This is a genomic window from Psychrobacillus sp. FSL H8-0484 (assembly GCF_038005325.1).
In the GTDB taxonomy this organism is placed as follows: domain Bacteria; phylum Bacillota; class Bacilli; order Bacillales_A; family Planococcaceae; genus Psychrobacillus.
Genome location: NZ_JBBOSZ010000001.1, coordinates 731,887 through 847,229, shown reverse-complemented (window position 1 = coordinate 847,229; position 115,343 = coordinate 731,887). Strand labels below are relative to the sequence as shown.

Here is a 115,343-nt window from a genome sequence, read left to right as displayed (position 1 = left end):
TCACTGTAACCGAGACCAAATCGCTTCTAAGCAAGACCAATTCCACCCTAACCGCAACCAAAAAAAAAAACGACTGCCAGAAAAACAGTCGCTTTCAACAAATTAAATTATTTCGCACAGGCTTCAATAAATGCTTTAAAAATGGAAGCCGAAACCGAATCATTTTCTAAAAGCAAGCATTCCGGATGCCACTGCAGTCCTAAAACGAACGCATGATTTTTACTTTCAAACGCTTCAATGATTCCGTCGCTCGCAATTCCACTCACTTCAAACCCACTAGGCATATTTCTGACAGCTTGGTGATGAAAACTATTTACTTTAAACTTACCCACTCCAACTATGCTACTTAAAAAGGAGCCTTCTGTCACTTGCACAAAATGGGATGCATACGAGCGAGGCGCCTGCTGATCATGTTGAATTAGCTGGACATCGGTCTGCGTATAAATATCTTGATACATATCTCCACCCGCAGCGATACTGATAATTTGAGCTCCTCGGCAAATCCCCAATATCGGCTTATTTAACTCCAGCATTTTTTGGATAAGTGCCACTTCAAACACATCTCGCTCCGGCACGATACTTCCAAGTCGTTGATGAGGCTCTTCTCCAAATAAAGTTGGGTCGATATCTCCTCCTCCAGTTAAAAGTAGACCATCTATCATCCCAACGATTGTTTCGATGACATCCTCTTTGACATTTGGGAGAACAATAGGGACACCTCCGAACTGAGTAATTGCATGAATATTAAAAGTAGGTACACTAAGTATATGTTCCTTTAGGTTCGATGAAATACCAATAATCGGTTTCATAATAATCTCCTTTTCTTCTACATTACTCAACTACTTTAAGAATTTGTCTAGACGCATAAAAAATACGATCTATCACTCCAGTTTGATCCGGTAAAAATTGAATTCTATCTTCTTCATTCACAATAAACAAGTTTTCTCCAATACATCGCAGTGGACTTATTGTCACTCCAGAAATGATGGCAAGTTGATTGTTAACTACTTTCACAACGACTTTCATTCCCTCACCAGATTTATAAATTCCAACAAATGGAATAAAATCTTCTTCTGGCATATGATAACACTCGAAATGAAGATGTGTGGCACTAGCCTCTCTATCTTCTAGCACATTTATTGCACCCATCAATAGTTTGTCTGTAGGAACATCAGATAAATTACTTAAAATCACTCCTGACAAACCCTTCTCAGGAATAACCCCCATAAACGAGGAAACTCCTTTTAAACCTCCACCATGATTAATGAACGTAGTGCCAAAATAATCTGGAATAATGCGTAAACCATACCCATAAAATCTTCCTTTTTCGAATTCTACATGAGGATAAATCATTTGGTCGACACTTTCACTAGTCAAAATACGCTCTTCACCGACGACACCATTATTCCGAAAGATCTCCAAAAATTTCAATATATCATTCACAGAAGATTTGAGATAACCAACTGCCCTCATCGAAGGAGCATCCCACCATAATGGAGCTGCATATACCTCCACGCCATCTGTGGAATGCTTAGCGGCATATAACGTTGTAATATTATCCAAGGTATCTATATTCGTAATATCAAAAAAACTATTTTGCATGTTAGCCGGTTGCAAAATATGCTCGGTAACATATTCTTCATATGCTTGTCCGCTTACCCTACTAACGATAATTCCAAGTAAACCAAAAGAATCATTCGAATAGCTATAAGCAGTACCAGGATCTCCGAGTAGCTTAACGTCAAGCCCAACTATAAAATCGAGCATCTCTTCATACGTATCAATAGCTGCTCCCGGATGATTAACCAAATCTAATCCATAGTCTTTTGCAGAAGGATCTTGGTCAATGCTACGTTTTCTAGCATAAACATGGGTCGAAATGGGAGGAAGTCCAGCTGTATGGGTCATCAAATGATGAATCGTAATCTCTTTTGTTTTTTCTAAATCTGCCGTACGAAAATCCGGTAAGTACTTTATTACCTTGTCATGTACAGATAGCTTCCCCAATTCTTGCAATTGCATAATAGCGACACATGTAAATGATTTTGTCATTGAAGCTATTCCAAAAACGGTATCTGCATTCACCGGCAGCTTTTTCTCTACATCTCGAAATCCAAAATCCTGCTCATATAGGCGTTTCCCCTCTTTATTAATACCAATTCCTACACCTGGGATATAGTGTTTTTCCATCATTTTGAACGCGTATTCCTCAAAAAGTTCCATCGATTTTATTTGACCCATATACGAAAACACCCCTTTTAATTTGCTCCCAATCGCACTGCTCAAATCAGCATTTGTTCATAATAAATCTCTTTCGAAACATTTTAGCATAATCAACTCTATAAAAGTGCATAATATTCTAAAAATTTTATTAATAATAAAAATCAAAAAAACATCTTACCCTAATAAAAATGCCAAGAACCAATCGGAATTAGAAAACTCCTTGGTTCTTGGCACCTCTATTATGTATTTTTCAGTCACCCATTTACTAACTCTCTCTAACAATAGATTCATCCAGTTCTAATTTCCGATAATATTTGTTTAATAATACACCAAATATCGAAGCCAAAATTTGTTGAAAAAGCATTCCTAATACGACCGGAATAGCCACAGATGCAGGGAAATAAGTAGATGCTAACACGACTCCAGCACTTATATTTCTCATTCCACCAGTAAATGTTAAAGCAATCACCGTTTCTTTTGGTTGCTTACACCATATGGCAGTTAGGAAGGAAATCACGTAACCTAAAAAGGCAATAGCCAAAACGGTAAGGGCAATTCCCACTACTTTAAGTTTGACATCTAATAAATAAGGCGCCACGACTGCTCCATTCAACATAACAACAATTCCCATGCCGATTTTAGAAATCGGGGATAGACGAGCACTCAAAATATTTACTACTTTTCCTTTTGTCACCTGATTTAAAGTCATTCCGATAATGGAGGGAATAACAATCATCCAAAATAATCCTACCATCATACTTAAGGAATCTATTTGGACATTTCCTCCGACCAATAACGACATCGTTAACGGGACAATAAAAGGCGATAGCAATGCTCCGATTAATATAATCGTTAAGGCTAACGTATTATTCCCTTTATTGATCGATATCCATACAAAACTAGTGATTCCTGTTGGAATGGACATCATTAAAACCATACCTGTAATCGTATAAATATCACCCGTAAACACTACATGACCAATTCCCAAAGCCAAAAGAGGCATGACAATATGTAGGACAATAAGAACAATAAAAATCGGAAATGGATGTAAAACTGCATTTTTAAATGATGCAAAATTTGAATTAAGGCTTCCTGTAAACGTCATAAAAGCAAAAATCCACGGAATTAAATAAGAAAAGTCCACGATATAATCTGATATCAACACACCAATTACAACACTACTTGGAATAAAAAACGGCATCGCTTTTTCTAAAAATCTATTTATCTTTAAAATCATGCTTTAGAATCTCCTTGACCAATATGACATATAACTCTTAACAATAATTAGATACGATTATCGCATCTTAATCAACCACTTATTCAAAACGTATTTACAAATCAAATACGCGAAACTGATACCCACCAAATCAATAGCAACATCCACCAATCTTCCATTTCGGTAAAAATAAAGCTGCAGAATCTCCGTAAAAGCGGCAAATATGACCGTTAATACGAATGCAATTCCATATTTCCTCACCCAAAGTAGATGGAGAACATATAGAATGGCAAAACAAATCATATGACCTGTTTTTTGAATCACATAAAATTTTTCTGTTAGCTTCATATCATTGATAATAAACAGCTCCGAAAAATTGGGGTTTGTCTGAAAGGTAAACCCTACAACTTGATTATATAAAAAGGCGTATGCATCAAATGTGCATATCGCAACCAATATAAAGGATGACCATAAGAAAGTTAAAAAAGGATAAATAAACAAATTGCAACACCTTTCAAAGGAAGAATTTAAATCTTTCCTTAATAGTACAATTTACTTAATTAAAAATCCATTTTATTCCTCTAACCTATTTAGCCCTTCTACCTACATACCAATAGAAAAAAGCCGTCGAACATGCAAAGCTCGACAGCTCTTATTTTTCTTTTCAACATCCTGCTATTGCACTTTGAAATTCACTAACACGCTTTTGAGAAGAGGTTTACCAGATTTGCCTGTTAACTTATTGGTTATCATTAATTGATAGGAACCTGATTTATAGCCTTGCTTAGGGGCAGTTACAATGATTTGTTTTGGATTATCTTTGGATACTTCTAGTGCTACGTTCATAAGTTGTGTACCATCCTTCACCACAAAAATCGAACCTAGGACACTAGCAGGATTTACTTCTTTGTTTAAAGTCACGGTCCATTTCTTGTTTGCTGCTACTAACCCTGTTTTATCTATTTTGCTTCCCCATTCACCAGTGGGATTTGGGAAAGTACCGTTTACAGGTATGCTATATTGAAGCAAAAATTGATTGGCGATTACTCGATACCCTGCTTCATTTGGATGAATATCTTTAGGATTTTCTAAATAAGAAGAACCGTTTGCATCAAAAGCAGATGCTACATCAATAAAGTGAATACCCTCATTTTTTGCAATGCTTGCTAAACGATTGTTTACAATAGTAAATGCAGTTTTTAATTGTTGTTTGGACACTTCATCCTTTAAATGCGGAAGTGGAAAGTAATAACCAAATAAATAAATATCTGCCTCAGGATTTAAGGCTTTCACCTGTTTAATTGCGGTGCTCAGATTGCCCGCTACCGTATTTAAAAGCGTAGTCGCTCTAGTAAGATCAAAATTAATACTTTCATCTGCTGGATTATACATGTCATCTATAAAATCATTGGCACCACTAATAATCGTGACTAGCTCTGCCTTTTTTAAAGCTTGTTGTACTTCATCCCGTTTTAATGTATTCAACAATCCATCACTTGTCTCACCGGAAGTAGCAAAGTCCTTTGTAAACGAAGCGAGCATGTCTTTCTTAGCAAGTTCTTCACTAATCATATCTGTGAAGCCCCTACCCACTTTTGCTCCATATGGCGTATGTCCAGATGCTAACGAATCACCTAATGCTACATAATCTATTTTCACATTCTCCGCAAGTACAGCAGGAGTACTCACGCTAAATACAAATAAAAATGCTGCCAATAAAAATGCCGTAAACCTTTTCAATACATAATCCCCTCTCTTTGTTTTTCATTCATTTTACCCCACGCGCAACAAATTCCACAAAATATTTATAACTTTCAAAAAATAAATGATCTGAAGTGGATAAATTTCACAATTTCATTACAGGAGTATTATTACTGGAGTATTACGGGTGCCTGGCACCCGTAATACCCCCTCCATACTTTGCCATCTGAAATCGATCTTATTTTGCGCCAGCTTCCATTAAGATTGCTTCTATCTCTTGGAATCCTCTTTTTCGTGCATGTTTTAAAGGTGTGACCCCATCACCATCTGCTAGATTGACGTCTGCTCCGTGGTCGATTAGTAATTGGACGCTTTGTTGTTGTCTTTCATTCCCGTCATTTAAAATGATTGCTTCCAACAGTGCTGTCCACCCAAGATTATTTACGTGATTCACATCAATCGAAGTATTTGAAAGAAGTTCTTTTATGACCTCTACATACCCATGTTCTGAAGCTGGTATGAGAGCAACTCCGCCGTATCGATTTGTAATTGCCGGATCAGCTCCTGCTGCAATGGTAAGCTTTAAAATCTCTAAATATCCTTCTGCCCCTGCATACAGAAACGGATTATTTTTCATCTCATCTCGAATATTCACATCTGCTCCAGCGTCCACCAACACTTTTGCAGTTTCCAGGTCATTTCCATACGTAGCAATCATGATGGCAGTGCGACCTTGTGCATCTTGCCCATTAATTTCTACCCCATCAGCAATTAATGCTTGAACCAAATGAACATCCTTCTGCTCTACCGCTTGTAAAAATTGCTCTTTCTTCATCCCATTATCCGCTCCTTCATAATCGCTCTCTCTCTTTTCATTGCCCAAACAACCTTGCAGTAAAAAAATGCACATCACTAAGAAAAATAACCTTCGCTTCACATTACCAAAACCCCTTCATTTTCCATACAATTTCTAAAATAAAGGATAGCCACTTCTCCCCCATTACTGATGTCAATGGAACATCTAGTTTCTTTAAATAGACCCTATCATTCCAAATCTATCTTCCTTTCATTCTCTCCAAAGTATCCCCAATCAATAATGGAAGATACGCATTCAAATCTTTAAATGGATAACCTAATTTTCTTGCACGCTCATTGCTAATCAACCAAGTCTCCGAAAGATTAAAGGGAGAGACATTAGATTCATTTGGAGTAGAAGTAATGATGGCAGAAGTTTTTGCCTTTTCTTCTATCGTAGTCATCATTTCCCTTAATTTTACTTTCCCATTAGAAGTCGCGTTAATGGGGCCAGTGAAATCTGAAAGTCCAATCCATGTTAGGAATTGTCCTGCCTCTTCCTCCGAGATGAAATCGATTGATGCATCTGGATTTACAAGATGAATTTCTTCTTGATTAGCTATTTTTTCAATATGGAAATGAAGACGCTGCGTGTAGTCATTTAAACCTATAACGATTGGAAATCTCACTGCCACTACTGGGAAAGGAGCTTTTTGAAAAAATACAGCTTCTGCTTGTCTTTTCCCTTCATGATACGTAAAGTCTTCTTTTGGTCCTTGAATAATTGTATGCACTGTTGGAATAAAGTCTTCTTCCACGTATCCTACTTCTGCATCCCCTTCGTCATATACAGACTTAGAGGAAGTGAATACATATTTTTTTGTGTTATTCTTAAACACTTCGATAGCGTCCAAAGCTTCCTGGGAAGAGTAACAGATTTGATCGAAAACGATATCCCACTCTTCCGCTTCCAATTGATCCTTGTAATCTACCAAATTCAATCGATCCAAAATAATTCTATTGACTCTAGTTGAAAATGGATCAACCATTTCCCCCCTAGTCCCTATCGTGACCTCAAATCCTTCTTCCAACAAGGCTTCTACTAGATGCACTCCAAAAAATCGTGTTCCCCCTAAAACTAACGCTTTTCTCATTTTCTCATCTCCCTTTTTTATAAAAGTTACTACTATATTATACTAACTTTTAGAAATATATAGAAAATTCTAGACGTGTCCCTAAAATGTTAATGATGCATAAGATTGTTACAGAGGTGTTACTGGTGCCTGGCACCAGTAACACCTCTGTAATAATTATCGTTATGAGCAAGTGTAAGCCTCGCATAAAGATAATAATAAGTTCATATAGTAGTAAATCGGCTTAATATGGGAGGGGTATGGATGGGCTATTACGTGAAAGTGGAAAAAGGTGTGAATATTTATGTGGAGGATGTGAACCCGACTTCGACTAAGACCATCTTATTTATTCATGGTTGGCCGGCAAATCATCAGATGTTTGAGTATCAATTTGATCATCTTCCAGCACTTGGTTATCGTTGTATTGGTATTGATATTCGCGGATTTGGAAAGTCTTGTCGACCATGGGATGGTTACTCATATGACCGGTTGGCTGATGACATTCGGGTCATTATCGATACGCTACAGCTCGAGGATATTACACTGGCCGGGCATTCAATGGGGGGAGCCATTTCTATTCGATATATGGCTCGACATGGAGGTCATAAAGTCTCAAAACTGGCGCTATTCGGAGCAGCAGCCCCTATTTTCACACAGCGTCCTAATTTCCCCTATGGAAAAACGATAGAAGAAGTCAATACTCTAATAGATGCAACCTATACAGATCGTCCGAAAATGGTAAGCGACTTCGGGGACACCTTCTTCGCACGTTATTTAACAAAAAGCTTTCAAGAATGGTTTCAAGGGCTTGGATTAGTGGCATCGGGGAACGCAACAGCAAAGTGTTTAGTTTCCCTTCGTGACGAAGATTTACGGAATGACTTACCTCGCATCCAAGTGCCTACTGCGATTTTTCATGGAAGACAAGATAAAGTATGTCCTTTTGTTTTAGGTGAATTAATGCACGCAAGTATTAAAAATTCGATATTGATTCCTTTTGATTACAGTGGGCACGGTCTATTCTACTGCGAATTAGACAAGTTCAATCAAGAGCTTGCAGCATTTATTGGATAATGAAGAGTTCACTATAATTTAAATACGAAAGAGTAAGTAGATTCTTCTAGAATCTACTTACTCTTTTTGCTGTGCAAAACTAGATTAACCTACTGGACAACTTTCTAGTAATTTTAGCAGCATCTCTCAGATTTATGTTTACCACAGCCGCTATTACAGCATTTTAGATGTCTCTATAGAATAAAAGACCAAACAGATTCATCCAGAATCCATTTGGTCTTTCTCTATTATTAATATTATTTTACTGTATATTTTTTCGTTTCTAGTTGTTTGTTATTTTCATCATAAGCAATGATGGTAACAGTGGTACCCTTAGGCGTATCTAACAAAGTAGAAGTAAACTTGTTACTTCCTTGATAAACCATGTCTACTCCACCAACAGTAACTCTATGTACCTCAGCACTAGATTGAACTGTTAGTGTCGTAAAGTAGCTATTTGTGTCGCTTTGGACTGATTTAATCTTCAGCTTGGAATCCTCTATTTTGAAGGGAACTTCGATTGCAGTTTTTAATTCTTTTCCATTAGAAGATTGAACTGATTTTTTTATTACCAATTGATATTCTTTTCCTACTTGATAAGGAGTAGTTGGCTTCACTTCTACTACGTACCCATTACTAGAAGTTAAAAAAGTAGTTGGATGCACATTTTGACCATCGGTTACATATACATTACTTTTCGTTAAAGATTTGGAGTTCAGTTGTGCGTTAAAACGAACTTTCCATACTTTATTAACATCTTCTGTTGTTTTATATTCCCACTTCTCCGCCAAAGTTGGCATTTGAGAAAAAGATACAACAACCAAAAGGGCAGCTAGGAAAGAATACAAGAATCTTTTTACATTCATGATTATTTTTCTCTCCTTATCTTTGGACTTTCAAGTCGTCTATGGAATAATATTTTAAGATGTCTTTCATTAAACTTTTTTCTGTTAGAATTGGATAAAGAGAATAGGACCCTGCTAAATCTTTTTTAGGTAGCTCATTATACGTTTTATTACCTTTGGCAATTTTTTTATAAATGTCTGCTTGCAACTGTTCGCTACTAGTTCCAAAAACAGATACTTTCATTTCGCTATCTTTCTCAAGGTTTTGGAATACAAAAATAAATTTATTATTTCCACTTACCTCTTTCGTTACCCCACCTATTGTCAATGCAACTTTTTTTACAACACTATTGGTTTTTACTTCAATAGTTGTAATGCTACTATTTTTTGTTCCTGTACTTGGTACATCAATTGTATTGAGAGAAATAGACTCTACGTTTTTCTTAGGTACAATTAAACGACTACTTTTAATAATAGCATCTGTAAGATCTCCTGCTAAGAACTCAGCAAAAGTCATCGTTATGTTTCCTAGTGTTGGTACAGTAATTAATAAATTCCCCGAAACTACCACGTCACTTTTTGAACTTATTATTACCGATTTTGGAATAGTAATTTTCACATCTTGATCTCGTATAATTGCATACCCAGAAACAGCTGGTAGAGTAACTTTCAAAGTGGAACCTGATAGTTCGAACTTACCTGAAGACTTGAAAGCTGCAATAACCTTTGCCCACTCTTTCGTCTGATCTGATGTAGTGAAGCCTTTTAATAAAGCTGCTTGTTTACTTTTGTTCGACGTAATAGTTGGATCCCATTGAGCACCGTTTCCTAGTGTAATCGTAATTGCTTTTCCGCCATTTACAATATCTGTATCAATCATTACATTAGTGCCACCAAGAGAAGCTGTTGCTGTTTGTCCTATAGAAATTACTTTGTCAGCTTTTATTGATTTATTTGCACCAGTAATCAAATTTTGTGGGATCTCCACCGTTAAATTATTTACTCCAGTAGATGTAAAATTAGGAACTGCCGGTAATGTAAAAGTAACTCTGTTTTTTGTAACCTTAACATCCTTCACAGTTAGTGCTGAAGTTACCGCTGATGATCCTTGTAATATTTTGATATACTCCGTAATTGGCTTAGAAATATCAAACTCGGCATTCTTAAGGTCGACAACAATTGTTTTTTTACCTTTTATTACGTCTGAAGGATCTAGTGTTGGATATGCAGTTCCAGATACCTCAGCTTTTACTGCAAGGATTTTAAATGTTGGTTGAACTTCTAACTGTTTAGTTGAGAATGTTAATAAATTTGGATCAATGGTTAAGCTAACAATACTATCTGTATCAATATCGTAAGCATTACCATTTAACGTAATTTCTACTTCTGTATCGCTTTTTCTTACGATTGACTTCGCATTCAATTGTTTATCGGAGAATCCGCTCATTAAAAGTCCAGCTTTTGAAGCAATATCTTTCACCCATACATCATTTTTCAAGGTGATCATGATAGTCTTTTCACCCTTTACAATTTCAAACTCATTTATGTTTGATAAAGCTGAGCCCGAAATGGTTGCAGATAGATCAGTAATCGGTGTAACATGAAAAGCTTCTATTTGTGTCGTGTCAATACTAGGAGTAGCCAATGTTGCATTAGGATCAAATTTGACCGCAAATGAATCTCCTGAAACTCTGAAACCAGGAATAGCTGGCAATGTAATAGTTACCACAGTATCACTAGTCCTTATTACTTTTGCACCAGCATTAATAATATTTTTATAGGAATCTCCAAATTTAAATCCATTAAGTAAAGCTTCACGTTTTGCTGTATTTGATGCGATAGTGGAATTCCATTTTGCATTGACTAACGTAACATCAATCGTTTTACCTCCTTTTAAGATGTCTGACTGTGATACGGTAGGCGTTGCAGAACCTGAAATTAGGGCTTTTGGTGATGCAATAATATCAAAGGAACTTTCTGGTAAATTTACATCATCTTTTAATAACTGATAAGGTACATGAAGAGTAATAGTTTGGTTATCTGTAAGGTGATAACTAGGTAATGAAGGAATCGAAATTGTTATGGTATCACTGTCTGTTCGAACAATATTTCCAAGTGGTATTGAATTTTTTACTTGTTCCCACTGTTCTGATTGATTTGTAGCCACCAACGCATTAATCAGAACAAGTTTTTTATCATCTGTAAAGTCATCAACCCATTCGGTACCTGTCAAATCAAGAACCATTTTTGCGTTTCCAGTCTCAATATTCGCTTCTGTCATAGTAGTTGAATCAACCGTTAATTTCGGGTCAGCAGCAAATGCAACAGATGGCATTACTGTGTAGATAAAAAGCATAAAAGCAATTAGTGGTAATAACATTAATTGTAAGCGTCTGTTCATTTTTTGATTATTTTTCATTGATTTAGCTCCTTTTTATATACTAAAAAATATGTATGTGTCTTGAATAATTCCCTGGGAAATATGCAGAAAGATCTGTCGAAAATACTTAAAATAAGTCGAGAAGAGCCGATAAATAGTATGTTAGTAAAGAAATACTTGAATAGATTCCTCCTATCTAAAAACTTCCGTACTATACATTACTATACTATTAACCTAGTCTATTAGCAATTTTTTTCAAAAAATGAATATTATTACTTTAGTCCCTAATATTAATATACTATTTTATATTCACTAAAAAAAATCCTCTCATGTCAATGACAACATGAGAGGATTTTTTCATTTTAATCAACACCTATGATTTCAAAATCTTCTCCATTTCCCGGATTTTGATTAGTTGCGAGTTCACTTCTGTAAATAAACGATGCGATTTGACCGCGTGTTACAAATGAATTCGCTTCAAAGGTTGTTGCTGTTTTACCTGTAGTGATCTCGTTAGAGTATAGTGTTTGGATATAATCTGCGTACCATTGTTTATTATTTATATCTTTAAAAGGAAGATTTGAAAGCTTTTGTTTTTCCATATCAAATCCTAATACAAGAATTTGGGCAATATGTGCACGAGTTAGGTTAGCTGTTGGTTTAAACGTATTATTATCATATCCTTTAATGATACCTGCATTTACTAGTGCAGCGATATGCCCATAATACGGATGACTTTTTGGTACATCTGTAAAGCCAGGATTTTTTACATTTACTGTGTCTAAGTCCAACGCTAACGAAATAATTTTAGCCGCATGTGCCCTACTTATATTTTTCCCAGGTCTAAAACTTCCATCCTCGTATCCATTAATGATACCTCTTGAAGACAAACTAGTTACACTTTCATAGAAATGTTGGTCTACACTAACATCCGAAAAACTCTTTTCTTTTGCTTCTGAATTAATTGGCGCTGTTGCAAAACTTACACCAATGGCTAAGGATGCTGCTACAGTTAATTTCAATAACTTGGCATACAAATTATGCTTCTTCATAAGTTCACTCCCTCTTCTATATGTAAATGACAATCTTTCACAATGTTATCATATTTTCTTTCCATTCGGAAAAATTTGCATAAAAATATCCTAATCTATTGGTTATTAAATATGAAGATAAGCACTTTGTCGAGTTATGTTATTATACCTAACGCATTAATACAGGAAAATAAAACACCTTCAATCCGACTGACATCAGATTAAAGGTGCTTTTTAGTTACTACATTTTACTTTCAAAAATAGGTTGCAAGCGCTCCATATGCAAAATACATAGAAAGAAGTGATAATGCTGCAAATACCCCATTCTCTACTGCTCCCCCTGTTGTCATCGTAATAGGAAAACGAATGGTCATTTTTATTGGAAATAACAATTTAATGCCATTTTTAGTTGCCATGTCCAATATGTAATGACTCACCATTCCAACCAAAATTCCCTTTACCACCGATTCATTGGTCACGAATGAATTTAATAACGCTCCCATCAGAAATAAAAATAGCAAACTATGGGTGAAGGAACGATGGCCAAAAAGTGAATTAATCACTTTTGATAGGAGTGGAAACGTCCGACCAATTTTGCTACCTCCATGGCAAATGTCTGGTAGCAGTGCCCCTACGACACCTGCACCAACTAAAATCACTGGATCGTAATCCGAAACTTGTGCAAAAGCAAGACTTGCTGTGATACCGCCTAAGATGTGTGTGTTTCCTGTCATGCCTTCTTTATTCTCCTTTTTCCTTTTATCATACACGAACGTGCATTCTACTACTTTACACCATTTGGGCAAAGGAATGGAGCAATTCACAATAATTTGTTCTTTTAACAAATAAAACTGTATCTTTTAGACATTTATCTAGGTATGACTTTTATTCTTTCGTGGTACTATTTTCTAATTTTTGATTAGTATACTCGAGAAATTCCACTTCCAGCATAAAAAACGTTTCACTCTCCTAGCGTTAACTATGAAAAAGAAACGTTTTTATTTTTGAATTCCCTTAAAATAGATTGAAACTAATGCGTCAGCATGTTCACTAGGGCTACTTTTCCAAAGTTACATACTGCTTCTGTAAATACTTATACATGACGGAAAGGTTATCTGAGATTTCATTGTTTTCAAATCCTAAAGACTTAAGTGTCTCATTTGCATCTGTTGTTAAAACGACCTCTACATTTAAAAGAGCTAATTGCTCGATGATTTTTTCCATAAATGCATTTTCTAAGCATTTTCCTTCTTCCGTCATACTTAAGGTGTGAAAGGTAGCTACTAGCCCTTGTAAATTATCTAGATCACAAATCTTCTCTAAGCTTGTCAGTGCAGTATATAAATCCGCGCAAATGCAATCTGCGTCTACACACACATCTAAATATGTATCTTGGCTTAGTTTCACCAAAAACACTGTGGCATGTCCAACAGTAATCGCTCTTTCTAAGTCTTCTGTATATCTTAAGCATGTAGCCTGAGCACTGAATATCGGCGTACCTTCTTCAATATTCAATTGAAAATCTATATAAACATTTAAATTTTCCACATAAATTCTCCTATTCTATCAAACAGTGAATTACCTGATTTTTACTCTGATGCTCGCTTTAGCAGTCTAATATAATGATTTATTTTCTCTTTCTATTGTATTGAATAATTTGTAGTTTTCGTACAGTTAAATATAGGTAAAGTAGTCCATGCAAAAAACGACTAAGTAAAAAATCATCCGTTTTTCCTTTTATCTTATCTTCTTGCACAAAAACAGTAGGAGACGAATTTTTATTATGATAATTTGCTTGAAAAAATGATTCCGTCTTTTTACTTTTCTCTAAAATCGTTCCCTATGTAGAGGTCTTTTTCTCGATGAATGAGGTTATAGGTGCTGATTGTGGTGAGTAGTCTTTGTTGTTGTTTTAATAGGACGTGTTTGGAAGCATTCACAGTAACACATGTACCATCAAAAAATGTCAGTTGCGAAATCCCTTTACTAAGCTCTTCCACGTCAAATTGATGATTAAAAATCCAAACACATTCTAATTTTTTATAGGACATTGTCGGAAAAGTGCCAATCTCATATGGATGGATGAGAAGTGGTGTTTTATTCAGATAGTTCATCATTTTTTTGATTGCTTCTATTCGCCCTTCTAGCGTAGAAGCATAACGAATACAAGCTTTATCTAGTAAATAAAGCATTGTCTTTCCTGAAAAATAAATTCCATGGGTTGTAGTAATTTTCGATTGATAACCATCTAAAAAAAATGATTCGAGCATCAATGTTCGCTTACCAATTAAATTTGAATCACAATTGATCAAAAATATATCTCCCCTTGCCGTCTCCTTATTTACACCCTACCAAATCTCCTCCTAATCTCATAGTCTAAATATACTGAATATATATAATTTTTTGGATTAAATTCATCCAATTGTCACATATTTTATTAAAATATTACGCATTTTCTTATTCTTCGTTAGGAATCGTCAAGTATTACCTAGAGAAAACGTCCTATATCTACTAAAAAATCGCACAGTTTATGTATTTGAAAATAGATCATAAACAAATTATGCTAGTTGGAGCGAGTACTATAATGCATAGACTGAGTGTCTATCTTGCGATTTACTATGGTGAACTTGCGATTTTTAGTGTCTATCTTGCGATTTAGAGGCCGTTTTTGCGATTTGTTGAGTCGATTTTGCGAATACGTTGGCATATTTCTAAAAATTGGAAATGTTTGCCCACCACCTGATATGGGTAACCTAAATAAAATGCCTATTGGGAGTGATGATGATGTTAAAGGGTAAGAAACGAGCTATGCTAATAGGAGGAGTTGCTGGCTTCGCTTTTATGTATCTTTATAAAATGGAAAATAGAGAAACTGCGAAAGTAACTATGAAAAATACGAAAACGAAAGTTTCTTCCTATGTGGATTCAAGGAAACATCAGCCTACACAAATGATGAAAGCTGGTCATTCACATCCTCATGATCCAGACGATAATCGGATGGTAGAGGAAGGCTCCATGTATAGTGTGCGATACTACAATGAAAAAGTACAAGATAGCAATGGACAATTAGATTTCCCAAAATCTCAAAAGAAAAAGCTACCTAGCACAAAAGAATCTTTACCCAAAGATAATAACGAATCGCCTGCAAAACAGGAGAATACAGATAGAGATCCTACCCACTCAAGTAATACTTAAATACTCTTCATTTGAGTAAAATGAAAAAGTCCATAAATAAAATGGAAGCTCTTTGCTAAAGCAAAGAGCTTTTTTTGCATTCATCCCGTGACTTTATAAAGGAATATGATGGGTGAACAAAGAATGGTACACATATAATGGTTACATCGTTTGAATAACTGGGGGAGAAACATGTGAGATTATCCGAGATCCATCCATTGTTTTATCACATTAGAATAAAACAAAAATGGCTATTTCGCTTTATACAGAACGTGAGAGACAGAAAAAAATTTGCCAAGCATCTGATGAAAACGTCTTATGCTTATACGTGTAAAAAACACCAATCGCTTTTACGGAGGCGTTTAGGTGATAGCGATCCACAGCTCCAAGAAAATAAGATAGTGAATCTTTCCATTGCAGCGAGTAAAATCGACGGAATTGTCATTTCCCCAGGTGAAGTTTTTTCATTTTGGGAATTAGTAGGTAAAACAACCAAGGCAAAAGGATATATAGAAGGTATGCAGCTCTCGAGGGGAGAAGTGAAAACAGGCTTTGGGGGAGGAATCTGTCAGCTAGCTAATCTCCTTTATTGGATGGCCTTACACACTCCTTTGACCATTTCAGAAAGACATCATCACAGCTTTGATCCGTTCCCGGACGAAGGAAGAGTTCTTCCATTTGGCAGCGGTGCAAGTGTTTTTTACAATTATGTGGATTTACGATTTCGTAATACAACGGAACAGTCCTTTCAGATACGCGTTTGGTTAACCGATGATCACCTAAAGGGGGCCATTTATACGAACGAGGAAATGCGCTATTCTTATCATCTTGAGGAACGGAATCATTCATTTTCAAAGCAGCATGAAAAGAACTTTAGACAGAATGAAATTTGGAGAAAAACGGTGGATAAAAGAACAGGGAACTATATGAAGGAAGAATTACTAATCAAAAATCATGCGGAAGTTAAATATGAAATCAAGCCAGAGATGTTGCTAAATAGTTAGAAGCGGCAGCCAAATTTCCTCGCCATTCCAAGTCTTAAAAATCAAAAAAAGCCAGAAGAAAAATGCATTATTTTTCTTCTGGCGTTGTGTTTTAAGGCGCACTATTCTTTTTTCTATCCCAAGGAGTACCTAATAATGGCAGAGCCCAGCGATCCAATCCGTACCATCCTGCTACTTTCCAAGCAAGTACTAACCAAGTGGCTAGGATGAAAAGCAATGGATTAGTACTAAGCGTTCCAGCAAACAGAAAACTGACGTTCATGAAAGCACCGAAAAAAGCTGCGATTCCAGTAAGTAAACCGAACACTAAGCCCAATCCTACTAATAACTCGCCATATGCTACTACGAACGAAAACAACTTTGCATGTGGGAGCACAGTGTTTTCAAGAAAAGTTGCAAACCATCCAGCCACATCTGCGCCTTCCTGTGATTTTGCAAGTGCACCATTCACAAATCCGGTGAGTGCAGCTCCAGCATTTTCCCCTGTCCAAGCATCATTGTGTAATTTCCCCCAACCAGCTTTCAACCAAGTGGAACCTAGATAAAGTCGGATAATTAACCAAATAACCGCAGAACGAGTACTACTAAATAAGAATCGAGAAACTGGGTTCTCTGGAAAATAAACAGTACTTTTTTCTCTCATATTAATCACTCCTCTTTAACCCCATTGTATAATCTAACATTCTCCTTTTCTATATAGTCATGTGTCTATCATGTAAACAAAAAAGGAATTTTTTGTTACATCTATGGTTTGAGAGTATTACGAATATAAGATTTAGAATTTTCATATAATCAGTACAAAATGAACGCACTAGAAATAAAGGAGGATTATTGTTTGAATTGTTCAAATTGTGGTCACGAACAATCAGTTGGGATGTTTTGTAGTATATGTGGAAATAAATTGGGGGAGCCAATTTTGAATACGGAACCTATTGCTTCAAGAACACGATCAGTAAAACCAAACGTACATGTAGAAAGTATAAAATCGAAACTGAAAACATATAGTTCTTATTTGATTCAACGCCTAAAAAAACCTTCCCTAGCATACAATCAAGGAGAAAATGAGTTTACGAGCAGTATTGTTAGTATTATTTTATTTACCGTACTTTTTACACTTTCCTTATTTTTATTAACTAAAAACTTAAGTTCAAGTCATTCACCGAACTTTTTATCCTTTTTTATGGAAGCATTTTTACTTACATTTTTTTTGATCGGAATCGTCTTACTTTCCATTTTTCTCATCAGCAATTTTTTTGGCCCACAACATACATTTAAAGCAATCATCTGTTTTTATGGGGGGCAATTATCTCTACTCATTATTGGGTTAACAGGTTCCATATTACTTATGCTTGTAGAATCAGTTACATACGGCAATGCCCTTTTAACTATCTGCTTGGTTTTCGGTATTTTTATATTACCACTTTATGTTATGGGATTTTTGCTTACTAAAAACCAATCTGGAATTGACCCACTATATGGATTTATGTTGTATATTGTAACCTTTATCATTCTATTTATATTGTTTCTCACCATCGTTGGTGATTCAAAAATAGGTGGATATTTTAATCATATGAATTACTTATTTTAAAACAATAAGAAAGAGAGACCTTCATGGATCTCTTTTTTTGCTTTTTCAGATTACTAAGTACTTAAATTTGCGATTGAGTACTTGAACTTGCGATTTGCGTACTTGATCTTGTGATTCGGAAGCGTGAATTTGCGATTTGCGTACTAGATTTTGTGATTCGAGGACTCTATCTTGCGATTCGTCGAAATTTACTGGGCATACTGCATTATAAAGGTGTGCAAATTCAAAAAAAGATCCTTTCAAGTCAATTGACTCAAAAGGATCTTTCTCGTATTCTATTGAACTATATTGGAAGAGGAAATGTAACCTGATACGTTTTTGCCATTGATGATGGTTTCCACTGGATACCATACAAAATGGTTAGTGGAGTCTTTTCGTTGATCATAGATAGGTGACCCTATAATCTTCATTGTTGTTCCTTTGCTTGTTGGGATAAGTTCTGAATTCGTTGTACTTGGTAATTTACGAATCCCTTTCCCATCATACTTCACTTGATTTCCTTCGCTTAACAATTCCTTCGATGGAGTTGCATTCGATGAAAGGGTAAAGTTCTTTTTATTAAATATGATGGAATGATTTGTATCTTCCCCGTAAGTGAAATCATTTTTGGTCATGTCAATCGAAGTAATATTTGTAGAAAGCAATCCATTTTCGCGAATAGCTTGGAATACTTTCTCTTGATACGCGTCTAAATTTCTTTTACCAGTAGCTTGGAAAAATGGACTATTTTCTGCTTTTGTTCCATTATAGGCCATGACTGCGAAATACCAGCTCTCTAAATTTTTCGGATTATGATCTGCAATTTTAGGCAAATCACTTCTATTGAAATTTTTCACAAGCATGTCAATACCAGTTTCAATATTGTACGTTAGGTCATATTTTAAACGTTCTACATCGTATCCTGCTGTGTTTGTTATTTGCATTAATCCAATCCCACCGTCACTACTAATCATCGGTTCACCGTTCGATTGGAAATGAACCCAACCATTACTTTCAACGGAAGCTACTGCTTTGACAATCTCAGGTGGAATCGTTGTTTCTGCATTTCTTGCCGCTTCTGTCAGTAAACAGTTGATGGTTTGACGATCTGGATTTGTTTTACTTTCTGGATTATATCCACATGCATATACAGGTAGACGCAGATTATCATTTAATGCTCTTGCTAAAAAGGCAGCAAAGTGCGCACGAGTTACTGGCTGATTTGGTTTAAACTCATCTTTTGAGTACCCTGCTACAACCCCAAAAGCAGTTGCTTTCCGAATAGATGAATAAGCGGATGAATTTAGTGAAACATCCGCAAAAGGAAGTGCTTCCTTCTCTAGCTTAAAAGCTCTTGCTATAAAACTAGTCATCTGTCCTCTTGTTACAACTTCTTGTGGGCGGAATGTTCCATCCGGATATCCTTTAATAATCCCCGCATCATTGGCAGATTGAATAGCACCAGAAGCTTGATTTTGCATGCTCACATCTGAAAAAACAGTTTTTTGTTTGGTCATATCCAATTTCATTGCTCTTGCAACCATTAAAGCAGCTTGTTTTCGTGTAACAAATTCGTTTGGATCATAGTGATTGGCATCAACCCCACTAATAATCTTATCCGAAGATAAATAGTTGATATGTTCATAAAATTGATGACTCGTAGGAACATCCGTAAAAGTCTGCGCTTGAGCGGGTGATGAAAAAGTCGTTCCTAGTAAAATAAATAAACTTACTAATAATGCTAATTTTCTCATTCGTATCGCCTCCTACCTTAAGGTTACTAAAAAATTAGTAGAATAGATACCAATATGTAGAAATTATCCAATTAAGGAAAGTTGTCAGATTAGTGCCCGATTTGTGTGAGTGACAGGCACCAGAAAAATTTAACATTACTTATTGTTTGGTGGGTTTGTCGTTTTCGGTGGTGGGTTTGTCGCGTTCGTGTCTCTGTTTGTCGTGTTCACTCTACAGAAGGTCTCATCCAACCATATTTTTACATTAATACACTTCAGTCGAAGAAATAAGACTAGCCGCTCCAGTTTAAATATGGAGCGGCTTTTTATAGTGGCCATCTTGCGATTCGGGGAGGTTACCTTGCGATTTACACATTCTATCTTGCGATTCGGAAGCGTGATCTTGCGAATCGGAGAGGTCATCTTGCGATTTTAGCACACTACCTTGCGATTCTTACTAAATGAACTGTAAATTTGAAAAAGGTACCAGGTCCATGCACAATTCAGTAGTGTATTAGAACCGGTACCGAAAGTTGTGTGGATACCTCTCACCAAAGATTAATTATCAGAATAGTTTCCGAATCGTGTGGGTGACTGGCACCAAAACTAAATCCTCCGACTAATCCTCCGTCACTTCACTTGTCGCCGTGATCTCAATTCCATTTAGCGCTTGTGTAGCCAAACGGTCTGCTTCTGCATTTGCTTTTCTCGGCACGAGTTCATACTCTGGCTGGATTCCAAGTTCTTTCAGCTTCGCATCTATCCGGTCCGCCCAGCCTGATAGATCCTTCTCGAGAGCCGGCCATTCCCCGTTCATTTGGTTAATGACAACCTGGGAATCTCCGATGAACCATACTGGTAGATGATGAACATTTAAAAGCGCTAACTCCTGCAAGCTTAAATAAAGCGCCGCATATTCAGCCTCATTATTCGACGTCAATTGTGCAGATGGTGCATTCCGCCGGAGCCTGTACGACTTTCCATTCTGGTCATAAAAGATGACGCAACCTAAACCAGCTCTGCTCGTCGCAAGATCGAAACCACCGTCGAAATAAACTGTGACGTTATGCGGCTCGGTTTCGATTCCTTTTAAATAACTCTTCATTTCTTTGATCGTCCATGTGCTGTCAAATCGGTCAATAAATATAATGCTTTTGGCACGACCAGTCCGCTCCATGTCTTCTGCAAGCAGTATTCCATGTGCTGCGGGCATCTCCTCCGAGTGGAAAACCGTTTCGGTTCCTTTCGGTGTTCTATAAATCCATTCGATTCGGATATTCATTGCTAGTCCTCCTTACACCAATGAGTCTGTATAATGTTGAGTTTTCCCAATACAGATCATTTTTATGAAACATCTATAAGTTAAACAAAAATATGAAACTCACCGTTGAATGCCATCGGTTTGTCCATGGGTGAAATATCTATATTCAAAACCAGTTTCCGTTTCCTTATAATCTATATTTGCATCGACACATGCTTGTCTAAGTAACTTTTTAGCTACTCCATTTTGAATATTCCACTCAGCAATTAGTGAATTTATTTCCTGCATATTATTTCTATCTAACGTAACATTTCTCTCTAGGGCAATGGAATATTCCTCTAATGTTTCAAGGACATCTTGAATGCTCATGTGAAAGGCTTCAAACTCTTTCGGAACACGAATAGCGGTCAAGTTTTCTTTCGCTACGTTCAATTCTTTCTGGGCATTTAAAATTTCAAAGTTCGTCAAAGGATCACTTGGGGTGTGCAACTTCTCATTCAGCACGATAAATTGAGCATTGATATCATAATACGAACGATAGCCTTCATCCAAATAAGTCGTTATTTTCTTATGACGCGCAATCGTAAATTCACCTACAATAAATCCCCTATTTTCAAGCAGTGTAAAGCCTATAAGAACCAAAACTAACAGCAATATTGTTTTTCGTGAAAAAACTTTTTTAATATTCTTTTCAGGGAAATTAACACTACTATCGGTTGACTCTTTTCGATAAGGAATCACTTCTTCACATCCTTTCCCTTCTCTACCAAACATCTCGAATAAAAATATATGTATATTGTAATACAAAGGAAAGACAAATTATGTCGAACCACGTTTCAAAGAGCAAACAATCTTTTGGATAATGAAACAAATACCCATTTCCTACAACAAAAATAGCAGCCGAAATCTCATCTCGGCTGCTCTTTCTAATACATTTCATTAAGATTACAGAAAGATTACTGGTGCCTGGCACCAGTAATCTTTCTTCTATAATATGGATGAACGAGACAAAACTCATTGTGAACGCGACAAACGACACCTCGAACACGACAAACCACACGCCGAACGCGACAAAACCACTGCCAAACACGACAAAAACCACCTCTGCTACAAAAACAGAGGTGGGTGTTCATTTAGCTATTATTTCAATGAGTATTTTCCGAAACCATCAGTACCTTCGCCAAGGTATTTAATGCTTCCGTTTGCAGGGATAACTTTCTCTGCTTTTTTGGATGATTCGAATACTACTTGTGCGTTTGCAGGTATTGTAGCGAACTTCCAGTTGCCGTCAGCGGATGGATCGATTGTTTTCTCCGCAAGAATATAGTCGATGATTGCTTGACGGTTCTCATCTGGGTAGATTTCGATTGCCGTCGCATTACGCACACCTGGGAATGTTCCGTTTGCACGGTAGTTATTTGTTGCAACGATGAATTCTTGTTTCAAATCAATTGGTTTTCCGTTGTATTGTAAATTTTTAATACGTGATGCACTTTCATTTTTCACTTTACCTTCTACATCGTATTTAGCAGGTTGTGTCACGTCGATTTCATACGTTACCCCATCAATTACGTCATAGTTGTATGAACGGTATTCTGAATTGATAAGCTGTTGCTCTCCTGTTTTCGTTGCATCGATTTGATTAAATTGACCTGCAGACATTTCCAGCCATTCTTTCACGTCTGCTCCTGTCACTTTTACCATGGAAAGCGTATTGTCATATAGATATAAATCCGCTACGTTTTTAATTGCTAATTCGCCTTTTGGAACGAATGTGTAGTATTCTGGATCGCTTCTAGTTCCCGCTTTAAATGGTGCACCAGCAGAAAGAACGACTAGTTTTTCATATGCTGTACCTTTCAGTTTCGCTTTTACATAGGCAGTTTGTGCGTTTGTTACGATTTGGATCGATGGATCATCTTGCACTTGGGAGAAGTAGCTATGAATGTCTGCTGTTGAAGTTCCAACTGCTTGACGAACGTATTTAATCGTTCCATCATGCGCTTCTTTCACTGCTTTCACAACAGTTTGATCTAGGTCCGTAGCGTCTTTTGCAATTGCACGCACTTCCGCTTTTGACTCTGCTACATCCCACTCGTTTCCTTTTTTCACTAGCTCTAAATCAATAACCCCTAAATGGCTACCGAATTTACCAGGCATAACAACTGGAACTCCATTGATCGTACCTTTTTCAACATCCACATTAGTTAAAGAAGCATCCACTTTACCAGGGAATACTTGGTGCGCGTGACCTGTAATAATCGCATCAACACCTTTAACTTTTGTTAATAAATACGTTACATCCTCTTCTCCAGCCTCATGTGTCATATTGCCAAGGCCTGAGTGAGATAGAACAACGATTACATCCGCTCCAGCTTTTTGCATTTCAGGAACCACTGCTTCCACCGCTTGAACAGAGTCGTCTACTGTCACTTTTCCTTCTAAATGAGACTTGTCCCACTTAAGGATTTGCGGAGGAACAATACCAGTAACCCCAACTTTAATCGTTGTTTTCTTACCTTTTGAATCAACCACTTCTTTGTCAATCAATGCATATGGCGCATATTTCAATTTCTTCGTAGCTGCATCGCGAATATTCGCATTTAGATAAGGGAAGTTTGCATCATCCGTTACTTCATTTAAATAATCAAGACCGTAGTTGAATTCATGATTCCCGAACGTTGCGCCATCATATTTTAGTAGCTTCATTGCTGTTACAGATGGATGTTCTTCCCCATCTACTAGCTTGTCTACTGCTTGTTTATAAGAACCTAGTGGAGTACCTTGAATTGCATCTCCATTGTCAAATAATAAAGTGTTGCTATTTTCTGTACGTGCATTTTTGATTAATGTAGCTGTTTTAGCAAGACCTAAGCTATTAGACTCTGTGTCTTTGTAATAATCATAGTTCACGATATTTGTATGAATATCAGAAGTTCCTAAAATACGTAAAGAAACCGTCGTATTCGCTTGCGCAGGCTTGTATGCTTTTAAGAAGCGTTGCACAATCGTATTCATCTCGTGTTTACTTAAGACATTTGCAGGTTTCATCGTATTATCCGGATACCCGTTTAAAAAACCTAATCCTACAGCTTTTGCAATAAGACTGCGATTCTCTTTACCAATTTTATTTTTATCATTAAATTTATTTAATGTATCTTCTTCGTAAGTTTTGTCCGCAGCTACCGCTTTGGAAACAATCACAAATGCATGTTCACGAGTAAGCTTTTCATTCGGAGCAAAAACAGTTGAAGACTTTCCTGTGATAAGCTTTAACTCTAGTGCTTTTTCAATATACGGTTTCAATGAATCTGGGACATCTTTAAATGTAACCGACTTACCTGTGCCTAACTCAACACCCATTGCTTCAATGATCGTTTTTACATATTCACCACGCGTGACATCTTGACTATTAGCAGCCGCTGCTTGTTCCACACCAGCCATTCCACTCACTGCTAGCGACAAAGCCAGTGCTGAAGCCGAAACTTTTTTCCACATAAATAGTATTCCTCATCTCTCATTTGTAATATTGAAACAATTATATTATACCAAAAAGAAAGTCAGAAAAGTGTTAAATTATTGTAAAAAATGAAAATTAATCTTAATTTGAATTACTATTCGTGCTAAAAACTCACACAAATTTGATAAAAAAATACCCTCTCAGCTCAATAAAGACCTAAGAGGATATTCTTTGCATCATTCAAACCCATTATTTCCTAATTACAAGTTAATTAAATTGGATAAATAGTCCTCAACGAGACAAAACTATTGCCGAACGCGACAAAACCACTGCCGAGCGCGACAAACGCCACCTCGAACACGACAAAACACAAAAAACCTCTTCATCCATTACTCGATGAAGAGGTTTTTCGCATGCTATTTCATTTTTGCGTATTGTTCCATCAACTTTGTTTGCACCTTCATGTTTGTTGACGTTCGGCTGTTTGGCGCTAATATTACTGATAAGCTTAGTTCCATTTAAATTATGAACTGTTTCACCTATATCTTCACTTGCTTTTGTAACCCCACAAATTCTTCCTCAAAACACATATACCAGTATCCGGACTCATCTTCTTTGCAAATGGCTTCTCTTGTTTCATATAATCCTGCTGGTGTGAAGTAATAGGCACAAACTTGTTCTATTGCAAGTTCGGCATCGTAGAAACGATAGACCATTAATACATTGGACATTTGACTCCTATTCTTTTGAATGAGCAAGGCGTTTAAAACTTCTATTCTATCCATTGACGCAATGTATTGAATCCCGATAACGTTATGAGGAACAAAGCCTTCTTCGGTATCAGAAAAGAGCTTTTCAATGGTTTCCTCATCTTTACTCCAGACAAATTCTCTTTCTAAATGAAGTGCAGGATATAAGAAATTCTCCTTATCTTCTCTTTTGTCCCACTTCCACCACGATAAGTCCTTAGGTCTTGAACGTCCTTTTAACTTATCAAACTTGGAATCTTCTACAAAAGTGTCAAATCCAAGCATCTCACCTAGATTGGCGAAATAATCTATTTCTCTTTTCGTAAACATGGAACGATTATGTAAGGAAGACAAATTTAATCTTCGATAATTTCGTACATATCCATTAAAAAATTGCATGAGATTAAAATATTGTTTCTTCATTTACTATTTTCCTTCTCCCTTATAATTAAATCTAAAAATTCAACTAAATAAAACAAAAAAATAACCAGTCAAATCCAATGATTTAACTGAGACAACTCTATCTAGTTATTTAGTTTTGGGAACACAAAAGCATATCGATGAAATAAAACTCGGTCAGCTTTTTCCATATAAGCTTTTGTTTGTGTAGGGGAACAATAGATGGCTCCATTCGAGTCCTGTAGCTCTAAATTACCAGACATATCATAATCCATAACAATAACCATCACATTTCTTTTCTCTTTTAGTTTTTTAATCATATAACCTGTATGAACTGTAACCCCCATAATCACATGTAATTTCAATACAAAGCGCCTCCTAAACTCGCACGTATCAACTGGTAAAAAAACTCTATTCAGTATATTTATTTTCATTAAAATCGTAGCACAAAGAATTAAACAAGTAAATATCATGTAGTTCAAATAACATAATAAAAAACTTTATATTTCCATTTATACTACATTAGATAAGTATTTATGTTTTTCCAACTCTTCTGCTGCATCTACCATAGTTACTAAACACCATCACTACCTTGTACTTCCTTCCGATAAATCCCTACCAAATCATCCAATAACTCTTGTTGATTTATTTTCAAATGCGGTAGGATATGGAAATAGTCAATTCCATTATGATGCGGCTTCCCAAACATTGGGATACCTGCATCCTCTAGTTGTTTTGTCCATGCTTGTTTTCGCACGCTTAATTGCTTCCAATTTGGATTATTATTAATCCCCCAACATTTGCAGATCCACGGGTGATGTCTCAATTCTTCCATGGAAGGAATAGCATCGATAACAGGAACATCACTTAGTTTTACTAATACCTCAAACAAATCAATAGGGTCTTGCTCTTTCGTATTTCGCAAGGAAAACAGATTGTATAGATGAACACGTCCATCCAATTTTTCGGTGCTATAGATACGTTCGACTAATTTTCGCTTCTGCTCCATCATCAAATCCACTTTCACTTCACCAAAAAGTACCTCTCCTTCTCCTATCACAGGTCCGGTCAAAAGTTCCGTTCTTCCGGGATTCAGAAAAAGAAAAGCTCCAAGCGATTTCGTACTCGATCCCCATTGCAAATAAGCAGACGTACGGAATACATACCCTCTCCGCTCCTCAAATTGACCAAAAGCCTTCACATTGTTCAAGTAAACCCCTCCTAAATGGTTGTCCTCTATTATATTTAATGTGGAAATCAAAGCCCTGTTTGAATTTCTTAATACTCACTTCTTAAAAAACAAATATTAGCTATCATTGCAGCCTATTTACTTTAAATGATAATATATCTATCTCTCAGCCCGCAATTGCAATTGGCAAAAAATTGATATTATCTCCCCTTCGACAGACACAAAAACGCCCTAATTTTTGGAAAATCCACCACTCAACAATAACCTCCGAACACTCAGTATTTTAAGTTGGGAAAATGAAAGAATTGATACTTCCTATACATACAAAAAGCAACCGAAGATACAATTTCGGTTGCTCCTTCACTTCTTTATAAGATGATCACTGACTATTTTTTCTACTAATTATGTTGAGCTTTTAACCATTCCATTGCAACATTTACATGTAAAGTCGAACCATATTTAAAGATGTCTTCATTCGATGCATGCGAGGATTGTGCACTGGTGGTTCTCCCTCTTTACCTGTACCTAAAACAACAACTGCAGAAGGAACCGCTTGAGATATATGAGAGAAATCCTCTGAGCCACCCAATGGTCCTTTACCTATAATTTTATCTTTACCCATGATTTCTTCTAATCTTCGATGTACGCCCGCCACTCCTATTTAACCTTCTCATAAGAGAAATATTGAGTTTGGTTAATTAACTCATCTTGTTGCAAGCACACTGATTAAACATGTTTATCACTCCCTAAAATCCCTTCATGTGTAAGTTCCACATTCACGGCCATTGCCACTGTCGCACCGCTTGCTGCCGCAATTATAATTTGTGATGGATAAACGGATGCTGCTTCCCCGGCTACAAAAAAACCATGAATTTTCGTTTTTCCCGCTTCGTCACACTTGTGGCCCCCGGTATCGTCCAGCTTCAAACCCATGGCTGTCCCTAAATCCGTGGCCTGTACCAATTCCGGTGTGACAAATCCCCCGGTTCTTTCGATGACAAGTCCGTCTTCCAACTCAACGCCCTGAAGCAGCCCGTCATTACCAGTAAGTAGTTTTACTGGACTAGTTTCCACCCGTACTTGCATGTTGCTCAAGTGTTTTAACTGGCTTTTTGTCACTTTGTCACCGTTTGTAAAGATAACCAAGTCCTTGGACCAATTGCGAAGGATCTCTGCCATGTGGATCGTATATTCCACAACCCCGAACAACGCGAGTGGCTGGTCTCTCAGTTCCCACGCATCACAATAAGGGCAGTTGAATATGCTCTTGCCGTAATAATTTCGGAAGTTCGGCACGTTCGGAAACTTTTCAGTGACGCCTGTAGCCAACACAACCTTTCTTGTCTTCCATTCCATCCCTTTATCCGTCTTGATTGTGAAACTATCCGCTTCTTTAATGATCTCCATGACCTTGTCTTCCATTGTCTCGATCGTATTGTATTTTTTAAATTCCTGATGGGCCAATTCACGAAATTCATTCGGTTTCACCCCATCCCTTGTAACGAAGCCATGTGCCTCATGAGTGATTTTATTGCGTGCCTCGTTGCTATCGACCATTACAACGCTTCGTCTGGCTCTTCCTAATACCAATGTCGCATTTAAACCTGCTGGTCCCCCGCCAATAATAGTGCAATCCTTCATTCCTGTTCCTCCGCTTAAAAACGTTATGTAAATTCAGTCCGTTTTTTTACAAATATATTGATACTCTTACCTTCTTTTTACATATTCAAACGAAAATTTTTTAGATGAAAGGGTAAAATATTACATTTCCTACCATAGGAAGAGCTGTCGATGATACAATTTGAAACTCACTTTGAAAACCTTCTCCTTTATGCTATGGATCTAAAAACTTTTCAAAATAAAGTTCAATATTAGAAAGACCTCCTACACTTTATCAATTCAAGTGTAGGAGGTCTTATTTGTTAGTATGAATCTAGAATTGTAGTTAATTGTAAGTATCGTTTAGAATAGATTCTGATACCGGGACATCAAGAAGGACTATTAGATGTCAGTGGAATCTTCTCATAATCTTCCGGATTCAATGTTTCAACAGAGCCATCTGCAACTCCTTGGATAATTGCTTCGAGTCCACGTTCAACCGATTTAACAAGTTGTCCTTTTTCCTTATGTCCCATCATTTGTGTCTGTCCTTTCACCTCAAAAAGCACCGTTCCACTTCCATTCAGTGCATAACTTCCAAGTGCTGTGCCTGGAAGATCAAGCCCTTGAGAATAAAGAGAAATATTTGTAAACTTTGAGTTTCCATAAGATTGTAGTTCGTTATAAGCTGCAACGTTCAATTGTCTTGAAAAATCATAGTTATAGTCATCAGCATATTGGGCATATTTCGTTCCTTCAGGCGTGTTCGGATTTGGAACAAACTGTGCAGATAGCGAAAGGGTTACTTCATCCGACGTGCCGTCCACATAGTACATGCCCTGATGATGTAGATCTATGAAAACATCTACGTTTCCATATTCCGCTTTCAATGCTTTGTATACGTCACGAGAAGTTTGCGATTCAGGTGTGATAAACCAACCAGGCTTATTGGATGCTCCTGGGAAATCTTGTGCCGTTGGGACATAGTTGAGATTTGGATTAAAATCTCTATTTACATCGAAACCTGGATTTTCACCGTAGTTATAACTTTGACTGATTCCTCGGTCTAAATAGTTCCAAGAAGGTTTAGCACTCGCCAGTTGTGGGAAATCCTCCACCACTTCAGCCCATGTCATACTATTGCGACGTTTATCTCCTTCGGATGCATCTGGATTCATCATTGGCATAAATACAAGAGTCACTTCTTCCCGTATTTTTTTCGCTTCTTTTGAATTTGTGGAAAGGTTATTTAATAGATTTAAAATAGCGACCGTACCAGTTTTTTCGTTTCCATGAATTTCACTTTGAATAAGAATAACCTTGTCTCCCGTCCCAACTTTTACCGTGTAAATATCCAAACCTTTGTGTGATTGCCCAGCGACCTCTACCTGTACAACCCCATTACTTGATTTTTCGATCTGTTTAAGACTTTTTTGCAGCTCACTGTGACTAATAAAACCAGAGATTGAATACGGATGATGATGCATTTCTTGATTTACAGGATCAGCCGCATAAGCAGGGAAAGCCAAGCTTGTACATAATCCTAAAATTCCAATTGTACTAACTATTTTCTTCTTCACTACCCATCCACTCCTTCTTATTCTTAGATTCGTTAATAGAATAACAAAGGAAAATTTAATAGTAAATATATTTTGAATATTTGATTAATTAGTAATGTAAACAAAACTTTTGGATCGAAATACATCTATCTTTAGTGACACGAAGTACTAATTATTTCGGCTAGCGAAGTTAGTGAGTTTATAGGACAAATCCACTACTACAAAAAGATTTACTACTGAAATACCAAAAGTAAAGAAGATTATAGTAAGTGAATTTCAGACTATTGTCAGAAACGATTAGAATCTAACACAGAGAAGTATTTTCAAATCTTCTCTTCCGCCTTATTTTTTTCACTCCTTTACTTTTCCATCATTAATTTTAAAATCAATTCATCTGTTTGCCTTGTACCCTCGTTTCCTAATGTACAGAAAGCATCGATCGTTTTCTCTACATCCTCATGTATAAAGCCATCTGTAGACTGAATCTCTTGGTGGTTTATAGCGAGTAAAGCAGACTGAACGGCAACATTAGAACAAGTGGAGACCTTCATAGCACATCCCGCTTTTGCTCCGTCGCAAATCATTCCCGATACATTCCCAATAGTATTTTGTATAGCCCCTTTGACTTGTTGTAGTGACCCATCCAGCAAATGGACGATACCTGCACTTGCTCCCATTCCAGCAACAGTCACCCCACATAATGCGGATAGGCGGCCAAATTTAGATTTGATATGGATGGTAACTAAGTGACTAAGTGCTACTGCTCGAATCATTTTTTCTTCTGAAACTTGGAGTTTCTCCGCTACACCGACGACTGGAAGCGTTACGGCAATGCCTTGATTTCCACTTCCCGAGTTCGCCATAACAGGAAGTGTGGAGCCCGCCATTCGAGCGTCCGATCCTGCCGCTGCAAGGGACATAGCGACAGTTGCTAAATCATCTGATAATATGCCTTTTTGAACATTTTGCTGAATAGTTTTTCCAACATTAAGTCCGTAATCACCTGAAAGTCCCTCGAGAGCAATTACTTTGTTCAAGTCAATACTCTGTTTGACCAGTGCCAAGTTCTTCAGATCGGTTTGAATAACCCACTCATAAATTTCATCAATCGATAATTTGTCTAGTTCTTCCCCTTCTGATGCGACCCCTAGATTCTCACATCCACCTCGAGAAATTGCTTTGCCATCCACTTCAATTAAAGAGATATTACTATGATTATCCGATATAATGACTCTAGCACTTTGCTGATCCGTTTGGACAGTGACTTCAATGAATAACCGCTTCGGACTATCCGACTGGCTAGCCTTCACTTTCCCTTCATTAATGAGCTTAAAAGCTAAACGTTCATCTTCTTTCGTAAGCCCCTCTAACAATTCCAGCTTTCTATCTGGGTTGCCAGCAACTACCCCAATCGCTGCAGAGAAATCCAGACCTTTCCCTGACATCCCAGGAATTCCAACAGATTTAGCATTCTTAATAATATTGCCACTAGCCTTCACCATTACTTCTTGTATTTCCCCGTTCACATGCTTCTTTGCAGTAGCAGCTGCCAACGCGATAGCAACCGGTTCCGTGCATCCAAGTGCCACGACTAATTCCTTTTCTAAAATCATTGAAATTTTATTCTCTTCCATTTGCTACATCCCCCTTTAAATAAAATAACACTGAAAAATTAATTTTCTCCTAACTTAATCATAATTGAAAACTTGTTTAAAGAATACATTCTTTTTTCCAATTTAACCACCATACATTTGGACGATGATGGTAGGTATTGCTAAGGTTAAGTCCAAATCACTCTAACTTCCCTATGCCAGACTCAATTGTACCCTCAAATTGTAGCTGACGTACCTGTAACCTATAGAAACATGGTACTTTCGGTTTGGATAATGAGAGAAGTGAATCATCCTACACAAAAAAGAGGCGTCCGAAGATACAATTTCGGACGCCCTGCTACTTCTTTATTATGGGATACTTCCTATTTTTTCTGGTTCCACCGATTAAAATGATATGCAAGAGCAGGGAGATACTATATTTTCTTGCTTTAAAGAAAATTGAAACTTTACTTCAATTAAAGTTCCCTTCTTTGTCCGATGAAAGTTCGTAATCTGTGATTAATGGGCTGCTTTCCGTTTTCAATAGGTTCTCGCTATAAAATTCGATGAAGTAATTCAGAAAAACCTCTTGATTAATACCAAGTGATAATTGGTTTTCTGAATTATTATCGGATGTTTCATTAGATACATTAGTATCATTTTCTGTAATTCCATCATTTTGCGCTCCCTAACGATTAGTAACTTTCAAGTAACTATCTAAAGTGTAATAATCCTCGTTAGTAAATACTTCATATGCATTTAGCTTTTCGATGGCTCCGTTGAATGTATCCACATATTCCAATCCATCAGGAGTGAATTGGTACATATCCGTTCCTTTAATACGAGCACCCGTTTCATAAAACAACTCCATCCAACCATCTAAATTAATATCATACAAATATAAAATAGGTGGATTTTCGGCACTAACAGGAACTGAAAATATTTCACCCGTATCAAATTCAACTTTTATCTCTACATTTTCATTCATGTAGTTGCTACTTTCTTCTGGTCCCCCATTAAAAGAAACTATTTCTAGGGTTCCATCATTATTTAAGTCAATTTCATTCGTAATAATAAAATCAAACATACTAGGTGCATGTAAGGTTATATATGCAGGTTCATTAGATAAACTATCGACATTATTTTGAACCGATATATCTTCATCTAAGTAGCTTACAGACACCACTTCCGTGTCAAAAAACTTCCACTTTCCTTTTTGGGGTCTAAGTGTATGGATGAAAACTGATTCATTATTACGAAAATCTTCTCCGTCTACTAGAGTTGTTGTTTGAGTTACGCGTACTTTAACTTCATTTTGGGAAATTGATAAAAATTCATAATCACTAATTTCATATGCCAAATCAAATCTTTCAAATATACCTCTTACCATTTGTACTGTTTCTTCATAAATAGTTTGGTCATCATCTATATACACCATAGCCATATAGTCATCAAAATGCTCATTTTGGAGAGCCTGTATATTGTCTTCAAGAACTTCTATAACATCGAATTCAATATCATAAGCTACTTCAGATTCTACAGTATCGTTAATAGAAGGAACAAAGGAAAAAATGCTCATTGCTAATAAAATGTAAATTGAGAATAACCCAACTGATGCAAAAAAACCTTTCCAGCTTGGCCCCCCTCTCAATTGAATTTTGTCGTGTAATAATTCAGGATTAGTTGGATTACTCTCCATCATTTTACGAATTCTTTTGATTGCATGTAATCGATATGTATTATTACCTGTAATTCCGAAAGTGACTCCAACAGCTAATCCTAAATAACTATTGAGTACGGTATCGTCTATCCCCAGCATTGTAACAATTAGGTCAATTACTAAATATATTCCCAAAATCAAGAGAATTGGATTGTACATTTTCCGATAACCAAGCCAAAATAATGAAAAGAAAAATGCCGCCCAGTTCCAAGAATTCAATCCTTTTGACCATTTTCGTATGTAATAGTTTTGCTTTTTTTCTCCAATAAATAATCCCAGTAAATGATTATCTATATCCGGTTGTTTTCTATTCCTTCTACTATTGTAAATCAATTCCCTGTCCACTTTTTGTTCAGTAATCTCTTTGCCACAAGTTGAACAAAATTTTGCTGCTTCATTTATTTTAGAACGACATGAAGTACAGAACAGTTACATTCCTCCTATTTTAAATACTTTCATCCCTTCCTAATGATATGCATTACCATTTTCATTATTCCTTATTTAGCCTTTCTTAATTAGGCGGCGTATATTTATATGTATTATTTAAACCCATGAAAAAAAGCTCTAAGCTCAATTCAATTTCAACTAAATCCACTAAAATACACTCTCCCCCACACACCATCATCACTACTAAAATGAATCTCTTTTCCGTTAGCCCTTAGCCCGAATTATAAAAAATAAGCGCACTATTCCGGTACGCATCACAAAAAGCCGTATATCACGATTTTTTTAATCGAATATACGGCTTATTTTATTTTGTACTACATATTGCCTGGATTGTTTTTGACCAAGGCATGTAGTGATCTAAAGTCGCCGGGTTTTGATGGATATCAAGATTCGGAGGTGCCAGGCACGCAAACAATTCTCACACAATTCTTAGTTCCAGATTAGGTCTGCCCATTCTGGATGGTCGATGAATGGGTTGCGATTGCCTTGCCATTTTTGAATGACGTTGTTTCTGTTTCTTTCGAAATCATCCACTGGGTCCAGTTCGTTCCATTTTAGTAAAACGGAAAGCTTTCCATGGTATGGGTTTGTTCCATTATTAAGCTTTTCGTTTAATTCTAAATCTACTCGATCACCTTGTTCATAGCGAGTTGCCATGTAGAAAAGGATACGTGCAACATCACCTTTAACACGATCAGGTGGTTCAAATGAACTTGCAGTTTTATAACATCCGTTACAATTCTTCACAGGGCTGCCACCATTATCGAAGTCTAAATTACCTCGAGTGCTATTGATCGTAACGTCTGTTGGGCGAAGGTGGTGAATATCGGTTCCCGGCCCCATGCTCGTGCCGAAGTTTCCGTGTGATTTAGCCCAAGTGTGTTCACGGTTCCAATCTCCCACATCTCCACCATTTAAACTTTTAGAACGAGAAATTCCAGAATAGAACAAAATTACATTGCTCTTATTATTAGGATCTTCATCCGTTTCTTTCAATGCTTCCCATGCTCCGTCGTAGGTAAGTTGTTTATGGTCATCGATAATTTCATGTAAAGCAACTTTTAATGCTAGACCTTCTTTACCAAGTGCTGTTTGGTAGTAAGCATCAGTTGAGCTACCTTCAGCTGTTACCTTGACAGTAAAACTTGCAGTCACAGTGTTTTTTCCATCGTTAGCTGTAACACCTACGATGTGGTCACCTGCTTCTAGATTCAGCGTTAATGTTGAAGTTGCGTAATTGATTGTCCCTTTAGTAGAAGTAAAAGTTAGCTTATCATTCTCAGGGTCAGAGAAATGATCTGTTAATAAGATAGAAATGGATTCTCCAGCTTTAATCGTTGCGTTAGGAATCTCTTTTTTCACTATAGGTGCTTTGTTGCCATCAGGCAAAGAAGGAACCGCAATGGGTTCCCCTTTAACATTTGTGAATTTAATTGTTTCTGCACTTGCACCGTTGATGAACTTAATGCTCTTGATATTTTCCGCACCGCGGATTTCTTTTACATTTGTTCCATCAATGATAACTTCTTTTACTTCAGTACCTTTGAAGTCGACAATTGCACCTACTTTGTTTGGATTAATCGTCACTGTTAGGTTTTTGAATCCAGCACCTGTAAGCTCAGCGTATTCGCCTTTTAGGAATACGCCTTCTGTAATCTCAGAAGTTTCATCTACAGATACTGCAACACTTGGAGATGCTAGGTTTAATTTTTTCGTTTTGATGCCTTTTAAGTTATATACTTTTTTAGCTTCAATCGGTGCAACAACATCACCAGCAAGTAAATCGATTTGAACCATTACAGGGTCATGGTCAGATGCACGTCCAGCCATGTCCGTAAAGTCAGCATTGATATGAAGAATATCAATTTTTGTTTTATCTTTTAAGTTGTTTGATACTAAAATATGATCTAGTACTTGAGAATTTCCTTGGAATACATATGTGTAACGATCAGAAGCTTCTACTTTGTTGATCATATTTGTCATGTGATCGCCTTCATGGATTTTTAATGCGTCAGAGAATTGGAAGTCATTAAAGTCACCAAGAGATACAACGTTCGCATCTGGATTTTTTGTTTTAATGTCCTTAACAAAATTAGACACTACGTTTGCAATTTGTTTACGTTGCGCTTCACTTCCATAAACGGGTGGTTGTTGTGAACCGAATAATGGAGTATCTCCATTTTTTGAGTTCCAATGGTTCGCAATAACAACAACACTTTCACCTTGGAAATTAAATTGTGCTGCTAAAGGTTTACGGCTACTATTGAATGCAGCGTTGTTTGGATCAATTCGTCCAGGGTTTAATGTTAATTTCTCATTTTCGTAACCAACAGCGGTTGTTGCATTTCCTGCAGTAATCCCTTCTGGTAATGACACACGCTCAGGATTATATAAGAAACCTACACGAATATTAGCATCAGGTGCCCCACCGTCTTGGTTGTTCACTGGGTCGATATTCAAATATTTATATTTCGGTCCGCCTGCATTTTCAATCTCAGTGATCAGTCTTTGATAACTTTGGTCAGCTTTAGAATCACCAGCAGTTTGACCGTTATTGTCTTGAACTTCAGTCACACCAACAATATCAGGACCTTGCATATCTTTTGCAATCGCTCTTGCTAATTTTTTTGCTTTATCAACTGTCGTTGACTGTGTGTTATTTGAGAAATTTTCTAAGTTATAAGAAGCAATCGTTAGCTTGTCATCTTCTTTAACAATCTTTGTTTGTTCTGGTGTTGCTGCTCCTTTTGTATGAGCTGCTTTCATCTCATCTAAGGATACGTAAATTTTATAGTTTTGGAAAGAATAACCGACCACTCCAGTTATCGGACCTTTAAATTTATCGCCTGTCGCAACTTCAAAATCACGAGCTGGACTATTCGGCTCTAAACGGAATTGGATACGATCTGCGTTTTGGTTATCTTTTTCTAGCAAAATTCCACCTTGTAAAGAGTTCGTTTGTTTGTTCTCAAGAACTGTTACAAGATCACCGTGTTCTTGTGGAGCAACTGTTTTCACATTTCCAACTTCTACACGCATTCCTTCAATACTTTCCCAGAAATCAAGTGCGTCTACATCTGGGTTAAATTGTGCTAGTTGATCACTGTCAATAGATTGAGTAGGTAGGTTCTTTTCATCAATGATGATTGGTTTTGGTAAGTCCATACCTTTTTGAATAACTTTAACATTACCACCTTGATCATCACGAACATTGATTTGCGTTGTTTTCATATCAGTTACTTGACGTTCGTTACCGGCATATCCATCATAAACATACTCACTTACTTTACCAGTAACAGATACTAAATCCCCTACATTGATTGGCCAAGCATTTTTGCCACTAAATAGAAGAATTGCTTCAGACGTTTTTGCATCAGTATCAGCAAGTGCGTCTGGTGTTTGTATATGGTAGTAATTTGCAGTACCTAATTTGAAAGAATACGTTACAACACCTTGAATATTTTCTACAGTTTGACCGTCAAATGATGATTTGTGGTTAGCCCCTTGAATGTCGTGGATTTGTAGGCTATCTGTAATTTTATATTCGAAAGTTTTTACTTCGCTGAACTTCGCATCAGCGGTTTTTACAACTGCTTTGATTGTCGTATCTTTCGTAATTTCGATTGGTGCTTCGTATTTAACACCCTTTTCGATTGGATCTGATCCATCTATTGTGTAAAGAATCTCAGCATTAGCTGAGTTTGAAGTTAATGTAACTGTTTTGCTTCCTACATATGTTCCGCTATCCGGATTAGCAAAAACGGGTTGGATGATAGAGCTATCAGCTATAATATCTTGCTGAGAACGTGGGATGATTTGGTACGTATCTTTAAACTGAGACACAATACCAGTGATTGATTCATATGTTGTGCCTTCAGTTAGACCAAAATCACCTACTTCGTCACGAACAGCAACTGTCGCACCATCTGCTGTTGCAGTGTAATTTCCTGAACCCGCATTTGCAGTGATTGTTACGTTTTTAATCGTTACTAGTTTCGATTCATTTTCTTCCACTAGTTTATCTCCAGTGATAACTACAGGTGCAGGAACACTAACGTTCTCACCTTTTGTCACGATTGAAGCTGGATCGATTTGAATTAGATTATTAAACTCTTTCAATGTACCTTTAAGTGTTACTTCATCGCCCACTTCAATAGCAAGTGATGTTGGACGTACAGCGATCGCTGCTGTTTGATCTTGGAGTTGAATCGTATTTTTTAGCTTAGCTGTTACGATTCCTTTTACAGTTACTTCCTGACCAACTGTTTTTGTGCGTGCATCAGCGATTGACATTACTTCAACAGGTGTTTCTGGATCTGCTACAGCTACTTGTGCTGTTGCTTCACTTGTAATAGATGACTCCTCGTCACCACTAATGGTAACTTTGATAAATTTACTTTCTTGTTCTGCAGCTAATACTAATGTTGCATTTGTAGCTCCAGCAATATTTGTGTAAGTGCCTTCTGCTGTATCAGCAACTTGCCATTGGTACTTTACATTTGTTGCTCCTTCATTTGCTGAAGCAGTTAAAGTCTCGCCTACTTTTGCTGTTCCAGCGATTGTAGCTGAAGTTACTGCCACTGGCTCAGTTGGCTCTGGATCTGTTGAGCCGTCCATATCGTGGGAACCAATATAAGTTAACGTATCTTTTGGATAACCAATCCATTCTGTAGCTGGATCAAATGCATCATTAGGATTCGTATCACCAGATGTAATAGAACTTTTTCTAACAAGTGTAAAGTCGGCTGTTTTTATAGTTGTTCCCCATGAAGTCCCAGGGTCTACACCTACTTGTCCAAAGGAATCAACGACTTCATTTGCTTTTTTTAGAACGATTGCATCATCGCCGTTAAAATTAATTACGTTTGAATCTACTTGATTACCTTTACTTTTAATATCAGCATGTGCATCTTTATGATGAATAACAAAGGTTTTCCCGTGATCTAAAGAACCTGTTAGATTTACTTTTAATGGTGAATCAGCGTTACCATTCATATAAGCTTCTAAAGTGTAAGTACTTAAATCAACAGCTTTTCCTGTCCCGTTGTAAAGTTCAATAGCCTTATTAAAACTTCCACCCTCAATATACTCCGAAATAATCAAATCAGCTGCACTTGTAGCAGCTACAGCTTTTGTTGGAATCGCTGGCAGTACTAGACTTGCTATTAAACTAGCTGATAAAAAAGCATTTATTGGCTTTTTCCAATTCCTTTTACTCATCTAAACAATTCTCCTTTTTAGTTAGGGATTTTTTTGCAAAACAAATGATTTAACAAAGCCTTCAAACCTTAGGTAGAAGGCTTTGCATAAAATAATTAAAGAATTGTTTCTCCATCTACATTCAATCCATTAAAGTTAAAATCTTTTCCGTTAAGCCCTGAAAGATCTACATTTCCTTTAACTACAATGTTTGTAATTGAGATCGTATCTTTTGGGGTACCAGTCAGTATTAAGTTCCCTTTAATAACTGCATGTTCAAGTTTTTCAGCATCTGTAACAGATACTGTAACGTTACCCTCATAGACTTTTGGCGCATCAACTGTACCAGAGAAGTTTTCAGCAGGAATATCAACTGCACCATCTCCAAATTCATAAACTGCAACTGTTCCAGAAACTTCATGCGTTGCAGCTAATAGAGCCTTACCAGTAGGGCTTTCAGAAGCCGGGATAAATTGTAATCCTTCTGGAGAAACATCGCCAGCAGCATCAAGAGAGAAGTCGCGGCTTGAAATCAGCGTAACAAATTCAGGTGCTGCTACATTTGTTAAATCATAAACCATAATCCCGCTGTATCGCTCTAGAGCAATAAATGCATACATTTTTCCATCGACTTCACCAACAACTGCTGTTTCTGGCTCTGGACCTTTATCATCACTTCGATTATCTACTTTAATAGCATCGCTACTAGTGTTGAAATATTGTGGAGTTTTTTCAGCAATAATTTGTTCAAACTCACTACCGCTGTCAAATACCTGCTCCATTGTTGCTGCATCAAAAATAGAGAAGCTACGGCCACCATAACCATAAATTGCTTCGTATGCTGTTCCTGCTGCATTTAATCCATTTTCTGTTGTAACTTTATAGCCAGCTAGAGTAGTTATATCAAATGCGTCTAATTCTTCTTGTGTGTAGTTTTTGTAATTAGCAGCTTTTAAACTAATTGGTAATTTAAGTTTACCTAAATCTGAAACTTCACTATATCCACCGTCATCCGCATAATCACGAGAGTCACCTTCGTTTGGTGTAATGATATAGGTTTTATCAGCCACCGTGAATGTATCAACAGCATCTGGCATATGGAAAGTAAGAATTGGTTGTTTTAAGATGTCAGCTTTTTTGTCATCTTTATTTGCATCCATTTCATTTCCTTCTATAGAATGGTCAATAACTCCTAGACCTTTTACATGTAAAATTTCGTTATTTACGAGATCCACTGTTGCAATTGCATTATTTTCTTGTAAAGTGACATAAGCAGTTTTGCTATCCTCAGAAACTGTTACGTATTCAGGTTCCAGCTGCTCTAAGATGGAAGCCCCTTTATAAGAAGCACGAACGTTTTCATCCAACATAGCCTCTGTAAAGTTAAGCGGTGTTGCAGTTAATGATGCTACATCAATAACTGAAATAGAACCTTTTGGATCAATAGTCGTATTCTTATTTGGTTCTCCTTCATTTGCAACAATTGCTTTTGTTCCGTCTGGAGTGAATGTCACCATGTCTGGTAGTGCTCCAACTTTAACATGTTTCACATATTTTCCGTCTTTCGTTGCAAACACGATATAACCAGGGTCTGTTTTTTCTCCATATGCAGCAATGGCAATTAAATCTGCTGTTGGATGAGAAGCGATACTTGTAATGTTCTTAACACCTGGGATTCCGTAATCCTCAATAACAACACGTTTAGTAGAATCAACTTGTTTAAATTCTCCAGATTTTAGATCTGCAAAAGTTAGGATATCAAAACCACCAACCGCACCATTTGTAACAAATCCTTTATTAGATTCAACATCATATGCTAAAATCTCAGTTCCAGTTTCACCTTGTCCACTGTCGTAGCGTGCAATTTGAGAAACCGCTAATTTCTCTGGATTTGAGTTATAAAGTGGTGGTGCAGTTGTTGGAACTGGTTCTGGAGTTGTTCCAGGATCTTCCACTATTACTGGTTCTGTTGGAGCTTTAACATCTACGATACGTCCTTCTATTTCGGTTGGGATATCATTTTTCACAGCTATTAAGTGGTCTTTAAGGTTTTCCCAATCTGATAAACCGAGGTCTGTTACACGACCTTCTGTATATGCATCACCAAGTACTTTGTAACCGTCTCCACCTTTAGCGGTGAATGCGTTTGTTGCGATTGTGTATTTCGTTTCATCGTCTTCTAAGTCTATTTCAGTGTACGAACCATCTCCGCTTTTATATGAAATTGAAACGACACGTTCTCCTTCTTGTGTGATAACGCCTTTGTTATCTACAATTCTTCCTTTTTTAGATGAATCGAATTCTACTTTTGCACCTGAAACGTGTAAGAAACCTCCATTTTCTTTTGGATATTGACTCACACTAATTTCGAATGCTTCTTTAAGCTCCGCACCTGTTACTTCCATTGTTGCTAATGTGTTACCAAATGGAAGCACTGTAATTACTTCACCTACCGTGATTGGACCGGCACCAATACCAGCCCGAATTCCTCCACCATTTTGGAATGCCATGATTACATTTTTATCTTTTACATATTCTTGCGCTTTTGTAAGCATACCATCAGTAATTAAGTTCCCTAGAATAGTTTCACTAGCTCTTACACTTGTTCCCGGTACATAACCTACATCAGTTGTTCTTGGACTTAAAAGTGCATTATCGAGTGTTACTCCAATTTCTTTTTCATTTACAGCTTTGATTTGATCCTTATAAGGTTTTAAGAGCTTAACTGCATCAGCATCTTCCGCTTTGTCTGCAGTCTTAATTAACTTTCCAGCATGTTTTACTACAACACCATTTTTATCAAATTCAACATCTAAAGTACCGAGGTAATCTGAATACTGATACGCTTGTACAATAATTGTTTTATCTTTCGCTTTACCACTTTTATCTTTGTCTACAACAACAGGTGCATTTAATTGTGTATGGCTATGTCCACCTACAATTACGTCAATACCGTCTACTTTTGCAGCTAGTTCTTGGTCATTGTCCATAGCGGCATTATCATCAAAACCAATATGTGTAAGAGCTACGATTTTGTTAATACCCATTGCTTCAAATTCAGCAACCATCTTTTCGGCATCTTCAATATAATTTGAGAATGTAATTTCCCCTGGACTTGCAATGTCTTTCGTTTCAGCAGTTGTAAGTCCAAAGATACCGACTTTTTCTCCGTTTACTTCTTTTACAATTCCTGTGTAAATATTCCCTTTTTCAGGAGTTGTAGGTATTTTCGTATTAAATAAACCAGTGAATTTGTCATCTTTTGAAAAATCTACGTTTGCGGATACAAACGGGAATTGTGCAGCTTCAATGAAATCAACTAATGCTTTATGACCTTCAGCGGATGAACCAAGGTCAAACTCATGGTTACCGAATGTCATAGCGTCTACTTTCATTAAATTCATAAACTCTAAGTCTGCTTTGCCCAAGAATTCATTAAAATATAAAGTACCAGAGAAAACATCCCCTGCATTTAATAACAATGCATCTGGTTTAACTGTACGTACTTCTTTTACTGCTGTAACAAGCTTTGGTGCTTTGTCCGTATTCGCATGTATATCATTTACGTGCATGATTGATAGATTAAAGTTTTCATCGTTAGGTTTCGGTGGGGGATTATTTCCATTGTTTCCTCCGCCATTTGATGGTGGTGTTACTGGTTTTGCATCAGGATTTGGTTTGCCATTGATGTTTTCGATGTTTGCTTTTACTTTGTCATAGCCTTGAATAACATCTTTTGCACCTGTTCCTGCTGGAAGATTGATATTCCCTACTTTTGTGCCGCTACCTAAAGTAAGTTTAGTACCTTTTGAATCTACGTTTAATTTGCTAACATTTGCATTGATTGTTACTTGAGTAGCGCCAGCTAGAAGTTTAACTTCAGGTAATGTGATGGTTTTATCTGCTTTAATTTCCACATTGGATCCAACGTTGATCGTTTTTGCAGAAGTAGTACCTTTTGCTTCAAATATAGAACCTGTCTTCGATAACTCAACCGTACCAAGTTTAGAGTTATTGAAAACAGTTGCTGAAGGAGCAATTGCTGCAACAGGAGTTAAACTAGCAATATAGTTATTTTTTGCAACTGCATTATCAGAGATAATAGTTTTCCCTATAACTGTAATTGCATCACCTAGGAAACTATTTTTTACTGTATTTCCGATAATTAAATCATTATTAATCGTAAGGTTTTTTACGGAAACAAAGTCACCATTCACTGTAAGATTCCCAGCAAAATTGGAACCCTTTCCATCAAGTATAAGATTGCTATTTGCAGTTCCACTTGCTTTGATTTCAATAGAACTAACTTCTGTAATCTCGTTGTTTTTCACTGTGTACTTAACCTTGGCACCTTTTAACACAGCTAAATTGGATTCGTTGAATATGTTTTGTAAGCTTGTATTTACTGCATACGTACCGGTCGATAAAGTTAGTCCATTTTTGGAAATATCGATTACTTCAACAGCTTGTTGTTTAGTAGCTGCTTCTGCTCTATTAATAAAGGAAGCTACTTGTCCACGTGTTACAGTTGCATTTGGTTCAAATGTAGTAGCTGTTTTCCCTGTTGTAATTTCATATTTATACAAGGTTTGAATATAATTTGCAAACCATTGTTTATCGTTAATATCTTTAAATGGTAAGTTTGAAAGTTTCTCTTCTTCTAAGTCAAAACCAACTACTAGCATTTGCGCGATATGTGCACGAGTTAAATTTCCATTTGGCTTAAATGTTTGATCTTCATACCCTTTAATGATTCCCGCATCTACAAGCGCAGCGATATGACCAAAGTAAGGGTTGTTTTTACTCACATCTTTAAATCCAGGATCTTTTACATTTTTAGTGTCTAAGCCTAATGCAAGGGAAATAATTTTCGCTGCATGTGCTCTACTAATGTTTTCACCTGGTTTAAAGGTACCATCTTCGTATCCACTTATTATTCCTCTAGTTGTTAGATCTTTCACACTTTCGTAAAAATGATGATTCTCTTTTACATCTGTGAAGGAAATTCCTTGTGCCTCTGCAACGTCTATACTTGATGGTACGGCCGCGACAAGTGTTCCAGCAGCCAATGTTGTTGCCAGCGCCGCTTTATACGTTTTTTGTCGTAGTTTTATGCTTTCTTTCATTTCCCATCCTCCTAGTTATCTGATACTCTTGCAAAAACCATTCTAACATTTACCAATATATAAATAGTTCAAATTTACAGTTTCTTAATTATTTTTACCTATATTTACTATTCCTTTACAATTATCCAAACCGAAATAAGCGTCCTAGATAGACTAATTTATCTACTTCAAACCCAAAAAAAGTCCCACGAAGATTTCTCTCCGCAGGACTTCCTCTATCATGTCAGAAGTGTTACTGGTGCCAGGCACCAGTAACACTTCCGCAACAAAACACTCGTTTATGAGTTTATAACGTACTTTACTAAACCTTTTGCGTTGGCGTATAGGGCTGCTTGGGTTCTGTCGGCTAGTCCTAGTTTTGCGAATACTTGGCTTACGTGTTTTTTCACGGTGAATTCGGTTATATACAAGGACTTGGAGATTTCCTTATTGGAATGACCTTTGCCTAGTTCTATTAGTATTTCCTTCTCTTTTGGGGTTAACTGTTCTATATGCTCATCATCCTCGAAAGGTGTGTTTGAATTCATCACTAGATCGAGTACTCCTGGATCGTAATATTTTCTTCCTTTGCTGATCATGGACAAAGCATGTAAAAGTTCTTCCGGAAGGGCTTCCTTTAGTAAATAGCCGTCTACTCCAATTTCTTTCGCTAACTTAAAGTCCTCTTCTTCTGCCGATGAAGTAAGCACTACAAATTTGCACACGATTCCTTTTCGAATTGCCTCTTTTATTAGTTCTAGGCCTGACTCTTCTCCTAATCGGAGGTCCACTATCGCTATATCAGGTTTGACCTTGTTTAAAAGAGTTAAGGCATCTCTGCTATTCGTAGCTTCACCAAGCACTTCCATTGATCCATCTAACGAAAATAATGATTTTAGACCTTTTCTTATTAAAGGATGATCATCAATAATAACTACTTTCATTATCCTAGCACCTCTTGTGTTTTTAGCATTTTTGCATTTGGAATATCAATTTGTATTTTTGTTCCCACACCTGGTATTCCTTCTATTGAGAATGTTCCATTAAACGAATTTACAATACTTTTCATATTAAAGAGGCCTATTCCTTTTACCTTCTTTTCTTGCTGATTGTGCACATTAATTCCAATCCCATCGTCTTGGATTACTACTATTGTCTTGTCCTCTAGTAAAGATACTCTTACTTCCATCACATGACATTCCCCGTGTCTAACTGCATTTCCACACGCTTCGCAAATGACACGATAAAGTCCCGTTTTTAGGTCGTGAGGAATGAAGGATTCATCGCCTGCTATTTGATAGTTAATTTCTACGTCATTTAGCTTGGCATACTCTTCTAAATAATTTTTTAGGAGTACCAGAAATGGTTTATCTCCTTTTTTCACTGAGCTTAGTCGGTAAATAGCCGCTCTTAGTTCTTTTATGGTCGAATTCGCTGTCTTCGATAAAAATTGATACTCTCTATTTAACTCTTCTTTTGAAATATTTTGACTTTTCATCTGAAGGCTATGCAATGAGTAGACGATTCCAAATAGTTTCTGAGAAACACTGTCATGTATTTCGTTGGCTATCCTATTTTGCTCTTCAATAATGATTAGCTGATCCATCATTTGATCCATGTGTATTCTCTCCAGCATGATTTCACTAAGCTCTGCGATAAACTCAAATGTGCGGTTTAGCAAGAATGTATCTCTTACTTCACTGAAACTGCTGACCTTAATTCCTACAACACCAACATTTTTAGAAGTCCTAATAATTTTCATCCAAAAGTATTCATTGTGAATCTTGTCCATAAATGATTCTTTCTTTTGGCTAATATTGTGCCAGTCTTTCTTAAGCTCCTCTTCCATGTTCAAAATACTCGTTGTATTTGCTAAATAGCTTTTCTGCTTATGGAGATCTATTAACCAGAAGAATGCGGATTCTTTTTGCGTACAATTAATTAAAGAAGATGTGATATCTGATGTTAACTTTTCAGGGTTTTTATCGGCTGAAAAGTTATCCATTAAGTGATACAAAGACATGATATGCTCTAACGTATTCTCATACATTTCGTTTGTTTCTAACAGTTTTTTATTTACTAGTAATAACTCAGTAGCTTTTGCATCTAGCTCCTTAGTTAGACCCGAAAACAAACTTGCAAGCAATGTAACTAATAAACAGACTAAATAAATATAAGAGTTTTCTTCTAGAATCGTTACCATATTGTCTATGCGGAATAGAGAATAAGCAATGAATGTCGCACTACTTAGATAGAAGGTTAATACTCCCCAACAGAACAAAGGCGTTAGAAAACTTGCAGCTACCAATACAGGATTCAGCGCGTACCATATAAACGGACTTTCAATACCACCTGTAGGGATGAGTAATAAAGTCAAACCAATTGTTTCGGTTAAGACAATCGTTTTTAAAACCTTATTATTTCCTACATATCTTCTCTGTAAATCCGTTAGAAGCCAAGCCGCTACACCAAGCGATACTACCAACCCCACTTTAAAAACAAACGGCGATTGAGGTGGCCCTATCAAAAAAAAACTAGAAGTTAAGATAAGTGAAATATATCGATATAAAAGCACTAGATGTGTTTTGCTAGAAGGGTTCTTCTTTATGACAGAATAAAATTGATTAGTCCAGTGCATAAGCTGGATCACTTTCTGCTTCATTTTTATTATTTTTAACGCGGCTTCGACTGCGACTCCGAGCTAATTCTATTTCATTAATTTCATATTGATACATATAATTCCCATCTATAATAAAATATAACTTGCTCTCATCCAGATGCATATTGTAGTAAAAAATAGGTAACTCTTTTGCATCCGCAATTTGTATGATAGCTTTAAATGAATTTAATAGAATAATTGATTTTTGGGAAGTTTCTACTTTCTGTGACACGGAAATCATTCTTTTTCCGTATTTTTTATTAATTTTTTCAGCTAGAGATTGAACATTCTTTTTTCGATTAGCCCAAAAATTTTTATTCATATAAATAATCACTAAGATAAAAAGAAGTGAGAAAACGGAACTAATGATACGCACAGGAGTTAAAGGTAATTCAGAACCGAAAAAAGTAAACATATTTTTGCTAATTTCAGTTGTTGTAAATGGTATCGTGGATATAAACTTTTTTTCAGTCGCTAATTTAATTTCTTCATAGAAATATTGGAAGATAAGCTTATCCTCCATTTTAATATCCTTTTCTATTCCGCCGGAAATAATTGTTCCTTGGATGTTTGGAACTATTTCTATAGTATATTCTTCTGTTCTGATCCCTGTTTCTTCTTCTACTTTCAAAATAAATGTTTTAACTTTTTCAATATCAATTTTAAAAGATTTGTCTATTATTGATATTGCTGTACCTTTTTTCGCAAATGATTGTTTTTCTGCTAAAGGGAATGACTTTTCCCAAAGGTCCCCTGCTTTTATAAGTAACTGAAATTCATGTGTACCTTTAGCAATTACTTCATTCTCTGAGTTAATGGTAGAATTTATGGTGAAAGGAATTGCATTCGTAATTTTTTTATACATTGTATCCCCAACTTCGATTGTTCCTCCAGTGGGATAAAGGATATTCGGGGTAATAGTCGCCTTGTAATCATAGCTAGTCTGAAAATGCGAGACGTTATTATCGACCTGATTCGTAATGGTTGTTGGCTGCATCAAAGTGTAGACGGATATGACACCAGCTACTACAAGTACTGGTAATAGTATAATCGTAAATTTCTTTTGGTACTTCTTAAACACATTATCTAAGGTCTCGCGCAATTTGATTCGCCCCTCTTATTGTTCGTCTGTAGGTTCTGGCGTTATAGGTTCCTCTGATTCTGGTATGATTCGTTCATCCGTTAATTCTGTGACGATATCCCCAATTACTTCTGGGTCCACTACATCCTCCTCTGGTTTTGGTGTCGCTAGTTCTTCGGTTATATCAGAAACTGGTTCTTTTACTTCGGGAAATTCGGGAAGAGTTGATTGTATCTCAGCATTTCCTCCTTCCCAGCGGGTTATTATTCGAATAACTTTTCCTGTTAAATCCTTTGAATTACCAGTTAAAGCAAACTCTTTCATTTCTCCAGGAAAAATACTAGAATCTACATCTTCGATATTCATAAACTCTTCCTCATATTCATCTAACAATTCAACTCTTTCAATTTCTATGGTTTTATCCGTATTATTGGTGACTTCAAACGTTTTTTCTTCCCCATAGGTTATTGCGATTAGGGCACTTTCCTCTTCAACTATAGATAGTAATACATTATTACTTATTTCAGCTTTTGAAAAACTATTGCTTTGCAAAAGTAATGATGAAATAAGTAATAAAGATGCTGTTAGAAATAATAGAAGTTTCAATTGTTCTCCTCCCAAACTCATAATAAAAGCCTCATTAGACGGAACAAATAGTCCACATCTAATAAGGCCGGTTGCACCAATAACTCCATACATCCCAGGTGCCCAAATACAGGATGTACTTCACAGTTTCCGCTGTCAGTATAGTAATCTATTCAATTGTAACCAAATTAATTTAAATAATTTGTCACTTATTGGTGGTGATTATATTCTATTATTGTATTATTAACGCTTATTTTATCGTTTATCATAAATGTCATAATGGTTAATACCACTTCTCTTCAAGTATGGACATACTATAGGATTTTTAAACCATCTAATAAAAAAAGAAGAACTAATGGACTCCCATTAATTCTCCCTTTTTATCTCTTCCTATTAATCTGCTACTGCTTCAGATTCGACGATGATAGAACCTAATAGTGCAGCTTGTGAAACTGCGTGTCCACTTGGAATATTGAATTTTACTGCGATGGTTCTGATGTTTTGCATTCCTGAACCTGACTCTTTCGTAACCTTATCAAATACTAAAGCTTGCCCTTGTGTACCCCAAACAGGTGCTTTATTAGCTCTAGGGTTACTAGCTTCACCAAAAGTAATATATTGAGCATAATCCCCTGTTGCTTTAATAGTAACTTTGATTGTTTCTGCTGATTTGTTTCTTAGAGTAAACAAATCATTCCACTGATATTCGCTGTTCGGTTGAAGTCCGTAAAACTTTGCAGTAGAGCCGTCTCGATCTACACCTTTACCGAATTGGAAGAACAACTCTCCGCCTTTTACAACTGCAGTTTTATCTTTTGACCCTATTTTATTTTCCCAGCTCCAAGGTGTATCAGCTTCGAGAGTTAATAATGCCTCATTTGAATTAACAACTTTCAATTCTGAAGCACTTGTGACCGTTGCCTTATTATAAGACATTGCAGCCATCACACTTGAAATGGCTAGTAGAAAAACTACTAAAAGTAAACCTTTTTTCATTACCATATCTCCTCCTAAAATTATTTGGCTTTTCGCCGTTTGTAACTAATTTCAGTATAGGATTATTGATACTTGTTATCCTCACTCTTCAGAGGGCTTTTTATATATCGTTTGTCTACTTCTTTATTACACTTCGTAACTCCTAAATATTCTACTTCTGTCTCTAGTAGGTATACTTTTGTACCATATGTATTCTACCGAAGAGGGGTTTATTTAAAATTAATATTCAATAATATAAGTGTAAGGAGGAATTCTATGAAGGTAATTTCAAAGCTTCTAAACATAATAGTCGTCATTCTTATCTTATGTTCATTAATTGCTGCGCTTGGTTCAGCTATTTCAAATAAACCTGTTCTCCTTACTGTTATTCTTTCTAATAGTATGTACCCCGTATGGGAACGAGGAGATATGGTCATCATAGAAAACCTGAAAGAGAAAGAAACTGTCCAACAAGGGGATATTGTTTTTTTTAAAACCACAGAGGGTGGTCTTGCTGATAAAGGATGGATTGCACACCGAATAATGTCTGGAAATGTTGAGCAAGGTTTTATTACAAAAGGTGATGCAAATAAATTTAACGATCAAGAATCAGATGGTACAGGACCTATAAAAAGAGAGTGGATTGCTGCAAGAGCCATTACACTTGGAGAAACTCCAATAGTCATTCCTAAAATAGGTTACTTATCTTTATGGATGGAAGAATATCAAAGTAATCCATATATTTTACCTGTCATTGCATTGGTTATTGCTATTTTAATTGCTATTGGTGAATTAAAATCTGAAAAAAAACATCGAAAGAAAAGTCAAGGAATGGAATTACAACTAATCTATATAATAGGTGGACTAACAATCTCGATTATTATGGGTGGGACAATGATTGCCTCTGGACAAAAAGCTACTATTACTTATGAAGTATCTGAACATAATCAGGGAGTGTTAATGGGAAGTAAAGTAGGAATACTACAGGTCGGTGATACGGTTACACAACCTTTATCAGAGCTTAGTAACAAAGGTTCGTTCCCATCTATTGGAGTAATTACTACTAAAGATAAGCAAATTGAGTTAAGTCATACAAATATATTCCTTCAAAAAGGACATCTCATCAATACCACATACACAGTACATGCTGAAAAACCAGGTGACTACAAATCAGCTGTTCATGTTGGAATCTTTTATCCATTACTTCCACCGTCTATTGTTTTTTTCCTTGCGGAGAAAAGTTATTGGTTAGCTCTTGTAATGGTCTCACTAGTACCAGGTTTACCTTTAATGATTTACCCATTCATTGATGGCATGATGAGAAGGAGAATTATGAAAGTATTAAGGAAGAAAAAGAATAAGGTGATGAATAGTTTGCCGTTTTGATCGTGGATTTTTCAAGTGACCACAGTCACTTACTTAATTTAGAAAAAATTCAAAAAACCTCCATCAATCTAAATAGACTGATGGAGGTTTTTGATTTTTATTTATCCAATGGTACCAGGTTCTCATATCATTAACTGTTTAGAACCTGGTACCGTGCAACCTTACTTTAAACCTTCAGAAAAAATAACAAAGATTTTTGCAGCTTGTGCTCGTGTTGTTGGACTGGATGGCATAAATTTACCTTCAAATCCTGAAACTACTTTAAGCTCATAAAGCATAGAGATTGCATTTATAGTTTCCGGACTATAGTTTCCTAAATCCGAAAACGGTGCTATTGTGGAAGCTTTGTATTGCTTACCTGTTTTGTGTGCATATGCACGTTCAATCATTAATGCCAATTGTGCACGAGTAACTTTATCAGCAGGCTTGAAGTTACCATTATCGCCTTTGATAATTCCATATTTATAGGCCGCTGCAATTTCGGATTTTGTTTCATCTGCATAATTAGCGATGTCGTTAAATGGTGCCACTTCATCTGTTTTTAATCCCAAAGAACGGACAATCAAAGAAACTGCTTGTGCACGTGTTAAATGATTGTTCGGTTTAAATGTTCCATCTGCATAGCCATTTATGAAGCCTAATTCAGCAATTTTTTGAATATAGCTTTCTGCCCAATGCCCTGTTACATCTGTAAACTTAATAGGTGTTGTTGGTTTAGGGTCTACTGGTTTAGTTGGACCTGTTGTACCAGTTCCCGGATTTGATGTGCCTGGGTTTCCTGATCCTGGGTTTCCTGGTCCTGGATCTACTGGAGGAGCTGTAACTGTAACGTTTACGGTTACTTCATCTTCACCGTGTTTAACCGTTATTGTTGTTTTACCTGCTGCTTTGGCAGTAACTAAACCTTCTGACACTGAAACTACTTTTTCATCCCCAACTATATACGTTGCTTCTTTTGTAACGTTCTTAACAGTTTCCGACTCAAATGAACCGTATCTTGCTGGTCCATCCGACGCGCTATTATTGTGTGATACAGCGTCACTATTAGATTCTGAATTATCTATTTGTGACACAAGAGTTAATTTAGAAAGCTCTACATTTTCATTGATTGGAGTTGTTGTTGCTTCTGCTGGTGTTACTGTTTCTGCTGGTGTTGCTGGTGTTGCTGGTTCTTCTAGTGTTACTGTTTCTTCTGGTGTTGCTGGTTCTCCAGGTGTTGCTGGTTCTTCAGGTGTTACTGGTTCTTCCGGTGTTGCTGGTACTTCCGGTGTTACTGGTACTTCTGGTGTTACTGGTACTTCTAACGTTGCTGGTGCTTCTTGAGGTCCTACGCCTTCGAATATCACTTTTTCCCCTTTGTTACCAGCTGCATCATTAATGACAACTTTCACAGAATCTGTCTCTGCTGTTACTGGGAATGAGAACGATCCATCTTGTTCTAATTGGAATGGTACAGCATTTCCTGCTACCCCATTTTGTGTGATTACATAAGATGCATGTAGTTTTTCATTCAAGTCATATTCCAAACCATACAAATATAATTCTTCATTATATTCAATATATTTGTCGGTTACCTGCCCTTTTGCCAGTCCATCTGCAACTGAACCAGCAATTTCCGGTTTCGTTGTTTTTACAACAACCGGTCCAACATAATCACCAATATCCGCCCCAGTAAGTGTCTCAGCATTAAAATCTATTGTATATAGACCATCTGGAATCGTCGTTACAGGTGCGCTACTCCATGGTTTGTACTGGCCAGCGACTTTTAGCGTGTAGGATCCCTTCGCAAGTGAAGCTCCTGCAGCTAAGTATCCGATATAGCCGTCTCCGTATTCTCCACCTTCAGGATTCATGATGTCCCAAAGTTCGACAAAATGTATTCCCACATTGCCCGTTATCGTGAATGCAAGTAAAGCTGAATCTTTCAAACCGTCTCCGTTAAAGGATAAATCTGTTTCTGAAATAGCCATATTTTTAATTTCTGTTGCTGCATCGCCACCAAAGTCAGCTGCAAATGGCAATGAAATATTAGTATATTTACTTTCTACTGGCGTAGTAGTTTCTAATACATTCAGTTGGACTTTAGCACCAGTTTGCATATTCAATTCCGTTTTATCCACTGAAAGTGAAACATCATTTACCGCTTCTTCTGCTGAAGTAATATGGATATAGCCTAGAATTTCATCTCCAACTTTTGTCGCAGTATTTTTCGAAGCAGTCAAAGTTACAGTCAACAATTCCTCACCATTTAATGTAAATGATGGCTTGTCGATAGTTACCTTAGCATCTCCAAAAGGTTTCGTAACATCCACCGATACAGTGTAGTCTCCACCAATACCTTTTATATCTTTCACTTTAATTTGTTTTGTAACTGTAAGATTTTCTTTGAGAGATTGTGGACCAAATGTAACAGTCCCTTTCAGGTTATCAACTTTTGCCCCGCTGCCGTTTAGAACAGCCTCATCAATTGCATAAGCAAGTGCACTTGGATGAGCGGCTGCATATGCATCAACACGTCCAGCACCTTGTGCGAATACATCATATTTCGTTGTATCTAGAACTTTCGCTGTATTAGAAAGTGCGACTTTCACGTCAAACGCATTCCAGGTAGGGTTTGCTTGCTTAACAAGCGCTGCGATACCTGCGATATGCGGCGTAGCCATTGATGTACCCGTTTTGCGGTCATATGCTTCATTGTAAACAACATCTGGGAAATCAGCTTTGTACATTGGAACTGCAGACATAATATTCGTACCAGGCGCACTTACATCTGGCTTAATATCGAAGTTTGGAGTAGTCGGTCCACGTGAACTTGAATCGTTTACATCATCGCCAATAGTTTTAGCAGAGCCAAAATTACCGAATGTAACTTTTCCTGCCCCATTCTCTAATGCAGCGCGGATTGCGACACCGTCTGTGTATGACATATCGAACGTTGGAACAAATTCAAATGAATCACCTAGGAATACACCGGATTCATTTGGTGTATTGGATCCAGCTTGAGAGTTGTGAATGATTGTTCCTACTGCTCCATTTGCTTTTGCATGTGCAATTTTATCAACAAATGCAATGCTTCCACGAGAGATCAGTGCAACTTTTCCTTCTACATTGATTCCATTATAATCTTTTGCTTCCCCGTTTCCAGGAACTGCAACTACGTCAAATTCGCCTTGAAGTTGTGTTGCTAAATCTTTCCCAAAAGTAGTTCCCATCAATTGCAGTTGTTTAGTAAGAGTATAATCCCCGACAGTTACATTTACCTTACCGTTATGCATTTTCTCAGGGTTTGTTGTGTTCCCTACTGCAATACCTAAGCGTGATGTAGCCGGAGGAGATATTGTTCCACGATTAGGTCCATCGTTACCAGTTGCAAGTACACTTATTGTCCCCGCCATCATTGCGTTGTTGATCGCAAAGGATCCTGCATCCGTTTCAGAGTTTGATCCTCCACCTAGAGATAAGTTGATAACATCCATCTTTTCAATTACAGCAGTGTCAATCGCTTTTACGATACCAGAATTAGATCCACTTCCATAAGCTCCAAGCACGCGATAAGCGTAAAGATCAACTTTAGGCGCAATCCCTTTAATGCCGTATTCATTCGCGCCAATTGCTGCGATTGTACCTGCAACATGCGTACCGTGAGAAGTATAGAATGCACTTCCTCTTTCATTAAACTCTGGAGTTCCTGCAGGACGTTCTACAGGAGAAGTTTCCGATGCATCATCAGCCGAACGTGTTCTTGTATAGACAGATGAGTTCGGGATAAAGTTCTTACCACCTTTATAAATTCCCGCAAACTCTGGGTGATCTGCATCGATTCCTGTATCAAGTACTGCAACTTTAATGCCTTGACCTTCAATTCCCTCGTTCCAAAGTCTTTCAATTCCAAGGAACGAAATGCTTGTATTCATCGCAGCATCTACTTGACCATCTTTTTCAATTTTAGAAGGTGCTGATTCACTTGAGTCTTCAAATGCATACACTGTCGCATCTGGTTCTACTAATGTAACACCTTTAATTCCAAGTAATTTTGTAAGATCATCGGCTTTTACAGTTGCTGCAAAGCCATTTAACACTGTATCAAAGGAGTACCCTTGCGTGAATGTTACTGCCTTTGATTGCATTTCTTTTATGATAAATGATTGCTGCGCAATCACTTTAGACTTCACTGTACTTGCATCTGCACTAGTGAATTTTTTTCCTGCTAATTCTTTAATTCCTTTTTCAAGCGCTACTGGTTTCTCCGATAGATGAACGATAACTGCTACCTCTTCATCTCCTGACAAACCTTGTAGATCTTTGTGAAGTGTTGGTCCACTGTCCGTCAATACTAATTGTTCAGCGATAGCAGCCTTCATTTGCAGCGTGCTTTCGCTTGGAACGCTTTGTTTGAACGGTTTTGCATCTGTGTTCGCAAACGCATTCATTGGAGCCAATAGTGCGAAGATCATGGTCAATACCATGAATGCACTAAATAACCTAGTAAACTTTTTCTTCTTCAATAGATTCTTCCCCCTTACCAATAGTTGCTGCGATCCAACCAAGAATGATAGTAAAATTGCAGCACAAGTACAGAAAACAAATGTAAAGATAACAGTCTAGTATTCTTCACAACTATTTGTTCGGACTAAACAATTACCCTTAATATAATTTGTATGATTACTTGTCTACTATTATTCGTAATACTTGAGGGTTCTTATGGGTGACAGTCACTCACACAATTTAGGCACAATTCACAAGCTTTTAAGTGTATGATTTTAATAGTTTATGTACTTGGGTTTAAGCTTTACTTTTGCTAAAACTATGAAAATTAGAAAACCTGGGAATCTCCATATAAAAACAAGATAAACCCCTTTTCCTAAACGGAAAAGAGGTTTACTTTTTATCCCATAACTAATTGGTTTGTCTATTTGAAACTTATTTTTTCTTTGACACTTTGATGGTTTGTTTAGCTTCGTTGCCTACAAGATCTACCACTTTTAGTTCAAACGTGTTGTTACCAGTAACCAATGGAAGTTCGACATCAATAGTCTGGTTATAACCTAACATTGCATATGGTTCAGAAATTGGCTTGTAGAAAACTTCACTTCCATTTAGGTAAAGGCGGATTTCATCGAAATTGTCTCCCACATTCACTTGAATGACGGGATTTCCTTCATTCGATGATACGTTTTTCGGAACGGTTGTAGAAACGGCTTGCACAGTTGGTTTTGTCGTATCAACGAAAATTCTGCGTGTGATTGCCATTACATTTCCGAACTCGTCAATCGCTTCCACATTGATAAGTTGTACACCGTCTTCAAGTACCAATGTGTGCGTAAAGTTTTCACCATCAAAAGTTGTTACGTCTTGTCCATTGACTTTTAATGATGCAATATTAGAATCGTCTTCAATAGTCCCCGCAACCAATACTTCAGATGCTGTATGGTGGCTGAAGAATTCAGGTGTATTGATATAGATGACCGGTTCAACTAACTCTGGCTCATTAGGAGTTGAGTCATCTTCATTGCCTGGATCTGTTTCGCCCGGAGTACCTTCGTCTGCAGGATCTTCTACTCCTACTTCATCTGTCGATTTGCCGTGACCTTTAAACTCTTTTACTGTAACATTACCAGCAATGTCCCAAATTTTAACTTCAATTTTGTCATCCTTAGCAACTTTTTTCTCAAATGTGTGCTTTTCAAGAGTTGCCGCTTCTGCCACTTCTTCACCATTCAAAAGGACTTCTACGCGGTCAATACCGATACCTGTTTGGTTATCCGAAAGTTTAGCTATGGAGATGACTTGTTTTTTCTTGTCATAACTTACGTCTGCTGTAGGTTTCACTGTATCCACGATGATTGGGAATTCAATGGATTGCCATTCTGCGCCTTCAAAATCAATTACTCCTCGTAGCTGAATTTGGTATTGTCCATCTACAGCTGCTTTTCCATTAATTAATCCATCCCACCCATAAACAGGATTGTACGTGTACGGTAAGTTAGGTGCTGTAGCCGAGTAATGTTTAGTTAAATTGTTTTCTGTACGAATAGTACGTACTTTATTGCCCTCTGCATCCAATATATTTACTTCAAATTTTTTCGCGTTGCGCATTAGAGAGTAAACAGGAATTGCCTTGTCCACATTGCCATCACCATTTGGAGAGAATGCGAATTTCGATGGGTCGATACCTTCACCATAGGTTGGTCCAAGGATCAAGTTTCCTTGTTCATCAGCTAAAGCTTGCATTCCATAATAATTTTCTGCTTCCCATGAAAAGTAGTCAAAAATGGATGCGTCATCCCACGAACCATTAAATCCGAAGAAAGGTACTGTTAAGGGTACGGTTCCTGTTGTTTCTTCGTTCGGGTCAATAAGAGATACGAATCCGTCAATGAAGAATCCGTTTACGAATGTTTCAAAGCCATCCATGTCTTTCAATGCAGACGCATCAACAGATACTCGAATTTCCACTTCCCCATTTGCAGGAACAACAACCGTTTCAGGGGCATCTACATTTACAGCATCCGTAACAACGTTAGATCCTGCAATATTTGGTACAACGACATCATATCCAGATGTAGTTAATGCATAATCCGTCTGAAGCTGAACGTCTACATTATAGTTTTTCTCTACGTCTGAGTAATTTTTCGCTGTTAAAGTGAAGTTAAATTGGCCATTACTTATTTCTTTTAGTGCTACTTTTGCTTCACCAGTTACTTTGTCTGTCAGCACAACATCAGTTTCCAAAGCATTCGCAAGTTGCATGATACCTGCACCTTGACGACGTGGTGATACATATTCTGTAATACCGTCGTATTCAGCAAATATTACCTTCGAAGCTGTATTCATCATTAAATTCTTCGCTAATTGAACACGTGCTGCACCAGTTAATCCGAACTTTTCGTTAACGCGTTCCATCACAAGCGCCGTACCACCTGATACATGTGGAGCTGCCATTGAAGTTCCGCTCATCAAACCGTATGAATCGTTATTTAATGTCGAGAAGATGTTTCCACCCGGTGCTGTGATTTCAGGTTTGAAATCTAAATTCGGTGTAGGACCCCATGACGTAAATGAACTCATTTTTCCCGCAGTCGGACTTGGTGTTTCTAAATACTGACCGTCGAATCCAACTGTAACGACTTGTCCAGCATCAAGCCCTGCTTTGATCACTAATCCATCCGCTTGAAGCGTGGACATGAACGGAATATCGATCGCTGGGTCAGATGCCATATTAATTGTTCCTGCAGCATTGTTATATACGATGATACCAGCAGCACCAGCCGCTTGTGCATTTAGTCCTTTTTCAACGAAAGAATACGATCCACGAGCTACTAATGCAAATTTGTTTGTCCAATCTTTCCCTTCAAAGTCAGTAGGGCCACCTAAACCTGCGAATTGAATTTGATATTCCTCTTCAGGAAGATCGTTTGGATTTTGGTCATTTGCAAGTAAGAATAATGAACGACCAGATTCCACACCATCAAATTTGTATTTAAAACTGGAAGCCGTGATCGTACTATTTTCAAACGATGCCACACCAAATGAATCTTCCGAAACAGAAGGTGAACCTGTTAACGCATAATCTTGATTTTCAGCCATTGGATAGAAGTAACCGGAACCAAACATATCTGAATTACCCGCAGAAATGGCCACTAGCAGTCCATTGTCTTGTGCACGTGTAACAGCTTGCTGTTCAGGGTTACTGTTATCCACATAACCAGCAGTCGATCCAAGTGACAAGTTCAACACATCTGCACCGAGTTTAATTGCATCGTCCATCGCTTTTACATAAATATCTCCATATGTTGAAGAGAATAATGGATCATTACCAAATACTTTAAGTGCTAAAAGTTGAGCTTCAGGAGCTACTCCTTTGATCCCTCCATTTTCTTCATCACCATTCGCTCCAACTGTTCCAGAAACATGCATCCCATGCATGGAAGCATCTGGTCCAAGATCCCGTATTTCTAGGTTTCCATCCATGTAGTTATAACCGTAAGGAACTTTGGCTGAATAGTATTTACCTGATTCAATAGAACCGTCTCCAATTAAAGCTTCCACTTCAGAAGCAGTAATGTCACCGGATGCATCATCCGTTAAAATCATATCGCGATGACTTGGATCGATACCCGTATCAATTACACCGACTACCATTCCTTCACCTTTGAAGTCATATTTATCCCAAGCCAATTGGGCTTGTACTAATTCTTTCGAGTGGACCATGTTTGGCTCAATATTTGGTCTCGTATATTCTGTAGACTCATAGATTGCTTTTACACCTTCCGTTTCCGCGATGGCTGCGACATCTCCCGCTTCAACTTCGGCTGAGAATCCATTGAAGACGGCTGTAAATTCTTCTTTGAATTTAATTTTTTTTGACTTTTGTTTCACTTTTTCTTTTACATTTTTTTGATCTGCTTCAATAGATGCTTCCACGCTTTTTCGTTGTGACTTAGGAAGGTTCTTGTAAAGGACACCTTTTTTGGTAGCCGTCTCAATCGCAGGTGCTTTTTCTAGCTCCACGATGATGCGAACAGTTTCACTTGGATTTTTTGGAGCAATCAGTTGCTGAGGTACTGTGGTTGCCGACTTTTGCAATTGAAGCGGTGGAATCTGTTTCGCCAATACGTTGGCGGCTGTTGGAACTGGTGCACCGAAAGAAGCGGTGCTTATTACTAAGGTTCCAGCAAGAGCGAGTAACATACTTTTTCTCTTAATCCCCAATTTACTTTCCTCCCTATTCGTGGTTCATAACTTAATCGGTATTTACAAATCTATTAAACTCCCTACTAAATTATGTGACAATAGAAACTTACCATATATTCGGATTATTTGGAATAATATATTATGTTACATTTTGGTAACAAAAGATTCCATTAGAAAACTGTTAGTTCAATAGAATTAGTTCATTTGGATCGGTTTCATACATATTTCTGTCACCATAATTCCTCTCTTTTTAAAACAACTCACACCTCATGAAAGCACAATACTTTTGATCTATTTTTGGTGACAGTCACTCACACAACTTAGGCACAATTCGACCGAAATATTTTTTGGGTCGAATTGTGTTTTTTGAAGGGAAATTTAATTTTGGTTGTCTAAATCGCTCTATAATTGAATTGTCTACACTTTTGTACAATTGACTTTAATCCTTAGTGCTTTTATTCTGTATTTATTAATTTCTATAGGGGTGTAGTATATGAGGAGTGGGTTAGAGGATGGGTAGGAAACGTAGACACTGGCATCCGAACATGTATTATCACGTGGTAATGAGAGGGAATAATAGGCAGAATATTTTCCGGAATAGTGATGATTTGCGAGAGTTGTTTCGCATTTTTCACTATGCTTACGATAAATACCCATTTTCAATTGTTGCGTATTGTATAATGACGAACCACTATCATCTGCTTATTCAGTCACCGGAAGTTCCGTTAGGTAAAATAATGAGTATTATCAATCGCCGCTATAGTGAGTACTATAAGAAAAAGTATAATACGAGCGGATTTCTCTACGATAGTCGGTATTTTGCAGAACTCCTAATTAGCCCACGAAGTATTCTTGCTGTAAGTCGATATATTCACAGAAATCCGATCGAAACAAAGGTGCCAATTGTTTCTCATATGGAACTATATGAAAATAGTTCCTATGCTTTTTACAAATATACAAAGTCCACTACTCACCCTTTTCTGCATTTGCATATACTCCCCACTTTACTTCCAACATCTTTTAACCAAACAAATGAAGATTATTGCAAATTTTGCGAGGCTGAATTGCCTGATGAGCAAAACAGTTAAAAATCCCACGATCAAAATCAATCGTGGGATTTTTTATTGTCAGAATAGTTTCTGAATTGTACTGGTGACTGGCACGTACTTAGCTTGCTTTTTTCCATATCGAGTTTACCCACTCCGGGTGGTCGATGAATGGATTGCGGTTGCCTTGCCATTTTTGGATGACATTGTTTCTATTTTTTTCGAAGTCATCCACTGGGTCTTGCTCGTGCCATTTTAAAAGTGTAGAAAGCTTTCCGTGGAATGGGGCACTACCGTTGTTAAGTTTGTCATTTAATTCTAAGTTTACTTTATCACCCTCTTCATAGCGTGTTGCCATGTAGAATAGGATTCGTGCAACATCACCTTTGACACGATCAGGTGCTTCCCATGAACTGGATGTTTTAAAGCATCCGTTACATCCGCTAACTGGACTTCCCCCGTTATCAAAATCCAAGTTTCCTCTTGCGCTATTTACTTGTACATCGGTCGGACGCAAGTGGTGGATATCAGTTCCTGGACCTTTACTTGTGCCGAAGTTTCCATGGGATTTTGCCCAGGTGTGTTCTCGGTTCCAATCTCCTACATTGCCTCCATTTTTCGTTTTGGATCGTGATACTCCGGAATAAAACAATATTACATTGCTTTTATTATTCGGGTCTTCATCCGTTTCACGTAATGCTACCCATGCTTCATCGTATGAAAGTTGTGTATGCTCATCAATTATTTCATGTAGTGCAGCTTTTAACGCTTGACCTTCTTTACCAATAGCATCTTTATAATAGTCATCGGTTGGAGAGTTAGCGGAAGTCACAAGTACACTGAAGCTTGTCGTCACACTTTTTTCACCATCTGAAGCTGTAACGCCAACAATGTGGCTTCCTTCTTCAAGATTTAATGTTAATGAAGCATCTTTAATCGTTCCTTTTGTTGAGGTAAAAGATAGCGCGTTATTTTCAGGATCTGAGAAGTGATTTGTTAATAGGATTGAAATAGATTCTCCATTTTTTACTGTTGCGTTAGGGATCGTTTTTTTCACAATAGGTGCTTGATTTTCACCAGGTAAAGAAGGAACCACAATGGGTTCCCCTTTTGAGTTTGTGATTTTAATATTTTTGCTATCTGCACCATTAATAAATTCAAACTCTTGGATATTTTCAGCGCCTCTTATTTCTTTCACATTAGTCCCATCAATAATAACCTTTTTCACTACTGTTCCTTTGAAATCTATAATCGCCCCAGCATTTACTGGTTTGATCGTTACAGTATGCTCTGCAAAGCCATCACCATGGAATTCTGCATAGGCCCCTGTGAAAAGAACGCCTTCTGTAATGACGGAATGGTCATCCAGCGTAATAGAAACGCTAGGTTTGCCAATTGTTAATTTCTTCGTTTGCAGATTTTTAATATTGTATGTTTTTTCAGCTACGATTGGTACTACAACTTCATCTTCTGCTAATATATCAATTTGAACCATTACTGGATCATGATCACTAGCACGACCTGCCATATCCGTGAAGTCTGCATTGATATGAAGAATATCGATTTTTGTTTTGCTTTCTAAATTCTTAGTGACTAAAATATGATCTAGCACTTGTGAGTTCCCTTGATATAGATATGTGTAACGATCTGGCGTTTCTACTTTGTTTATCATGTTTGTCATCTGTTCGCCTTCGTGAATTAAAAGTGCATCGGCAAATTGATAATCGTTAAAGTCACCCAAAGATACAATGTTTGCATCTGGTTTTTTCGTTTTAATATCTACAACAAAGTCAGAAACTATTTTTGCAATTTTTTTACGTTGTACTTCGCTGTCGTATTTTGGTGGCTGAATCGATCCAAATAGAGGTGTATCGCCATTTTTTGAATTCCAGTGATTCGCAATCACAATGACGCTTTCACCTTTGAAATCAAATTGTGCAGCTAACGGTTTACGGCTACTGATAAATGCACTATTTTTTGGATCAATACGACCCGGGTTAAGTGTTAACTTACCATTTTCGTAACCAACAGCAGTTGTAGCATCCCCAGCAGAAATACCTTCCGTTAATTTAACTCGTTCTGGATTGTATAGGAATCCAACACGAATATTCGCATTCGGTGCTCCACCGTCTTGGTTGTTCACAGGGTCAATATTTACATATTTATACTCTGGTCCACCTGCGGCTTTAATAGCAGCAATTAATCTACCATAGCTTTGATCTGCTTTTGAATCCCCTGTACTCTCACCGTTATTATCTTGCACTTCTGTTACACCAACAATATCAGGACTTTGCATATCGGTAGCAATCGCTCTTGCTAATTTACGTGCTTTGTCGTCTGAAGTGGATGTTTTGTTATTCGAGAAGTTTTCTAAGTTATAGGAAGCAATAGTTAACTTATCTTCTGTTTTCACAATGGTTGTTTTTTCTGGTGTTGCAGTTCCTTTTGTATGGGCAGCCATCATTTCGTTTAAAGAGACATAGATTTTAAAGTTTTGGAATGAATAGCCTACCACTCCAGTAATCGGACCCCTAAATTTATCACCTGTCGCTACTTCGAAATCACGTCCCGGTCCGTTTGGTTCTAAACGGAATTGAATACGATTTGGATTTTGATTAGTTTTTTCATATAACACACCTCCATGAAGTGAGTTTGTAGGTGCATTTTCTAAAACCGTAATCAAATCGCCATGCTCTTGAGGTGCTACTGCTTTCACATTTCCAACTTGCACGCGCATTCCTTCGATACTTTCCCAGAAATCGATTGCGTCCACTGTTGGATTGAAAACTGTAAGATTGTCGCTATCAATTTTAGCTAGAGACATTTTAGTTTCATCAATTAAGATTGGAGCTGGTAAAGCTACGCCACTTTTAATGACTTCCACTTTTCCACCTTGATCATCACGAACATTGATTTGGGTAGTTTTCAAGTCTGTTTGTTGACGATCATCATATCCGTCGTATGCAAATTCACTTACTTTCCCAGTAACTGATACTAAGTCTCCAATTTTTACCGTTAAAGTTTTATTACCGCTATAAAGAAGGATTGCTTCCGATGTGTTTGGATTATTATCCGCTAAATCATCTGGTGTTTGGATATGATAATAATTTGACCCATTCAAAGTAAAAGAATAGGTTACTACCCCTTGAATACCTTCTACAGATTTATTGTCAAAAGAAGTAAAGTGTCCTGCTCCTTGGATGTCATGAATTTGCAGACTATCTGTAATGACATATTCGAAAGTCTTTACTTCACTTGCAGTGCCATCTGCTGTAATTGCTACAGCTTTAAGCGTTGTATTTTTATTAATTTCGAATGGTGCTGTATATTTTGTGCTTGCATTCGTCGGTTCTGAACCATCTAATGTGTAATAAATTTCTGCATTTGCCGTTGTTGTGGACAGTATTACGGTTGTGCCGCCAACAAATGTTCCACTTCCAGGATTTGCTGCAACCGGTTGTAGTGTGGTGCTATCTTCTACAATATCTTGAATAGATCGTGGAATGATTTGATAAGCTGCATCGAACTGTTGCACGATACCAGTGATTGATTCATACGTTTTACCTACACTTAAACCTAGTGAGTTGTTTTCATCACGTACAATGAAGTTTGTAGTTCCATCTGTCGCTGTATAATTTCCTGCATTTACTGCGGTTAAAGTAATTTGTTTCGCTTGAACAAGAAGTGATTCATTGGCTTCATTCACTTCTGCTCCTGTTACAACTTTAGGAGTTGGCGCTCCGACATTTTCCGTTTTTTCAACGATGTTTGCTCCATCTAATTGAAGAAGTCCACGGAATTCTGCTAATTTACCAGTAAGGGTTACTTCATCGCCTACTGTCGCAGATAGATTTGCAGGACGAACTGCAATACCGCCTGTTGCATCTTGTACAGAAACAGTATTTTTCAAGTTCGCAGCTACTATCGCTTTAATCGTCACAGTTTCACCAACAGCTGTAGCTCGTGCTTCAGCAATTGAAAGACTACCGGATTCAGTTATTACTGTATAGGTGAATTCTGAAACTGCACTATCTTCAAATCCTTCTTTCACCGCGATTGCCTTGATCGTCATGTCTTTGTCAATAACAATTGGAGCCTCATATTTAGTACTTGAACTAGTTGGATTAGATCCATCTGTAGAATAGTAAATGGATGCTCCATCTGTGTTTGTTGATAAAATAATCTCCGTGCCTGCTGGAACACTTGAAGATGGTATAGATACTGTTACAACATCTACTTGGTTTTCTACAGGAGGACCTCCGCTATCCATCGTGTGCGAGCCTAAATTGGAGGAATCATCTTTCGGCAATGTCGTCCATTCAGACGATGGGTCGAATGCGTTATCGATAATTGTGTCTCCAGCAACAATATTACTTTTCCGTACAAGTGTCACATCTGCAGCAAAGTTTGTAGTTGGACCAACTTGCCCAATGGAATCAATTATTGTACCTGATTTTCTTAAAACGACCGGGTCATTTCCATTGAAATTAATGACGGTGTTGTTTATGAGATTTCCCTTACTTTTTATATCAGCATTTGCTCCACTATTGTATACAACATACGTCATTTCACTTTCAAGTGTACCTACTAAATTTATCTTAGCGCCGGCAACAGCTGCTCCATTTGTATGAAGCTCAAGAGAGTATTGACTTAAATCGATTGATGCACCGGTCCCATTGTAAAGTTCAATTGCTTTGTTTAAACTGCTACCTTCGATGTATTCCGAAATAATTAAGTCAGAGGCATTCGTAGCGGCTACTACTTTCGATGGCATCACTGGCAAAACTAGACCTGCTACTAGAGTTGCGGATAAGAAGCCATTTATATACTTCTTCCAATTCCTTTTTCTCATCTATACAATTCTCCTTTAATATAGGGATTTCTAGTAAAGTGATTATAAAAATGTTTCGCAAAGCCTTCAGCTCTCTAATAGAAAGCTTTGCGAATGTTATTAAAAAATTGTTTCTCCGTATACTTCGATATCTTCTAGTCCGTAAACGTTGCCTTCATGTCCTGAAAGATCCAAGTCCCCTTCTACAATCATATTTCCAAGAGAAATGTTTGCAGTGGATGTTCCAACAATGATTAAGTTTCCTTTGATAATTACATTACCAAGGAAGGATACGTCTTGAACGTTTACTGTAACGTCGCCATTGTATACTTTTGGCACTTCAGGTGTACCAGAGAAATCTGCAGCCGGAATATTTCCTCCAGGGATTTCCCCTCCTACATTAGTTACATCTACAATGCGTCCTTCTACTTTTGGATCTACGTTCCCTAGACTTACTAGATGATCACGAAGATTTTCCCAATCAGATAAACCTAAATCGGTAACTCTGCCCTCTTCGTAAGCTTTTTTGAATACTGTATAGCTGTCTCCGCCTTTAGCTGTGAATGCGTTTGTTGCAATTGTGTAGATTACATCATCTTGGATTTCAGTGTACGTATTATCTGCATTTTTATAGGCGATGGATACAACACGTTCTCCAACTGGTTTGGAAGAGTCAAATTTCACTTTTGCACCAGCAACATGTAGGAATCCACCATTTTCACGTGGGAGTTCTTTAAAGCTAATTTCAAATGCTTCTTTAATTTCAGCTCCTGTTAGATCCATAGTTGCTAATGTATTTCCGAATGGAAGTACCGTAATTATTTCTCCGATAGTGATAGGACCTTTATTAATAGACGATCTTATTCCCCCACCATTTTGGAACGCCATGATTACATTTTGGTTGTACTCTTTTGCTTTACTCAGCATGCCATCTGTAATTACATTTCCTAGTGGTGTTTCGTTGCTACGAACGCTCTCATTACTATTTGCGTTTGAACGTGGATTCTCTAAAGCTTTTACAGCAATTGCACCAGATTCTTCATTTGATATTTCTGCAATTTTATCAGAATATTTCTTAAGTAATACTGCTGCTTCAGGATCCGCTGTTTTGTCTGCAATTTTTATCAATTTACCTGCATGTTCTACAACTACACCATTTTTATCAAACGTTACATCAAGTGTCCCTAGATTATCTGCATATTGACCTGTTTGAACGATTATTGTTGGTTCATCATTTACACCAATCAGAACTGGTTCTACCAATGTTGTATGACTATGTCCACCGACAATTACATCGATACCCTCAACTGCTTTTGCTAACTCGATGTCGTTATCTACTGCCGGATTATCATCATAGCCGATATGTGTAATGGCAACGATCTTATTGACACCCATTGCCTCAAACTCAGCAACCATTCTTTTTGCATCCTCAATATAATTAGAGAATGTGATGCTACCAGGGCTTGAAATGTCTTTTGTTTCCGCTGTTGTTAAACCGAAAATCCCTACTTTTTCTCCGTCCACTTCTTTGACAATACCTGAATAGATATTCGCTTTTTCAGGAGTGGTCGAGACTTTTGTATTAAACAAACCGGTAAACAATGCATCATTTGAGAAATCCACGTTAGCTGATACAAACGGGAAGTTTGCCGCTTTAATGAAGTCTGTTAACGCTTTATGACCTTCCTCCGATGAACCAAGATCGAATTCATGGTTACCGAACGTCATCGCATCGACTTTCATTAAATTCATAAACTCTAAGTCTGCTAGTCCTTTGAACTCATTAAAGTACAATGTCCCCGAGAATACATCCCCTGCATCTAATAGCAATGCGTTTGGTTTTGCTTTACGTACTTCGTTCACTGCTGTTACACGTTTTGCAGCGTTATCTAAATGAGCATGCGTATCATTGAAATGCATTAGGGATAGTTCAAACTCTTCTGGAATAGTTTCACCCTTAACATCTACAATTCGTCCTTCAATCTTTGGATCAACGGTCCCTAGCTTGATAATATGATCACGTAGATTTTCCCAATCTGATAGACCAAGATCTGTTACTCTGCCCTCTTCATATGCTTTTTTGAGACCAGTATAGCCGTCTCCACCTTTAGCAGTGAATGCATTTGTTGCAATTGTGTAAGTTATTTCGTCTTGGATATCAGTGTACGTATTATCAACATTTTTGTAAGCAATGGATACGACACGCTCTCCAACTGGTTTGGAAGAATCGAATTTTACTTGCGCACCAGCTACATGAAGGAATCCACCGTTTTCACGAGGAAAGTCTTTAAAGCTTGTTTCAAATGTCTCTTTAATTTCCGCACCGGTTAGTTCCATCGTCGCTAACGTATTTCCGAATGGAAGCACGTTAATTATTTCCCCTACTGTAATAGGTCCTTGATTAATAGATTCTCGAATCCCGCCACCATTTTGGAATGCCATGACAACTTCTTTGTTATATTCTTTTGCTTTTGCCAGCATGCCATCCGTGATCAGGTTTCCTAAAGGTGTTTCATTTTTGCGTACACTCGGTTTTGTATTATCCCCACCAGTGCGAGGGTTTTCTAATGCATTTACGGCAGTTGCACCAGTTTCTTTATTTTTTATTTCTGCAATTTTATCAGCATATTTTTTAAGTATTGCAGCCGCTTCTGGGTTTTCCTTTTTCCCAGCGACATTGATTAGCTTTCCTTCATGCGCAACAACTACACCCTTTTTATTAAACGTAATATCTAACGTACCAAGATTTTCAGCATATTGACCGGATTGCACAATAATGGTTGGCTCAGCATTTGCTTTAATTAAAACTGGTTTTTCTAATGTTGTATGACTATGTCCACCTACAATAACGTCAATACCTTCCACAGCTTTTGCTAGCTCGATGTCATTATCTACTGCTGGATTATCGTCATAGCCGATATGTGTGATAGCAACGATCTTGTTAACACCCATTTTTTCAAATTCAGCAACCATCTTTTTCGCATCTTCAATATAGTTAGAGAATGTAATGCTTCCAGGACTAGAGATATCTTTCGTATCGGCAGTTGTTAAACCAAAAATTCCAACCTTTTGGCCGTTCACCACTTTTACAATACCTGAATAGATGTTACCTTTTTTGGGAGCGTTTGATATTTTGGTATCAAATAATCCAGTAAACAACTCATCATTTGAAAAATCTACGTTTGCTGATACAAACGGGAAATTTGCTGCTTTAATGAAATCTGCTAACGCTTTGTGACCTTCAGGAGATGAACCAAGATCGAATTCATGATTACCAAATGTCATTGCATCGACTTTCATTAGATTCATAAATTCTAAATCTGCTTGTCCTTTAAATTCATTGAAATATAATGTTCCAGAGAATACATCCCCTGCATCTAATAAGAGTGAATTTGGTTTTGCTGCACGAACTTCATTCACTGCTGTTACACGTTTCGCAGCGTTATCTAAATGTGCATGTGTATCATTGAAATGCATCAGGGATAATTCAAAGTTTTTATCTTCAGTAACTGGAGGTGGATTATTTCCATTTCCACTACCTCCTCCGCCGCCATTACTAGCAGGTGGTGTCACTGGTTTTATGTCAGGGTTTGCTACGCCATTAATTTTGACGATATTTCCCTTCACTTTTTCATAGTCTAGGATTATATCTTTCGCATTTACTCCGGTTGGAAGAATAAGGTCTCCCACTCTTGCATTAGCTCCTAATGAGACTTTGGCATCCTTCGATTGGATGTTTAATTTACCAACTTTCGCATCCAACGTTACATGAGTAGCTCCAGATTGTATGTTTAATACCGACAACGTAAGGTTTTTAACCGATATATAATTACCCTTAATAGTAAGAACACCAGCAAATGTAGCACCTTTTCCATCCAGTACAAGGTTGCTAGTTGCCGTCCCACTCGCCACAATTTCAATCAAACTAATGTCCACAATCTCATTATTTTTAACTGTGTACTTAACTTTTGCACCTTTTAACACGGCTAAATTTGACTCGTTAAATATGCCTTGCAAACTTGGATTCAATGCATACTTTCCATTAGATAAGGTCAATTCGTTTTTAGAGATATCTATTACTTTTACATTTTGTAGTTCAGCAGCTGCTTCTGTTCTATAAATAAAAGCGGCAGCTTGTCCACGTGTTACAAATGCATTCGGCTCAAATGTAGTAGCTGTTTTACCTGTTGTTATTTTGTTTGTAAATAAGGTTTGGATATAATGTGCATACCATTGTTTATTATTAATATCTTTAAATGGTAGGTTTGAGAGTTTCTCTTCCTCTAACCCAAAACCTACTACTAGCATTTGAGCAATATGTGCTCGAGTTAGATTTCCATTTGGTTTAAATGTATCGTCTTCATACCCTTTTATAATTCCTGCATCCACAAGTGCTGCGATATAAGCATAGTAAGGATTACTTTTACTAACATCTTTAAACCCAGGATCTTTTACGTTTTCTGTGTCTAACCCTAATGCAAGGGCAATTAATTTCGCAGCCTGTCCTCTAGTAATGTTTTCAGCAGGTCTAAATGTATCGTCTTCATATCCACTAATAAATCCTCTAGCAGTTAAATCTTTTACACTTTCGTAGAAATACTGACTCTCTGTTACATCTTTGAAGAAAACCTCTTGTGCTTCTGCCACGTTCATGTTTATTGGTGCTGCCGCGACAAGTGATCCAGCTGCCAACGTTGTTGCCAACGCAGCTCGATACGATTTTTGGCGTAGTTTCTTGCTTGCTCTCATTTCCTAGCCTCCTATTAATCTAATAGTCTTGCTGAAACTGTTCTAATATATGAGGCTATATCAACCTTCCAAGTTTCGAAACTATGAACTAGATTTACTCGTATTGGACGTTAATATCGCCTCTCCCTTCACCATATGTGAGGATGTTGATAAAGATGTTTAAATAAGATTAAAAAAAGAGCTTTTAATCTTTTTATTCAGTTAAAGGATAATGTATGGACGAAAATATATGCTTTTAAAAAATAGCACCCTAATTTCACAGAGCCAATCTGTTTAGAAAAAGAATAAAAAAATCCCCTGAATATGCTTCTTCAGAGGATAAATTAATAAAATATTTTATAAAATTGCTAACGCAAGTTGAATCTAGTAAATAATGTAATATTGGTATCAAATTAGTTTGAGAGAGAATTAGTGATAGAAAAAAGAGAAAACGGAGTATTCATGCCTCTCCGTTTCCTCTTTTCATATGCATATTATAAAATAAGTCGTTATATCTAAAGAACACTAGTGTTAACCATTCATGATTTAACTTAATTTAAAATAAGTCATCTTTGTTCGTTCCACCGATAGTAACTTTCACACTTGGTGAAACAGCTGTTATTTTGAAATGAGTGTCATCTACTTTTTCAGCAATAGCGGATACACCATCTCTCTTTATTTGTGCATTAATCTGACTCACCAGCTTCTCCATACTTGAAAACTTTCCTGTTAGTTGGATAGTAGCTGTTTTTACTCCATCATTAACATTGAAAAGACGGTTTTTAGATGTATCTGCATCCTTTCCTACGCTATTATTTTGATCGAAGAAATATGACCAATCATTTCCTTCTAATGTAATGGATGACTGAGAACCCGTGTTAAAAGATGAGATATAGAAAGTATCATCGAAACCTACAGAATATATCGGTCTATTCATTAATCCATCGGCACCTTGAATTCTATAGTAATAGTCTTGAATTGCGCTCTCTACAACCCCCCCCATTGATTGACCCTTGGTAAAGTCTGTAGAAAGTTTCCATCCAATTGTTACTGGAATTCTTTGTCCATCCGTTAAAATTGTAAAACTTTTCTCTTTTCCTGTGAAATCACTGTCTGTTACAGGCTTGCTGTTTAGTTTAGCAGACGTTCCAGGTACAGTAGTAAAGTCAAAAGATGTGATTTCTTTACTCATAACAGATTCACTCTTTTCTATTACTACTACTTCTACTGAGATAGTTATGTTGCTTGCATCTATATCTGTTGGTACATTCAATTCCGCTGTAAATGTATACGAACCACTCATCGTATTATCATAGGAATCTTCATCTACCCAAGATAAAACAGTTACTATTTTTGTAGTTCCATCTGCTAATACGACTTCGATTGTATTGGGAAGTAAACTATCAACATTTTCTGGAGCTGTTTCACTATTTCCTGCTTGAATAGCAGCGATAGGAGTAATTGATGTAACATACATCTTAAGATCATCAATAGCTTCTGTAAGTTCTTTTGTTTTTGTAATTTTTTCTGCATTAGTTGTTTCAGGAAGTTCCAACGCTTGTACAACAGCAGCATATGATTCTTGTGTGTAGTATCCTCTTTGTAAATCGTTCGCTCTATCCTTTACCATTGTAAGCCTCGCTTCAATAAATTCATCTATAACTTTCTGAATCTCTTGTTTGGTTAAGTTTGAGCCTGTTGTCGCTTTCTTAGCTAATACCGCAGCATTTACTTCTGCTAAGTTTTCGGATGTTATATTTGTGAGGCCTGCAGTTGCATATTCTTGTACAGTTGCGTTTCCTGTATTAATTACTGCGATTGCAGCTAATGTTACTACAATTGCATTTACTTCAACTTGTATTTCTTGTTTGGTTAAGTTTGAGCCTTTTGTCGTTTTCTTAGCTAATACCGCGGCATTTACTTCTGCTAGGTTTTCGGATGTTACATTTGTAATTTCAGCTGTTGCATAGTTTTGCACTGTTGCATTGCCTATGTTTATTGCTGCGATTGCAGCTAATTTTGCTACAACTTCATTTACCTCAACTTGTATTTCTTGTTTAGTTAAGTTTGAGCCTTTTGTTGCTTTCTTAGTTATTACCGCAGCATTTACTTCTGCTAGGTTTTCGGTTGTTACATTTATAATTTCTGCTGTTGTAAAATCTTGTACATTTGCGTTTCCTGTGTTTATTGCTACGATGGCTGCTAATTTTAGCACAACCACATCTACTTCAATTTGAATTTCTTGTTTGGTTAAATTTGAACCTTTTGTCGTTTTCTTAGCTGCTACAGTGGCATTTACTTCTACTAAATTTTCGGATGTTACATTTGTAATCTCTGCTGTTACATAATTTTGCACTGTTGCATTGCCTGCATTAATTGCTACGATGGCTGCTAATTTTAGGACAACCACATCTACTTCAGTTTGAATTTCTTGTTTGTTTAAGTCTGAACCTTTTGTCGTTTTCTTTGCTGATACTGAAGCATTTACTTCAGCTAAGTTTTCGGATGTTACATTTGTAATTTCTGCTGTTACATAGTTTTGCACTGTCGCATTGCCTGCATTAATCGCTACGATGGCTGCTAATTTTAGCACAACCACATCTACTTCAATTTGAATTTCTTGTTTGGTTAAGTCTGAACCTTTTGTCGTTTTCTTAGCTGATACTGCAGCATTTACTTCTGCTAAGTTTTCGGATATTACATTTGTGATTCCTGCATTTGCATAATCTTGTACTATTGCATTTCCAGTATTAATTGCTTTAATAGATGCTAATTTTAGGACAACCATATCCACTTCAGTCTGAATTTCTTGTTTGGTTAAGTCTAAACCTATTGTCGCTTTCTTAGTTGCTACTGCGACATTTACTTCTGCTAAATTTTCGGAAGTTACATTTGTAATCTCTGCTGTTACATAGTTTTGCACTGTTGCATTGCCTGCATTAATTGCTACGATGGCTACTAATTTTAGCACAACCACATCTACTTCAGTTTGGATTTCTTGTTTGTTTAAGTCTGAACCTTTTGTCGTTTTCTTAGTTGCTACAGCGGCATTTACTTCTGCTAAATTTTCGGATGTTACATTCGTGATACCCGCTGTTGAATAATCTTGGGTAGTTGCTATGCCAGCATTGATCGCAATCATTGCGGTTTGTAATTTTTTTTGCGTAACTACTGACACTTCAAATGTTCTTTTTATATCCTCTATATTTACATAATCCTGGCCAGCGTTATAAACAGCCTCATGAACAGCCATTTTGTATTCAAGTTCAAGTACATTGTAATCATCAAGAGAAAGATTTAGTGTTTTGGCATGGGTCACCAATGCTATCTCCGTTTCTTCTGGACTTTTGGATGCATTTATTGCATTTAAAGCTTTTGCGCTATTCCCGTCTTATTTCACATGAATGTGAATTTCGGTTCGGGCCTACACCGTACAAGCGGCTTTCACCGCATACGGCGTGCCATCAGCAAATGGGCATTCTATTGAATACACGTACTGACTGGGTTCCTTTGCTCCTGCTGGTTTTAACCTTCTCGTATGTTACCATACAAGTCCAATCGGCCAACGATCGACACTACTACGAACCCGCTGCCATCTTTATAGTCTCAAGGGTGCTGATTCACCTATCCTATAAAGACTTCAAACGTTCCATTATTTCCATCCCTTATTTTGACAACCTTAGGTCTCCACTATTTAGGAATGAGTACGACCAGTTTAACAGTCAATTGTTCTGACCGCCGTTACATCATCTCGGATATAAGGATGAATGCCGAACTCCTAGCAATTCGCGACATTCACTACCTCACTCTACCTACATGGATTCGTTTTCCTGACCATAGCTGTCTTTTAAAGAGCCCCGCCTCAACTACTTGAGTACGACTTCACCTGACTTAGCCCCTTTTCGCGTATCAGCGCGACATTGGACCCAGGAGGATTAGGCACTTGCATATTAGACTGTTTTGCAAGAATCGGAATTGCACCGATCAAATGGATTATAACAGTTAGAAAAGAATTTATCTTTCCCGCTAATTTCACCTATTTCCCGGCTTATATAGCAACGTTTCGTTTACTTTTATTGAGGAGTTGGTCCTGGAACATATCCACCGTCACCAGTTGAGGGAGGTGTGATCGGTTTTACATCAGGGTTTGGTACGCCACCAATTTTTCTAATATTTTCTTTTACTTTATCATAGTCTTCAATAATATTTTTTACTTGTGAGTCAGCGGGAAGAGTGATATCGCCTATTCTTGTTTTAGTTCCTAAAGAGACTTTTACATCGTTAGACAAGATAATTAACTGATCGACATTGCCAGTATTTTCGAATCTTACGTTGCTCCGAGATCCAACAGATGCTTCCGAAATACTACCAGAACCATTGATAAATAGTTTACTTGATGAATTAACGTTTAATTTACCAACATTTGTATTAATTGTAACCTGGGTAGCTCCTGTTCGAATGTTTACGACTGGCATCCTACTATTCTTAGCTGCTTTTAATTGAACATTAGAATCAATATTAATTAATTCCACAGTTGAGTTCTCCCTCAAATCAAAAATAGAATCTACTTTCGAAAGTTGAACTACCCCTACTTTTGCATTTATAAAGATAATTGTAGGAGATGGAGGTGCTGCAATTGGTGTTAGACTAGCGGTGTACCTTGCTTTTAACTGATCAGAGATGATCGTCTTTCCTACTACCGTAACCGTATCACCAATGAAATAATTTTTTAAATCGCTTCCTATTTCTAAATCCCCATTAATCGTTAGGTTTTTTAACGTAATATAATCTCCACTCACTGTAAAATCCCCTGTAAATGTGGATCCTTTCGCATCGAGCAAAATATTACTTGTCGCATTTCCGCTTGCATTAACTTCAATAGAACTTATTTCCACAATTTCATTGTCTTTTATTGTGTACTCAATTTTTGCACCTTTTAGCACTGCTAAATTCGATTCGTTAAATATGTTTTGTAGGCTTGAGTTTAATGCATACGTACCGACAGATAATGTGAGTTCATTTTTCGAAATATCTACTATTTCTACAGCTTTCTGTTGTGTAGCTAATTCACTTCTATGAATGAAAGTTGCTGCTTGTCCACGTGTAACAAAAGCATTTGGTTCAAAAGTAGTCGTTGTTTTGCCTGTAGTAATTTCATTTGAATATAATGTTTGAATGTATTTTGCAAACCATTGTTTGTCGTTAATATCTTTAAAAGGAAGACTTGAAAGCTTCGCTTCTTCCAATCCAAAGCCTAGTACTAATATTTGAGCAATATGTGCACGAGTTAAGTTCGCTTTTGGTTGAAAAGTGTTATCCTCATAACCTTTTATAATTCCAGCGCTTACTAATGCTGCAATATACCCGTAATACGGATGATTCTTACTCACATCTTTAAATCCAGGATCTTTGACATTCTTCGTGTCTAAATTTAAAGCCAGAGCCATAATTTTTGCAGCATGCGCCCTACTAATATTCTCTCCTGGTCGAAAGGTGCCATCTTCGTATCCACTAATAATTCCTCTTGCGGTTAAGCTTTTGACCCCTTCATAATAGTATTTATTTTTTAGTACATCCGAAAAAGCATTTTCTTCTATTTCTAATGCATTTGTACTAATTGGTACTAACGCGACAAGTGTCCCAGTAGCTAATGTCGATGCCAACGCAGTTCTATACAACTTTTGTCGTGACTTATTACCCTTCATCATCCTCATACCTCCTATAATTTCTCTAGATATAGATATTATATCATGGTTCTATCGGATCTAAATATTAATATACGAAATTTTTCCCATAAAAATATAAAATTATCCAACTATGCAACATAGTTTTTACAACTCAGTTAGTTCTAAATACCTTCAATTAAAATACGACAATAACGTATCCCCTTTGTTATTTGATAATTTCTAAACAAAAATAAGTAAAGTAAATCCCCTCAAGTCTCGTAAGACTCAAGAGGATTCTCCCCAAATCTATTGTTCATTGTTTCAAAAGTGTTACTGGTGCCTGGCACCAGTAACACCGCTGTAATATAACTAGGTGGTTTATAGATTTTCTAACATGTTGTATAGCATTTTTGCTGCTTGTGCGCGTGTTGCGTTGTCTTTTGGTGCGAAAATTTGTTGACCATTTTGATCTTTTCCACTAATGATTCCTAGTTGAGCTGCTAAACCAACATTTTCTTTCGCGTAATCGCTGATAGATGCATTGTCGGCGAATGATGCTTTGCTTGTTACGCCCTCTAGTATAGAAGCATCGTTAAATTGAATGGCACGGATGATCATTGTTGCCATTTGTTGACGAGTAATATTTTCGTTTGGATTGAATTTACCATCACTGCCTAGAATGATGCCTGCACGGTTTGCAGCTTCAATTTCGAGTACGTTCCAAGTCATTTTTTCTGTGACATCCGAGAATGTACCTTCGTAATCTTTCTTAGGAAGGTTTAGTGCACGTGTAAGCAGTAATGCAAATTGAGATCGTGTTATTTGATCATTTGGTGCAAATTGATCTGCTGTTTTCCCTTTGATAATCGTTTTGGACGCTAGAGATTCAATATAGTCTTTTGCCCAAGTCTTCTCTAGATCCTTAAACGTTATGTCGTTTTCAACTACTACAAACTGAGAGAAGTGATTTGTTTTAAATGTTACTTTTCCTTTTGCGTATTTGCTGTTAACGTATTCTAGCACTCCATTATTTACGTAGTATGCTGCCACTTTTTGTGCATCTTTTACTTCAGATACATTCACTGGAATAGAAATTTCAATCGGTTTAGAGAATGTAGAAACTTTAATTACTTTTCCATCTTTTTCTACTGTAATAGTAAATTCAATTACATCTGATAATGAAGTTCCGTTTTGAAGAACTTTTGAATCTTTCACTAAATTCATTACTAAATTCATTTTACCAGCTGAATTCTTCGAAATTTCCTTTAGTACTTGGGAAGGAATGGTTACTTCCATTTCTCCCGCTTTTACTACAAATGGTTTTCCAGAAGCCGCAATAGTTTTCAGTACTGACTCAGACATTTCTACATTTAATTTAGGTTGTGCATCCGTTAAAGCTGGAGCTTTAATTTCCACTTTTGTATTTTTAGAATCACTTAATTGTTTATTAACGTCTTTCTCATCTACTTCAATTTTTCCTGAATCCTCTTTTGTTCCATTGTCCTCTTTATCATCTGGATCTGATGGAGTTGGATCCGGATCTGGTGTTGATCCATTTAACTTAAACACCTTTTGCTCTATTAAATTACCTTCTGATGCTACTTGAACCGTAAAGGATAAGCTATTCTTTAATGCTTCTTTCGTTTCATATGTAATCGAGTAATTACCAGTTTCGTCCACTGTAAATTCATCGATGTACATTAAATTTTCAGATGTGAATGCATTCCCTTTAAAAACAGTTATCGTCATTACTTTATTAGCAAGATTGGCATCCTGGCCACTTGTTGTAAAAGTTCCATCCCCATTATTAGTCGTTGCTGCAAGGGATATTAATGGAATACATAGACTCATTACAACTGCGGCGATGAACGTACCTATTATTTTTTTCATTCTTTACCTCCATAAAAATTCATTCGTACATTGAAAGTTCTGTCAGTGAGAAATTTGCTCCGCACTGACTAGAACAATCCTTATCGTCCTCTATCTTATTCTAGACTTGGAGCATCCGTTGGAACTTCAGGTTCCACTATTTCAACCGGTTCCTCTAAAATAGTAGGTGCTTCTATAGGTGCTTCTATAGGTGCTTCTACAATAGGTTCGTACGCTCTTAGAACAGGAAGTTTCTTCTCTTCATTCCATTTCCAAACCGTTTCGAAATTCCACTTTAACGTGTCTGCATAAAATGCTTGTGTTTCAGATAAGGTCAATGAAACATCTTGACCGTTTTGATTATCTAATGAATTAGTGGCTATTCCTTTCTTATCAACTGTCATCAATTCATTGGCAAAGTTATTCTCCAGCGTTGCTGTTTGTCCACTAGCTACGCGGCCTACTATTCTATTCGCATAAGAAGCTTTTACTGATGCATTTAATGCAATGACATTTTTTACGGTTGTATTATTGTATGCATATCCTGTAATACCTCCTGCATTGTTCGCACTCGAAGTCACATTACCAGAAGCGTATACATTTTCTGTAATACTTCCGGAGTTTGTCATTCCGACTAATCCACCTGCTTGATTGCCAGTTGCTGTTACATTTGCACTCGAGTAGCTGTTCAGGATTATTCCATTCGAATAACCTACTAATCCTCCGACTGCAATATTGCCAGTTACTGCTCCAGTGGAATAACTATTCTCAACTGTTCCAAAGTTTAAATTAACTAAGATACCCGTTTGAGCTGCAGCATTAGCTCCTGTAACAGTTGCATTTTCAATCCCAATGTTTTTAATTGTTCCTGCATTTAGATCGAATAACGCACCCCTAGTAGATGTGAAGTTCGTTATTTTCTTCCCATTTCCATCAAAAGTTCCTGTAAAAAATGCATCTATTGCTAATGACGAAATGGTTGTACCATTTAAATCTAAATCATTCTGCAAAATATAATTCGCATTAGGGAAGCTATTAATCACTTGTAAGTCTTCCGCTGTTTCGATCATATAAAATCCATTTTCATCTTGCGTTAAAGATGGAACTGATTCACTATCAATGGGTTGCGTTTGTTCTTTAGCAACTTTTAATACTGGTCTTTCTACATTTGTATCCCACATCCATACATTATCAAAATCCCATCCAATTGATTCAAAAGTTCCTTTTGATTTTAGTTCAGCTTGGGACTTATCCATACCTTTTTCATTATCAGCACTTGCGACTGTTTGACCTTCTGTACTTATCAGCATGTCTGTAGTTGCACTGTTATTTACTAAAGTTGGAGTATCTTTTATTTTACCTACAACTCGGTTTGCAGCTGATGCTGTGTTGACCAACTTGTTTAGCGAAACACTGTTTTGAATAGTTGTTCCCGTGTATGCATAACCACTAAGCCCGCCAGCATTACTAGATGCTGCACTTACCATTCCTGTTGCATAACTATTCTCAGTAGTACTTCCCACATTCGTTATTCCAATGAGGCCACCAGCTTGGCTTACTTTAGCTTTCACATTTGCTAGTGAATAAGCATTTTTCACTGTTCCAACAGATTCCCCTACTAACCCACCTACAGTAGAGTTACCAATAATCTTTCCGGTAGAATAAGAATTTTCAATGGTTCCTTTATTGACATTGACCATAATTCCTACTTTACTATTTCCAGTCGTAATTTCTGCATCGACCATTGCTAGGTTTTTGATTGTTCCTTCGTTCGTGTTAATAAAACCACCAGTAGTAGACGTGTAGTTTTTAATTACCTTACCATTTCCATCCAATACACCTGAAAATGTAACAATTGGAGTTGCATCTGTTATTCCTGCGAAATCAAGATCTGCAGTTAAGATATATTTTCCTGCTGGATTCTTAATCACTTCTTCTAAATCTTGAATAGAAGAAATCTTGTAATTTCCATTATTATCTACATTTGGATCTTCTGGTTGTTCGACTGGAGGTTCCTCAACAGGCATATTCGATTGCAGAACAGGAACTTTATTTACTTCATCCCACGCCCAAACCGTTTCGAAATCCCATTTCAGTGTATCTACATAAAATGCTTTTGTTTCATATAATGCTTGCTCTATACTTTGACCGTTCTCATTTGTTAGCAGGTCTGTTGCTATGCCTTTTTTTGCAACGCTCATCGTTTCTTTGGCATAGTTTTCTAAAATAGCACCCGCATTAGAGCCAGTTTTCCCTACTACTCTATTTGCACTTGTTACAGTACTAACTGAATCATTCAATGCGATTGTATTTTTTATGCTTGTTGTTTTATATGCATAGCCGCTTATTCCACCAGCATTTTTTATTAGAGCATTTACAATACCGGTCGCATAACTATTCTCCGTATTGCTTCCCGCAATTGTAATTCCAATGAGACCACCAGCTTGATTTGCTTTTGCTGTTACATTAGCTATTGAGTAAGTATTTTTTACCGCTCCAGTAGACTCTCCTACTAAACCACCTACAGCAGAAAGAGATGCGGTAGAATTACCCGTAATTTGGCCAGTAGTATAAGAGCTCTCAATCGACCCTTTGTTTGTATTAGCTAATATTCCTGCTTTGATATTCCCAGCTGTAATATCCGCATCTACTATTGCAAGGTTTTTAATCGTACCTTCGTTTAAGTTAATAAAACCTCCACCAGTAGATGTGAAATTCTTAATCGTTTTGCCATTTCCATCGAGATTACCTGAAAATGTTGCTATTGGAGTCGCATCTGTGATTCCAGCGTAATCAAGATCTGCAGCTAAAATGTAGCTTTCTGCTGGATACTTACTCAATTCTTCTATATCTTTTATAGAAGTAATTTTATAATTTTCGTTGCTATCTTTTTCTAAATTTGGAGCATCCACCGGAATTTCAGGTTCCTCACCCGGAGTCCCACCAACCGGAGCATTCGATTGTAGTACAGGAACTTTATTCACTTCATCCCATGCCCATACGGTTTCGAAATTCCAACCTAATAAAGTACTATACATTTCCTTCGTTTCAATTTCTTCTTTTGTTTTACCTAATCCTGTTACTGATGTTCCAACGTTGTCTTTTATTTTTTCTATGTCTACCATCATTCCGCTATAAGAGAAGTTATTTTCTAATATCGGTGTATGTCCGCTATAAATACGGCCTAGTACTCTATTCGCATATGGAGATGTCACAGATGTATTCAATGCGATGGCATTTTTCACAGCTGTTTTGTTATATGCATATCCAGAAATACCACCTGCATTACTCTTAATGGCATTGACGTTACCAGTTGCATATACGTTCTCTGTTAAACTACCAGAGTTTGTGATACCTACTAATCCACCAGCTTGACTCCCTGTTGCTGTTACATCTGCATTTGAGTAGCTGTTTCGTATTACACCATTTGAATAACCTACTAGTCCACCTACTGTACTCGATCCAGTTACTTTACCAGTCGAATAACTATTTTCAATCGTCCCGCTATTAACACTAACTAAAACTCCTGTTTGAGGAGCACCAGCTTCTCCCGTTACATCTGCATTGATCATTGCAATATTATAAATAGATCCACCATGTAAATGGAATAACGCACCTGAAGTCGATTTAAAATTAATTAACTTTTTACCGTTACCATCTAGCGTCCCCATGAATGGTGCATCAACACCAATTGGATTTAATACTTTACCTGTTAAATCAATATCATTTTGAAGAATATAGTTCTCATTTAAATATTGATTGATTTGCATAAGATCATCTGCGGTTTTAATCATATAGAAACCATTGTCATCTTGATCTAATGCTGGTTTACTTGCCCCATTATTTTCAGCATTCTCTCTGTTTTGCATTAATACTGGTCTTTCCATAATTTCATCCCATGCCCATACAGATTCAAAATTCCATTGTAATAAATCTTCATACGTAGATTGTGTTTTTAGTTCTTCTTGTGTCTTGCTTAGACCTTTTTCATTAGAGGCATCTTCTAACGTAACAGCTTCTTTACTTACGATCATTTTATTGTTAGCAATATTATTTTCCAAAGTCGCTGTTTCTCCAGCTAATACTCGTCCGACAATTCGGTTAGCTGCTGAAGTCGTAATGACAGAAGTATTTAATGCTGCACTATTTTGAATGATTGTATTTTCATACCCATACCCACTAATACCACCAGCGTTACTTGATCCGGCAGTAACTGATCCAGTTGCATATACATTCTCTGTTGTACTTCCTTCACGTGTGATACCAACAAGTCCACCAGCTTGTTTTGCCGTTGCTTTTACATTTGCTGTAGAGTAACTATTCCTAATGACTCCATTGGACATACCGACTAGACCACCAACAGTTGATAAGCCAGTAATGGATCCTGTCGTATACGAGTTTTCAATTGTCCCGTTATTAACATCTACTAGAAGTCCTACATCATTTTTTCCTGCCGTAACGTTTGCATCTAAAACAGCAATATTTTTGATCGTTCCGTTATTTATTCGGAATAATCCAGCACCAATTGTTGCAATTTCAACACCCTTAATAAAGTGCCCATTGCCATCAAAAACTCCGCTAAATGGTATAGCATCGGAGCCAATTGCAGTTATAACATCTTGGTTTCCGATAATATCTTCCGTCAGTACAAAATGTTTATCAGGATAGTACTGAATTTTATCGAAATCTTGAATACTATCTATTTTATATGGATTTTCTGCAGTACCTTCCCCGTCCATCGCTTCTCTAACGGTTACAGAAGGGAAAATAGGTTTTTGATTGGTTAAATTGTCCCAAACAAAAAGTTTTACTATATTTTGATCATTATAAACAAGTGGCTTGTCGAAACTGATTAATTGTTCACGACCAAGTCCCTCTAATGTTACTTCTTTCGTCTGTGCATCGATCAGTTTTGTTCCTGTTGCATCATAAGTAGCTCCAACTACAGTTACTTTATCAGTTGAATTTGGATAATTTAATATACCTACTCCATTAAATGCACCATCTTCTACATCTACACTCGATAATTCCAAATGACTTTCAGGTGGAGTTAATGTAAATTCATCAATAACAGTACCTGCGTTATTGTAAGCCTTAATTGTTAAAGAGTTTTCATTCGTTTCTAAAATCACACCTGTTTGGACATCTTCATCATATACAACGTTATCCCACTCATAGACTTCGTTGTCATAAAATTTAGGACCAGATGAACCCATTGTTATAAAAGTAGTTCCTAAGTTCATAGCCTCTTGATCGTTATTCATCACACCATCTCTAATTGTAGTTCGTTTATAAACATGGTCATGTCCACCAATATAAAGACTAATTCCTAATTGTTGCATTTTTTTTGTTATTTGTGCTCTACCTGTACTCATTCCAGCATCGTCACTATGTGAACCACCATAATAAGGGAAATGTCCCATGACAATTTTCCATTTTTTATCGGTCGCTCTCATGTCCTTCTCCAGCCACTTTAGCTGCTCATCGTTGAAATCCATTGAGTTTAATACAGCGATATGTGCTTCGCCGTAATCAAACGAATAATTGCCGTCTGTATACGTACCTTCCCCATTATCAGGTAAGTTGAAGAAGTTTCTGTATGAACTTGCATCCACATCTTGGATGACTTCATGATTCCCAATCATATTAGCTGATAACAAATTCAAATCTTTGTAAATGTATTTAAATACATCCGTCCAAGTTTCTGTCATTCCCGCTGAGTTTACTAGGTCACCGACTTGAATCATCAGTTTTCCATCTGCTTTTTTTTGTTTCAATACATCTAACATATCTCTGTAAAGTTTAAAGCTTTCTGGATTACGATCCGGTACTTGAAGATCTCCCATGATGTAAATAGTAGTATCTTCTGATTCAGGAGCTGTTTCAAATTTGTTTTGATTCTCCCAAGGACCTTCTGAAGTAATCCCAAATCTATATTCATACTCTGTTCCTTTTTGTAGGCCAGATAAATCAGCCTCATGGGAAGCTAGAATTCTGTAATTACTCTTATCAATATTTTCTCCATAAGCAGATTCAAAGTAAGATACTTCTGTTTCGATTACGTTTGCATTGGCCCAATTTTCTTCTGCTACAGGCTTATACTGAACATATGCCTTTTTTAGTGCTTTATCTGTAACTAGTGTAATCCCAACTTCATTTTCCGTTGCTCCAACATTTACGGTTGGCGCAAATTCATTTAATATTTTATTTCCATCTAAATTAGTATCATCTACTAATATCCTGACGGTCTTCACTCGTGCATTTCCTGCCGAATCTGTCGCCTTATATCGGACAAAATATTCGCCGTATTCTTCGATTTTGAATTTATTATCTACCACTTCTGCCATGCCTTTAGAATAGAAAACTTCTGCTTTTACGGTAGGAGTTTCTCCACTATCATCAATAGATGTTGCAGGAGGTATTTCCACTGTACTTCCTAATTGAACGGTAGTAGGTAATTGCTCTTCTATCGTGATATCAGGAGCATAGTTAGTTCCTTTTGTTTTCTCTCCAACCCAAATTGGTGCACTAAGTATTTCATCACCATCTTTTTGGAAAGTTCTTACGAAGAAATATTCCCCATCTTTAGTTGGGACCGTTTCATTAATCACAAACTCATTACTATTAATATCTTTATATTCTTTTACAATCTTACCGTTGTTGGTATAGATGGTGACATTGTCTATAAGATCCTCTGTATCTGGATCTTTTAATGTCGCATTAAGCGTAAGTTCTTTTGTATCTTCCGTGATAATAGAACCCATTATTTTTCCATTAGCCGAGTAGCCTAATTCAAAATTTTCATCAAAAGTTACATACGTACGACGATTTGCCATTGCATCGTATATACTTTCTCTTGTTAATTCATCAGTCCATACTCCAGTTAAAGCAGGATTTCCACTACCCCAATTGGCTGTATGTTCATCTCCACCATAGGAAGGTGAAAGGTGCCACCCATTATCTAAAGCTTGTACGAAAGTATCGAAATAACGATCAACTTTATATTCAAATAACGTAACATTATCATCGATGTCTTTATTTAAATGACGAAAGCCATTAAAATTCCCTTTACTCTTTGCATCTGGATGATTAAATTGCGCGATTGCACCTTCCTCTTCTGCTAAACGACCATAAAAAGTAGGCAGATCATACATTAATTGGCCCATACCAAATTGGCCTGTCGCACCTTCTCCAGTTGTTCTAGGAAACCATTCTGTATTGAACAAATTAATATGACCTGCATTGTCATACCAAGTTACTTCCACCCCAGGTACTGTAACAAGACTGTCAGAATTCAATCGATCTAGCTCTGATCTTGAAAACTTATATTCTTCCGAGTAAGAATCTATGTATCTTTCTAGATAATCATTGCCTGTAGTTATATCAAACGTCACATCATGTTCTGACGTACTGTAAAAATCCAGATTCGTATTTTTCGCCACATGTTTAACCGCATCCTCTGGGAACAAAACCCCATCACTTATTGATGTATGAGAATGTAACTCCCCCGTATATAACTTCATTCCTAAATACTCTGCACGGTTATTTGTTTCTGTATCACTTTTTTCTGCTGCATAAGCAGGAATTGTTTGCATGATTAAAGCAAACGGCATTAATAAAGCAATACTTTTTTTCCATAGAACACTACTTTTCTTTCTCACTTGTAAACCCCTTTCTTTTTTCGAGTGGTTTTAATTTGTATCTGTAACACACAAACTTCACACAATATTAAGAATAGCTGAATATTATTAAGGTCAAATAAATATATTGTAAATATATATTTAGATATTAGGACTCAGTAACATTCCATCTAGCTAAAAAATCCCTTGAAGATTATTCTTTCAAGGGATCTGAGTAGGAATGTATTTTTATGGATTTTATGATAGGGTGCAATTCTAGACTATTCTCTACCTATGTTCATAGGTTAAATCTATAAGAGGCTTAATCTGTTCTAAATGATCTACCCATTCTAATCTTATATATGCCCTAATCGTCAGAATCGCCGAGGAATTTTGTAATACATTCATAAAAGCATATCTCCACCATCCTTATAGATCTATTACGGGAGTGTTACTGGTGCCTGGCACCAGTAACACTCCCGTAATAACTAAAAATCCCCCGATCAAAATTGATCGGGGGATTTTTATTGTCAGAATAGTTTCTGATTTGTATGGGTGACTGGCACCTAATCTAGCACCTAATCTACAATTACTTGTGCTGTCAGTGTGTTTCCGTCCACGATGTATGTTAGGTAGAATGTGTCGCCTCGTTCTACACCATTGAATGTTAGTGTGTTTGTGCCGTTGCCGGTTACTGCAGGTGCAACGTTGTCATTGTCTGAGTTGACTAGGTTTGTTGCGGTTAGTTTGATACGATCCGCTGCTGTTTTCGAAATGTCTTCGCCGTATTGGTCGATAATTTTCAATGCGCCTTTTAAATCAGCGGAAGATATGTTCACTGTTGCTGTTGTTCCTGGAACATATAAGATGTTTTCACGAACTGTTAAACTATTTATTGTCTGTAGATCGATTTTGTTTGCGAATGGTACTGCTTTTGTGATCATTACTGTTTGGTCCAGTGTAAATGGTTGTCGTTCTGCATTTACGATGACTTTCACAGGAATGTACTTGTCGTCTTTGTCTACAATGTCTTTATTGCCACGGACGAATAAAGTGCCTGCCGTAGCGTCATATACTAAATCGTTGTGACCTGGAATCACCGTATAATCCGATTTTGGTACGACTACTTTGTTTCCATCTGTTGTAATACCATAGACGACTAGCTCTCTTGCATAGTTGTTCGTTGATGTACTCGCAGGATTATCATAAATTACTTCTATATTTTTCAATTCATATGCTAAGATATTTGCTTTGTCTGTCACTTTCAGATTCATTTCATAAGCGCTGGAATCGATTGTTTTTGCGACACCTTTTGCATCGACTTGTTGCAGTGTGAGCTTAAGGGCATTGTTTCCTTTTTTATTTCCTGTTACAGTGACCGCATTTGTTGCGGAAATAGTTTTATTGGAAGAAAGCACTACTTTGTCGTCTGTTGTTTCCACTTTGATCAAATATTTTCCTGCATTCGCAGTTGTCTCTGCTGTTGCTAAGTTCGAGGCTGATAAAGCAATTTCACGTCCGTACTGATCATTTACAAGTACTGTATCTTTGGATAATGAAAATGCTCCACCAACTAGCAAATTCGTTTCGATGCCTTTCGTTGCAATAATCGCTTTTGCTTCTGCTTTTGCTTTTACGGTTACTACTAGTGTCGCTGATTTCATATTCGCTGTCGTTGCTGAGATAAGTACTTGGCGATCTGTTGTAGTATTGGAAGTATCGGTAACTACTAATTTCGCTTTGCCCGTCATTGGGTCATTTTCAATAGAAGCTTTTAAGTTCGCATCATTGGTTGTTACCTTCACACCATTTGCGTTATTTAATGTAGTTGCATTTGTAATTTCTCTGCCGTCCAAACCGTATACCTTGAAAGGTACTTCTGTTTTTTCACCTGCAACGACAAGTGTCGGAGCCGTTAATGTAATAGTATCGGCCTTCACCCCTTCAGCAGCTGTCACCTCGAACTTACCAATCTTTCCCGACGATTTTGACGTGATAGAAACGGTTGCTTTCCCTACTTTTTTATTCTTGGGTTGTTTTAGTTCCAAAACGGTCTGCTTTTGTCCATCAATTGTCAGTTGAGTAAAGATTGGTGAGCTTACACTACTATTCACATCTATAATAGAAGTATCAGAAATTGCTACTACTACATCACTTGCGATGTCCTGAGCCGGAACCTCTAACCCGTATTGGTCGAACGCCTTTAGCACTAAATGAAAGTCTCCATATGTCGCATCTACATTTAAAGTAGCTGCAGCATCGATATCATTGTAGACACTAGTAATCTTTACTTCATCTACTTTTGATTTTTCCGAAACAGTTACTGATTTCGATTGAGAAGTAGACGTCGCTGTATCAAGTAAAGTAAGAGAGATTTTATCTCCTAGTTTAAAATTAGCAGATGATGTTGCTTTTGTAATTTCTACGATTCCTTCAGATGGCTTCACAATAGTGTCACTGCCAGCTCCAGTTACATTCGAATTCACCGTTAAGTTTGTACTATTTAATGTAATATCTTCTCCGTATTGATTTAATACTTTATAAGGAACTTTTACTTTATTTCCTACTGCATTTAAAATGGCATTGTTTGTTGGAATTACAATGGAATCTACCTTTTCATTCATAACAGTTACCGATTTTGAGCGTGTTATTTCTCCAATACCCGTTACAGAAACATCATACGTTCCTGCTGTTAGGTTAATAGGTAATAGGAGTTTCGCCGATTTTTTATCCTGCGAGAATTCAACACTTGAGATATCTACAGTAGAAGCTCCTTTTTTCACGGTAAACTTTGCTGTACTTGGATTTACTTCTTTATTAAAAGTTACGGTTAATGCTTTCACACCTGTTGCTTGGAAGTTTGTAAGCTCTATCGGTTTTACTTTTACTGCAGATAAATCTAGTTTTACTGTACGCTGCAAGAACGTTGCGAATTGCCCTCGTGTCGTTGTGTCTTTCGGATTAAATTTATCTAACTTCGGATTCGTAATATCAAAATAATCTAGTACGGTAATATAGGCACGAGCCGATTGTTTGGCAGCACTTAAATCTTTTACGTCACCCGTAAATTTTTGGTTAGCCACATAAGCTCCTAGATCAACCTTTTCTACGACATTGGTTAGGCGTACTAGAGCAATGGCCATATCTTCACGAGTCATATTTTCTTTCGGAAGAAGTTTTCCATCACTCCCACCTAAAATTCCATTGTCCTTAACCAGTGCTGCATATTTTAATAATTCATCTTCTGTATTTTTAATTGTTAAATCTGTAAAACGACTCTTCGTTTTATAATCAGCAGGTACTTTAAAGCCCTTCGATACTAAATATTTCCCTATTAACTTGACTACGTCCGAACGCACCAGCGTTTTGTTCGGTTTAAAAGTGCCATCTGGATAGCCATTAATAACACCCGCTTTCACTAGTGCATATATCGCTTCTTCATGTGTACTTCCTTTAGTATCGGAAAAACTTGCTGCAAATGCTGTTGGTACAACCGTTGTCGCTACTAAGCTCACCGTAACTGCTCCTGCTAGAAATCTACTTTGTTTTCTCATGAATGAAGTTCCCCCTTTTATATGAACAATGCTTATAAACAGCACGAAAAAATATTGCTAAAGTTTACACCTATTACTATAATATAACATTTATCTATTAATATTGGTATTAAGTTTCCTATATATAAGCGTGTTGAGTGGGTGACTGGCACACTAAAAGAAAATACTCTCCTTCTTCACGTTTACAACAATCAAACAGCTAGTTTGTCTAGAACAAATATGCAGTTTCCCCTAAGTAAACTTCCTATCGGGTCATTCGTACTTCCTGTAAAAACCGATTATGCTATTGCTACCTAGGAATAACCGAATCGTGCACGACTCCAAAAGGAAAGCACAGTGAAGACGTTTGAAGAAGTTCTAACACAATACGAACCAATGATTTCGGCCTGCATTCGAAAACTGCACATTTACAAAAATCACGAGTTATACAAACAAGCTGGAAATATTGCATTATGGAAAGCATGGGTGAAGTTCGATGAGGATAAAGGAGAATTCACACCGTATGCCTATCGAAGTATGTACGGGGCTATGCTGGACGAGTTAAAGAAGGAAAAGCATGTCGAAGATACTATTAACCCAGTGGAGGATGAAAAGCTGAGTCTCTTAATAGACCACTCACTAGTCAGTACCTTTAAACATGAAGAGCTTGGACTCGCACTAGAGAAATTAACATGGGACGAGCAAAGATTATTGTCATGGCTCTTCATCGAAGGTATCTCCCTCCAACAAGCTGCAACACGAGCAGGAATTAGTCAATCAGGTATTAAAAAACGACGGGAGCGACTGTTGAATAAATTGAGGGAAATACTAGTGTAGGTTACCAGATTCTAAGACAATTCTATGATGTTAAGCAGAATTGTGAACCTAGTAACTCACTACTATTTTTAAAAACTTGTCTCGAAGTTCATTTGGTAGTTTTCACCTTTATCAACAAAAATGACAAGTCGGTACTTTGTAGATTGTTCATACGGTGAAATGGGGGTAGCGATAACTTTGTTTTCTCCAATTTTTGAAGTCAATTTTATTGGGACTTCCATTTCATCTTTCATTACTTTAATCGAAATGACGTCCTTCTCTGAAAGCTGACGGTTAAATCGGATGATCCAGATTCCCGCATTTGACTACTTTTCACTCTATTCCATTTTAATAAATAAAGTAAAATTAGTATCCATGTTAACCAAATACACAGGTTAGAACTTAAAAACTAGAAATATTTTTGAGTTTCTTCTATTATATATACCCCTAGGAAAAGTGCAGGTTTACAATTATTAAGCCAATATTTCTTAGAAAAATGCATTCATTCTTTTGGAAATTATTAAGAAGAATATTTGGGTGACATTTTAATCTCTCGTGCATCTAAATTATCATTACCTTTCCCAAAAGCATTTCTTTTCCTTCTCAAATAGAAACACCCCTAACTCCTCAAAAGGAATTAGGGGTGTTTGTTATTGTTGTTCATTGTAGATAATGCTAATTATTTAGAAACAGAACCGTCTTTAACTTTGTTCTTATTAGCATCAAATAGGTTAGCTGATTTAAACTCAACAGCAATGCTATCTGTTAGAGCAAAGTCATTAGTTGTCTTAATAGTTAGCTTGCCATTAGCTGCTACAGCTGAAGCAGGAACTACAGTAGCTCCAGCAATCTTAACTGTTAAACCAGTAGCAGTAGCTTGGTCAGCAATTGCTTCAGAGAAATCAACAGTAAATGTTTTGCTATCTACTACAGTTACTTTAGAAGCTACTGGAGCAATGCTTTCTTTTAGTACAACTGGAGTTGTAGCTTTACCGTCTTTAAGAGTGTTACCTTTAGTATCTACAACATTCTTAGCTTCAAGAACATAGCTACCATTAGCAGTGATAGAACCTTCAGGTAATGTGAATCTTACTTTTTTAGTTCCATCTACAAACTGAAGTTGAGTTCCAGAAGGTAATACTTTTCCTCCAAGAGTGTAGTTAGCTACTGTTGTTGCTGAAGAAGTAACCTCCGCAGCATACTCAACAGTGAATACTCTATTGTTATTAGCATCTACTACAACCGGAGTATTACCAAATACTAATGAAGCTGTACCTGTTTCAGGTTTAGCTTGGAAAGTACCAGATGCAACATTAAATGTAATAGCTTCTGCATTCACATTTCCAGACAAGTCTGCTACGGCTCCAGCAGCTAATTCGAAAGAGTATGTTGAATTGCTATCTAAGTCAAGAGAAACTTTAATAGTATTTTTCTCAGTACCTTCAATTTTACCGTTACCATCAACATCAAAACCAGTTCCAGCAGCTTCATTTACAGCTGTTACATTTCCAGTAGTGTAGACAATACCATTCTTAGTATTAAGAGTTAAATTACCGTTAACTTTTACAGGTTCATTGAAAGTAAGGTATAAAGCATCTACGTCTGTAGTAACAGTTGTATCATCCGCTACTAACAATTTAGTTGAAGTAGATGAAAGAGTAGCAGGAGTTGAATCTTTAGTCAGAGTAGCATCGAATTCAAATGCATCTCCAGCGTTACCAGCTAGGTCTTTTTGTCCTGCTACTTTAACTTTTGTATTAATAAATTTCGCTGCACCTAATACAGATACTGCATCTAAAGTGAATTTAGTTTTATCAGTAGCATCTTTAATTTCAGCATCAGTCAAGTAGAAATCAGTAGTTCCTACAGTTACTTTTGCATACTCATCACTACCTGGAGTCGCATCAAGATTCTGCTTAGACAATTCTTCCGAGAAATCAAAAGTGATTTCAGTACCGTTAACTGTAGTAGATACAGTTGGGTTTGAACTATCAACTACTGGCTTAGCTACTGTGAAGTTAACTGCGATAGGGTTAGAGATATTGTTAGCGAAGTCAGTTGCTCCAACAACATCTACTTTATAAGACTTATCAGCAGTTAAACCTGTAATTGTTAGTGTTTTACCAGATAAAGTATATTGAGCAGGAGATGCAAGTTCAACACCATCCAAGCTTACAGTTCCTTCGCTTTGTACAGGCTCATCAAAAGTGATAACTGCTGTAGTTCCTTTTGCATCAACAGATTTAACAGCAACAGGAGTTGTATCTGCAAATGTTAGCAATTTGTTGAACTCTAAAGTTAGAACAGTAGCATCTGCTTTTGTTTTGATTGGTGAAACAGTAACTTTAGCATTTGATACTTTTAACTCATCAGCAGTTGTTAAAGTTACAGTCTTGCCATCTTCTGAAACTACTGCGTTAGAGATAACTTCGCCTTCGACAGCATATTTCGTTTTAATTGCAGCATCTGTTGCATCAACTGCTTTGTTGAATGTAACAACTAATTCTTTAGCGTTAATCGCACTCACTGATACAACTCCAGCTTCTTTAACTACAGGAGCTTCAGTGTTGATTAAGTTGTTAAGGAAAGTAGAGAATTGACCGCGAGTTACATTACCTTTCGGGTTGAATGTAGTTGCAGTTGTGATGTTGAAGAAATCTAAAACATTGATGAATGGTTGAGCTTCAGCTTTTGCAGCTGCTAAGTCAGTTACTTCTTTAGTGAAAGTTTGATCATTCACATAGCTTACTAGATCTGATTCATTTACTGCGTCAAAAGCACGAACTAAAACAAGAGCCATGTTTTCACGAGAAATTTTGTCTGCAGCAAGTAATTTACCGTTGCTACCATTGAATACGCCATTGTCTTTAACAAGAGCTGCATATTTTAATAACTCATCGTCAGCAGTTAATGGAACATCGTCGAAACGTTGAACTGTTTTGTAATCTGCAGGAACTGCTTTTCCTAAAGTTTCTAACCATTTACCAAGCATTTTAACTACGTTATTACGAGTTAGTTCTTGGTTTGGTTTGAATGTACCATCTGGATATCCTTTAATGATACCTGCATCAACTAAAGATTTGATTGCTTTTTCGTGCGTGTTCCCTTTGATGTCTGTTAATTCTGCTGCTAATGCAGTTGGTACTACCGCTGAAGCTACTAATGCTGCTGAAGCTGCACCAGCTAAAAATTTGCGGTATTTCGTTGATTGGTTGGCCATGGATGATTTCCTCCTAATTGGTAAATATAAATTAGTAAACTATTATTTAGTAAAGTTGGTCCTACTTATGTAGAAATAACACCTACTAAATTAGTATAAGACCAGTATTTAGTAAAGTCTAATGCGAAATTATGGTAATAATACCACATAAAAGAAAGATCCAGAGGCTAATTGCCGCTGGATCTCACATGTCTATTTAATTCAGGTTCTACTGGTAGAATTGAGTCCTCTACTACTGTAATATCTTCTGCTGCTATATTTTCTGCAGGTTTGGAAGTCGACGCAGGGAACGTTCCTGCCACTTCTCTTTGAAACCAGTATAACATGAATTACCATTGACAGAACAGAAATTCCTCTGTGATTCGACAAATACAGAGGACCTTTTTCTCGTTTTTACTAATTCTCGAAACTTATAACTGGAATGTTCGTAAACAAAAAGAAGATAAGGAAGGGGTGCGAACTGCGCTTCCGTTACCTTATTAGATGGTTAAAGGCCCCATTTGTATACCTATCTAGTATACCTTTATTCCTTGCTAATAATCCTACGTAGCAGAAGTGAACGTTTGTCTAGAAACCATTAACAGCCGTAACAAGTTATTCAAGCCTACAAATTCCACAAAATTGAACACAATAAAAAGAGTCTCTAAGTACGAAGCTTTGAAAGAAATCGTTAGACAACCTATTCGCTATTTCCTCGCTGAAGATAAAAAAACATATAAACTCTCATTAGATCAAGTTCACTAAGAATTAACCAAAGAAGGATTTGAGATTACTAAATCTAAGACAAAAGCATGGCTACAACTTAAACGAAATCGACTGAAAGAAAGTTATCTAGACATTTATCATGCTCCAGGCAACATGGTTCTGTTTGATTGGGGAACGAAAAAATAAAGGTAACAGCAAGAATAAAGCGGTGTGTTTTGCCGTCTTTGCCTTCCGTTATAGTAATTACCGCTTTACGTGACGGGCAAAATGGACGGACGTTCTTTTATAGAAGCTTTCAATGCATTTACAAATCACGTTGGCGGCGTCTATCCAATACTACTAATTGACGATATGCGAATTGCAGCTTCTTTTTTAAAAAACTCCCTACATTGACTACATTATTCCAACAGCTACAAGAGCATATCAAGATGGAAGTTTGATTATGTACACCTTATTGTCCAAATCAAAAAGGTACGGTTGAAAATGGTGCAAAGACATTAAAGCGTTCACCGACTATTGCTGAACAAAGCTTTTCCTCACTGAAAGACTTGCAAGATAAAATAAACAAAATCTCCCTAAAGCTAAATCAAAAGATGCATCATGAAAAAAATGATACGATAGACCACTTATTACTTCATGAAAATTGTGGGAAGATCAGCGCACCTAAAAAGCACTTTATCTATACGCAAGAAGATGAACGTAAAGTAAGAAATAATACACTCATTTCTTTCAAAGGTAACTACTACTCAGCACCTGAGGAATATAAAAGGGAAACAATTACTGTCCGTTACACAGATAAAACTATCCGTCTTCTATCTAAAGATGGAAAAGTTCTTGCAAAGTATTCGCACTGCTACGGTAAAATACAAAAGAAATATCGCGTGTGGAATATACTCAGCAAACTTCAACAGAAAGCGAATGGGTTTGACCAATCTAAGAGAAAAGAAAAATGCCGAAGTGGTTGAAGTCACTTTATGAAAAAGTTTTTCAAAATAAAGCGAATGATTTCTTTATAAGAGATACTTCAACTTATGAAAAAGAATGTGGTCAATTGAATGCTTAAATGGCATGAAGCATACCATATACAAATGAAAAATAATTCAGCCTTTGAGTTTCTATTAAGGAACTATTCATCCTTCGCCTATCCTTTGAAAACCTTTTATTGAAAAAAATGAATTGGATTTTTCTTCACACTCCCTCTTTCATTTTTAGAATAATATGAATAGTGGGTATACATAGAATTAAAAAAAGAAGAAATAAGCCATTATTACACTCACTTCTCCTCATTTTGTTCTGGTTTTAACTGTTCATTTGTTATAAATAGATAGCTGTTTTGTCCAAGATACATAACTATCATCACCGATAAAATGATCCATTAGCTCTATTCCTATAATGATACCTGCTTCTACTAAGCGTTTCGTCACATCAATATCTTCTTGGATTGGTTACCAGAGGGACGATTGTGAGCTACTATTATTGAAGCCGAGTTAGACAGAATTGCCGTTTTCATTACTTCTCTAGGGTGTACGATACTTGCGTTCAAACTTCCTATGTGACAAACATTAATAGCTGTTGGCTAATTCTTCACATCCAAACACATTACTACAAAATACTCTCGATCAAGTTCACATAGAAATTGCTTGAACAACTTGTAGCAATCCCCTGGACTTCGAACAGAACGAACTTTGTACAACAAAGTTTTCTCCCTTACTAACTTCACCGTCACAATAACGACCCGTTTAGCAGATAACTTCTTTGAAATCTCTTCTCTCACATTCAATAGTTCAAACTGTTCTACCTTTTGTTCTCCGTACTTACACATTTACTTCTCCTCCTAAAATAGAATAGCCCTAACTCAACTTAAAGAGTTAGGACGTAGTGATATTACTATCATTCTAGTTAATATTAAATGGTAGAAAAGACATTCAAAACGGATTATGATCATTTTCTAATTCAACTATTCCATTCTTTAGAATAAAGTTATCTGAATTGTTTTGAATTGTGTCTAACACAGGGACGTGAATTTCATAGTAGTCTGCTGGACTTCGGACACTACGATCCTTCGAACCGTTCACACTCCACTCACTTACATAAAATCCCTCCAATTAAAATAACCCTACTTCCATAGAGGAAATTAGGGCTTCCATGATTGTATTCAAGATTATAACATCTATTTGAAAGAGCAGTAGGTACAGACAAAGAAGCAACCAAATTTTTCACCTTGACTACTTTTTGCTTTATAGACAATTAACTTTCTTACATCCCTTAAAACTGTTGTACCTTTTGTTCTCCATACTTTCACATATACTTCTCCTCCTAAAATAGAAATAGCGCTAACTCAACTTAAAGAGTTAGCGCTTAGTGATATTACTATTATTCTATTTAATATTAATGGTTGAAAAGTGATTCAAAACGAATTAATGGCAAAAGAAAAGCCCTCCAGATATCTCTCTCCACAAGGCATTCTCTCATTCAATTATTCCATCAATAGAATAAAATCGGCTGAATAGTATTAGGACCTGGTACCCGAATCTTATCCAAAAAACTGTAAAGTGGAAACGGATAGCATAACTGCAACCTTTAACAAACAGAAAATCCCCTCAAGTCTCAAAAGACTCAAGAGGATTTCTGCAATTCTATTATCATTCAAACTCTAGTGAACTTGAATTATCTGAATTAGTTTTTAGCTAAATCAAATGTACCTTCAGCAGTTCCAAGATCAGTTACCGCTTGATTTACTTGTACTTGTGTAGAAGCAGGATTGTTTTTCACTGTAGTTGCAGCAGCAATTGCAGCTTGGAAAGCAACTTTTGCTCCAGCATCATATTCACCAGCTCCAGCACCCTCTACCGCTAAACCTTCTTTAGTTGTAGCAGCAGTGATTGCATTAGTTAGTGCAGTCAATGATACAACAACTTTAGTTGCTTCAAAATCGCTTGTAGCTGTTGCTAAAGTAGTTACTGCTGAATCTAATTGTGCTTGTGTAGAAGCAGCATTATTTAATACAGCTTTAGCAGCGTTAATAGCAGTTAGATATGTTGCTTTTGAACCTGTTGCATAGTTTCCATTAGCAAGACCTTCAGTTGCTCCATCATGTTTTAATTGAGCAGCTGTAACTGCAGTATTTAATACAGCGTTGTTAATTCCAGCAACTTTCACGCCAGTATCAAATTCTTCAGAGTCAACTGCTAAGTTACCAGTTGTATCTTGAATAAATCTAGCTCCATCAACTTCAACTACGTAACCAGTGTCACTGTTAGTGAAAGTAATTACGATCTCACTTGAACCAGCAACTACATTAGTTTGGTAGTCTTTGTGAGGTGTTAGAGCTGTATTTAAGTCTGAATCCGCATAAACAACTAAATCAGCAGCATATCTGTCAGAAGCAGTTTCTTCAAGTACTTCGCTGAATGTTAGGTATGCTGTATCTTTACCATTAACTGTTTCTAATTTTAATTTTTTACCTTTTGTATCAACAAGTGGTTTTACTGCGTCAGCTAATGTAACATCATGATCAACGTCAGCAGCTGCGCCGTTGAAGTCTACAAGTCCATTACCTGATACTGTTTTAATGTCATGACCTGCAACAATTTCAAGATCTAATCCAGTTACAGTAGTACCAAGATCATCTTCAAACTTAATTGTTACAGTAGAAGTTCCATCCGCTGTTACTGACTCAATGTCAGCACCTGCTAATTCAAAGTCATTTGCATCAGCATCAATGATTGGTTGAGTAAATTTAACTTTGATAGTACGTTGGTCTGTTAACAATGCAGCTGAACCTGTGTAACTAGAGTTATAGTTTGCAACAAGATCTGCTGCTTCACTGATAACATCTCTCATTCCTGATACAACACCATCGTAAAGGTTCCCAGCAACATCTTTAACATTCATTACTTGAATTTTCGTTAAAGTTGCACCAGTGAAATCAACAGTGCCATCTGCTTTACGAGTAGAAGAAATAACTACATCCTTTTTATTAATTTCTTCAGGGAATGTTAAAATTACAGCTTTTCCATCAGAAGTTGGAGTAATACTCACATCATCTGTAAGAGGTCTTGAAGAACCATCAAATGTCATTAAATAATTTGCTGGATTAGACAAAGTTGATAAGTCCATTTTTTCATTAAAAGTGATAAGAACTTGTCTTTGACTTGCACTTGCAGTTACTGAACTAATTGAAGGCCCAGTTGTATCTCCAACTTTAAGTTCAGTTGTGTACTCTAACATTTGGTTTTCAAGAGTAGTTGTATCCTTGATACCAGAAATTTTAAGAGTATTTGTTCCTGCTAGATCATTAACTAGGTCAAGTTCAACCGATTTGCTGTCTAATTGTTTTACAGCAGCAATTGTTAATTTATCTCCATCAGCATTTGTAACTGTGTAATATTTTTTGTCATCAGCTTTTACAGTTTTGTTGAATTTAACAACCACTTTAGATTTATCTGATGAAGAAACTCTTACATCTGTAACTTCTGGACGAGTTTGGTCAACTGTAGCAGTTACTTTTACTTCTTTAGTAGCATTAGCATTCCCTGAGTAATCTGAAACTGAGTCGATATATAATGTTGTTTCATATCCAGGTAGTTTGTGAGTACCAGTGAATTCAAATACGTATTTGTTTCCAGCTACTTTAGTGAAAGAGCTAGCTTTGTGTACTGTTGTACCTGATTTCCATGAAACATCTCCAGCTGATACTGTAGAAGGATCAATATCTTCACTGAAAGTAAGAGTTACTTTTTCAAGAGTAGCAGTTGTTTCAGTTACAGTAGGACCTTCTTTATCTTCAACTACTGTGAAATCAAAATCAGTAGCAAGAGATTTTAATGTAGAATAATCTTCTACTAATGAAACGTTAATTTTATGAGCTCCGATTGAAAGAACAGAAGCATCATAAGGTTTTAATACGATTTCTTTACCATCTGTTGTTACTGTACCGTAGAAAGCTTTTCCATCGATAGTGAAGTTTGATGATTTAGCATCTTTAACAGGCTCAGACATAACGATTTTAACAGCCTTATTACCAAGAGTTACAACTTTAGAAGCAGTTGGTAATGTGTTGTCAAGTGGTGAGAATTCAAAGTCTTTTACGCTAACTTCTTTGTCTCCTGCTTTAACGTTTGTTACTGACACTTTGTATTTCTTTTGGTTAGTCATTTTGATTTCAGTACCGTTAGATTCTTGACCAAGAGTCAATGTTACGGACTTACCATCTTCAGACAATTCAGCAAAATCGATTGCGCCTGCAGTTGTTGAGTAGTTGTCAGCATCTTCAGCGTCAGCTTTATCAACAGTACCGTCAAAAGCAACTACGATCTCTTTAAGGTTAGTCGCACTTACTGATACAACTTTAGTAGCGCCAGTAGTTGGAACTTCAGTTTTGATCACATTGTTAAGGAAAGTAGAGAATTGACCGCGAGTTACATTACCTTTTGGGTTGAATGTAGTAACAGTTGTGATGTTGAAGAAGTCTAATACATTGATTGCATCACGAGCTTCTTCTTTAGCAGCTGCTAAGTCAGTTACTTCTTTAGTGAAAGTTTGAGCATTCACATATTTTACTATTTCTGTTTTATTGACTGCGTCAAAAGCACGAACTAATACAAGAGCCATGTTTTCACGAGAGATTTTGTCTGCAGCAAGTAATTTACCGTTGCTACCTACAAATACGCCATTGTCTTTAACAAGAGCTGCGTATTTTACTAACTCTTCGTTAGCAGTTACAGGAACATCGTCGAAACGTTGAACTGTTTTGTAATCTGCAGGAACTTTTGCTCCTAAAGTTTCTAACCATTTACCAAGTAATTTAACTACGTCAGAACGAGTTAAATCTTTGTTAGGTTGGAATGTACCATCTGGGTATCCAGAAATGATGCCTTTTTCAACTAAAGATTTGATTGCTGCTTCGTGCGTGTTCCCTTTGATGTCTGTTAATTCTGCTGCTAATGCAGTTGGTACTACCGCTGTTGCTACTAATGCTGCTGAAGCTGCACCAGCTAAAAATTTACGATACTTCGTTGGTTGGTTAGCCATTGAATAATTTCCTCCTCTAGGTAAATATAAATTTGCAATCTATTAACACGGCAAAATGCTAATAGATTATCAACTACACATTAAAGTATAAATTGGTAATAGAATTCTGTCAATTACTTTATTGGAAACATATTAAACAAATATCCAAAATTAAGCATTTTTTTCGAACTCTAGTTACCATTATATAGTAATAAATCATTATTTCAAGCTATTTAACAAAAAACTATTCCTATAGAGGAAAGTTTAACCAATTTTAATTTCTCTTATAAATTATGCTATACTTATTAATTGTTGAGTACTTATAAAAAAGGAGACTGGCAAATGGCTCTGTTTTGGCAAAAAATTTTCCCATCAGTGGATGAAAAAAAATTGAATTTATATAAGAAGGAATTACTAGAAATAGATAATTGGAGTGATACACTTCGTGCTCTTACAGATGAGCAATTGCAAGAAAAAACCTCTGAATTTAAAGAGCGTCTTGCTCAAGGAGAAAAGGTGGAAACCATTCGTCCTGAAGCGTTTGCTGTAATTCGGGAAGCTGCAGATCGCGTGCTTGGCATGCGTCATTTTGATGTGCAACTAATTGGAGGCATGGTATTGTCTGATGGCCATATCGCTGAAATGCCTACTGGTGAAGGGAAAACATTAGTTGCTTCTCTTCCCTCTTATCTTCGCGCTTTAGAAGGTAAAGGTGTTCATGTTATTACCGTGAATGAATATTTGGCGAAGCGTGACCGTGAATTAATCGGTCAAATTCACGAATTTTTAGGCTTGTCTGTTGGGATTACATTACCCATGATGGATCCGAGTCAAAAAGCTTCCGCTTATGCAGCAGATATTACATATGGTATTGGTTCTGAATTTGGATTTGATTTTTTACGTGACAATATGACGTACAATGCCACTTCGCGTGTGCAACGTCCGTATCATTTTGCTTTAGTTGATGAAGTGGATAGCGTTTTAATAGATGAAGCAAAAACTCCATTAATTATTGCTGGGAAAACAGATGTTCATGATCAGCTAAGTACCCTTTGTGCAAAGCTTGTAAAATCGTTTAAAGTGGATGAGCATTTTCACTATGACTTAGAAACGAAGACAGTAAGCTACTCCGAAGAAGGAATCGAACTGATCGAACGCTTCTTCTCTATTGATAATTTATATGATTTGGATCACCAAACACTCTATCACTATATGATTCAAGCATTACGTGCACGCATGATGTTCGCCCGGGATGTAGATTATATTGTGAAAGAAGGAAAAGTATTACTTATTGATATGTTTACTGGTCGTCCTATGGAAGGCCGAACGTTATCGAATGGGCTTCACCAGGCGATTGAAGCAAAAGAAGGATTACTTATTTCAGAAGAGAACAAAACACAAGCTTCTATTACTATTCAGAACTATTTCCGTATGTACCCTTTACTTTCTGGTATGACAGGGACTGCAAAAACAGAGGAAAAAGAGTTCCAGGAATTATATGCGATGAACGTTATGAAAATACCTACTAATCGACCAATTATTCGTGAGGACTTACCTAATCGTATTTATGCAAGAATTGAAGATAAGTATAAAGCTGTAGCAGAGAAGACGAAGGAACTTCATACGACTGGGCAACCTGTGTTAATCGGTACTACTTCTATTATTCAATCGGAAGAAGTTTCGAAGTATTTAAAACAAGAAGGTATTGTTCATGAAGTGTTAAATGCTAAAAGTATTGACCAAGAAATTTCCCTTATTTCATTAGCAGGTCAAAAAGGTACTGTAACAGTTGCGACGAATATGGCAGGTCGTGGAACAGACATTATGCTAGGCGAAGGTGTGGCTGAACTTGGCGGACTGTATGTTATCGGGACAGAGCTGCATGAGTCTCGCCGTATTGATAATCAGTTAAGAGGTCGTTCTGGTCGTCAAGGAGACCCTGGTATGTCCGAGTTTTTCATCTCTTTAGAGGATGAAATGTTCAAACGCTATGCTGGGGAAGAACTGGAGAAGCTAGTTGCTACTGTAAAACCAGCAACTGATGGGCTTGTGCAAGACAAAAAGGTGGAAGAATTTATTACTAGAACACAACGTATTTGCGAAGGTGCAAGTTACAGTGTTCGTGAGTACAATTTAAAGTTGGATAATGTGTTGAATGTTCAGCGGAAGACTATTTATGAACTTCGTGACCATTTAATTTATGGTGAACAAATAGAAGAAACTTTTGTTACATTCATTAAAGAGTTCCCTATACACGAAATTAACTTTTTCTTCGATGAAGAACGTGAGCTTACGGAAGCCGATTTCCAAACACTTCGTCAGGTATTTTTAGATGCGATGCCTGGTACATCGTTACCCGCTTGGGATGTAGCCCCTTCTATGGATGAAGTGAAAAAGCAAGTAAATGCACAAATCGATGTGTATAAAGATACGGTATTGGAACTGTTGAACCATGCAACGGAGAAAGAACAATTACGTTTGTACTTAATTGGTAGAGTAGATCATCACTGGTTACAGCATATGGATGCGATGGATAAACTAAAAGAAGGTATCGGTATGCGTAGCTATTCCCAAGAGGATCCGATGAGACAATATGAACGGGAAGGTCTTGTACTCTTTACCAAAATGGTTCATGGTATCGGGAAAGGCGTCGCGATGGAGATTGCCAATTTAGTTAACCAGCATACTACTAATGGAGGCGAAACAGAATGAGCATAAAAATTCCATTTTTCAAAGGTACTTCTAAGAACAAACAGAAAGAAACAGCCATTTCTTCGGAAGAAATTTTAGAAAATGCCGCTGCCGTTGGAGAAGAAGAAGTACTTACGAAATTATACTTTTTCGGTGGAAAACCAAAGCAAATAGAGGATCAATACTATTTTCAGTTTTTATTGAACGAGTTGGCTCCTTTGAAACGTAATCAACTATCTCTTTCACCCCTGGAGTTGAGAATCGAAGAAGAAACTGTGTACGCACAGTTCTTCTTCCGTCAATCTTTAGAGAAAGAGATTACTCTTGGAACCACTCCCCTTGTTTTATTAGATGAAAGTGGAAAAATGTTGGGCCGAATCGATGCAGATTTGAGTGAACTTGGTGTAATACCTGCTGAGAGCGCTATGCCTTGGATTGTCGCTTTTGAAAAAGAGCATTTACTTGTTCCTGTCGAAGATATTTTAAAGGAAAACTGGTCAATTGCTTTTGAACAAAAACTTCCCCACCGTTTAGATTTAGACGAGAATTGGGAACAATCATTAGCGAGTGCAGATAAAGAACAATTAGCTAAAGTGGTGGAAGGTTTAGCTGTTCCCAAGAAAAATGAATTGAATTTCATGGGATTACAGCAGCGTTTTCAAGAGGATGGTAGCTTGGCTGTAACGATTTTAATTCGCAGTGGTCATGAAAAGAATGTATCCATTGAAAAACTACCATTAGAGGTAATGGATGCAGCAAAAGAAATTGTTGCTAAAGGCGCATTTACTCTACCTCCTCTTACCGTTCAAGCGAATACAAGTAAGCCTTGGACATTTATCTTCCCTAAGGAAATGGTCTTGAAAGAGCAGCCAGATTTTTCTAGTTGGTCCGTTAAAGTAATAGAGAATAATTAACACAAAAAAGCCTAAGTAAATTTTCATTTACTTAGGCTTTTTTGCGTGGGCAACCAACCGACTTTTTTTGGAAATTGTTCATATATATTATTGAGGAAATTATCCTTACAGTTTTTATGCTACCATCTTTTCTTCCATACTTCAATAGAAAAAAGCCTGTCAACAAGAAAATTTTAGAAAATTTTCTTTACTTTGATTTTAGTGTTTCCAGTAAAAACTTAGGTAAAACCATTTGTCGTTGTAAGCGTGACGGCTCTTTTGCCAGTCTATAGAACCATTCTAGTCCTGTTTTTTGGAAAAATTCTGGTGCGCGTTTGATGTTTCCTGCAAGTACATCGAAAGACCCTCCTACTCCTTGGTACAGAGAAGGATGAAGTTGATCCCGGTTTGCTTCGATCCACTCTTCTTGTCTAGGGCTACCCATCGCTACAAAAAGGATGTCTGGTTTTGCTTCGTTGATTTTGTTTTTGACAATTTCATTGTCTTTTTCATAACCATCTTGCGTACCAGCAACAATTAGTGATGGGTATGTGAACTGAAGTGCTTCCGCTGCCTGTTCAGCAACACCTGGTTTTGCTCCGTATAGGAAAATTGATTTACGTGTTCTCGCAGCTTCTCTAACGATGCGGTCCATCATATCAATACCCGTTACGCGCGATTTGATGTTTCCTTTATTTAGCTTCGAAGCAAGAATTACTCCTATGCCGTCCGGAATTTGAAATTCCGCACGGTTTAGAAGGTCTTTTAAAGATTGGTCTTCTTTTGCTTTCATGAGCTTTTCTGGATTGATTGCCACAACAAGTGATTTTTCGTTGTTGTCTATTCTTTGGAATAGTTTTTTGATCAGCTCATCGTAATTTTCGGTGTTTACTTTAACGCCAAGTATGATTTCTTTCATCGGTTTGATTGCTCCTATTAGTTAAGGTTTTTGTTTTTAGAGTCACCTAGAGTGTTAAAAACAAATCCTGCTCGCTCCCATATATCGCGTTGCAGACAGTTTTTCGTATCGAATACGATTGGTGTTGCTACGTTATCTAGGATGCTTGTTGGTTGTAGCTCTTTAAATTCGTTATGATCTGTTAGTACCAGGATAACGTCGGCTGCTGATGTTGCTTCTTGAAGTGATTGCGTTTGTGTCGGATGCGTATTTGTTTTAATATGCGGATCGTATGACACTACTTCTAGTCCTAATTTTTGTAGTTCTTCGATTACGTCAGTTGATGGACTTTCACGCATATCATCGACATTCCCTTTGAAAGCTAGTCCAAGAACAGTAATTTTTCCTGTTGTTTTTTTAGCTTCTTGTAGAATTTGAGATGTTTTTTGGGCTGTGTACGCCGGCATGCCATCGTTTGTTTTACGTGCAAGCTCGATGATTTTCGCTTCTGGGCTTAATTCCACTAGGAACCAAGGATCTACCGCGATACAATGCCCCCCAACTCCAGGACCTGGATAGTGAATGTTCACTCGTGGGTGGAAGTTTGCGAATTTAATAGCTTCCCAAACGTTTACGTCCATTGTTTCTGCAATTTTTGCAAGTTCGTTTGCAAATGCTATATTGACGTCACGGTATGTGTTTTCCATTACTTTCACAAGCTCAGCTGTTGTTGCATCCGTAATGTGAATTTGCCCTTTTACGAAAGTTTCATATAGTTCTTTTGTTAGTAGTGAAGACTTTTCGTTGATACCACCAACGATACGGTCGTTTTTAATCAATTCCTCGAATATTTTACCAGGGATCACGCGCTCTGGTGAATGGGATACGAATAGGTCTAACCCTAGTTCCAGGTTAGCTTTAATTAGCTCTGGCAGCATCACGTTTTCCACTGTCTTTGGTGGCACTGTCGATTCTAATACGACTAAGTTTCCTTTTTTCAGGTAAGGAACAACAGATGCAGTTGCTGCGCGTACATATTCTAAGTTAGCTGTTTTGTCTGAGTTTATTGGCGATGGAACTGCGATGATGAATACATCGGCTTCCACCGGTTTCGTTGATGCTGTTAAGAAGCCTTCATCTATCGCTCTATCTAGACGCTCTTGAAGACCATTTTCTTCTATATGAAGTTGCTTGTTTTGAATCATTTCAACTGCTTTTTCGTTTACGTCTACGCCATGTACGCGGACACCGTGGTTAGCGAATGTTACTGCGGTTGGAAGTCCGATGTAGCCTAGGCCTACCACACATATTTTTTTTTGCATTTTGGGTACTTCCTTTCTTTATTTACCTTGCAATATTATAGCATATTTTGTTGGATTCGGCGATTATTGAGGAGATTGGGGTTTTAGGTGTAGGATTTTTTCGGGGGAATACTTAGTTAGACATAGATAAAAACCATTGACCTGTGTAAAAGGTCAATGGTTTTTATTGTTATATTAGAAATCAGTAGTTGCTGGTGTATTATTTTTTTGCGTTTTCTACTGATGCTTGTTTACCATTTTTGTATGTTACTGTGAATTTTACTTTTGTTGGTACTCCAGTAAATTTACCTTCTACTGCCCAAATACCGTCTGCTACATAATCAAATGCAGGGTCGAATGGCATTGAAAGTTGCGTAGCTGTTGGGAATTCTTTTGCTAACTTGTCTGTTAGTGTTCCTTTTCCTAGTACAGTTCCTGCTTCGTCAAACCATTCTGCAGTTAGGGTAGCAACGTCGCTTAGTGTTTTATTTTCAGTTAGACCTGCTCCAGCTGAATACATTGTTCCACTAACGAATCCGAAGTCTTGCGCTACGATACCACCTGATACGGTTCTTGTGTTTTCAATAGAAGCTTCTTTACCGTTTTTGTATTTCACTGTGAATTTCACTTTTGCTGGTTCACCAGTAAATTTGCCTTCTGCAGTCCAATAGCCGTCAGTTGCATAGTCAAATGCTGGATCGAATGGCATTGAAAGTTGTGTAGCTGTTGGGAATTCTTTTGCTAATTTGTCTGTTAGCGTCCCTTTTCCTAATACGTTTCCTGCTAGGTCATACCATTCTGCTGTTAGTGATTCTACATCACCTAGCGTTTTATTTTCAGTAAGACCTGCTCCAGCAGAATACATGCTTCCACTAACAAATCCAAATTCTTGTGCTACGATATCGCCTGTAGCGATTCTAGTGTTTTCTACAGAAGTTGTTTCGCCAGTTTTGTATGTTACAGTGAACTTCACTTTTGTTGGTTCGCCAGTGAAGTTACCTTCTGCTGTCCAATAACCGTCTGTAATGTAGTTAAAGTTTTCATCGAAAGGCATAGAAAGTTGAGTAGCTGTTGGATATTCTTTTGCTAATTTGTCTGTTAGCTTTCCTTTTCCTACTACTTTTCCTGCATGGTCATACCACTCTACAGATAACGACTGAACGTCATTAAGTGTTTTTCCTTCTGTTAATGCCGCGCCAGCTGTGTAGCTTGTTTCAGTAAGGTTTCCAAAGTCTTCTGCTACGATCCCACCAATTTTGTTTTCACTTCTAAAAATGAATGAAGCCATTTGTCCACGTGTTACTAATTTTTTTGGTTCGAAAGTAGTTGCTGTTGCTCCTGTTGTAATTTCATTTGAATACAACGTTTGGATATAATTTGCAGACCATTGTTTAGCGTTTACATCTGTGAAAGGAAGATCTGCTGCAAGCTTCACTTCATCAAATCCAAAGCCTAGCACGATCATTTGAGACATTTGAGCTCTTGTTAACGTTTCTTTTGGTTTAAATGTTTTATCTTCAAATCCTTTGATTACTCCCTCTTTTACAAGAGCAGCAATATATATGTAATACGGATTTTCCTTGTTCACATCTTTAAATTCTGGATCTGTTACATTTTTAACATCTAAATCAAGCGCTAATGCCATAATTTTAGCAGCATGTTCACGGCTAATAACTTGGTTCGGTTTGAATGTTCCATCTTCATATCCTTTAATAATTCCTCTTGAAGCTAAACTTGTAACAGCTTCATAGAAATGATGGCTCGGAATGTTTTTCACATCCGAAAATATAGGTGTTAGTGCTTGTACTTCTTCTGCTTGTGTTAGAGATGGTGCAGCAGAAACAAGTGCTCCTGTAGCTAGTGCGGTTGCCAAGGCAACATTCAATAATTTTTGATACTTACTCATTATGTAACCCCCGTTATAATTGGCTTTTTTAGCCTTTTGTCTTCCAATTAATATTATCATGGGGCTCCGTTTTCTAGTTCGGCCAATTTACGGGTGTATTACCAATTAGTAAGATCTTGTGTTTTTCTGATATTGATTAGGGGTTTATTGCCATTTAAGTTAGATTTCTTTCTCCTGATTATTGATTTAAAAAACCCTTCGTACCGTGGTTTTGCATGAATTATTAGTTATGATGTTACTTCTGATTTTTTTCTTTACACTTCTTATATTGTGTATGTTTTTTCACAATCTGTTTTTCGGTATATAATGGTAAGTGTTTTTTTAGTTATGTTTGTTGGCTTTTAATTAATTATTACTCCATTAGTTGGTACTAGTTCTATTACTCTGAGCGCTTGTACTATTTAGTATGGTGATTAGATTTTGAAGTAGATGTTATTACAGTTTTGTTACTGGTGCCTGGCACCAGTAACAAAACTGTAATAACGATGTGAGAATAGACAAAGTGAATATAGACAAAATAAAAACCACTAGATTTCTCTAGTGGTTTAGGACTTTGGATAGGAAGTCTTGGGCGCGCTGTGTGTCTGGGTTGGTGAAGAATTTGGATGGTGCGGCGCGCTCGACGATTTTGCCATCTGCCATGAAGACAATTTCGTCGCAGATTTCTTTGGCGAAGCCCATTTCGTGTGTTACTACAACCATAGTCATACCGTCTTTTGCTAGTTTGCGAATCGCATCAAGCACTTCGGTTACCATTTCTGGGTCAAGTGCGGATGTTGGTTCGTCAAATAGCATGACAGTTGGATCCATTGCTAGTGCACGTGCGATCGCTACACGTTGTTGTTGTCCACCAGAAAGTCTGCTTGGGTACGAGTCGAATTTGTCAGCTAATCCAAGAGACGTTAATAGTTCTTTCCCTCTTTTTTCAGCTGCTTCTTTCGAAAGTCCTTTTACTTTCATCGGTGAAATGGTTACGTTTTCCAGTGCCGTTAAAAACGGAAATAGGTTGAAGTTTTGGAATACGAAGCCAATGTTCAATCGAGCAATGTTAATATCCGTTTTTTTGTCGTGGATGGAGATTCCGTCCACGAGTATTTCACCATTGTCCACTGGTTCAAGTGCGTTGATTGTTCGGATGAGGGTGGATTTTCCTGCTCCACTTGGTCCGATCAGTGCAATTACATTCGATTTTGGTACTTCGAGCGAAACGTCGGTTAGGACGTGGTGGTCGCCGAAGCTTTTATTGACATTTTTGATAGAAATCATTTGGGTACACCCTCCTTAACGTTATGCTTCGCTTTTCAGTAATCGTTTTTCGAAGTATCGAATGATTAGCGATAAGCTGAAGGTCATGATGAAATAGATTAGTGCAACGAATGTCCATACTTCAATCGAGCGGAACGATGTTGCTACTAGGTTTTTTGCGTTTAGTGTTAAGTCGGTTGCTGCGATAATAGATACAAGGGATGAATCTTTTATTAACATAATAAATTGTGATGCAAGCGGTGGTAATACTCGTCTAAATGCTTGCGGCAAAATAATATGTGTCATTGCTTTTGTATGAGACATACCAAGTGATCGCGCTGCTTCCATCTGTCCTTTAGGTACCGCTTGTATCCCCGTACGAACGATTTCAGCGATAAATGCACCGGCAAATATCGCAAGCCCCACAATAGAGCCCCAATACGAGCCTAATCTAAATACCTGTCCTAGCACGTAGAATATCCACATTAATAGAACGAGTAGTGGTACCCCGCGAATTATTTCTACGTACGTAGATGATATAAATAGAATGACTTTGTTTTTGGAAATACGGCCAAGGCCAAAGATGATGCCGATTGGAATCGCCAAAAGGATTGCAATCGCTGAGATTTCCAGCGTTTTGAGTGCACCATCGATGAACACATCCATATTTTGTGGAATGACACTCCAGTTGTATTGATACATAGTTGATCCTCCTCTAAGCTGCCAGAGTGCTTTACTCTTCTACTACTTCCGATAACCAATCAGAAGTTTCAAACCATTTTTCGCGAGACGCAAGCTCTGTTGGGCTTCCTAAGTAGCTGTCCAGGAATGAGTTCACCCATTGAATTGTTTCGAAGTCGTTTTTCTTTAAAGCAATCCCAAGATTTTCCGTAGAAATTAATCCTTCTAATTGTTTAATAGAGTCACCATTTCTCAACTTCCAAACTGCGATAGCAGGTTCATCGTATACTACTGCATCTGCTTCCCCTTGAGCCATAGCTGCTGCTGCTGATGGGAATTCTTCGAAGTCTAAGATTTGCGCGTTTTTAAATACATCTTTTGCAAGTAATGCGCCTGTTGTTCCGATTCCTACAGCGATTTTATTCCCTTTTACATCAAGTTCTTGCCATGTTTTTGTCGTTGTATCTGATCCTGGAACCATGACAGCTTGACCTGTTTGGAAATATGGGTTTGCAAAACTTACTGCTAATGCACGGTCACCACGAATAGTCATACCAGCGAATACCATATCGACTTCGCCTGTATTTAACGCAGGAATTAGGCCGTCAAATGTGAATTGCTTAAATTCTACTTTAATATCTTTTCCAAGTGCTGCTCCAAGTGCGTTTGCTGTGTCTACATCATACCCAACGAAATCGCCATTTGGGTCTTTCATATCAAATGGGAAATATCCTGGAGACATCCCGATAACTAGTTTTTTCTCTTTTAATACTTTTTGAATAGTTGAGTTTTCTGTGGATACTCCCCCACCCGAATCATTACTACAACCTGCAATGACTAAAAATGAAATCATTAGTATTGCTGCTAACCATTTTTTCATGTACATTTACCCCCATTTAACTATTATTCAGTTCCCCATTCTGAAATTACTGAATTATTAGTAGTATAAGTTATTGATATTCATGTGTCTACATAAAAAATTAATTAGCGTAATATTATAATTATTTACACTGCTTGTAAAAAGGTGTAAAATATAGGAAAAATCCTATTACATTAGCATTTTATGTGTAATTTCTTGCAATTATTCTACTGATTTACAATTTTAATTATTCTGTTTTATGTATATTTATTCAAAAAAGGGGTGCTAAATTGGAATTTCCAAAAGAGGAAGTGGGCAAGCGAATAAGGTATTTACGTAGGCTACAAGGCTTGACATCAGAGGAACTGGCAAGGCTTGCGGGGGTGAGCCAAAGTATGATTTCTCAAATTGAGAGAGGACAAGTGTCCCCTTCTTTAGAGACACTTTGGAAATTAAGTCATAGTTTAAAAGTTCCCGTGTTTTCATTTTTTGAGACTGAAGTGTCCAATGCGGTTACTATTACTCGAGCTGGCGAAACTAATTCGATCAAGCGTGTGCGACCAAATGTAAGCTACCAGTTGTTGTCACCGAGTACCGGGAAGCAGATGAGCTTTTTTAAGATGATCGTCGCGCCTGGGGAAGATTTGGATTCGCCGCTTATGTATCACGCTGGCGAAGAGTGTGGCCTTATGCTAGTTGGGAGTTTGAGCGTGGAAGTCGAGGGCGAAATTCATACGATTTATGAAGGGGATAGTATTTACTTTGATAGTACGCTGCCGCATCGGTTTATGAATGTAAGCGATGAGGATGCCGTGGCGGTTTGGGCTATGACGCATAGTTTTTAGTGGTTTAGTTGAGCTTTTCGCTTCGGCGGAGGGCTTTTTTTGTTGGGTTTAAGCGGGTTTAGTTGGTGGTTTGTCGCTTTGGGCGCGTGGTTTGTCGTGTTCGGGATGTCGTTTGTCGCGTTTGATGTGTAGTTTGTCGTGTTCACGGTGTGGACTGTCTCGTTCAGCCATTTACTGGGAACATTTGGGCATAGAAATTGCTCTTTGCGAATGCAAAGAGCTTCCTTTTGGTTGGATGTGGCTTTTCGCAAGGGCGAAAAGCTTCGATTTGTGGGTTTGTCGCTTTGGGCAGGTGGTTTGTCGTGTTCGGGGTGTTGTTTGTCGTGTTCGATGTGTAGTTGGTCGTGTTCACGGTGTGGACTGTCTCGTTCAGCCATTTACTGGGAACATCTTGGCATGGAAATTGCTCTTTGCGGATGCAAAGAGCTTCCTTTTGGTTGGATGTGGCTTTTCGCAAGGGCGAAAAGCTTCGATTTGTGGGTTTGTCACTTTGGGCTGATTGGTTGTCGTGTTCGATGTGTAGTTGGTCGTGTTGACAGTGTGGTCTGTCTCCTTCAGCCATTTACTGGGAACATTTTGGCATGGAAATTGCTCTTTGCGGATGCAAAGTGCTTCCTTTTGGTTGGATGTGGCTTTTCGCAAGGGCGAAAAGCTTCGATTTGTGGGTTTGTCGCCTTGGGCTGGTTGGTCTTCGTATTGATGGTAAAAATTGTCTCGTTCAGCCATTTATTAGGTAAATATTGACATGAAAAAAGCTCTTTGCATTAGCAAAGAGCTTTGCTTCATTTTAGTAGGTTCATTGTGTATTCTGTTTTTCTGGATTTACCAGTTACTATTAGGTTAGCGTTTTTTAGTATTCGGGTGGCATCGTGTTTGTCTTGCAGATGAAAGAATCTGCGGCATTCTTGGTTGTTAATAGTTTCTTTGTAGATTAGAAAGTAGTCTTTTATTGTTTGTTCGTGTGCTAGTTTGCTAAAGTTTCTACATTTAGGACAAGTCCAGTTTCTGATCACTTTTTTCATTCCGATAAATGTACATGTTGGACATTCTACTCCTGTGATGATATCTAATGGGTTTATGGAGTAATGCTTACTTAACGGGAAAGAGTTATATTCTTTATTATTATTTAAGATCCAGTTTTTTAATTTTTCGAGTTGATTCTCCGATAGGATTGGTTTTGTTGTTTTTATTCCCCTTATGAACTTACGCACTTCATTGGATAATAGAAAAACGGTGTCTGTTGGAGCCGACTTTACATAGGACCTTGCGAAGGCGAATGTAACAGCGCCAAAAATGGGCAGGTTAATTTTGTGACGTTTAAAGATTTGGGATAGTTGGTAGATGTATTCTTCGAGTTGGGGAATGGGGCTTTTATAGGTGTTTTTTTCTCCGTTAGGTTTTGTTCTTACGAGTATGCTAGGATTTGTGAGAATTTCTATTTCCCCGGAGATGTTTTTTACTTCTAGTATTAACGCAAAATAGGGTGAAATTAACAAGATGTCCATTTGAAAACTGTTTTCGGAGTAAAGACTGAGGTTATGAAAAATAAAGAATTTGAAGGGTAATTTTATATTTTCTAGTTCTTTCATGACTACTTCTTCGCCAAGATCACCAGCGATTTTTTGCATCAGCTCGTCACGGATATATGCGTAGTTGGGATGCGATTTGCGCAGGCGTTTGGATAGTGCTGTAAGTGCATCTGCATGGAGTGATTTTGCAAATGATTTAGCTATCAATAATGATCACCTCGTAAGTAGATTATCATAACCCTATGATTGAATCTATATAAAATACTATATTTAAGGGGATTTTCGGATAAAAATTACCCTTTGATTGGCTCAAAGGGCTTTTTATTTGTTATGCTAGCCAGCCGTGTAATGCGCCGAGTAAAGTGAAAATTATAAGGTGATCGCAAATCGCGATAAGTGTTGATTTTTTGGAAATTAGGCCAAATAATGCATTTTTCACGTAGACCATTTTAATAATTACTCCAATGATGAAACCGAATAGAGCACCTTGAAGTAGGGTATCTGCTCCTGCTACATTTATTAGAATGGCTATTAGGAAGGAACTGATGAATGCGATGATAACTGAGTAAATATATTTTAACGGTCCATTTATTTGGTGCTCTTTTTTATTTGATAATAAAATTGAATAATAGATCGTGCCATAGATCATGTACAGAAATCCACCAATAATGATAGCTACGTAATTTATGTTATTCCAGTCAATTGACATGAAAATCCTCCTTACTTATGAATCTTTTAATGCTTCCGTGCGGACTACTTCTACAAAGTCCTCTACTACTCGTTCATTTTTCTTGCTGGAACCTAGTTTGATAAATGTCTTGCCCATCAGGTTTAGGCCTTCATTTTGTCCAGCATAAATAAACTTTGTCGATTGGTTATCAAGTTTGACGAGGGTAAATGATGTTTGAATTTTAAAAGCTTTTGCTAATGTAAATTCAATTTTTTTGTGCTTTATTTGATCGGTATTTTCGTATTCGGTATCCGTCACGATGTACTTTTCGGTTCTTTTGCCCTCTTGATAGGTTTGCTCATAGGTTGATCCGACAACCCCTTCTTTTAGTTCGAGTGGTTTGTGTTCTACGATGTTTGGCATGATTCTTTGGATTTGATCAAGTTCAAAGAGATTCCAAATTGTTTCGATTGGTGCTTCGATGATGATTTCTTTGTTCCAGGTTTGCACGCGTTTACCCCATTTCCTAAGTAGTTGGACTTTCCTAGTGAGTGCGTTAATAGGAGGAAAATAATAGTGTATTTTCCCTAAAGTGTACCATATTTATGTGTGAATGCAATAAAGGGGGGGTAGGGTTTTTGGTGAGGTGACGAGATATTTTTGTGCGGGCTTTGGATGGGCTTGGGTTGCTCTCGTATAGCCATATATTTGTAGCATGAATAAAGGACCTGCCGAGTTGGCAGGTCCTTGGGTGTGAATAGCGGTTCTCTGAGCGCTTTAATTCAAGTATGTTTCTTCTATAGTAATATGGTTGATAAAATGTCGACGGCTTGGTCGATTTCTTCGGTTGTGACGGTTAGTGGTGGCAGGAGTCGGATGACATTTGGTCCTGCTGCGACTAGTAAGAGACCTGCTTGTTCGGCTTGCTCTATATAGGGTGCCACTTCCACTGGGCAGACGATGCCGAGTAGTAGGCCAGATCCAACAATTGGATATGCTGGTAGTTCTGTTTTTAATTTGTCTATAAAGTGATTTGATTTTTCTTGGACTGCCTCCAAAAATTCAGTAGCAAACACATGGTCTAATACGGTTTGTGCGACAGCAACTGCTAGTGGATTCCCTCCGAATGTTGTGCCGTGCGAACCGGGGCCAAATGTGTCGCGCAGTGCGCTAGTGCCGAGCATGGCTCCGATTGGGAAGCCCCCACCGAGTCCTTTCGCTAACGTCATTATGTCAGGTTGGAGGACGGTTTGCTCGTAAGCGTAGCGAGTTCCTGTACGGCCGATGCCTGTTTGTACTTCGTCGACGATAAGCAGAATTCCTTTTGACTGGCAAATGTCTGCGATTGCTTGCGCAAATGCAGGCGTTACTTGGTTGACACCGCCTTCTCCTTGGATGACCTCGAGCATGATTGCGCCAACTTCTTCATCGACCGCTGCTTCTAGTTGCTCCACGTCATTAAATGGAACCGTTCGAAACGTTTCAAGCAATGGTCCGAAGCCTTTGCGAACTTTCTCTTGACCTGTTGCGGACATCGCACCAAATGTTCTTCCATGAAAGGACTGCTCGAATGTGATGATGACATGCTTATCAGTGTGTTTGCGTGCAAGCTTTATCGCTGCTTCATTCGCTTCCGCTCCACTGTTACAGAAAAAAGCGTGCGCAAAATGAGTATCTTTCACAAGTGATTCAGCAAGCTGCTCCTGGCCTGGACTTTCGAATAAATTCGATGTATGCCATAGCTTCTCACTTTGCTGGTTAATTGTTTCTACGATTGCAGAATGAGTATGCCCGAGACTAAGTACAGCTATACCACTCGTGAAATCCAGATACTCTTTGTCATTGCTATCGGTTACGATCGTCCCTTTTCCTTTTACAAGGTGTATAGGACGACGCTTGTAGTTTGGAAATAAAGCACTCATGCGAAAACCTCCTGATGAAGAATGGTGGTGCCTTTTAACTGTTCATCGACAATTTGAATGGAAGGAATTCCTGCTGCCAGGCAATCTAGTGCGGCCGTCACTTTAGGAATCATGCCACCGTAGATGTCACCCGATGAGATCCAGTAGGTAATGTCTGAAGAGGTTACAACCTGTTGCACTTGCCCTTCGATTTTTATTCCTGGTGTATCGGTTACGAGCTGCAGACTTTCTGCTTTGATTGCTAGTGCGATTTTACTCGCTACGGTATCGGCATTGATGTTGAGTGGTGTTCCGTCGTTTGTACAGCTGATGCTCGAAATGACTGGTGTGATGCCGTTTGCGAG

The 115,343-nt window shown here is 37.3% G+C and carries 69 protein-coding genes, 1 pseudogene and 1 riboswitch (1 of these 71 running past the window's edge); of the genes and pseudogenes, 11 read left to right on the top strand and 59 right to left on the bottom strand.

Annotated elements, in window-relative coordinates; genetic code table 11:
* Positions 1–107: 107 nt before the first annotated feature.
* The 7 genes from MHH81_RS03850 to MHH81_RS03820 form a co-directional block, all read right to left on the bottom strand.
* Entirely contained in the window at positions 108–809 is a 702-nt protein-coding gene (locus MHH81_RS03850) for a gamma-glutamyl-gamma-aminobutyrate hydrolase family protein (protein WP_340918077.1), read from the bottom strand.
* A 22-nt stretch (positions 810–831) separates the two neighbouring features.
* Positions 832–2,241: a serine hydrolase domain-containing protein gene (locus MHH81_RS03845; protein WP_340918075.1), complete on the bottom strand. Its 1,410-nt coding sequence runs from the start codon at positions 2,239–2,241 to the stop codon at positions 832–834.
* Positions 2,242–2,488: 247 nt separating this feature from the next.
* The gene (locus tag MHH81_RS03840; protein ID WP_340918072.1) at positions 2,489–3,460 is read right to left on the bottom strand and encodes a bile acid:sodium symporter family protein; all 972 of its coding nucleotides are present in this window, start codon (positions 3,458–3,460) and stop codon (positions 2,489–2,491) included.
* Between the two features lie 57 nt (positions 3,461–3,517).
* A complete protein-coding gene (locus MHH81_RS03835; protein WP_340918067.1) occupies positions 3,518–3,940 on the bottom strand; it encodes a VanZ family protein in 423 nt (140 codons plus the stop codon).
* A 174-nt stretch (positions 3,941–4,114) separates the two neighbouring features.
* Positions 4,115–5,179 carry an SGNH/GDSL hydrolase family protein gene (locus tag MHH81_RS03830; RefSeq protein WP_340918065.1) on the bottom strand — a complete coding sequence of 355 codons (1,065 nt, stop codon included), beginning with the start codon at positions 5,177–5,179 and terminating at the stop codon, positions 4,115–4,117.
* A 199-nt stretch (positions 5,180–5,378) separates the two neighbouring features.
* A complete protein-coding gene (locus MHH81_RS03825) occupies positions 5,379–6,077 on the bottom strand; it encodes an ankyrin repeat domain-containing protein (protein ID WP_445678066.1) in 699 nt (232 codons plus the stop codon).
* Positions 6,078–6,195: 118 nt separating this feature from the next.
* Entirely contained in the window at positions 6,196–7,089 is an 894-nt protein-coding gene (locus tag MHH81_RS03820) for an NAD-dependent epimerase/dehydratase family protein (RefSeq protein ID WP_340918063.1), read from the bottom strand.
* A gap of 243 nt (positions 7,090–7,332) precedes the next feature.
* On the opposite strand from MHH81_RS03820, the gene MHH81_RS03815 reads away from it, so the two are divergent.
* Positions 7,333–8,142, top strand: coding sequence for an alpha/beta fold hydrolase (locus tag MHH81_RS03815; protein WP_340918060.1), 810 nt, complete (start codon positions 7,333–7,335; stop codon positions 8,140–8,142).
* A gap of 236 nt (positions 8,143–8,378) precedes the next feature.
* Here the strand turns inward: MHH81_RS03815 and MHH81_RS03810 are convergent, their stop codons facing one another.
* From MHH81_RS03810 to MHH81_RS03785, 6 genes are all read right to left on the bottom strand, one after another.
* The gene (locus MHH81_RS03810; RefSeq protein WP_340918058.1) at positions 8,379–8,987 is read right to left on the bottom strand and encodes an Ig-like domain-containing protein; all 609 of its coding nucleotides are present in this window, start codon (positions 8,985–8,987) and stop codon (positions 8,379–8,381) included.
* 16 nt (positions 8,988–9,003) lie between these two features.
* Positions 9,004–11,385 carry a hypothetical protein gene (locus MHH81_RS03805; protein WP_340918055.1) on the bottom strand — a complete coding sequence of 794 codons (2,382 nt, stop codon included), beginning with the start codon at positions 11,383–11,385 and terminating at the stop codon, positions 9,004–9,006.
* Positions 11,386–11,708: 323 nt separating this feature from the next.
* On the bottom strand, positions 11,709–12,398 hold the full coding sequence (locus MHH81_RS03800; RefSeq protein WP_340918053.1) for an S-layer homology domain-containing protein: 690 nt from the start codon (positions 12,396–12,398) through the stop codon (positions 11,709–11,711).
* Positions 12,399–12,631: 233 nt separating this feature from the next.
* Positions 12,632–13,111 carry a metal-dependent hydrolase gene (locus MHH81_RS03795; RefSeq protein WP_340918051.1) on the bottom strand — a complete coding sequence of 160 codons (480 nt, stop codon included), beginning with the start codon at positions 13,109–13,111 and terminating at the stop codon, positions 12,632–12,634.
* Between the two features lie 322 nt (positions 13,112–13,433).
* Entirely contained in the window at positions 13,434–13,925 is a 492-nt protein-coding gene (locus MHH81_RS03790; protein WP_340918049.1) for a hypothetical protein, read from the bottom strand.
* A gap of 269 nt (positions 13,926–14,194) precedes the next feature.
* A complete protein-coding gene (locus tag MHH81_RS03785; protein WP_340918047.1) occupies positions 14,195–14,689 on the bottom strand; it encodes a competence protein ComK in 495 nt (164 codons plus the stop codon).
* A 466-nt stretch (positions 14,690–15,155) separates the two neighbouring features.
* On the opposite strand from MHH81_RS03785, the gene MHH81_RS03780 reads away from it, so the two are divergent.
* Both MHH81_RS03780 and MHH81_RS03775 read left to right on the top strand, forming a co-directional pair.
* Positions 15,156–15,572, top strand: a complete 417-nt coding sequence (locus tag MHH81_RS03780; RefSeq protein WP_340918044.1) for a hypothetical protein — start codon at positions 15,156–15,158, stop codon at positions 15,570–15,572.
* A 380-nt stretch (positions 15,573–15,952) separates the two neighbouring features.
* Positions 15,953–16,555, top strand: coding sequence for a VanW family protein (locus MHH81_RS03775; RefSeq protein WP_340918042.1), 603 nt, complete (start codon positions 15,953–15,955; stop codon positions 16,553–16,555).
* A 91-nt stretch (positions 16,556–16,646) separates the two neighbouring features.
* On the opposite strand, the gene MHH81_RS03770 is transcribed toward MHH81_RS03775, so the two are convergent.
* On the bottom strand, positions 16,647–17,198 hold the full coding sequence (locus MHH81_RS03770) for a DoxX family membrane protein (protein WP_340918040.1): 552 nt from the start codon (positions 17,196–17,198) through the stop codon (positions 16,647–16,649).
* 192 nt (positions 17,199–17,390) lie between these two features.
* Here MHH81_RS03770 and MHH81_RS03765 point away from each other — a divergent pair, with 192 nt between their 5' ends.
* Positions 17,391–18,143: a hypothetical protein gene (locus MHH81_RS03765; RefSeq protein ID WP_340918038.1), complete on the top strand. Its 753-nt coding sequence runs from the start codon at positions 17,391–17,393 to the stop codon at positions 18,141–18,143.
* Positions 18,144–18,418: 275 nt separating this feature from the next.
* Here MHH81_RS03765 and MHH81_RS03760 read toward each other — a convergent pair whose 3' ends face one another.
* The 19 genes from MHH81_RS03760 to MHH81_RS03670 all read right to left on the bottom strand — a co-directional run bounded on the left by MHH81_RS03760 (position 18,419) and on the right by MHH81_RS03670 (position 49,455).
* Positions 18,419–19,876: an S-layer homology domain-containing protein gene (locus MHH81_RS03760; protein ID WP_340918036.1), complete on the bottom strand. Its 1,458-nt coding sequence runs from the start codon at positions 19,874–19,876 to the stop codon at positions 18,419–18,421.
* Positions 19,877–20,474: 598 nt separating this feature from the next.
* Entirely contained in the window at positions 20,475–21,137 is a 663-nt protein-coding gene (locus tag MHH81_RS03755) for a ribonuclease H family protein (RefSeq protein WP_340918034.1), read from the bottom strand.
* A gap of 99 nt (positions 21,138–21,236) precedes the next feature.
* Positions 21,237–21,857: a hypothetical protein gene (locus MHH81_RS03750; protein WP_340918031.1), complete on the bottom strand. Its 621-nt coding sequence runs from the start codon at positions 21,855–21,857 to the stop codon at positions 21,237–21,239.
* A gap of 399 nt (positions 21,858–22,256) precedes the next feature.
* On the bottom strand, positions 22,257–24,614 hold the full coding sequence (locus MHH81_RS03745) for a bifunctional 2',3'-cyclic-nucleotide 2'-phosphodiesterase/3'-nucleotidase (protein WP_340918029.1): 2,358 nt from the start codon (positions 24,612–24,614) through the stop codon (positions 22,257–22,259).
* Between the two features lie 501 nt (positions 24,615–25,115).
* Positions 25,116–25,748, bottom strand: coding sequence for a hypothetical protein (locus MHH81_RS03740; protein WP_340918027.1), 633 nt, complete (start codon positions 25,746–25,748; stop codon positions 25,116–25,118).
* Between the two features lie 101 nt (positions 25,749–25,849).
* Positions 25,850–26,089 (bottom strand): hypothetical protein, encoded by a 240-nt coding sequence (locus tag MHH81_RS03735; protein ID WP_340918026.1) that lies wholly within the window; start codon positions 26,087–26,089, stop codon positions 25,850–25,852.
* A gap of 209 nt (positions 26,090–26,298) precedes the next feature.
* A complete protein-coding gene (locus MHH81_RS03730; RefSeq protein ID WP_340918024.1) occupies positions 26,299–26,934 on the bottom strand; it encodes a hypothetical protein in 636 nt (211 codons plus the stop codon).
* A 415-nt stretch (positions 26,935–27,349) separates the two neighbouring features.
* Positions 27,350–27,568: a hypothetical protein gene (locus tag MHH81_RS03725; RefSeq protein WP_340918022.1), complete on the bottom strand. Its 219-nt coding sequence runs from the start codon at positions 27,566–27,568 to the stop codon at positions 27,350–27,352.
* A 71-nt stretch (positions 27,569–27,639) separates the two neighbouring features.
* Positions 27,640–28,554: an NAD(P)/FAD-dependent oxidoreductase gene (locus MHH81_RS03720; RefSeq protein WP_340918019.1), complete on the bottom strand. Its 915-nt coding sequence runs from the start codon at positions 28,552–28,554 to the stop codon at positions 27,640–27,642.
* Between the two features lie 347 nt (positions 28,555–28,901).
* Entirely contained in the window at positions 28,902–30,092 is a 1,191-nt protein-coding gene (locus MHH81_RS03715) for a M14 family zinc carboxypeptidase (RefSeq protein WP_340918016.1), read from the bottom strand.
* Between the two features lie 338 nt (positions 30,093–30,430).
* The gene (locus MHH81_RS03710; RefSeq protein ID WP_340918014.1) at positions 30,431–31,705 is read right to left on the bottom strand and encodes an L-cysteine desulfidase family protein; all 1,275 of its coding nucleotides are present in this window, start codon (positions 31,703–31,705) and stop codon (positions 30,431–30,433) included.
* A gap of 646 nt (positions 31,706–32,351) precedes the next feature.
* Complete coding sequence (locus MHH81_RS03705; RefSeq protein WP_340918012.1) at positions 32,352–33,716, bottom strand: DUF2628 domain-containing protein; 1,365 nt, start codon at positions 33,714–33,716, stop codon at positions 32,352–32,354.
* Positions 33,717–34,259: 543 nt separating this feature from the next.
* Positions 34,260–39,050 carry an endonuclease gene (locus MHH81_RS03700; RefSeq protein WP_340918009.1) on the bottom strand — a complete coding sequence of 1,597 codons (4,791 nt, stop codon included), beginning with the start codon at positions 39,048–39,050 and terminating at the stop codon, positions 34,260–34,262.
* A gap of 95 nt (positions 39,051–39,145) precedes the next feature.
* On the bottom strand, positions 39,146–44,155 hold the full coding sequence (locus tag MHH81_RS03695) for a choice-of-anchor I family protein (RefSeq protein WP_340918007.1): 5,010 nt from the start codon (positions 44,153–44,155) through the stop codon (positions 39,146–39,148).
* A gap of 278 nt (positions 44,156–44,433) precedes the next feature.
* Positions 44,434–45,078: a response regulator transcription factor gene (locus tag MHH81_RS03690; protein ID WP_340918005.1), complete on the bottom strand. Its 645-nt coding sequence runs from the start codon at positions 45,076–45,078 to the stop codon at positions 44,434–44,436.
* A complete protein-coding gene (locus tag MHH81_RS03685) occupies positions 45,078–46,772 on the bottom strand; it encodes a sensor histidine kinase (RefSeq protein ID WP_340918003.1) in 1,695 nt (564 codons plus the stop codon). The genes MHH81_RS03690 and MHH81_RS03685 overlap by 1 nt, the downstream gene beginning before the upstream one ends.
* Positions 46,759–47,895, bottom strand: coding sequence for a DUF5305 family protein (locus MHH81_RS03680; protein WP_340918002.1), 1,137 nt, complete (start codon positions 47,893–47,895; stop codon positions 46,759–46,761). The genes MHH81_RS03685 and MHH81_RS03680 overlap by 14 nt, the downstream gene beginning before the upstream one ends.
* A gap of 15 nt (positions 47,896–47,910) precedes the next feature.
* Positions 47,911–48,480 carry a hypothetical protein gene (locus MHH81_RS03675; RefSeq protein ID WP_340918000.1) on the bottom strand — a complete coding sequence of 190 codons (570 nt, stop codon included), beginning with the start codon at positions 48,478–48,480 and terminating at the stop codon, positions 47,911–47,913.
* Positions 48,481–48,537: 57 nt separating this feature from the next.
* Positions 48,538–48,620: riboswitch (cyclic di-GMP riboswitch) on the bottom strand.
* Between the two features lie 232 nt (positions 48,621–48,852).
* On the bottom strand, positions 48,853–49,455 hold the full coding sequence (locus tag MHH81_RS03670) for a hypothetical protein (protein ID WP_340917997.1): 603 nt from the start codon (positions 49,453–49,455) through the stop codon (positions 48,853–48,855).
* Positions 49,456–49,710: 255 nt separating this feature from the next.
* Between MHH81_RS03670 and MHH81_RS03665 the strand changes: the two genes are divergently transcribed.
* Entirely contained in the window at positions 49,711–50,820 is a 1,110-nt protein-coding gene (locus MHH81_RS03665) for a signal peptidase I (protein WP_340917993.1), read from the top strand.
* Positions 50,821–50,981: 161 nt separating this feature from the next.
* Here MHH81_RS03665 and MHH81_RS03660 read toward each other — a convergent pair whose 3' ends face one another.
* The gene (locus tag MHH81_RS03660; RefSeq protein ID WP_445678124.1) at positions 50,982–55,274 is read right to left on the bottom strand and encodes a S8 family serine peptidase; all 4,293 of its coding nucleotides are present in this window, start codon (positions 55,272–55,274) and stop codon (positions 50,982–50,984) included.
* Positions 55,275–55,740: 466 nt separating this feature from the next.
* The gene (locus tag MHH81_RS03655) at positions 55,741–59,532 is read right to left on the bottom strand and encodes a S8 family serine peptidase (RefSeq protein WP_340917989.1); all 3,792 of its coding nucleotides are present in this window, start codon (positions 59,530–59,532) and stop codon (positions 55,741–55,743) included.
* A 494-nt stretch (positions 59,533–60,026) separates the two neighbouring features.
* On the opposite strand from MHH81_RS03655, the gene MHH81_RS03650 reads away from it, so the two are divergent.
* Positions 60,027–60,602 carry a transposase gene (locus tag MHH81_RS03650; protein WP_340917987.1) on the top strand — a complete coding sequence of 192 codons (576 nt, stop codon included), beginning with the start codon at positions 60,027–60,029 and terminating at the stop codon, positions 60,600–60,602.
* Between the two features lie 79 nt (positions 60,603–60,681).
* Here MHH81_RS03650 and MHH81_RS03645 read toward each other — a convergent pair whose 3' ends face one another.
* The 7 genes from MHH81_RS03645 to MHH81_RS03615 form a co-directional block, all read right to left on the bottom strand.
* The gene (locus tag MHH81_RS03645; protein ID WP_340917985.1) at positions 60,682–65,412 is read right to left on the bottom strand and encodes an endonuclease; all 4,731 of its coding nucleotides are present in this window, start codon (positions 65,410–65,412) and stop codon (positions 60,682–60,684) included.
* A 99-nt stretch (positions 65,413–65,511) separates the two neighbouring features.
* A complete protein-coding gene (locus tag MHH81_RS03640; RefSeq protein WP_340917984.1) occupies positions 65,512–70,140 on the bottom strand; it encodes a 5'-nucleotidase C-terminal domain-containing protein in 4,629 nt (1,542 codons plus the stop codon).
* A gap of 535 nt (positions 70,141–70,675) precedes the next feature.
* Complete coding sequence (locus MHH81_RS03635; protein ID WP_340917981.1) at positions 70,676–73,438, bottom strand: hypothetical protein; 2,763 nt, start codon at positions 73,436–73,438, stop codon at positions 70,676–70,678.
* 754 nt (positions 73,439–74,192) lie between these two features.
* Positions 74,193–75,827: an S-layer homology domain-containing protein gene (locus tag MHH81_RS03630; protein WP_340917978.1), complete on the bottom strand. Its 1,635-nt coding sequence runs from the start codon at positions 75,825–75,827 to the stop codon at positions 74,193–74,195.
* Positions 75,828–76,163: 336 nt separating this feature from the next.
* A complete protein-coding gene (locus tag MHH81_RS03625) occupies positions 76,164–77,675 on the bottom strand; it encodes an S-layer homology domain-containing protein (protein ID WP_340917976.1) in 1,512 nt (503 codons plus the stop codon).
* A 95-nt stretch (positions 77,676–77,770) separates the two neighbouring features.
* A complete protein-coding gene (locus MHH81_RS03620) occupies positions 77,771–85,315 on the bottom strand; it encodes a CehA/McbA family metallohydrolase (RefSeq protein WP_340917974.1) in 7,545 nt (2,514 codons plus the stop codon).
* Between the two features lie 536 nt (positions 85,316–85,851).
* The gene (locus MHH81_RS03615; RefSeq protein WP_340917972.1) at positions 85,852–88,827 is read right to left on the bottom strand and encodes an S-layer homology domain-containing protein; all 2,976 of its coding nucleotides are present in this window, start codon (positions 88,825–88,827) and stop codon (positions 85,852–85,854) included.
* A 336-nt stretch (positions 88,828–89,163) separates the two neighbouring features.
* Here MHH81_RS03615 and MHH81_RS03610 point away from each other — a divergent pair, with 336 nt between their 5' ends.
* Entirely contained in the window at positions 89,164–89,643 is a 480-nt protein-coding gene (locus tag MHH81_RS03610; protein ID WP_340917970.1) for a sigma-70 family RNA polymerase sigma factor, read from the top strand.
* A 68-nt stretch (positions 89,644–89,711) separates the two neighbouring features.
* Here MHH81_RS03610 and MHH81_RS03605 read toward each other — a convergent pair whose 3' ends face one another.
* From MHH81_RS03605 to MHH81_RS03595, 3 genes are all read right to left on the bottom strand, one after another.
* Complete coding sequence (locus MHH81_RS03605) at positions 89,712–89,846, bottom strand: hypothetical protein (protein ID WP_340917968.1); 135 nt, start codon at positions 89,844–89,846, stop codon at positions 89,712–89,714.
* Positions 89,847–90,301: 455 nt separating this feature from the next.
* Entirely contained in the window at positions 90,302–92,842 is a 2,541-nt protein-coding gene (locus tag MHH81_RS03600; protein WP_340917966.1) for an S-layer homology domain-containing protein, read from the bottom strand.
* 167 nt (positions 92,843–93,009) lie between these two features.
* On the bottom strand, positions 93,010–93,168 hold the full coding sequence (locus MHH81_RS03595; protein WP_340917964.1) for a hypothetical protein: 159 nt from the start codon (positions 93,166–93,168) through the stop codon (positions 93,010–93,012).
* Positions 93,169–94,095: 927 nt separating this feature from the next.
* Between MHH81_RS03595 and MHH81_RS03590 the strand changes: the two genes are divergently transcribed.
* On the top strand, positions 94,096–94,512 hold the full coding sequence (locus tag MHH81_RS03590; RefSeq protein WP_340917961.1) for a Mu transposase domain-containing protein: 417 nt from the start codon (positions 94,096–94,098) through the stop codon (positions 94,510–94,512).
* A gap of 342 nt (positions 94,513–94,854) precedes the next feature.
* Here the strand turns inward: MHH81_RS03590 and MHH81_RS03585 are convergent.
* The 3 genes and pseudogenes from MHH81_RS03585 to MHH81_RS03575 all read right to left on the bottom strand — a co-directional run bounded on the left by MHH81_RS03585 (position 94,855) and on the right by MHH81_RS03575 (position 99,580).
* A pseudogene (locus MHH81_RS03585) lies at positions 94,855–95,369 on the bottom strand (JAB domain-containing protein).
* 103 nt (positions 95,370–95,472) lie between these two features.
* Complete coding sequence (locus MHH81_RS03580; protein WP_340917959.1) at positions 95,473–95,652, bottom strand: hypothetical protein; 180 nt, start codon at positions 95,650–95,652, stop codon at positions 95,473–95,475.
* A gap of 571 nt (positions 95,653–96,223) precedes the next feature.
* Complete coding sequence (locus MHH81_RS03575; RefSeq protein ID WP_340917957.1) at positions 96,224–99,580, bottom strand: S-layer homology domain-containing protein; 3,357 nt, start codon at positions 99,578–99,580, stop codon at positions 96,224–96,226.
* 321 nt (positions 99,581–99,901) lie between these two features.
* Between MHH81_RS03575 and secA2 the strand changes: the two genes are divergently transcribed.
* Together secA2 and MHH81_RS03565 are read left to right on the top strand one after the other, a co-directional pair.
* A complete protein-coding gene (secA2, locus tag MHH81_RS03570; protein ID WP_340917955.1) occupies positions 99,902–102,271 on the top strand; it encodes an accessory Sec system translocase SecA2 in 2,370 nt (789 codons plus the stop codon).
* Positions 102,268–103,164, top strand: coding sequence for an accessory Sec system S-layer assembly protein (locus MHH81_RS03565; protein WP_340917953.1), 897 nt, complete (start codon positions 102,268–102,270; stop codon positions 103,162–103,164). The genes secA2 and MHH81_RS03565 overlap by 4 nt, the downstream gene beginning before the upstream one ends.
* Before the next feature lie 187 nt (positions 103,165–103,351).
* Here MHH81_RS03565 and MHH81_RS03560 read toward each other — a convergent pair whose 3' ends face one another.
* From MHH81_RS03560 to MHH81_RS03535, 6 genes are all read right to left on the bottom strand, one after another.
* Positions 103,352–104,062 carry a WecB/TagA/CpsF family glycosyltransferase gene (locus MHH81_RS03560; protein ID WP_340917951.1) on the bottom strand — a complete coding sequence of 237 codons (711 nt, stop codon included), beginning with the start codon at positions 104,060–104,062 and terminating at the stop codon, positions 103,352–103,354.
* Between the two features lie 17 nt (positions 104,063–104,079).
* The gene (locus MHH81_RS03555; RefSeq protein ID WP_340917949.1) at positions 104,080–105,363 is read right to left on the bottom strand and encodes a nucleotide sugar dehydrogenase; all 1,284 of its coding nucleotides are present in this window, start codon (positions 105,361–105,363) and stop codon (positions 104,080–104,082) included.
* A gap of 199 nt (positions 105,364–105,562) precedes the next feature.
* Positions 105,563–107,248 carry an S-layer homology domain-containing protein gene (locus MHH81_RS03550; protein WP_340917947.1) on the bottom strand — a complete coding sequence of 562 codons (1,686 nt, stop codon included), beginning with the start codon at positions 107,246–107,248 and terminating at the stop codon, positions 105,563–105,565.
* A 537-nt stretch (positions 107,249–107,785) separates the two neighbouring features.
* Complete coding sequence (locus MHH81_RS03545; RefSeq protein WP_340917945.1) at positions 107,786–108,514, bottom strand: amino acid ABC transporter ATP-binding protein; 729 nt, start codon at positions 108,512–108,514, stop codon at positions 107,786–107,788.
* 21 nt (positions 108,515–108,535) lie between these two features.
* Complete coding sequence (locus MHH81_RS03540) at positions 108,536–109,195, bottom strand: amino acid ABC transporter permease (protein ID WP_340917943.1); 660 nt, start codon at positions 109,193–109,195, stop codon at positions 108,536–108,538.
* A gap of 31 nt (positions 109,196–109,226) precedes the next feature.
* The gene (locus MHH81_RS03535) at positions 109,227–110,054 is read right to left on the bottom strand and encodes a transporter substrate-binding domain-containing protein (RefSeq protein ID WP_340917940.1); all 828 of its coding nucleotides are present in this window, start codon (positions 110,052–110,054) and stop codon (positions 109,227–109,229) included.
* A gap of 269 nt (positions 110,055–110,323) precedes the next feature.
* Here MHH81_RS03535 and MHH81_RS03530 point away from each other — a divergent pair, with 269 nt between their 5' ends.
* The gene (locus MHH81_RS03530; protein ID WP_340917937.1) at positions 110,324–110,878 is read left to right on the top strand and encodes a helix-turn-helix domain-containing protein; all 555 of its coding nucleotides are present in this window, start codon (positions 110,324–110,326) and stop codon (positions 110,876–110,878) included.
* 782 nt (positions 110,879–111,660) lie between these two features.
* Here the strand turns inward: MHH81_RS03530 and MHH81_RS03525 are convergent.
* The 5 genes from MHH81_RS03525 to argB all read right to left on the bottom strand — a co-directional run.
* A complete protein-coding gene (locus MHH81_RS03525) occupies positions 111,661–112,614 on the bottom strand; it encodes a nuclease-related domain-containing protein (RefSeq protein WP_340917935.1) in 954 nt (317 codons plus the stop codon).
* Between the two features lie 121 nt (positions 112,615–112,735).
* Positions 112,736–113,116 (bottom strand): DUF1761 domain-containing protein, encoded by a 381-nt coding sequence (locus MHH81_RS03520; RefSeq protein ID WP_340917931.1) that lies wholly within the window; start codon positions 113,114–113,116, stop codon positions 112,736–112,738.
* Positions 113,117–113,131: 15 nt separating this feature from the next.
* Positions 113,132–113,587, bottom strand: a complete 456-nt coding sequence (locus MHH81_RS03515; RefSeq protein ID WP_340917929.1) for an SRPBCC family protein — start codon at positions 113,585–113,587, stop codon at positions 113,132–113,134.
* A gap of 287 nt (positions 113,588–113,874) precedes the next feature.
* Positions 113,875–114,999, bottom strand: a complete 1,125-nt coding sequence (locus tag MHH81_RS03510) for an acetylornithine transaminase (RefSeq protein ID WP_340917927.1) — start codon at positions 114,997–114,999, stop codon at positions 113,875–113,877.
* A protein-coding gene (gene argB, locus MHH81_RS03505) for an acetylglutamate kinase (RefSeq protein ID WP_340917923.1) crosses the window boundary here: on the bottom strand, positions 114,996–115,343 show its end. 432 nt of this gene lie beyond the right edge of the window; only the last 348 of its 780 coding nucleotides appear in the window; the start codon falls outside the window, past its right edge; its stop codon occupies positions 114,996–114,998. Before argB ends, MHH81_RS03510 begins: the two co-directional genes overlap by 4 nt.

What these genes read in the sequence shown, in the direction of transcription:
- MHH81_RS03850 (WP_340918077.1), bottom strand. Translation starts at nt 809, where the DNA reads ATGAAACCGATTATTGGTATTTCATCGAACCTAAAGGAACATATACTT.
- MHH81_RS03845 (WP_340918075.1), bottom strand. Translation starts at nt 2,241, where the DNA reads ATGGGTCAAATAAAATCGATGGAACTTTTTGAGGAATACGCGTTCAAA.
- MHH81_RS03840 (WP_340918072.1), bottom strand. Translation starts at nt 3,460, where the DNA reads ATGATTTTAAAGATAAATAGATTTTTAGAAAAAGCGATGCCGTTTTTT.
- MHH81_RS03820 (WP_340918063.1), bottom strand. Translation starts at nt 7,089, where the DNA reads ATGAGAAAAGCGTTAGTTTTAGGGGGAACACGATTTTTTGGAGTGCAT.
- MHH81_RS03815 (WP_340918060.1), top strand. Translation starts at nt 7,333, where the DNA reads ATGGGCTATTACGTGAAAGTGGAAAAAGGTGTGAATATTTATGTGGAG.
- MHH81_RS03810 (WP_340918058.1), bottom strand. Translation starts at nt 8,987, where the DNA reads ATGAATGTAAAAAGATTCTTGTATTCTTTCCTAGCTGCCCTTTTGGTT.
- MHH81_RS03805 (WP_340918055.1), bottom strand. Translation starts at nt 11,385, where the DNA reads ATGAAAAATAATCAAAAAATGAACAGACGCTTACAATTAATGTTATTA.
- MHH81_RS03800 (WP_340918053.1), bottom strand. Translation starts at nt 12,398, where the DNA reads ATGAAGAAGCATAATTTGTATGCCAAGTTATTGAAATTAACTGTAGCA.
- MHH81_RS03795 (WP_340918051.1), bottom strand. Translation starts at nt 13,111, where the DNA reads ATGACAGGAAACACACACATCTTAGGCGGTATCACAGCAAGTCTTGCT.
- MHH81_RS03780 (WP_340918044.1), top strand. Translation starts at nt 15,156, where the DNA reads ATGATGATGTTAAAGGGTAAGAAACGAGCTATGCTAATAGGAGGAGTT.
- MHH81_RS03770 (WP_340918040.1), bottom strand. Translation starts at nt 17,198, where the DNA reads ATGAGAGAAAAAAGTACTGTTTATTTTCCAGAGAACCCAGTTTCTCGA.
- MHH81_RS03760 (WP_340918036.1), bottom strand. Translation starts at nt 19,876, where the DNA reads ATGAGAAAATTAGCATTATTAGTAAGTTTATTTATTTTACTAGGAACG.
- MHH81_RS03755 (WP_340918034.1), bottom strand. Translation starts at nt 21,137, where the DNA reads ATGAATATCCGAATCGAATGGATTTATAGAACACCGAAAGGAACCGAA.
- MHH81_RS03745 (WP_340918029.1), bottom strand. Translation starts at nt 24,614, where the DNA reads ATGTGGAAAAAAGTTTCGGCTTCAGCACTGGCTTTGTCGCTAGCAGTG.
- MHH81_RS03740 (WP_340918027.1), bottom strand. Translation starts at nt 25,748, where the DNA reads ATGAAGAAACAATATTTTAATCTCATGCAATTTTTTAATGGATATGTA.
- MHH81_RS03720 (WP_340918019.1), bottom strand. Translation starts at nt 28,554, where the DNA reads ATGAAGGATTGCACTATTATTGGCGGGGGACCAGCAGGTTTAAATGCG.
- MHH81_RS03710 (WP_340918014.1), bottom strand. Translation starts at nt 31,705, where the DNA reads ATGGAAGAGAATAAAATTTCAATGATTTTAGAAAAGGAATTAGTCGTG.
- MHH81_RS03700 (WP_340918009.1), bottom strand. Translation starts at nt 39,050, where the DNA reads ATGAGTAAAAGGAATTGGAAAAAGCCAATAAATGCTTTTTTATCAGCT.
- MHH81_RS03695 (WP_340918007.1), bottom strand. Translation starts at nt 44,155, where the DNA reads ATGAAAGAAAGCATAAAACTACGACAAAAAACGTATAAAGCGGCGCTG.
- MHH81_RS03690 (WP_340918005.1), bottom strand. Translation starts at nt 45,078, where the DNA reads ATGAAAGTAGTTATTATTGATGATCATCCTTTAATAAGAAAAGGTCTA.
- MHH81_RS03685 (WP_340918003.1), bottom strand. Translation starts at nt 46,772, where the DNA reads ATGCACTGGACTAATCAATTTTATTCTGTCATAAAGAAGAACCCTTCT.
- MHH81_RS03670 (WP_340917997.1), bottom strand. Translation starts at nt 49,455, where the DNA reads ATGAAAAAAGGTTTACTTTTAGTAGTTTTTCTACTAGCCATTTCAAGT.
- MHH81_RS03665 (WP_340917993.1), top strand. Translation starts at nt 49,711, where the DNA reads ATGAAGGTAATTTCAAAGCTTCTAAACATAATAGTCGTCATTCTTATC.
- MHH81_RS03660 (WP_445678124.1), bottom strand. Translation starts at nt 55,274, where the DNA reads ATGATCTTCGCACTATTGGCTCCAATGAATGCGTTTGCGAACACAGAT.
- MHH81_RS03650 (WP_340917987.1), top strand. Translation starts at nt 60,027, where the DNA reads ATGGGTAGGAAACGTAGACACTGGCATCCGAACATGTATTATCACGTG.
- MHH81_RS03645 (WP_340917985.1), bottom strand. Translation starts at nt 65,412, where the DNA reads ATGAGAAAAAGGAATTGGAAGAAGTATATAAATGGCTTCTTATCCGCA.
- MHH81_RS03640 (WP_340917984.1), bottom strand. Translation starts at nt 70,140, where the DNA reads ATGAGAGCAAGCAAGAAACTACGCCAAAAATCGTATCGAGCTGCGTTG.
- MHH81_RS03630 (WP_340917978.1), bottom strand. Translation starts at nt 75,827, where the DNA reads ATGATGAAGGGTAATAAGTCACGACAAAAGTTGTATAGAACTGCGTTG.
- MHH81_RS03625 (WP_340917976.1), bottom strand. Translation starts at nt 77,675, where the DNA reads ATGAAAAAAATAATAGGTACGTTCATCGCCGCAGTTGTAATGAGTCTA.
- MHH81_RS03615 (WP_340917972.1), bottom strand. Translation starts at nt 88,827, where the DNA reads ATGAGAAAACAAAGTAGATTTCTAGCAGGAGCAGTTACGGTGAGCTTA.
- MHH81_RS03600 (WP_340917966.1), bottom strand. Translation starts at nt 92,842, where the DNA reads ATGGCCAACCAATCAACGAAATACCGCAAATTTTTAGCTGGTGCAGCT.
- MHH81_RS03595 (WP_340917964.1), bottom strand. Translation starts at nt 93,168, where the DNA reads ATGTTATACTGGTTTCAAAGAGAAGTGGCAGGAACGTTCCCTGCGTCG.
- MHH81_RS03575 (WP_340917957.1), bottom strand. Translation starts at nt 99,580, where the DNA reads ATGGCTAACCAACCAACGAAGTATCGTAAATTTTTAGCTGGTGCAGCT.
- secA2 (WP_340917955.1), top strand. Translation starts at nt 99,902, where the DNA reads ATGGCTCTGTTTTGGCAAAAAATTTTCCCATCAGTGGATGAAAAAAAA.
- MHH81_RS03565 (WP_340917953.1), top strand. Translation starts at nt 102,268, where the DNA reads ATGAGCATAAAAATTCCATTTTTCAAAGGTACTTCTAAGAACAAACAG.
- MHH81_RS03560 (WP_340917951.1), bottom strand. Translation starts at nt 104,062, where the DNA reads ATGAAAGAAATCATACTTGGCGTTAAAGTAAACACCGAAAATTACGAT.
- MHH81_RS03555 (WP_340917949.1), bottom strand. Translation starts at nt 105,363, where the DNA reads ATGCAAAAAAAAATATGTGTGGTAGGCCTAGGCTACATCGGACTTCCA.
- MHH81_RS03550 (WP_340917947.1), bottom strand. Translation starts at nt 107,248, where the DNA reads ATGAGTAAGTATCAAAAATTATTGAATGTTGCCTTGGCAACCGCACTA.
- MHH81_RS03545 (WP_340917945.1), bottom strand. Translation starts at nt 108,514, where the DNA reads ATGATTTCTATCAAAAATGTCAATAAAAGCTTCGGCGACCACCACGTC.
- MHH81_RS03540 (WP_340917943.1), bottom strand. Translation starts at nt 109,195, where the DNA reads ATGTATCAATACAACTGGAGTGTCATTCCACAAAATATGGATGTGTTC.
- MHH81_RS03535 (WP_340917940.1), bottom strand. Translation starts at nt 110,054, where the DNA reads ATGAAAAAATGGTTAGCAGCAATACTAATGATTTCATTTTTAGTCATT.
- MHH81_RS03520 (WP_340917931.1), bottom strand. Translation starts at nt 113,116, where the DNA reads ATGTCAATTGACTGGAATAACATAAATTACGTAGCTATCATTATTGGT.
- MHH81_RS03510 (WP_340917927.1), bottom strand. Translation starts at nt 114,999, where the DNA reads ATGAGTGCTTTATTTCCAAACTACAAGCGTCGTCCTATACACCTTGTA.